Below are 112,987 nucleotides of genomic sequence, written 5' to 3' on the forward strand. Positions count from 1 at the left end.
CAGCCCGGCTACGGTCAGCAGGGCTACGACCAGCAGCAGGCTTACGGTCAGCAGGGCTACGGGCAGCAGCAGCAGTCGCAGCCCGGTTACCCGCAGCAGGGTTATGACCAGCAGCAGGCCTACGGTCAGCAGGGCTACGGCCAGCCGCAGCAGTACGGGCAGGGGGGCTACGGCCAGCAGCCCGGTTACGGGCAGCCCTACGGCCAGCCGGTCGGCGTCCAGCCGCCCGGTGCGCCGGCTCCGCTGGCGGAGTGGTGGCAGCGGTTGGTGGCGAGGATCATCGACATCGTCATCCTCTACATCATCAACATCGTCATCGGCGTGATCTTCGGCCTCTTCCTCGTCGCCAGCTACTCCTCCGGGACGGGCGCGAGCAGTGGCTTCCTCACCTCCTCGGTGGTGGGGATCCTGACGAGCGTGATCGTGACGGCGCTGTGGGTGGTCTACGACTTCTTCCTGCTGAAGTCGAAGGGCCAGACCGTCGGCAAGATGGTGATGGGCATCAAGGTCGTCCCGATCGGGCAGATGATGCCGCCCGGTGGCCTGCCCACCGACATGGCGCTCAAGCGCGCCGGCGTGACGTGGGGCGGTTGGATCCTCAACGTGGTCCCGTTCGTCGGCTGGCTGGTCGGCTGGGCCGTGGTGGCGCTCAACGGCGCCTCGCAGCTGTGGGACAAGCCGTTGCAGCAGACCTTCGCCGACAAGTTCGCGAAGACCGTGGTGGTGAAGATCAAGTAGGTCTTCTCTCCGCAAAACCAGGGGCCGGCTTCGCGCCGGCCCCTATGTTTTGGGCGTGGGGCCGTACACAATGAGGACCCTACGCCGAGACGCGAGGTGGGAGTTATGGCCGGGACCGCGCCGCGCCCGGACGCGCCACCCGCTGAATGGTGGGAACGCCTCGGCGCCCGGCTGATTGAAGCACTCGTCTTCGGGGTCTTCTATTACATTCTGTTCATCGGGCTATGGGGGTTCTTCCGAACTGTCGGGATGGCCGACGTGTTCGGCGGACGACTGCCCGGCGTGTTGGCATGGGCGGTGGCGGGGTTGGCATATGCCGGCTACGACTGGCTGGCTCATTCCCGCTACGGCAGGACGTTCGGTAAGGCGATCATGCGGATTCGCCTGGCGCCGCAGGGCCTTCCGGCCCGTGCACTGCTCAAACGAGCACTGATCTATCCCGCCCCCATCATGCTGATGGGCATTCCGGTGGTCAATCTCCTGGCCGGAATGTTGCTGTTCGGCGTAGGGCTGCTCATCCTGATCGACAAGCCGCTGGAGCGGGGTCCGCACGACAGGGTGGCGGGAACGCGCGTGGTAAAAGATCTTCGCTGAGCCAGGCGTACCTGGGCGGATGCCTTTTCGCAAAATTTTCGCTTGATCCGGTAAGGAGCCTGGAGAGACTGGCATTAGGCTATGGGGCGTCTGGGTTGCCGGGTGTCGGCGCCCCTGTGACACGCAGGGCAGCTGTGTGCCGCTATGGTCGGATGCGGGTGGTTGTCGCCTGCGTGTCTTGAGGGAGCGGGGCTCTCTGCGGTCACGCTCCCAGCGCTTTTTGCGCCCCCGAAACCCCGCTGGCCGTGGAGGCGAGGACGAATGGAAGCCCTAACAGACGTATTGTCAGCGCTCATCCCCCCGGTGGTGGTGGGCGGCGCCTTCATCTTTGGCGTAGTGAAGTTGGTCCGGTCCGAGGCCGTCCAGGGCCGTCGAAACCGCGAGGATCAGCCCGAGAGCCAGAACTGATCGGCTAGTCAGCCGAATCCCCGTAGCGCTGAATTGTCTCCACGCCTTTCCGGGTATATGTTTGGGCAGGCGAATGAAACAATGCTCCGCGAAAGGATTGCGTACATGGCCAAGCAGATCCAGGAGATTCTCATCGATGACCTCGATGGGGGCGAGGCCAATGAGACGGTCAGCTTCGCTATTGACGGCTCCACCTATGAGATTGACCTCAGCGACCTTAACGCGAAGAAGCTGCGGGACGCTCTCACGCCTTTCGTGCAGCATGCGCGCAGGGCGGGCGCCGTCTCCACCCGTCGCCGTGGCCGCGGCGGCAGCCGGGCGATGAGCCGCGAGAAGAGCTCGGAGATCCGGCAGTGGGCCAAGGCCCACGGCCTGCCGGTCAGCGAGCGCGGCCGCATCGCCTCCACGGTCGTGGAGAAGTACGAAGCTGCTCACTAAGGGGCCGGCTCTCGACCATGCGCTTATGATGCTCGCCTTGGACCCCGGCGACCGCCATAAGCGCATGATCGTTTCCTGGGCGTTCCGGAAACCGGAGCGTCTCGGACGATGATCTTCTGAGCGCCCAAATGTGGGCGATTAGGGCGTGCGTCTTGCCGGCTCCGCCCTGACGCCGTTTCACAGGGCGAGACGCTGTAATGCGACGGCCCCGCGCGCAAAGCCGCGCGGGCCCGTCGTCATGCCTCATTCGGCGCGGCGGATGCGCCGGGTGAGAGTCCGGTCTCCGGGCCGGCCGTGGTGACGCAAACCGGGTCGGCCCGAGGTGGCGCAAAGCCCTCACCTCGCGCCAATGCGGCTATGGAACGGGCCATAGGGAAAACATGGCCCCGGTTAACCGGGCGCCGATCTTCACGCGCTGTAACGCAAAAGCATGATCCAGGCCGCCGCCGTACGGAGGAAACCGGCGGCGCGGTGATCGGTTCCGGTACGGATTACCCCGCTCCAACGGATGCGTGGAGTCACGGATTACCCGGCGCGTACGGATGGGTGAGCTCCGCAAAACCCGTCCCGCGCCGATGCCGGGGCTTCCGGGAAATCCCGTACGGACCGCGATGCGCGGCGGGAGCGAATACCCGGCCTGGGTCGCGATGCGGGGGGCACACGCAAAACCCGGGCCCGCGCCGGATGCGTACGAGCGGCGCAAAACCCGGCGCCGCGGGGGCGGGCGGGCGACGCAAAACCTGATCCTGTGACGGACGGGTGAGCCGGGCAAAACCCGGCCCCGTGACGGACGGTTGAGGCGCGCAAAACCGGTGCCGAGCGATGTACCGGAGCGAGCATAACCCACAAGCATGAGCACGCCTCACAGATTGCCGCTTCTGGGGCAAGCACTCACAAAGTCGTCACTCTATGAGTGCGTGAGATTGCGTTTGCCGTACAACCGAAGAGTGCGCAGAGTGGCGGCGAATGCCAAGGGCTGCGGGGGTGCCGTCTCAAGATGCGGGATGAACTCCGGTAACCCGGCTGACCGGATGACGGAAATCCGATTACGGTGAGTGCGGTGGGAAGCGGCGCCCGGTGTGCGCCGGCGCGGTGCCCTGTGTGCGGTGCCCTGTGTGCGGTGCCCTGTGTGCGATGCCCCGTGTGCGATGCCCGGGTGTGCGTTCAGTGCGCGGCTCGGCGCGCGTCGGTTACGGCTGTCGGTTACGGCTGTCGGTTACGGCATAAGTACTGTGCCGACAGGGTGTGTGTTCCTCGCCGTCGATGCGATGTGCGTTCCGTGCCCCGTTGTGCTCAGGGCGTAGCGCGCACGTTTGGCCAAGCATTGGGCCGCGACATAGGATGTTTGACGTAACAGATACGGACGCGGCATCTGAGATGCAGGGGTGAAGGGCGTCCCCGTGCCGGCCTTCGCACCGAGCGTCCGATGGCTGATCCGTGTGGGTTCGCGTACACCGTGTGCGGCGTTATGGAGCCGCTTCCGCGAAGGGTCCTAAACATCGTTCGCTTGCGGCGTATCGGGAACACGTCACCCCCGAACAGTAGTTGGATGGAGGGTGAACGCCCTGCTCTCGGGGAACGTGTCTGCTATAGAGCGTGTCAGCGGCAGTGGGCACGGTTCGCCGAGCCAGGGCTAGCATGCGGGAGGACGGGACCGGATTTACCGGCCTGACTGACCGCTCTGTGAGGAGCGACGAGATGTTCGAGAGGTTCACCGACCGAGCGAGGCGTGTTGTCGTCTTGGCCCAAGAAGAGGCCAGGATGCTCAACCACAACTACATCGGCACTGAGCACATTCTTCTTGGTTTGATCCACGAAGGTGAGGGCGTAGCCGCCAAGGCTCTGGAGAGCCTCGGCATCAGCCTTGAGGGTGTGCGCCAGCAGGTCGAGGAGATCATCGGCCAGGGCCAGTCGGCTCCGTCGGGGCACATTCCGTTCACCCCGCGGGCCAAGAAGGTCCTCGAGCTGTCGCTCCGTGAGGCTTTGCAGCTGGGTCACAACTACATCGGCACCGAGCACATCCTGCTCGGGCTCATCCGTGAGGGTGAGGGTGTGGCGGCTCAGGTGCTGGTCAAGCTTGGAGCTGATCTCAACCGTGTCAGGCAGCAGGTCATCCAGTTGCTCCACGGTTACCAGGGCAAGGAGCCGGCCGCGGCCGGCGGGCCGCAGGAGTCCGCTCCGTCGACCTCCCTGGTGCTCGACCAGTTCGGCCGCAACCTGACCCAGGCCGCCCGCGAGGGCAAGCTGGATCCGGTCATCGGCCGTGAGAAGGAGATCGAGCGGGTCATGCAGGTCCTCTCCAGGAGGACCAAGAACAACCCCGTTCTCATCGGCGAGCCCGGCGTCGGCAAGACCGCCGTCGTCGAAGGCCTGTCGCAGAAGATCGTCAGGGGCGAGGTGCCCGAGACGCTGAAGGACAAGCAGCTCTACACGCTTGACCTCGGTGCTCTGGTGGCCGGCTCACGCTACCGCGGTGACTTCGAAGAGCGCCTGAAGAAGGTGCTCAAGGAGATCCGCACGCGCGGCGACATCATCCTGTTCATCGACGAGCTGCACACGCTCGTGGGTGCGGGCGCCGCCGAGGGCGCGATCGACGCCGCCAGCATCCTCAAGCCGATGCTGGCCCGCGGCGAGTTGCAGACGATCGGTGCGACCACGCTCGACGAATACCGCAAATACCTGGAGAAGGACGCGGCGCTCGAGCGCCGGTTCCAGCCGATCCAGGTGGCCGAGCCTTCGCTCAGCCACACGATCGAGATCCTCAAGGGTCTGCGCGACCGCTACGAGGCGCACCACCGCGTGTCCATCACCGACGACGCGCTGGTCGCCGCCGCGCAGCTGGCCGACCGCTACATCAGCGACCGCTACCTTCCCGACAAGGCGATCGACCTCATCGACGAGGCCGGCTCCCGGATGCGCATCCGCCGGATGACCGCTCCGCCGGACCTGCGCGAATACGACGAGAAGATCGCCAACGTCCGTCGCGACAAGGAGTCCGCGATCGACGCGCAGGACTTCGAGAAGGCCGCTGCCCTCCGCGACCAGGAGAAGCAGCTGCAGCTCAAGCGCGAGCGGCGGGAGAAGGAGTGGAAGGCCGGCGACATGGACGTCGTCGCCGAGGTCACCCAGGAGCTCATCGCCGAGGTCCTGGCGACCGCCACCGGCATCCCGGTCTTCAAGCTGACCGAGGAGGAGTCGCAGCGCCTGCTCCGCATGGAGGACGAGCTGCACAAGCGGATCATCGGCCAGGACGACGCCATCAAGGGCCTGTCGCGCTCCATCCGGCGCACCCGCGCCGGTCTGAAGGACCCGCGGCGTCCCGGTGGTTCGTTCATCTTCGCCGGCCCGTCCGGTGTCGGTAAGACCGAGCTGTCCAAGGCTCTGGCGGAGTTCCTCTTCGGTGACGAAGACGCTCTGATCAGCCTGGACATGTCGGAGTTCATGGAGAAGCACACCGTCTCCAGGCTGTTCGGCTCGCCTCCCGGCTACGTCGGCTACGAGGAGGGCGGCCAGCTCACCGAGAAGGTGCGGCGCAAGCCGTTCTCCGTGGTCCTGTTCGACGAGATCGAGAAGGCCCACCCCGACATCTTCAACTCGCTGCTGCAGATCCTGGAAGACGGTCGCCTGACCGACGCCCAGGGCCGGGTGGTCGACTTCAAGAACACGGTCATCATCATGACCACCAACCTCGGCACCCGCGACATCTCCAAGGGCATCGGGGTCGGGTTCGCGAAGTCCAACGACGCCGACTCCAACTACGACCGGATGAAGGCCAAGGTGCAGGAGGAGCTCAAGCAGCACTTCCGGCCCGAGTTCCTCAACCGTGTCGACGACATCGTGGTCTTCCACCAGCTCACGCCGGCCGAGATCATCAAGATCGTGGATCTGATGCTCGCCCAGGTCGACGCCAGGCTGAAGGACCGCGACATGGGGCTCGACGTCTCTCCCGACGCCAAGCAACTGCTGGCCGACCGCGGCTACGACCCCGTCATGGGCGCCCGGCCGCTGCGCCGGACGATCCAGCGCGAGCTGGAGGACTCCCTGTCGGAGAAGATCCTCTACGGCGAGCTCCGTCCGGGGCAGGTCGTGAAGGTGACGATCGAGGGCGAGGGCGACAACGCCAAGTTCATCTTCAAGGGCGAGACGTCCTCGAAGATCCCGGACTCGGCCGCCGCGATCGCCGCTCCGATCCAGAACTGACCCTGTTCTGACGAAAGCCCCCGCGTGGATCATCACGCGGGGGCTTTTCGCGTCCTGCGCGCGTCGCCGAGGTCGAGGTCGGTGGTGAGCCGTCGTGGGAGCAGCGCAGGACCACGACGTGAGCCAGCCGGACATCTTCTGGACGTCGGCCTGCTCGTTCGGGATGATCTCCTTGGCCGGCTTGCGCACGTAGTCGCCGCCGCCCCGCTCGGCCGCGAGCTCGGCCAGCTGGTCGGTCTGGCGGTGGTGGACTCTCGTGCGGCATGCCCGCGATCTCCGTGGGGCCTGCCCGCGATCTCCGTGGGGCCTGAGCACGGCCTCCGTGGGGTCTGTTCACGGCCTCCGTCGGTGAGTTCCCGGCATCCTTCCGGGACCGCCGACCACGTCTTCCCGTTTGCGGTTGTCAGGCGAACTGGCTGGTCACCTGCTTGGAGGCCGGTCAGGTAGGCACGTCAGGCGGATGGAACTCAGCATGCCGAGCATGGCCGTCAAGGGCGGCGGGCCGGAGCGACGACCGTGTGATTGGCGGCCGGTCGAGCAAGCACGTCAGGCGAGTGCACCCCAGCATGCCGAGCATGGCAGGGCCGTCAGCCGCGGCGGCGGCGTTGAGTGGATCGGCTGCTGCGGTTGCTGCGGCTGGCCGCACCGCCACCTGTGGACCGCACCGCCACCTGTGGACCGCACCGCCACCTGTGGACCGCACCGCCACCTGTGGGCCGGACTGCCGGCTGTGGGCCAACTCTGTCGGCTGTGGCAGGTCACAGCTGTGGCCTGGCGACCTCATCAGGTGCATCAGGTGTGGAGGTGAGGGCGGCGACGGTCAGGGTCAGGTGCTGGGCCAGGACCTCGGCGGCGGTGTCGGCGTCGCGGGCCAGAGCCGCCTCCTCCAGGCGGCGGTGTTCCGCGGCCCCGTCGCGGCTGGGTGTGCGCTGCGCCGACCAGCGGCGGGCCAGTTCGCCGGCCGTCCACAGTCGGTCGAACGTGTCCAGCAGCACGGGGTTGCCGCACCCGTCCAGCAGCGTCCGGTGGAAGGCGCGGTGTGCCTCGGACCACGCGCTGCTGTAGTACTCGCCTTCCTCCGGTACGTACACCGGCGTGCGGGTCAGGCGGTGGTGGGCCGCCCGCACCCGTGCCTCCCAGTCGAGGTCGCCGCGCTCGATCGCCAGGCGCAGCATGACCGGCTCGATCGTGCGGCGGGCCTCCGCGATCTGCTGCCACCGCTGGTCCGAGAAGTCGGGGACGGCGAAGCCGCGGTTGGGCAGCCGCACCGCGATGCCCTCGCCGACCAGGCGCACCAGAGCCTCGCGTACGACGGCCAGGCTGACGTGGTGCTGCTGGGCCAGCTCCTGCGGCTTGAGCGCCTCGCCCGGTGCGTACTCGCCCCTCATGATCGCTTCCTGGAGCCGGGCGTGGACCCGCTCGGAGAGCATCTGCTTCGTCGATGGGCCGGCGGTCTGCGTCATGACCTCAGGATAGACCATTCGCCAAATAATCGATTATTCGTGTTATGGTCGATGATGTCCGGACGGCACTCTCGATGGCGTCGTCCGTGGATGCCGACTCCTCGGCTGACCTCCTCACCGGCTCACTCAAGGAGCAGACGTGAACAACCCCTTTGCCCGCCTCCCCGAGGTGCCTTCCTTCACCGTCACCAGCACCACGCTGGCCGACGGCGCTCCCTGGCCCGCCGCGCAGTTGTCCGCGGGCGTTCCGGGAGGCAAGGACGTCTCCCCGCAACTGTCGTGGAGCGGCGCCCCTGAGGGGACGAAGAGCTATGCCGTCACGGTGTACGACCCGGACGCGCCGACCGGCTCCGGGTTCTGGCACTGGGCCGTGGCCGACATCCCCGCCACCGTCACCGCGTTGCCCGAAGGCGCGGGCGACGACACCGGCTCCGGCCTCCCCGAAGGCGCCTACCAACTGGCCAACGACGCCCGCGCGGCCCGATACCTCGGCGCGGCCCCGCCGGCGGGGCACGGCCCGCACCGCTACTTCGTCGTGGTGCACGCCCTCGACACCGACACCATCGGCGTCCCGGCCGACGCCACCCCCGCCTACCTCGGCTTCACCATCACCGGCCACATCCTCGGGCGGGCGGTCCTGACCGCCACCGCCGAAACCCCATGACCGTGACCCCGATCGAGCTCTCCGCGTCCGGCATCCATCTGTCGAGGGGCGGCAGGATCCACGCCGGTCCCCGGCCGGTGGACGACGGGCGCGATGGCTGGCACCTGAAGGCGTTCCACGCCAGGAGCGGTGTCGACGTGCACGCCGACCACTGGCACTGCCGCCATCGTCCCGCGCGGACGGTGGCACCGGATCCAGCTCGACATCCCCAGCACCATCATGATCATCACTCCGCCGGGTGGCGGCCGTTTGGAGAGACGTGCCGGCCCCCTCTGACGACGCCCGCTCTCTGGCGGCGCCGGCTCTCTGGCGGAGCCCGCTCTCTGATGGCGAACGTGCGGAGGCGGGTGCGGACAGGCGTGTGGAGGTGGCGGTAACGTGCGGCGCGGCAGGTGACCTTGGTGACGCGCGGCCGTGCGGTGTGGTGGGCGGTCCTGGTCACGCGAGGTTGTGCGTCAGGTTATGTGGCCTTGGTCGCGTGGGGTCGGGTGTCAGGCTGGGGGGCCTGGCTCGTGTCTCGGCCAGGCGGTCAGGGCCAGGTCGGCGATCTGGGTGAGTTCGGCCGCGTCGGCCCCGTCCCGGGCGCGTTGCGACATTCCCTGGATGACGGCGGCGAAGTATCCGGCCAGCGTGCGGGGATCGGCGTGCGGGGGTAGCTCGCCGTTCTGCTGAGCGGTGCGCAGACGGTCCTGGAAGATCGCGAGGTTCGCGTTGCGCAGATCACGCAGGAACGCCGCAATCTCGGTGTCCTGGACGGTCACGTTGGTGGCGGCACTGATGGTCAGGCAGCCGGCGGGATGCGAGGGGTCGGGGTAGATCGTCGCGGCCTCGCGCAGGACGCGGGCGAAAGCGTGACGCGCCGTGGGCTCCTCGCGGAGTGCCACGCCGACGAACGCGCCGACCGGCGAGCGGGTGTAGGCGTGCACGACCTCCTTGAACAGCGCCTTCTTGTCGCCGAAGGCGGCGTACAGGCTGCCCGGCCGGATGCCCATCGCCTCGGTGAGCTCGTTGAGCGAGGTGGCCTCGTAGCCGCGCTCCCAGAACAGTCGCGTGGCCGCGGCGAGTGCCGCGTCACGGTCGAACGTGCGCGGACGGCCTCGTGCCGCTCCTGCCTGACCCATGCCCCGCATTCTAGAGCGTTCACTCAAGAAGTGGTGTTACCGTACTTGTTGAGTGAACACTCAAGAAATGAGAGGTGGGACGTTCATGGGCGGACGCATGCTGGAGGGCAGGGTGGCGCTGGTCACCGGCGGCAGCAGGGGGATCGGGCGGGCCATCGCCGAGCGGCTCGGCCGGGACGGCGCCGTCGTGGCCGTCGCCTTCGCCCGCGATCAGGCCGCGGCCGGCGAGGTCGTGGAGAGAATCGGCGAGAACGGCGGCCGGGCGTTCGCGCTCCGGGCCGAATTGGGCAGGCACGGCGACGCGGCCGCGTTGTGGGCCGCCTTCGACGCCGAAGTCCAGCGGCACTCGCTCCGGGCGGGCGTGGACATCATCGTCAACAACGCCGGCATCGGCCGCAGTTCGGACCTGGCCTCGCTCACGGAGGAAGAGTTCGACGAGGTCTTCGCGGTCAACGTGCGGGCGCCCTTCTTCATCGTGCAGCAGGGGCTCGGCCGGCTGCGGGACGACGGGCGGATCATCAACATCTCCAGCGGCGCGGCCCGGCTGGCCATGCCGGAGATCAGCGCCTACGGCTCCTCCAAGGGCGCCCTGGACACCTTCACGCTCAACCTGGCCAAACAACTGGGCCCGCGGGGCATCACGGCGAACTCGGTGGCCCCCGGGATCGTGGACACCGACCTCAACGCGGGATGGCTGCGCGGCGACGCGGACGCCGCGGCCCACGCCGCGTCGCTGCACGCGCTGGGCCGGGTCGGGCAGCCCGAGGACATCGCCGACGTCGTGGCGTTCCTCGCCTCCGACGACGCTCGCTGGGTGACGGGCAGGGTGATCGACGCGACCGGCGGCGCCGGGTTGTGACCCACTTCTCGGGTGAAGGCCACCGAGCCGGCCTCACCCGAGAAAGGGGTGGGTGGCTCTGTGGGCGCGCTGGGGAGGTGTTCGGAGGTCTTGGGGCCCCGGGCCTATGCATGGGGGAATGGGGCGGTGTGGGGGATTTGGGGCCGCGTGCGGGGGCATCTTGGTGATCTTCGCCGTACGAGATGGCCGGAAGTGAGAAGGTTGCGGTCGTTGCGTAATTGTTGGGCCAACGGGTATGACGCCACCGCGAGTAGTACTACACTGCGTAGAGCTTCGCCAAGTCTCATCCAAGTGAGCGACAAGTGCGTGTTCCTAGGCTGAAGGCTGCTCCGCAGGGAGTAGCGAGATGTCAACTCAGGGCGGACGCGCGTGCCACCCGCAAGCAGGCATGCTCACATGGCTCGTACGTTTCGAGGCGGGCGAGGGGAACACTCAAAGCAAGCCGTGGAGGAAACCGATGCGCCTGCGTCACGATGACGGAACGCTCGTTCACCTCGCCTACAACGCAGGCGTCCACCCCGCTGAGGACCTGGAGAACCTCATCGCCCACCTGACGCGTTACGCGGTTCCGGTGCGCAAGCGGCTGGGCGTGGAGCGGATGGGCATCGGGCTTTGGCTGTCCCCGGCCGTCGCCGACCACCTCACCGCCGACCGCATCGAGCTCGTACGGCTGCGCCGCTCCCTGGAGGAGCGCGGCCTGGAGGTCGTGAGCCTCAACGGCACCGGTGGACGCAACCAGGAGGTCCCTGGGCCCGACTGGGCCAAGCCGGAGCGCTACCGCTACACGATGGCGCTGGCCAAGATCCTGGCGTTCCTGCTGCCCGAGGACGTACGGTTCGGCAGCATCTCGACGATCCCGATCGGCTGGCGCCGCGACTGGCCCGCCGACCTGCACTCGATCGCCACGCGCCGGCTTGAGCGGCTGGCCCGTGAGCTGCGCGGCATCTACAGCACCACGGGCAAGACGATCAGGGTCGGGTTCGAGCCGTGGCCCGGCTGCGTGCTGGAGACCACCGAGCAGGCGCTTGAGCGGGTCGGCGGCATCGACTCCGAGCACCTGGGCGTGTGCCTGGACGCCTGCCACCTCGCCTGCGGGGCCGAGGAGCCCGATGTGGCACTGAAGGGGCTGGCCGCGGCCGGCGCGCCCGTGGTCAAGCTGGGCCATGTGCACAACCACACGGGTGAGACGTCGAGCACGGGCGCGGTGCTGCACGACACGCTGACGGCCCTGCTGTCGGGCGCGGTGAGCGGCAGTGCGCACATCGAGGTCGAGACGCACAACCTCATGGTTCCCGGGCGGGCCAAGGGGCCGGGCGCGCTGGTGTCGCTGCTGGCCGAGGAGCTGGCCTGGGCGCGTACCAACCTGACCAGCCTGGGTCTGCAGCTGGCCGCGTAGGGGACGATCCCCGCGTCTGCTCAGCGCTGAGTGGACGCCGGTCGTACGGTGCCGGCAAGTTCGGTGAGTTCGGTGAGCTCGCCGGAGCGGGACGTGTCGTAGCCGCCCAGGGCGGTGATCTTCTCGCGCAGCGCCGGGGTCTGGAGTGCGGCGATGAGGTGCGCCGCCGGGTCGAGGCCGTTCCTGACCAGCCCGATGTCGAAGTCCTCCCACGTCAGAGGGACGAAGTCGAGGTCCAGGCCGATGGCGGCCGAGCGGATGCCGAGACCGGCGTCCACGGTGCCGGTGGCCACGGCCAGGGCGACCTCCAGATGGGTGCCGACCTGCGGCCCCCTGAGGTCGTCCGGGTCCTGACCGGCGGCGAGGAGCAGGCGGTCGAGCAGGATCCTGGTTCCGGTGCCGGGGCGGCGGGTGGAGATGCGCCGGTTCGCGAGGTCGGCTATGCCGGTGATGCGGCTCGGGTTGCCCGGTAGCACGATCAGGCCCTGCTCGCGTCGCCAGAGGTGGATCAGGTGCGGTTCGAGGCCGCGCAGCATGCCGAGCGCGAAGGGCGCGTTGTAGACGCCGGTGTGGTGCAGCAGATGGATCGCGGCCCCGTCGGCGCGGCCCTCGCGTACCGCGGCGAGCCCGGAGACGCTGCCCTCGCGCTGGGTGATCTTCAACTGGCCGGACAACGTTCCGGCGAGGAGGCCGAGCGCGGGGTCGTCACTGCCGGCCAGGGTGAAGACCTGATCCTCGTGCAGGAAGCGCCGGGCGGCGAGCGCGGCGCCGGGCGCCACGCGGGCCCGGCGGCGTTCGGCGAGTTCGAGCACCCCGGCGTCGGCCAGCCGCCGCTGGGCGCGGCTGACGGTGGAGGCGGTGGTACGCCACTGCTGGGCGAGCTCGCGCACCCCCGGCAGTTCGTCGCCGGGGTGGAGGGTTCCGGCGCTTATCTGGTGGGCGAGGTCGCTGCAGATCTCCCGATATCGGGTCACGTCGCAATAACTTACCCTTGCACTACTCTGAAGTAGCGCAGATAGGGTCACAGCCATGCGTAGAGGGATCCTGACCGGTGTCGCCTGGATCGTGGCGGTTCTCCTGGCCGGATGCGGGACCACCCCCTCCGCCGGCGGGCCCTCCGCGAGCGCGACGGCGGCTCCGGCGGACAAGTCGCTCATCCTGGCCACCACGACCAGCACCCAGGACAGCGGGCTGCTCGACGAACTGCTGCCGGTGTTCACCCGCGAGAGCGGCTGGCAGGTCAAGACCGTGGCGGTCGGCAGCGGTCAGGCCATCGAGCTGGGGCGGCGCGGGGAGGCGGACGCGCTGCTGGTGCACTCGCCGGAGGCGGAGGAGAAGTTCGTCGCCGAGGGAGGCGCAGGCGCCAGGAGGCTGGTGATGCACAACGACTTCGTGCTGCTCGGCCCGAAGGCAGACCCCGCCGGCGTACGGGGAACGAGCAGCGCGGACGCGATGAAGAAGATCGCCGACGCCAAGGCGGTGTTCGTCTCGCGAGGCGACGAGTCCGGCACGCATGCCAAGGAGAAGGGCCTCTGGACCCAGGCCGGCGTGACGCCGGGCGGCTCCTGGTACCAGTCCACCGGCCAGGGCATGGGCGCGACGCTGCGGGTCGCAGGGGAGAAGGCCGGCTATGCCCTGTCGGACCGGGCCACCTACCTCAGCCAGCGCGACTCCCTGGAGCTGGAGGTGCTCAGCGAGGGCGACCCGGGCCTGCTGAACGTCTACCACGTCATCGAGATGACCCAGAAGGCCGGCAGCAGGGTACGGGCAGACGGCGCGAAGGCGTTCGCGGACTGGATCGTCTCCCCGGCCGCGCAGCGGCTCATCGGCGAGTTCGGGCGGGCGACGTTCGGCCGGCCGCTGTTCACCGCGGACGCCGGCAAGGACGAAGCGAAGCTGGGCGAGTGAGCACCGTCCGGGAGGCCGCTTTATGGACGTGCTGTTCGACGGGTTCGTGGACGCGATCAAGCTGCTGCTCTCGGGGGACGAGGACAGCTGGTCGATCATCGCGCTGACCCTGCGCGTCTCGTTGACGGCGACCGCGATCGCCCTGCTGGTGGGGCTGCCGCTGGGCGCGATCGTGGCGCTGGCCCGCTTTCCCGGCCGGCGGGTGCTGCTGGCGGCGGCCAACACGGGGATGGGCATGCCGCCGGTGGTGGTCGGCCTTTTCGTGACCGTGCTGCTGTGGCGCAGCGGGCCGCTGGGCGGGCTCGGGCTGCTCTACACGCCGACCGCGATGATCATCGCCCAGGCCGCCATCGCCACTCCCGTCGTGATCGCGCTGGTCGCGGCGGCGCTGCAACAGGTCGATCCCGACTTCCGCGTACAGATGCAGGCTTTGGGGGCGAACCGGGTGCGGGCGTTCGCGGCGCTGCTGGGTGAGGCCAGGCTGCCGCTGTTCGCGGGGACGATGGCCGCCTTCGGGGCGGTGGTGAGCGAGGTCGGGGCCGCGCAGATGGTCGGGGGGAACCTGGTCGGGCAGACCCGGGTGCTCACCACCGCCGCGGTTCTGGCTACCAGCCGGGGGCAGTTTTCGCTCGCGATCGCGTTCGGGCTCATTCTGCTGGTGATCGCGTTCGGCGTGAACCTGACGCTGACCCTCGTCCAGCAGCAGCGGGCAGAGCCACGATGAGCGGCCGGGATGCTGGAGGTGCGGTGGGCGGCCCGAGCGCCGGGGGTGCGATGAGCCGCCGGGAAGCCGAGAGCGGCCGGAGTGCTGGGATCGGGTGTCGGGACCTGTGTGTGCGTGCCGGCGACCGCGAACTGCTCAGCGTGCCCGAGCTGGACGTCGCGTCAGGACGCACGCTGGCCGTGCTCGGCCCGAACGGAGCCGGCAAGTCGACCCTGCTGCGCGCGCTGGGCCTGCTCAGCAGCCACCGTGTCAGCGGGCGGATCCTGCTCGACGGCCGTCCCGCGACCAGGCCGCTGATGCGCCACGCCATCGCGGCCGTGCTGCAACGCCCGATCCTGCGCCGTGGCACGGTCGCCGCCAACGTGATCAGCGGGCTGCGGTTCCGCGGGATGAGCCGGCGCGAGGCCCGGCTGCGCGCGTGGCCGTGGATGGAGGCGCTCGGCCTCGTCCCGTTCGCCGACCGGGACGTCCGCGGCCTGTCGATCGGCGAGGCCCAGCGGGTCAGCATCACCCGCGCGCTCGCGGTCGGGCCCAAGGTGCTGCTGCTCGACGAGCCGTTCACCGGGCTGGACAGCACCACCCGCGCCGACCTGATCGCCGACCTGCGTGCCGCGCTGAGCGGGCGGCCCACCGCCACGATCATGGTCACCCACGACCGGCAGGAGGCGCTCGCCCTGGCCGAGGACACCGCGCTGCTGATCGGCGGCCGCATCCGCCAGCACGGCCCGACCACCGAGGTGCTCGACCATCCCAGCGACGCCGACACGGCCCGCCTGCTCGGGTACACGAACCTGCTCCCGCCGGCGCTCACCGGCCGTCCCCATCCGCTCGTGGCCCGGCCCGAGCACACGCATCTCATCCTCGATCCGCCCGACTTCGTCGCTGGTCAGGGCGATGATGACGTACGGCCGGTGGCCGGGACACTGCGTCGTACGGTCGCGCTCGGCATCGCCACCCGGGTGGACGTCGACACCGTGGCCGGCTCGCTGACCTGCCTGCACCCCGGCGATCTGCTCGGTGGTTCGCTTCCTCCGGTCGGGGGAGACGTCCGCGTACGGGTCCGGCAGGCACGGGCACTGGACGGTGCCGATGGGAACGGGTGGACGGCGGGTGTCAGGTCTGATGCCCCGCATCCTGAGACCAGGCGTCGCCCTGGGTGATGAGGCCGCGGAGGGGGCCTCGGTGTGGAGTGGGTCAGAGGTTGCCGAACCAGCCGGGGGTGTCCAGGCGCCACGGGTTGCCCGGCGTCATCGTGCGCAGGTCGGCTTCCAGGGCGTTCATGCGGTCTTCGCCCAGTTCGTCGGCCCAGCGGGCGCGCAATGTGTCGAAGATGCGGGCCGAGCGGTTGAGGGCGTCCACGCCGTACGGGGTGAGGCGGACGATCTTGCGTCTGGTGTCGCGGGCGTCCGTGGTGCGTTCGACGTAGCCGATGCGTTCCAGAGTGTCGATGGTCTTGCCCGCGGCCTGTTTGGAGACGCCCAGCGTACGGCCCAGCTCGACGGCAGTGGTGCCGTCCGGGCCGATCGCCTGCATGACGAAGCCGTGCATGGGTCTGATGTCCGGATGGCCCTGCCGGGCGAGCTCGGCGTGCAGCTCGTCGATCAGCATCCGGAACGCGAGCAGCAGGCGCAGCGGCAGTTCGAAGCCATGACTTGACACGATAGACAACCTGGTTAACTATATGGACAACGTGGTTGCCTACCTTAGGGGGTATGCGGCATGGCCGTCATCCATGCGGCTGAGGCGCGGCGGTCGGAGACTCCAGGCGGGGTCATGACGACGCTCGCCTCGCCGACGCAGGGAGGGGCCTCAAGGGCCCTGTGGAAGGTCGAGGCCAAGCCGGGCGCCGAGGGGCCCGTGCACGACTTCGATGTGGAGCAGGTGTGGAGCTGGGTCGCCGGAGCGGCGACGGTCGAGCTGGGTGGGGAGCGCTTCGAGGTGACGGCCGGTGACACGGTCGTCATGCCCGCTCGTACGGTGCGGCGCGTCCTCGCCGACCCCGCGACCGGCTACACGGCCGTCGTCACCGCCGCGGCCGGGGCCCGGGCGTTCACCGCCGACGGCACCGAATACGGCGTGCCGCCGTGGATCGCGTGAGAGGAGCCGCCGATGTCCGTAGTACGTGAGTGACATCCGTGGGCCGAGGTGCGCTGGTTCGCCACTCCTGGGTTCGGGCGTCCCGTAACTCATGAGGTCCGGTTCGCGCATTGGTGGCGATGCTCTCGGAAAAGCTGGGCCGTGGGTCAGGTGTGGGGAAGGCGGTAGGTGTCGTCGGGAAGGACTTCGGCCAGGCCGTCCGCGATCAAACCGTCCAGGGCGCGTTCGCGTTGCGGGGCGTCGTCCCACACCGCGTCGAGCGCCGCCTTCTGGACCGGGCCGTGCGCGTTGCGCAGCACTTCGAGCAGGCGGCCGCGGCACTGGCGGTCGGTGCCCGCGTACGTCTGGCCCTTGCGCGGCGGGCCCGCGTGCGGTGGCTTGCCGGCCAGCCGCCACGCGCACACGTGGGTGATCGGGCAGTCGGCGCAGCGGGGCGCGCGGGCCGTGCACACCAGGGCGCCCAGCTCCATCACGGCCACCCCCCACCGGGCCGCGCCCAGCTCGGGCAGCAGCGCCTCGGCCAGCCGCCGCTCGGCCGCCGAGGTGGCGGTCGGCGGGTATTCCTCGGCACGCACCGCCCTGGCGAACACCCGCCGCACGTTGGTGTCGAGCACGGCGTGCCGGCCCCCGTAGGCGAAGCTGGCGACCGCGGCGGCGGTGTATTCGCCGATGCCGGGCAGCGCCAGCAGGGTCTCGTGGTCGGACGGCACCTCGCCCCCGTGCTCGTCGGTGATGGCCTTGGCGCAGGCGTGCAGGCGCAGGGCCCGGCGCGGGTAGCCGAGGCGGCCCCAATGGCGGACGGCCTCGCCGGGCTGCTCGGCCGCGAGCGCCTTGGGGGTGGGCCAGCGTTCCATCCACTCGTGCCAGATGGGCAGGACGCGGACGACCGGGGTCTGCTGGAGCATGATCTCGCTCACCAGCACCCCCCACGGCGTCGCGTCGGGGGCACGCCAGGGGAGATCGCGGGCGTTGTCCGCGTACCAGTCCAGAACGGCGGTGTGCAGGAGGTTCGGCTCGACCACGCGGTCAAGGGTATTCCGTGATGGCCAAGACTCGGCGTGTCGTCACTCACCGTCGCTGACCCGTCACCAGACTTGGTGTATGGACCCGGATACGATGCGTGGCGACGGCGGTGACATCTACTGGCGGCGCCGGATGAGCCTTCTGGTGGCGGTGCTCGTCGTGGTGGCCGTTGTGGCGTGGGCGTGCTCCAGCGGCAGCGGCCCGGAGCGCTCGTCCAGCGCGCAGACCTCGCCGAGCGCGAGCGTCAGCGCCACGCCCTCCGTCGACCCGCTGCTCGCGGGGCTGCGTACGCTCGCCATGGGCACGGCCAGCCCCACGCCCTCCACCCCCACCCCGAAGGCGACGCCCACCCAGCGGCCCAGGCGGCCGGGGGAGCCGTGCCCCGAGCAGGACCTGGTGCTCAGCCTCCAGGGCGGCAAGGAGCAGATCTACCCGGGCGACTCCCGTCCCAGCTTCATGGTCACGCTGGTGAACACGGGCACGGTCATGTGCACCGCCGACGTGGGGCCGCGGGCGATGGAGATCCGCATCACCTCGGGGGCCGACCGCATCTGGTCCACGGCCGACTGCGTGAGCGGTGAAGGTACGGAGGTCAGGCAACTGCAGCGGGGAGTTCCGTACGTAAGGTCGCTGGAGTGGGACCGGCGGCGGTCGAGCTCCGACTGCCGGGCCACCCCGTCGGTGGCCTTGCCCGGGACGTACGTGGCGACGGTGCGAATGGGGAGGATGCGCAGCACCAAGGGGGTCTTCCACCTCCGCTGAGCAGGCGGAAGGGGGAGTCAGACGTAGCGTTCGAGGATGGAGGACTCGGCGAGGCGGGACAGGCCCTCGCGGACGCTGCGCGCCCTGGACTCCCCGACGCCGCCGACCGCCTGGAGATCGTCGATGCTGGCGGCCAGCAGCTTCTGCAGGCCGCCGAAGTGGTTGACCAGCCGGTCGACCACCGTCGCGGGCAGCCGGGGGACCTTGGCCAGCAGGCGGAAGCCGCGCGGGCTGACCGGGCTCTCCAGTTGGTCGCTGCCGGTGTGGCCGAGGACGCGGGCGACGACCGAGAGGTCGAGGAGCTCGTTGCCCGACAGCTTGTCCAGCTCGTGCAGGGCTTCGAGCAGCCGGCGCTGGCGGCGGCCGGCCGGGGCGGGGAGGTAGTCGCGGATGACCAGCTCGCGCTCGGAGTCGACGCCGGCCACGAGCTCGTCGAGCTGCAGGGAGAGCAGCCGGCCGTCGGTGCCGAGCTCGACCACGTAGCCCTTGATCTCGTCGGAGATGCGGCGGACCATCTCCAGGCGCTGCGCCACGGCGGCCACGTCTCTGACCGTGACCAGGTCTTCGATCTCCAGGGCCGACAGGGTGCCGGAGACCTCGTCGAGGCGGTGCTTGTAGCGTTCGAGCGTGGCCAGGGCCTGGTTGGCCTTGGACAGGATGGCCGCCGACTCCTCCAGGACGTAGCGGATGCCGTCGAGGTAGAGGGCGATGATGCGCATCGACTTGCTGATGGCGATGATCGGCAGGCCCGTCTGCAGCGCGACGCGCTGCGCGGTGCGGTGGCGGGTGCCGGACTCGTCGGTGGGGATGGCGGGGTCGGGCACGAGGTGCACGGCCGCCCGGACGATCTTGTGGTCGCCGCTCACCACGATGGCGCCGTCCATCTTGGCCAGCTCGCGCAGCCGGGTGGCGGAGAAGTCGACGTCGAGCATGAAGCCGCCGCTGCAGACCTCTTCGACGACCTCGTTGTAGCCGAGGACGATCAGCCCGCCGGTCTGTCCGCGCAGGATTCGCTCCAGGCCGTCGCGCAGAGGTGTGCCCGGCGCCACAGCGGCCAGGGCTTCGCGACGGCGGTCGTCAAGACTCCTGTCCACCTGACCCCCGTGTCGATCGGTCACCTCAGCTTAGCCGTGCTCATGTGACGTGTGTGAGTGCGTCCCAGACGTTCTCCGCCTGGACCACCTCGAACCCGGGCGCGAACGCCACCGGCCCCACCGGCACCAGAGCTCGCTGCCCGGCACGTCTGCGACCGGCCTCTTCGAGGGATCCGGCGGGCACGAGGGCGCGCTTGAAACCCAGGCGCGCGGCCTCGGTCAGCCGCCTGCGCACGTCCTTGACCGGGCGCAACTCGCCCGCCAGCCCCACCTCGCCCAGCGCCACCAGGCCGGAGGGCAGCGGCTTGTCGCCGGCGGCGCTGGCGACGGCGAGCATCACGGACAGATCGACCGCGGGATCGGACAGTTTGATGCCGCCGACCGTCGCGGTGAACACGTCGCAGCCGCCGAGCCGGGCGTTGAGCCGGCGCTCCAGCACCGCCAGGATCATCTGCACGCGATAGGTGTCGAGGCCGGATGAGGTGCGCCGGGGCTGCTGGGCGTCGGTGCGGGCGACGAGCGCCTGCACCTCGGCGGGCAGCGGACGGGTGCCCTCGACGGTGACGGTGACGCAGGTGCCGGGGACCGGCTCGCTGCGCCGGGAGACGAACAGCCCGCTCGGGTCGGTGATGCCCTCGATGCCGCGCTCGTGCAGGTCGAAGCAGCCGACCTCCTCGGTCGGGCCGAACCGGTTTTTGATCGCGCGCACCATGCGCAGCCGGGAGTGGCGGTCGCCCTCGAAGTTGAGCACCACGTCGACGAGGTGCTCAAGGGTGCGGGGGCCGGCGATGGAGCCCTCCTTGGTGACGTGGCCCACCAGGACGGTGGCCATGTTGCGCTCCTTGGCCATCCGGACCAGGTTGGCCGCCACCTCGCGCACCTGCGTCACCCCGCCCGGCACGCCGGTGGCCTGCGCGGAGCCGATCGTCTGGACCGAGTCGACCACCAGCAGCCGGGGCTCCACCTTCTCCACGTGGGCCACCAGGGCCGACAGCTCGGTCTCGGCGGCGAGGTAGAGCCGGTCCTGGATCGCGCCGATGCGGTCGGCCCGCAGGCGCACCTGGGCCGCCGATTCCTCGCCCGTCACGTAGAGGACGGTGTCGCGCTGGGCGATGCGGGCCGCGGCCTCCAGCAGGAGGGTGGACTTGCCGATGCCGGGCTCGCCGGCCAGCAGCACCACCGCGCCCGGCACCAGCCCGCCGCCGAGCACCCGGTCGAGCTCGGCCACGCCGGTCGTGCGGGCGGTCGCCAGCTCGGCCTTGACCTGGCCGATCGGCAGCGCGGGCGCGGTGGTCGCGCCCGCCTGCACGACGTTGACCCCGGCGCGGGCGCCCTCCTCGTCGACCGTGCCCCACGCCTGGCACTCGCCGCACCTGCCGACCCACTTCGTGGTGCGCCACCCGCACTCGGCACAGCGGTATCCGGGCTTCTGGGCTGTCTTGGCCATGCCGAGCAGGCTAGCGGCTCGGGCCGACAATCTTCGAGAGAGCGGATCCGCGGGCGGCCATGTCGGGCACGCGGCGGCCTATGCCAGGCCCAGCTCCGAGACGAGCATGCGCTTCGGCTTGGCGCCCACGATCTGCTTGACCGGCTCGCCGTTCTCGAACAGCAGCATCGTCGGCACGGCCATCACTCCGTACCTGGCCATGATCTCGGGGTTCTCGTCGGTGTTGAGCTTGCCGATCGTCAGGCCGTGCTCGGCCTCGATCTGCTCCAGCACCGGCCCGACCATCCGGCACGGCCCGCACCACTCGGCCCAGAACTCGACCAGCACCGGCTTGTCGTTCTTGAGCACCTGCTCCTCGTAGTTGTCCGTGGTCAACGTGATCATCTTCATCCCCTCACAAAGCAACCTGGGCAGGACTGGGCGAGCTGGGCGGCCACCTCGGCGCGGCGGGCGAGCAGGACCCGGATCTCCTGGTCGATCTCGGTCAGCTTGCGCTCGTAGACCTCGACCGACTCGGCGCACGAGCCGCCCGTGCTGTGTCCCCGGCGCAGGCAGTCGACGAACGGCCTGGTCTCCTCCAGCGTGAAGCCGATCTGGAGCAGGGCCCGGATCTCGGACACCAGCCGGACGTCGTCCTCGGCGTAGTCGCGGTAGCCGTTGGAGCCGCGGCGGGCGCGAAGGAGCCCGTGCTGCTCGTAGTAGCGGAGCGAGCGGGTGCTCACTCCGGTGCGTTCCGCCAGCTCACCGATGCGCATGCGTCCACGGTAAACGTTGACGCCTGTGTCAAGGTCAAGCGATGAAGTACGGCGTTCGCGGTCGTGGTCAGAAGTAGCGCCAGCGCAGGACGTTCGGGTAGGCCAGCTCAAGACCGGTCGTCTCGGCGATGGCCTGCTCCGCCACCTCGGGCGTGAACTCGATGCGCAGCACCGCCTCCAGGTCCGCGCGCCGCCGGAACGTCATCCGCAGGTCGAGCGGCCGGCGCTGCCAGCCCTGCCGGTCCCAGAACGCCTCGACCTCGCGGACGGAGTAGGTGGGCACCGTACGGGAGAACCAGCGGCCGAACGACCCCCGCGCCGCGTCGAGGTCGAGGACGAAGGCGGCCCCGCCACGGCGGACGACCCGGGACAGCTCGCGCAGGCCGGGCTCGCAGCCGGGCCCGAAGAAGTACGCCCACCGCGCGATGGCCACGTCCACCCCCGCGTCAGGCAGCGGCAGGTCCTGGGCCGCCGCGGCGTGCACGCTGACGTTGGGCAGGTCCGCGCAGCGGCGGCGGGCGAGGGCGGCCAGGTCTCCGTGCGGCTCCACGCCGATCACTTCGGCGGCCTCGGCGGCCAGGACAGGCAGGTGGTAGCCGGTGCCGCAGCCGATGTCCAGCACGGTGGCGCCGCCCCAGGGGCGCAGGGCGCGCATGGCCGCGTCGGCCGCGCCGTCAGGATCGACGGCGCGGTTCTCCAGCTCGTAGATCTGGGGGGTGTTCCAGATGTTGGGGCTGGGGATCGCGCCTTTCGCTATCCGGGACATGCCACCACCGTAGAGGCACCTCCGTCCTCGATGAGACGCTGAGACACGGCTCACCACGGGTGGCCGCGCGCCAGATCGCCTTCTCCGGCTTAGGCTGGCAATGTGGCTGATGTCATCCGCGTGCCCAGCGCGAAGATCGCGTTGAGCACCGCTTCGGTATATCCGGAACGCACTCCCGATGCGTTCGAGCTGGCCGCGCGCCTGGGATACGACGGCGTAGAGATCATGGTCGGCGCCGACCCGGTGAGCCAGGACATCGACGTGATCGAGCGGCTGTCCGAGCACTACCAGGTGCCCGTGCTGGCCATCCACGCGCCCTGTCTGCTGGTGACCCAGCGGGTTTGGGGCCGTGACCCGTGGGCAAAGCTCGTCAAGGCGCAGAAGGCGGCCGAACGGCTGGGCGCCTCCACGGTCGTGGTCCATCCGCCGTTCCGCTGGCAGCGTGACTACGCCCGTGACTTCGAGACCGGGCTGGCCAGGATGCGGGATGAGACGGATGTCGCGTTCGCGGTGGAGAACATGTTCCCTTTGCGGGCCAGGGCCAACGACGTGGTGCCCTATTCACCCGACTGGAATCCGATCGACTACGACTTCCCCCAGGTCACGCTGGACCTGTCACACACGGCCGTCTCGGGCTCCGACGCCATGGAGATGGCGGTCAAGCTCGGCGACAGGCTCGCGCACCTCCATCTCGCCGACGGTCTCGGCGTGACGAACAAGGACGAGCACCTGGTGCCCGGCAGGGGCAACCAGCCGTGCGCGCCGATGCTGGAGCGGCTGGCCGGCAACGGCTACTCGGGGCTCGTGGTCCTGGAGATCAACACCCGGAAGGCGGCCAGCCGCACCGAACGGATCGACGATCTGGCGGAAGGGCTGGCCTTCGCCAGGTTGCACCTGGCGGCTTCTAGATGATCCTGGTGGCAACCTCCATGAACGCGGCAACCACATGAACGCAGGGCCGATCAAGGACCTGGGCAGGACCTTCGACCGGGTGGCGGACGCGTACGACGAGGGCAGGCCCGGCTACCCCGACGAGGTCTACCGCGCCCTGGGCGAGGTGAGCGGCGTCGACCTCGACGGCGCGACCGTGGTCGACGTCGGCGCGGGCACCGGCATCATGACGCGCGGCCTGAGGGCGCGCGGCGCCCGGGTGGTGGCGGTTGACCCGGGCGAGCCGATGCTGGCGCACCTGGTGTCCAGGAGCCGTGCCGACGAGCAAGCAGGCGGAGGCGAGGGCGCGCCCGTGGCCGCCGTGCTGGCCGACGGCAACGTGCTGCCCCTGGCCGGCGAGACGGCCCAGCTCGTGATGTACGCCCAGTCGTGGCACTGGCTGGACCCCGTCCTGTCGATCGACGAGGCGCGGCGGGTGCTGCGGCCCGGCGGCGCGATCGCGGGCTGCTGGAACTTCCACCACGCCTCCCAGGCCGAGTGGCTGGCCGCCTATGAGGCCCGGCTGGCCGAGGCGGTTCCGACCTACTGGGGGCCGGCGGTCGAGGAGTGGTCGGTGCCGCCGATCGCATCGGCCTTCGAGGTGGTCGAGGAGCGCTGGATCCCCTGGACCAGGCTGGTCGGCATCGAGCACTTCCTGCTCGACCTGCGCTCCCACTCCTACATGGCGGCGCTGTCCAAGGAGCGGGCCGACGAGCTGGTCGACCGGCAGCGGGTGGAGCTGCGCGCGGCGTTCCCCGAGGGCGTGCTGTCGGTGCCGATGCGGGTCTACCTGGCGGTGGGCCGGTGAGCGGTACGCCGGCGAAACGGCGGCCGGGGCGCAGGCCGGGCTCGGCCGACACGCGCGGCGAGATCCTCACGGCGGCCAGGAGGGTGTTCGCCGAGAAGGGCTTCGACAAGGCGACCGTGCGCGGCATCGCCAGGGAGGCCCAGGTCGACCCGGCTCTCGTGCACCACTACTTCGACACCAAAGAGGGCATCTTCACCGCGGCGATGCAGCTGCCGATCACCCCTCAGGACGTCATCCCGCTGCTGCTCGAAGGCCCGCGTATGGAGATCGGCGAGCGGCTGGTGCGCATGATCCTGCGCGTCACCGCCTCGGCCGAGACCCGCGAGCCGATGGTGGCGCTGATCCGCTCGGCGATGACGAACGAGCAGGCGGCGGCGATGTTCCGCGAGTTCATCTCCAACGCCCTGCTCTACCAGGTGGCCGACCGGCTCCAGGTGCCGCACCTGCGGGTCGAGGCGGGCTTCGCGCAGATGTTCGGCGTGATCATGGCGCGTTACGTGCTCAGGCTGGAGCCCATGGCCAGTGCCACCCATGACGAGCTGGTGGTGTTGCTCGGCCCGACCCTCCAGCGCTACTTCGCGCCCGAAGGGCCAGATTAGAGCATTGTTCTGGAGGCGGCGATGACCTTAGGGTATGTCACGTGACCCGTTGAAGTTACTCACGGGTAGGATCGGGTGAACGCCTGATCGGCGGGTCACCGTACGCTGACAGCCAACGTCGTCTGTGGGAGGATCCCGTGCTCTGGGTAGCCATCGTCGGGCTCGTCATGACCATCCTGGCGGTGGCCGTGGCCGGCCGCAGAGTGATGTTCCTCTACCGGCTCGCGACCGTGGGCCCACCCGCTCCCGAGCGGATCGACTACGCCAAGGCGCACGCGGGCGACGAGATCAAGGCCCAGCTCGTCGAGGTGTTCGGCCAGCGCAAGCTGCTCAAGTGGACGCCGTCGGGCGTGGCCCACTTCTTCGTGATGTGGGCGTTCTTCATCCTGCTGACCGTCTACATCGAGGCGTACGGCGCCATCGTTCAGGGCGCGATCACCGGCACTCCCGACTTCCACATCCCGCTCATCGGCACCTGGGGCGTGCTCGGCTTCCTCCAGGACTTCATCGCCGTGGCGTGCGTGCTCGGCCTGATCGCCTTCGCCGCCATCCGGATCAAGAACTCGCCCAAGACGCTCGGCCGCGACTCCCGCTTCTCCGGCTCGCACCTCGGCGGCGCCTGGCTCGTCCTGTTCATGATCTTCAACATCATCTGGACGCTGTTCCTGGCCAGAGGCGCGGCCGCGGCCAACGGGAACTTCCCCTACTCCTCCGGCGCGTTCGTCTCGCTCGCGCTCGGCGACGCGCTGCCGGCCAGCCCGCTGCTGGAGGAGATCGCGCTGCTCCTGCACATCGGCTTCATGCTGGTGTTCCTGGTCATCGTGGTCAACTCCAAGCACCTGCACATCTTCACCGCGCCGATCAACGTGCTCTTCTCCCGCCGCCCCGACGGCCTCGGCGGCGCGCCCGAGATGCGCGTGGACGGCAAGGCGGTCGACTTCGAGGACGAGGACCTCGACCCCGAGCGGCTCGGGCGCGGCAAGATCGCCGACACCACCTGGAAGGGCTTCCTCGACTTCTACTCCTGTACGGAGTGCGGCCGCTGCCAGTCCCAGTGCCCGGCCTGGAACACCGACAAGCCCCTGTCGCCGAAGATGCTCATCCTCGACCAGCGCGACCACGCCTTCGCGGTGGCCCCCTACCTGCTGGCGGCGGCCGACGGCGTCGAGCACAAGGACACCGACGTGCTCGCCCTGCTGGAAAAGCCGCTGGTCGGCGAGGAGGGCGTGATCCACCCCGACGTGCTCTGGTCCTGCACCAACTGCGGCGCCTGCGTCGAGCAGTGCCCGGTGGACATCGAGCACATCGACCACATCCTCGACATGCGCCGCTACCAGGTGATGGTGGAGTCGTCGTTCCCGTCCGAGGCGGGCGTGATGGTGAAGAACCTGGAGAACAAGGGCAACCCGTGGGGCATGTCCGAGATGAAGCGGGCCGACTGGATCGGCGAGCTCGACTTCGAGGTCGAGGTCGTCGAGGACAGGATGCCTGAGGACGCCGAATACCTGTTCTGGGTGGGCTGCGCGGGCGCGCTCGAAGACCGGGCCAAGAAGACCACCAAGGCGGTCGCGGAGCTGCTGCACATCGCGGGCGTGAAGTTCGCGGTGCTCGGCCCGATGGAGGCGTGCTCCGGTGACCCGGCGCGGCGGCTGGGCATGGAATACCTGTTCAACATGCTCGCCCAGCAGAACATCGAGACGCTCAACGAGGCGGGCGTGAAGAAGATCGTGGCCACCTGCCCCCACTGCTTCAACACCCTGGCCAACGAATATCCGCAACTCGGCGGCACGTACGAGGTCGTGCACCACACCCAGTTGCTGTCGAAGCTGGTGGACGAGGGGCTGCTCACCCCGGTCACGCCGATCGAGGAGAAGATCACCTACCACGACCCGTGCTTCCTCGGCCGCCACAACAAGGTTTACTCCCAGCCGCGCGACATCATGGCGAAGGTGCCCGGCGTGCAGACCCAGGAGATGCACCGCCACAAGGACCGCGGCTTCTGCTGCGGCGCCGGCGGCGCGCGCATGTGGATGGAGGAGCGCATCGGCAAGCGCATCAACACCGAGCGGGTGGACGAGGCGCTGACCACGAATCCTGACACGGTCTCCACCGCGTGCCCGTTCTGCATGGTGATGCTCGGAGACGCGATCAACGAGAAGAAGAACAACGGCGAGGCCAAGGAGTCGCTCGAAGTCGTGGACGTCGCCCAGCTCTTGATCAAGTCGGTCAAGGGCGCTTCCTGACCGTCGTCAGTCGGACTCCTCCACACCAGTTGTGGAGGAGTTTCGCATGTCAACGGGTGTGGCTGGGAGAAATCCAGCATCCACATAACGGGAAAATCACGGTAACCTCAACGTCGCATGGCTCTATTCGACGGGGAGGGGGCTAGTGATGGGCGTCGTCGTCACGGACGCCGAAGTCACCCTGGCCGACGTACTCTCCTTGCGGCTAGCCATCGACGAACCTCTGGAAGACGGCACCGAACTCGTTCTCAGGCATCGCACCACGGGGGTGGAACGCGACGTGCTGCTCCGAACGTCACGCGCTCGGGCGCGTGAGGCCACGCTGTCGGTCTCGCTGGAGCCACTGGACCTCAGCACCGGGCGCTGGGACGCCTATCTGCGCCGTGACGGCAAGCGCAGCAGGCTGCGCAGCGTCGATCCCGGCTTCTCGCTCGACCACCTCGACGCGTACGCGCTGTGCAAGCGCACCCTCGCCTACCGCTCCTACCGCACCCGCAACGGCTTCCTGGCGTTGAAGATCTCCGACGCCGAGCCGGTGGCCGAGGTGCGCTCCATCTGGTTCAGGGAGGGCCGTTTCGAGGTGATGGGCCTGCTGGCCTACACGGGGCTGGAGGACGACGACACCCGCCACGAGGCCACGCTGACGCTCGACCGCCGGCTGACCGGGGCCCACCTGTCGGCCACGGCCACGGTCCAGGGCGTGCGCTTCCACGCGGCCGTGTCGCTGGTGGACGTGCTCGCGGCCGGCCACGAGGAGGCCGCAGAAGGCTCGGGCACGTGGGAGCCCGCGCTGGAGGTCGAGGGCGTGCCCACGCCACTGCGCCTCGGGGCCAGGCTCGACGACGTGGACGGCAAACGCCGCCGGCTGCACTATCCGTCCTCCCGGGTGGACGGCGTGCTCATCAGACCCTGCTACACCGCGGACGACGAGCTGCGGATCGAGGTCGGCGGATGAAGGTCAGCCTCGTCCTCACCTCCGCGTACGCCATGCGCGGCGACGTGCGCGCCACGCTCAACCTGGCCACCGCGCTCGCGGAGCGGCACGAGGTCGAGGTCATCAGCATCAGGCGGCAGAAGGAGAAGCCGTTCTTCCCCGTCGGGCCCAAGGTGGTCATGCGCAGCGTCGTGGACGCCAGGCCGGGGGTCAGGCACCTGCTGCCGCGTGGCCAGGTCCGTACCGAGGTGGCGCTGTGGCGGATGTTGCGCAACCTCAGGTGCGACGTGCTCATCACGACCAGGCCGGGGCTGAGCGTCCAGGCGGCCAGGCACGCGCCGCGCGAGACCATCAAGATCGCCCGTGAGTGGGGCAGGCCGTCGGTGCCCGGGCCCGTGCAACGCCTCTACCCGCGTCTGCAAGCCGTCGTGACGGCCACGGAGTCGGCCCAGGAGGACTGGGTCAGGCTGCTCGACGTGCCGGGCGGCGGCGGGCCCGTCGTGCACAGCGTGCTGGACGCGCTGCCGCGTGGCCCGTGGCCGCGCTCGCGGATGGACAACAGGATCGTCGCCGCCGGCGGGCGGTGGGTGCCGGTGAAGGCGTACGACCGGCTGATCAGGGCGTTCGCGATCGTCGCCGACAAACGCCCCGACTGGCGGCTGCGGCTGTACGGCGGCGGCCCCGAGGAGCGCCGGCTGCGTGCGCTGGTGCGCGAGCTGCACCTGCACAACCACGTCTACTTCATGGGCATCACCCCCGACCTCGCGGGCGAGTTCGCCAAGGCGTCGATCGTGGCCAACCCCTCGCGCGGCGAGGACCTCGGCATGACGGTGCTGGAGGCCATGGGGTGCGGGGTGCCCGTGGTGGCCTTCGACGGGGCCAGAGGGCCCAGGGAGTTCGTCGCGACGGGCTACAACGGGGTGCTGGTGCCCGAGTCCGAGAGCGACCAGCAGCTCTTCGCAGGGGCGCTGCTGGCGCTGATCGACGACGAGCGCAGACGGCGCTCGCTCGCGGCGGGGGCGCTCGACACCGCGGTGCGTCATTCGGCCGACGAGGTGGCCGAGCAGTGGGAGAAGCTGATCGACGGGCTCCGCTGAGCGATACCTTCTCCGGGTACCGTAGAAGCATGCATGGGTACAGCGGGGACAAGCAGGCATATCTGACGCGCCTGCGACGGATCGAGGGGCAGATCAGAGGTCTGCAGCGCATGGTCGACGACGACGCCTACTGCATCGACGTGCTCACCCAGGTCTCCGCGGCGACCAGGGCCCTGCAAGCGGTGGCGCTCGGGCTGCTGGAGGAGCACATCTCCCACTGCGTGGCCGACGCGATCAACACCGGCGGGCCGGAGGCCGAGGCGAAGGTCAAGGAGGCCTCGGCGGCGATCGCCCGGCTCGTCCGCTCGTAGGTGCGGCTGTCGTCCGAAAGTCGGATCGCCCGGCGGTGGATTGACTAGTTATGTGAAACCCCGGAAACCGGTGTTCCCGACTCCTTTGGAGCCGGGAACTAGGTCCCCGGGGCTAGTAATCGTTGGTCCTTCAGCGGCTCGCCGAAGTCCGCAATCCGAGCGCGTCGTCGAGTTCGTCCAAGGTCAGCCGCCGCTCGCTGACAGCCACGGCCGTGAGCACCTCGGCGTAGAGCGCAATCTCGTCCAACGCGACACGGTCGTGGACCCGAGAGTCCAGGTCGTCGTGCCCCACCGCGTCGTCCTTCCTTCCGCAGCCCACACCCTCTACGAGGTTACGGCGGAGACTCTGCGGGCGACATGGCCCATCGGAGTCATTCCTTTCAGCGCCGCGGGGGCCCCTCGGGGATCATTTCCCGAAGCCGAGATCACAATTCAGCTAATTGACTGTTATCAGAAGTGTTAGAACGATATAGGGGAGGTAAGGTGGAAATATCGGTATTTGTGGTTTAGATGTGACCTGTGTGATGGTCGTCGCGTTCATGAACGATCTTTCGTACGAGTGCCGACTGGCTCGCCAGCCCCCGCTCGGGCACCTTGGCCCCCGTCAGCCGCCCCCACGCGAGCCCCATGGCGTAGGCCGCCCCCAGCACCGCCGCCGCGCTCGCCCGGTCGGGCGGCGTCACCTCCAGCGCCGGCTCGGGCGCGAGCCCGCCCGTACGGGCCGGGAAGCCGTCGGGCTCCGTCGAGTCGGCCGCGGACGTCCCGACCCGCCCCGCGCGGGCCAGCTCCTCGTACGCCATCCGCAGCCGATGATCCAGCCGCCCCGGCAGCATCCGCCTGGAGTCGGACAGATCGGCCAGGAACGTGGCCGCGGCCGCAGGCGGGTCCGGCATGAAGGACAGCGCGTCGACGAGGTCGTACACGGTGTGCGAGAAGTGCGCCTCGGCGTCGTTCTCCACCAGCAGCGCCCGGCACAGCCGCGCGGGCACCCGCTCCAGCCACGCCTCGCGCAGCGCCGCGTCCTCCCCCTGGAAGTCCCCCTGGGAGTCGGCCCGGGAGTCCCGTGACCGGCCGTGCGGGCCGGTCAGAGAGCCGTTCCCCGCAGCGTCCTGGTACGCGCTGTGCAGGCCGCTGGTGAACTCGCCGCGGAAGTCCTCCGGCCTGGCCGTGCGCAGCATCGGCTCGACCATCGTGAGCAGCGCCAGCGCCCGCGGCCTGAACCGGGTGTCGAGCAGCAGGATCTGCGCCGCGTCCGCCATCACGGCGGCCAGCCGCAGCGCCGCCCGCGAGCGCCCGGCCCGCAGCCGCTCGGCCACGAGCGTGACGAGGTCGAGCAGCGGCGGCGCGGGCAGCCAGCGCACCCACTCGTCGCCGGGCAGCGGGCGGCGCAGGTATTCGCCGAACACCGTGATCAGCCGCTCGTTGCCGTCGAAGGCGGGCGCGTAGGCGCACCACATGATCGTGCCCCAGACGGCCGCCACCGTGCTGGGCACGTCGGAAGCGAAGATCTCGCCGAACGCCGTCAGCGGGTAGTCCAGCTCCGACTTGCGCCCGCTCGCGCGGAGCAGCAGCCTGAGCTGCTCGGTGAGGCTCTCGGGCACGTCGGGGCCGACGAACGCCTGGGTGGAGCCGGGCTCGGCGTGGAAGTCGTGGCCCTGCGGCACCACGGCGGCGGGCAGGGTCGTCGTCGCGTGCCCCACCTGGCGCGCGCGTACGCGTCTGGCCGGCGGAGCGAGGTGCCAGCGGCCGTCGGCCGGGTCGAGCAGGTGCCAGCGCGCGTGGGCGCCGAAGAGCCACCGGTCGCCATCTGGGGTCACAAGTATTCTGGCGGCCAGGACGTGGGCACGATCGGGCAGGGGAAGACGCTGCCAGCGTGGGTCCGCGACCATGGCACGGACCTCCGCCTCCGCGGCGGTGAACGCATCCCAGGGTGGCACGGCGGTCATCGTACTGGTGGTACTCGGATCATCCATCGGCTTTTCACGGCACAATGTCCGCTATGAGGGCGAAGGTAGCAGGGTTGTCGGTGGTCGTTTGTGTGCTCTCCGGTTGCGGGACCACAGCGGTGCCGCAGCCGACGCTCACGGGTCCCGGCATCCTCACGCTACAGAACGCCAGTCCGCCGGCGCCCGGCGGGGAGGTGGGTGAGGCGTCGACGGAGTTCGACGACGCCGCCGACCTGTCGGCGTGGACCAAGCTGAGCGAGACCGAGAAGGACGTCGACCGCATCGCCAAGTACGACGTCGACAAGACCGTGAAGGGCTCGATGTACTTAGAGCCCAAGACCTCGGCCTGGTTCGACGGCTTCCGCGGGCCCTTCGTCTACCAGGACCTGGCCGGCGACATCGTCATGCACGCCCGGGTCAAGGTCACGGGCAGGAGCGGCAGCGGGTGGCCGAAGCGCAAGTTCTCGCTCGGCGGGCTGATGGCGCGCCAGCCCGGCTCGTACGCCAAGCCCAACTGGGTGTCGGTCGCCGTGGGCACGGGCGAGAAGAGCGGCCAGGTCGAGGTGAAGTACACCCAGGACGGCAGCTCCAAGCCGCAGGAGCTGGCCGTCAAGAGCGGCTGGGTCGAGCTCGCGCTGGCCAGGGTGGGCCGGGTCTTCGTCGCCCTCTACAAGGAGGACGGCGGCGCGTGGAAGGTGGGCCGGCGCTGGCCGTCCACCCTGCCCGACGTGCTGCAGTGGGGGGTGACGGCCTACACCGACTGGGACAGCTACAGCCTGCTCAAGAAGGACGCCACCAAGGGCAACGCCAAGCAGGTCACGGGCACGCCCGACCTCAAGCTCACGGTCGACTTCGTCCGCTTCCTGCGGCCCGAGCTGCCCGAGTACGCCGACCCGCTCAACACCGCCTCGGTGTCGGACGAGGTGCTCATCAAAGCGATGACGCCTGCCGGTGCCTGATCGCCTTGGCCATGTAGTTGTCCGGGGTCCTGGCGAAGGAGTCGCGGTCGTCGTCGGTGAGCTCGCGCACGATCTTGCCGGGCACGCCGGCGACCAGCACGCCCGCGGGGATCTTCTTGCCGGGGCCGACGAGCGCTCCGGCGGCCACGAGCGTGCCCGCGCCGATCCTGGCGCCGCCCAGCACGATGGCGCCGATGCCGATCAACGAGCCCGACTCGACGTGGGCGCCGTGGACCATGGCCTTGTGGCCCAGGCTCACGCGGTCCTCCAGGATCGCGGGCTCACCCGGGTCGGAGTGCAGACAGGACAGATCCTGTACGTTGCACTCCTCGCCGACCTCGATCCGCTCGTCGTCCCCCCGGAGAACGGAGCCGTACCAGATGCTGGATGCCCGGCCCACGCGTACGGCGCCGACCACGACGGCGCCGTGGGCGATGTACGCATCGGGGTGTATGTCGGGCACTGCTCCGTTGTCCAACGCTGCTATGTACATTCGAGACATCGTAATTCCAGCTCGGGGTATGGCGTTCGGGTTGCGGACGTGGGCAGATGGCAGGAAAGTCGTTTCCTGACGTCCCGTTGCCAGACCCTCACAACCCGCAGTTTTCCCCCGCCTCACGCAAACCACCCTTAGGTAACCCCCATGACACACCAGCACGAGAGCATTCCCGATCTGATGCAAGAGGACACGTTCGAGGTCGTGATGCGCGGCTACAACCGCCGCCAGGTCCACGACTACATGATGCGAACCCGTAACCAGATAAGGGACCTGGAAGAGCGGCTGGCACGGGCCATCGAGCAGGCCGAGCAGGGCCGGATCGAGCTGGCGGAGGCCCGCCGGCGCATGGTCGAGACGCCGCAGAGCTACGAGGACCTCAGCCCCCGGCTCGCGCAGATCCTCCGGCTCGGCGAGGAGGAGGCCGCGGCCAAGCGCGAGGACGCCGAGGCCGAGGCCGCCAGCGTGCGCGAGTCGGCCAAGGCCGAGTCCGAACGACTGCTCAGCACCTCGCGCGAGACCGCCGACAAGATCCTCACCTCCTCACAGGCCGAGGCGGAGCGGCGGGTGAGCGAGGCCACCCTGGCGGCCGAGAACATGCTCGCCCAGGCGGGCAGCGACGCGGAGGAGCAGCTCACCTCCGCCCGCACCGAGGCCGATGAGACGTTGAAGGGGGCCAGGGCCGAGGCCGAGCGGCTGGTCACGGGCGCTCGCACGGAGGCCGACCAGACCATCACCAGCGCCAGGGCCGAGGCGGAGCAGGCCATCGCCAACGCCCAGGCCCAGGCCGAACAGACGGTGCAGTCCGCCAACGCGCAGGCCGAGCAGATCGTCACCAGCGCGCGCAGCGAGGCCGACTCCATGCTGGAGCAGGCCCGCCAGCGCACCGCCGCGCTGGACGAGCAGGCCGGGCGGCGGGTCGACTACCTGAGCAACACCCATTCGGAGGTCGTGCGCCGGCTCACGGAGGTCAGCGCGGTGCTCGGCGACCTCATGCGGGCGGAGGCGAACGCCGGCCCGCTGGTGCCCGAGGCGATCGCCCCGCCGGCCGCGCAGCCGGCCGTCGTCCATGACGCTCAGGAGGTCGCCCAGGCGGGCCCCCAGGCGGGCCCCCAGGCGGGCGCCCAGGAGGACGTACGCGTGGTCCTCGACCCCGAGGAGACGGTTGAGGTCGTCATCGACAAGGACGCGGCCGAGCAGCGGCCTCAGGCCCGGGAAGACGGCATCTCGGACGATACGGACGTCAACATCGTCCGGCTGTCAGAGGCGCACAAGTAGGTCGGAAAGCAGGCCCGCTCTTAGCTCTACGAGCGGGCCGGGCAGGCCCACGAGCAGGTCGTAAGCGGAAGCCCCCGCCCCCGATAGGGTCGGAGGCTTCCGCGTTCGTGGCCCCTCCTGTTTGGGGGCCCGGTACCGGGGCCGCCGAGACGCTGAACCCGGCACCGGGCTGCTCGTGTGCGCGGGCCGGGGAACGCTCCACGGCCCGCGTCAAGGAGGTGCGGGGCCGGCCCGCCACGTCTGGTGCTCGCCGGCCCGCCTCTCCTGGTCCCGGAGATGGTCGCGCAGTCCCTCCGGGTCGTCCGCGTCGATGGTCATCGCACATCCGGCATCGCGCTGCGCCACGCTGAGCGGATGGTGTCTCGTGGCCCACCAGCGGCCCGCGTCGCTCCGCCAGATGGTCCAGCGGGGGTACTCCCGGGCGATGTCGGCAAGATGTCGGTCACAGGACATCTCCGTCCGCCTTTCCCGGGCCCCAGGCGAGGTTCCATCTCTCTACACGATGCGCCACTTCTCTAGAGAATTTCTATGATCGTGACGGTCAGGTCAACCTATCGCTTGACAGATCGCCTTGAATCACGCGTCGAAGTCGTACTGGAGTACATAAGCCGCCGAGTCCAGCACCATCTCGTTGAGCTCGATCGGCAGCCCTCCCGACGTGTACGCGGTTCGCGAGATGACGATCACGGGCGTGCCGCCTGGCAGGTCGAGCAGCCCGCTCTCGCGCGGTCCCGGCATGCGGGCGCGCACCTCCTCGGTGAAGTGGACCGGAGGCAGCCCCAGATCGCCCAGCCGGGCGTAGACGCCGCCGGGGCCGGTGTCCGCGAGGGTGATCGCGCTTCCCTCGACCAGGTGGGCGGGGAAGTAGGACGTGGCCAGTTGCACGGGTCTGGTGTCGACCGAGTAGCGCCGCCGCCGTACCCACACCTCGACGCTTTCGAGTACCCCGGCCACCTCCTCGGTGGCGCGCTCCAGTGCCACCTCCACCCGGTCGACGGTGAACGGCCGCCCCCGCGCGTCGGCGTCCCAGATGGCCCGTCCCTGGCCCCACTGCTCTCGTGACAGGCGGCGCGAGCCGTGCCTGCGGATCGGTTTGAACAGCCGCACGTAAACCCCCGAGCCTCGTTTGGGCACCGCCAGTCCTTCGTTGATCAGTACGGCAAGCGCCTGCCTGGCGGTGGCTCGTGCGATTGCGTATTCGGCCATCAGCGCGTTCTCGCCCGGTAGTCGGTCCCCGTCGCGCAGTTCGCCGGACAGAATCCGGGCGCGGAGGCCGTCGGCGATGCGTCGATAGATAGGGGGCTCGTGGGGTACCGGGGATTCAGACAACTTTGATCACCCTCTGTCACCAACCGGGTAGTGGCGTCTCCAGAGAACTTGCCCCGTCTTGTCCACGATCGCACAGATGCAGGGCTTGGTCGCGGGCTGATTTTGAGAGGATCGTGCCCGTGTGGTGAATTCCGCGATGTTTTAGCGGACCGTTAGTGTGGAACGGTCCCGGCCGGTATTCGATCGGCCCACCAGCGGCGAGTAACCAAAGAGAAGATCACGGCGCCGGCCGTATTGAGGATGACGTCGTCCACGGACGAGAAACGACCCAGTCGCAGCACGTACTGGAGCACCTCGACCGTGACCGAAAATGCCGCCGCGACGGCCGCAACGCGGGCGGGAGAGGACATCGCCGCGCTGCGCACCGGCAGCAGCGCGCCCAGCGCGGCGAAAACCAGCAGATTGCCTCCCACCTGCACCAACACCGCTTCCCACGGTGCCGTCACCAGGTCCGCGAGGTCGGCGAACGGGACGAGGCCGACTCCCGGCTCGCCGTCGGAGGGCGTGAGGATCATCCAGATCCAGGGTGCGGTCCCGGCCGCGATGCCGACGTCGGCGATCGAGGTGCGCAGGGGTGCCGGACGGCCGGCGCGAGCGCGGTGGCGGCGGAGAACCAAGATTGCTAGCAAGGCGACAGGGAGTGCAAACGTACCAGCAATAATGACGTTTCCCCACAATTCCCACGTCCGCGCCATTCGACCATCATGGCGATTGATCTAGGGGTACCGGAAGATGTCCATCTGGACAGGTCTTATCGGGCGGGCAGATGCTCGTCGAGGAAGGCCATGGCGACCCCCCACGTACGCTCCGCCGCCTCCGGCCGGTAGAACATCGGCGCCTCGCTGTTGTGGAAGGCGTGGCCGGCCTCCTCCTCCACATGCATGATCACGTTCGGCCTGGACTCCGCCGCCTTCTCGACCACGGCCACCCGCTCGCGGGCGATGAAGGGGTCGGCGCCGCCGAAGACCAGCAGGAGCGGCGCCTGGATGCGCTCCATCAGGCCGGTGCCCTCGGGCACGGCCGAGCCGTAGAACGACAGCACCGCGGCCAGCTCGACCTGGGTGGCCAGCATGTACGCGAGCGAGCCCCCCAGGCAGAACCCGACCGCGCCGACGCCTCCGCGCACCTCGGGCAGCGCGGCCAGATGGGCGACCGTGAGCGCGCAGTCGGCCACGCCCTGGGCGAAGTCGAACCCCTCGGCCAGCGCGATGGAGGTCTGCGTGCCCTCGGGCGTGTGCTCGCCGACCCAGTGCGGCTGCAGCCGCCAGAACAGATCGGGCGCGGCCACCACGTAACCGCGCGAAGCCAGGTCGGCGGCGACCTTCTCGATGTAGGGGCCGACGCCGTAGATCTCCTGGACGAGCAGGATCCCCGGGCCGCTCCCGCCGTCGGGAAGCCACACGCGTACGTCGAAGGAGCCGTCATGGGCGGCGATGCTGTCTGTTCGGATCTGCATGTTCACCAGCATCGCTCATAGCGCCCGCCGCGATCCGGCGAGACGATGCGATCAGAGGTTCCGTGTCCCCGGGACGCTCGAAGGTCCACGAGCCGCACATCCGTCCAGACCGAAAGGCGAGGGAGAGATGAGGAGAGTGTTGTGCTGACCCATTTCATCGGTGGCGAGCCGGTGGCCGCGGGCAAGGCGTTCCCCGTGCACGATCCGGTGACGGGCGCGGTGGTCAGGCAGGTGCACGAGGCCGATCCCGAGGTCGTCGACCGGGCGGTGCGCGCGGCCAGGGAGGCGGCCCGCGACTGGGCGGCGCTGCCCGTGGGCGAGCGGGCCGGATGGATGCGGCGCCTGGCCGAGGGTATCGAGGCGCGCTTCGACGACCTGGTGGCCGCGGAGATCGCCGACACGGGCAAGTCGTTCGACCAGACCCGCACGCTCGACATCCCGCGCGGCATCGCGAACTTCCGCGCGTTCGCCGAGATCGCGGCCCAGCGTCCCGACGACGCCTTCCACCTGTCGGGGACGCTCAGCTACACCGTACGCAGGCCGCTCGGCGTGGTCGGGGTGATCGTGCCGTGGAACCTGCCGTTCCTGCTCATGACCTGGAAGCTCGCCCCCGCCCTCGTCTCGGGCAACACCGTGGTGGTCAAGCCGTCGGAGCAGACGCCAGGCTCGGCGGCGGTGTTCGCCGAGATCTGCGCCGACGCCGGGCTGCCGCCGGGCGTGGTCAACATCATCTTCGGGCACGGCCCGGTCGGGCAACTGCTGGTCGAGCATCCGGACGTGAACGGGGTCACCTTCACCGGGTCCACCAGGACCGGCACAGCGATCATGATCACGGCGGCCGACCGGGTCAAGCCGATCTCGTTCGAGCTGGGCGGCAAGAACGCCGGGCTGATCTTCGAGGACTGCGATCTCGACCGGGCGGTCGAGGGCGCGGTGAAGTCGGTCTTCACCAACGGCGGTCAGGTCTGCCTGTGCACCGAGCGGCTCTACGTGCAACGCTCGATCTTCGAGGAGTTCTGCGCCCGGCTGGCCGTGCGCGCCCAGGAGGTCGATCTCCAACCGATGATCTCGGCCGAACACCGTGAGAAGGTGCTTTCCTACTACGCCCTGGCCCGCTCGGAGGGAGCCAAGGTGCTGGCGGGAGGCGGCGTCCCCCTGTTCGGCGACCACCGCGATTCCGGATATTTCGTGGAACCGACGGTAGTGACAGGCTTGTCGGAATGGTCAAGGTTCAACAGGGAGGAGATCTTCGGCCCCGTGTGTCACGTCGCCCCCTTCGACAGCGAGGCCGAGGCGATCGACCTGGCCAACGGCAGCGACTACGGCCTGGCCGCCACGCTGTGGACCACCAGTCTCGACCGCGCGCACCGGGTGGCGCAGCGCCTGGAGGCGGGGCTCGTCTGGGTGAACACCTGGTACCTGCGCGACCTGCGCACGCCCTTCGGCGGGGTGAAACTGTCGGGCATCGGCCGGGAGGGCGGCACCCGGTCACTCGACTTCTACTCCGAACCCACCACGATCACCATCAAACTGGAGCAATCCGATGCATGACGAATGGTCCCAGGCAGTGAACGCGCACGCCCAGGCCGCGGACCGGCTGGCCGAGGCGGCGCTCTCCGGCAAGCCATGTGCGCCGATCAGGGACCTGGTCAGCACCGCCGCCGACGCGTACGCCGTACAGGAGATCGGCACGAAGCGGGCGCTGGCCGCGGGGCGGCGGCTGATCGGCCGGAAGATCGGCGTCACCAACCCGCTGCTGCAGCAGCAGTTCGGCATCGACCAGCCCGACTTCGGCATGTTGTTCGCCGACATGTACCACCGCGACGGGCTGCCGATCCCGCTGGAGCCGTTCCTGCAGCCCAAGGCCGAGGCGGAGGTCGCGCTGGTGCTCGGCGCGGACCTGGAGGGCGGGCCCTTCACGGTGGCCGACGTGATCAGGGCGGTCGACTTCGTGCTGCCGGCGATCGAGATCGCCGACTCCCGGATCGCCGACTGGGACATCACGCTGGCCGACACGGTCGCCGACAACGCATCGGCCGGCGCGTTCGTGCTGGGCAGCACGCCCGTCTCGCTCATGGGGCTGGACCTGCGGGCGGCCAAGATGACGATGACGCGCGGCGGCGAGGAGGTCTCGACGGGGTCGGGCGAGTCGTGCCTGGGCCACCCGCTCAACGCCGCCGTCTGGCTGGCCACCCGGCTCGGCCGCACCGGCTACGCGCTGCGGGCCGGCGACGTGGTGCTGACCGGCGCGCTCGGCCCCGTGGTGTCCATCGGGCCCGGAGACGTGTTCGAGGCGAGCGTCGAGGGGTTGGGATCGGTGCGGGCGGTGTTCGGGCAGTGAGGTCCAAGGCCATCCGCGTTCCGGGCAAGGCCGCACCGCGAGGCAGGTTCCCGCACGTCAAGAGGGCGGGTGACTTCCTGTACGTCTCCGGCACGAGCTGCCGGCGCCTCGACGACACGTTCGTGGGCGTGGAGGTGGACAAGCACGGCACGACGAACCTCGACATCAGGGCCCAGACCCGGGCGGTCATCGAGAACGTCGGCGACATCCTCAAGGCCGCCGGCGGCTCCCTGGCCGACCTCGTGCAGATCACCACATACCTGGTCAACATGAACGACTTCAGGGGCTACAACGAGGTCTACGCGGAGTTCTTCGACGAGGAGGGGCCCACCAGGACCACGGTCGCGGTGCACCAGCTCCCGCACCCCCACCTCCTCATCGAGATGCAGGCCGTCGCCTACCATCCACAGGAGCGATCATGATCGTCCCCATCGACTTCACGAAGTGGATCGACGAGCACGCCCACCTGCTCAAGCCGCCGGTCGGCAACAAGGTGGTCTTCGAGGAGGCGAACGACTTCATCGTCATGGTGGTCGGCGGGCCCAATTCCAGGACCGACTTCCACGTGGACCCGTACGAGGAGCTCTTCTACCAGATCCGCGGAAACATGCACGTCAACGTCGTCACCGCCGACGGCCCCGAGACCGTGCACGTCCGCGAGGGGCAGCTGTGGCTGCTGCCGCCGCGCGTGCCGCACTCGCCGCAGCGGCCGGAGGCCGGGTCGGTCGGGCTGGTGGTGGAGCGCATCCGCCCCGAGGGCGAGCCGGAGAAGTTCCAGTGGTACTGCGAGCGCTGCGGCGGCCTCGTCCACGAGGTCGAGCTGCGGGTACGCGACATCGTCAAGGACCTGCCGCCGGTCTTCGAGGCGTACTACGCCGACGAGCGGGCCCGCACCTGCGGCCGGTGCGGCGCCCTGCATCCGGGCAAGGGGTAGCCGGTCGTCCATGGTCATCGACGTCCACACGCACCACGTGCCCAAGGGCTGGCCCGACCTGGGCTGGCCCGGGGCGCCCCGGCTCCGGATCGACTCGGAGCGCGAGGCGACGATCCTCGTCGGCGACCGCAGTTTCCGCACGGTCCAGGACGACTGCTGGGACCCGCGGGTCCGGCTGGAGCGCATGGACGCGGACGGAGTGGACCTTCAGGTCGTCTCGCCCACACCGGTCTTCTTCGGCTACGACCGGCCGGCCGCGCAGGGCGTGCGGATCGCGCGGATCTTCAACGACCTGGCGCTGGAGATCTGCTCCGACGAGCGGTTGATCCCGTTCTGTCAGGTGCCGCTGCATGACCCCGAGCTGGCCTGCGCCGAGCTCGATCGTTGCCTGGCCGCCGGTCACCGGGGCGTCGAGATCGGCAACCACGTCGGCGACCGCGACCTCGACGATCCGGGCGTGGTGGAGTTCCTGCGGCACTGCGCTCACCGGGACGTGCCCGTCTTCGTGCACCCGTGGGACCTGCCGGCGGGCCCGCGGATGGCCCGCTGGATGGCGCGGTGGCTGGTCGGGATGCCGGCCGAGACCCACCTGTCCATCCTGGCGATGATCCTCGGCGGCGTGTTCGACCGGGTGCCGGACACGCTGCGGATCTGCTTCGCGCACGGGGGCGGCTCGTTCGCGTTCTGGCTCGGGCGGGTGGAGAACGCCTGGCACCGCAGGCACGACGTGGTCGGCGGCTCCGAGCGGCCGCCGTCCCGCTATCTCGGCAGGTTCCGCGTCGACTCCGCCGTCTTCGACGAGCGGGCGCTGCGCCTGCTCGTCGACACGTTCGGGGAGGACCGGGTGCTGCTCGGCAGCGACTTTCCCTATCCGCTGGGGGAGTCGCCTTCGGGCGACCTGATCAGGCGGGCGGGCTTCCTGTCCGGTACGGCCCGCGCGAAGCTGCTCGGGGGCAACGCGGAGGCGTTCCTGGGGCTGGTCCCATAATGGCGAAATAGGGTGATATTCACTATTTCGTCATGACAGGAGTGGCCGTGGACCGCGACCAGTGTCTCGCCCTCGACGCCGAGGATCCGCTGCGGGCCTTCAAGGACGAGTTCGTGCTGCCGGACGGCGTGATCTACCTCGTCGGCAACTCGCTCGGCGCGCTGCCCCGGCGTACGCCCGAGCGGATGCGGCAGGCGGTCGAGGACGAGTGGGGCGCGCAGCTCGTCGGCGGCTGGAACCACGCCGGCTGGTACGCCCAGCCCCTGACCGCCGGCGACCGGCTGGCACCCCTGATCGGCGCCGGGCCCGGGCAGGTCGTGGTGGGCAACACGACCTCGATCGCGATCTTCCAGGCGGTGGCGGCGGCGCTGGGACTGCGTCCCGAACGCCGGGTGATCGTCTCCGAGGTGCGGAACTTCCCCACCGACCACTACATCGTGCAGGGGCTGACCCGGCTGCTGTGCGGTGATCGTTACGAGGTGCGTGACCTGGCCGAGGGGCGCTTCGACGACGCGGCCGTGGTGCTGCTGTCGGAGGTTGACTACCGTACGGGCGCCCGGCGCGACATGCGGTCGATCACGGCCGAGGCGCACGCGGCGGGGGCGCTCATCGTGTGGGACCTGTGCCACAGCGTGGGCGCGATGGAGGTGGACGTCTCAGGTGCCGATTTCGCTGTTGGATGCACGTACAAGTACCTGAACGCCGGTCCCGGTGCGCCCGCATTCCTCTACGTCAGTCCACGGCATCAGGCCACCGCCGAGAACGTGCTGTCCGGCTGGCACGGTCACGCCGAGCCGTTCGCGTTCGAGCAGGACTTCCGGCCGGCCGAGGGCATCAGGCGGTTCGCGGTGAGCACTCCGCACGTGCTGTCGTTCGCCGCCCTTGAGGCGACGCTGGACATCTGGGAGCGGGTGGACCTGGCCCAGGTGCGGGCCAAGAGCATGGCGCTGACCTCGCTCTTCATCGACCTGGTCGGCGACGCGCTGGAACTGGTCTCGCCGGCCGACCCCACGCGGAGGGGCAGTCAGGTCAGCCTGCGCCACCCCGACGGCTATCCGGTGATGCGGGCGCTGATCGACCGCGGCGTGCACGGGGACTTCCGCGCGCCCGACATCCTCAGGTTTGGCTTCGCGCCGCTCTACATCGGCTACGCCGACGTGCACGACGCCGCCACGACCCTGCTGGAGGTGCTGGACAAGGAGCTCTGGCGCGACCCCGCCTACGCCACCCGCCTGGCCGTCACCTGAAGCTCGCCGGCAGCCCGGGAGAGCCCTCACCGCCACAGGTAACGCGTCTGGGACGACCGGGTCCCGCCGGCGAAGGCGAACGCCTTGTCCGGCCGGACCCGGTAGAGGTGGACGGTTCCGGCTCTGACGGCGTCGCCCACCTGGTGCCAGGTTCCGTCTTCACGGGTGAACTGCCAGCCATAAGCCTGTTCGAACGCGATCGTCACGGAATGCCGAGTGGCCTCGTCGGTGACCAGGCTCGCCGTGCCTTCGATGACGTAGTCGGTGCCGGTCAGGGTGTCGGTGCCGCCGGTCAGTGCGCAGTGCTGGTTGGTGCTGAGATTGACGGCCTTCTGCTCGTTCTCGCCGGTGATGAACCACATCGCGCCGAATGCCCAGATCGCCAGCAGCGGGGTCACGTGGGGCCGGCCGTCCCTGCGCACCGTGCAGAGCTGGAACTTCTGGATCCGGCGCAGGGCCCACTCCGTCTCCTCCCACGGTGTCGGGCTGGCGCCCGGCGTGGAGAAAGGGCCGAGGCTGGTCTGCGGCGCGGCCGGCTCGCCGGTGGTGGGCGTGGACATGATCTCTCCTGGTGATCGTGGTGGATCCGGCCCAGCCCCCGGCACCCAGACCCCGGCACCCAGACCCCGGCACCCAGACAGGGACAGCTCAGGGACGGGTGGCTCGGGCGGGTGCGTGATCGGGTGTGGACGGCTCAGGCCATTCTGGCGAGGTGGTCCGACAGAATCGTGGTGACCGAGAGCGCGGTGTCGAAGTTCGGGACCAGCCGCGTCTTCGTCAGTGCGAAGGCGACCCCGCGCGCTGGGTCCGCGTAGGCGTAGCTTCCGCCCCCGCCCGGCCAGCCGAACGCCACAGCGCCCTCTTCGGCGCCCTCCACGGCGTTCTCTTCGGCGTTCTCTTCAGCGGGCGCGCCGATCCGGCCGAGCGGGAAGCCCAGCGCCATCCGCGCCGGAGTGCCGAAGACCTGGTCCACGCCCTCGTACGCGAGCGCGGACAGTTCCCCCACCCGGGCAGAGTCCACGAGCTCGCCCCGCAGCAGGGCGTCGAACATCGCGGCGAGACCGCGCGCGGTGGAGATGCCCACCGACGGGATGTCGGCGCGCAGGATCTCGCCGTCGTTGCCGAAATCGGCGCTGGGCCCGCTCTCCCACGGCGCGAGGATCGCGTCATCGTCGTCCGGGACGGCGGGCCACCGCTCCGCCCGCTGCTCCAGGCGGGCCAGCTCCGGCAGGGACTCCGGCGGGGCGGCGAAGTAGAGCTGCCCCGCGATGCCGAGCGGCGTGGTGATCCACTCACGCAGCAGCTCGCGCATCGGCCGCCCGGTCGTTCGCCGGGCCAGCTCACCGACCAGATAGCCGAAGGTGTAGGCGTGATAGCCCATGGCGGTGCCGGGCGGCCGGCGCGGTTCGGCCGCGGCCAACGCCGCGCACACCCTGGACCAGTCGGGCAGCTCAGCCGGAGTGATCTCGCGCGGCATGGCGGGCAGACCGGTCGTATGGGTCAGTACGTGGCGCAGCGTCGTCGTGGCCTTGCCGCGTACCCCGAACTCGGGCCAATGGTCCGTGACCAGGCTGTCGTAGCCGAGGAACCCCCGCGCGACGAGCATGTGCGCGAGCGTCGCGGCGATGTTCTTGCCGGTGGAGAAGCTGAAGATCGGCGTGCCGGAGGTGAGCGGCCGTCCGGTGACCGGGTCGGCCGAACCGGCCACCGCGTCCACGATCAGCACACCGTTCTGGTAGACGGCGACCTGCAGGCCGGCCTCCACGCCGCTGCCGACGAGCGCGTCTAGGTGACGCTGGATCCGGTCCTGTAGATCACTCATCGCCGTTCCCGGCCCCCGTCTCCGGCCCCGTGTTGCGGCTCCATCTGGGCGTCACCTGGGGCCGAGTCCTCTTGACCGCGCGTTCGGCTGTCACCTGAGGTCGAGTTCTTTGACCGCGCGCTTGGGCGCGATGGCGCGGTAGCTCTCCTCGACCCAGTCGAGCAGCACCTCCGTCTCGGGCAGCGCGGACAGGAACGGCACGGTCACCCACCCGGCCTTGCCCAGCCCGTAACCGCTCGGCCCGGCCCCCTCGACGGTCAGCGCGTGGCCGTGGGCCTCCGACAGGAGCTTCACCCCGAAGGTCGGATCCCACTTCTCGGTCTGCTCGTCGATGCCGAGGAACAGGAAGACCTTCTTGTTGACCTTGATGACGGTCTCGCCCCAGGGATGATCCTCGTGGCTCTCGGGCAGGCCGAGCGCGAACGCGCGCAGCTCCTGCCTCACGTCGTGCCAGTCGCTCATGTTTTCGACATTAGCGCGGGGCGCGGAATTCTTCGAGCTTGCGCTCGATGGCCCCTCTGATCCGCTCGCGGGCCTCCATCCGCGGCACGCCGGACATGAGCAGGCTGTCGTAGTCGGTGTCGAGGTGCCGGACCGAGGCGATGACGGCCAGCGTGATGGCGTTCTCGTCGAGCGCCTTGGCCGCCGCCGACCTGCCGACCCGGCCGCTGCCGCGCAGGCCCGCGTGCTCGGCGATCTCCCGCGCGCGCTCCTCCGGGCAGCCGGGGAACAGCCGGGCGATCTCGGCCGCCATCCGCGCCTGGAACTCGACGTCCTGATCGGCCTTGCGCTCGCGGTCGCGCTCGCGGCGGCGCAGCCGTACCTCCTCGTCGGCCAGGCACCGCTCCTCCGCCGCGGCCAGCGCGGCCTCCTCCACCAGCAGGCCCTGGCGCTGGTAGAGCCGGCGCCGCCGGTTGTAGCGGACCACCACCGCCGACAGGCCGCTCTCCTGCTTGGCGCGGCGGCTGAGCGCGGCGTTTCCCGACGGCAGGAACACCAGGTGGTCCATGTCCGCGCAGGTCAGGCAGTGGGGCGCGTCGTCCTCCATGATCAGATAGGGGCCGGTGCCGGCGCAGGACGCGCACGTCCACTCGTCGAGCGGGGCCACCGCCACCAGGTCGGGCGCCTTGCTCTGCGCCTCGGTGAGCCGGCGCACCCTGGCCTCGCTGAGGTCGGGCGACAACCAGTGCACCCGGAACGGCTCCTGCGCGTGCGCGGCGGTGAAGCGCAGCTCGCGGCGGTCGCGCGTGCCCGCGACATACGGGGTGTCGACCGGTTTGAGCCCCTTGTCCCGCGCCCAGTCGCGCAGCAGGCCGGCCGTGGTCAGCAGGCGGTCCTCATCGACCGCCGCCAGCTCGGCTAGCGTGGCCACCCTGCCCTGCCGCCAGGTGTCCACGTGCCGGGAGTGCAGCCAGCGCAGCGCGGTCACCACGTCGATGAACGTCACGTACTTACGGGTGGTCAACGCGATCTCGGCCGCCTCGGCGACCCGCCGCGCGAGGTTGGGCTTGCTCACATGCTCTCCTTACGCCGACCCGAACGCGGGCCGTCGCGTCTCGTCGTCCCACGGTCCCAAGTTTGTCGTGAGATGGCGCGCCCCGAAGCTTTCCTTTGGACACTTGCGGCAAGTAACTCCTTCGGATCTGGTCCAGGAGGAAAATCGTGCGTCTGTTCTGGCCTGCCCTCCTCATGCTCGCCACCACGTGCGGGGTGGCGGAAGAGGGCACGCAACCCGTCGTCACGGGTCGGTTCGGCAGCAAGCCGAACGTCTCCATACCCTTGGGCCAGCCGGGGCGCACGCCGCGGATCACGGTGCTGTCGACGGGCAGCGGACGGCGTACGGTGCCCGGTGACGTGGTGCTCGCCGACGTGGACATCCGGCGCTGGTCGGGCAACCGTCCCTACCTGAGCACCTGGGACGGCAACCAGCCCACCACGGTCGTCTTCGACGGCAGGCAGGTGTCGGAGACCTGGCGGCAGGCCCTCATCGGGCGGCCGGCGGGCAGCCGCGTCATGCTGGTCAGCCCGGCCGGCGAGGCGAGGGGCCCGAACGTGCCGCTAGGCGGCTTGTCGCCCGCCGACACGCTGGTGCTCGTCTTCGACATCCTGGGCGGCTACCCGCCCGACGCCAGGCTCGTCGGGCGCGCGCTGCCGGTGGTCCCGGCCGACCTCACGCCGTCGGAGCCCGCCCGTACGCTCATCGACGGGTCGGGGCCCCGGGTCGAGCCCGGCGCGAAGGTGGTCGTCCAGTACGTGGCCGCGTCCTGGCCGTCGCGGACCGTGGTGGACTCCTCCTACCGGCGGGGCGGGCCGAGCGCGTACACGCTGGAGGCCGGCGCCGCGCCCATGTCCTGGGTGAAGGCGCTGACCGGGCAGCACGTCGGCAGCCGGGTGGCCGTGCCGTCGCCGGGCGAGCTGCCCATGCTGTACGTGATCGACATCCTCGACATGATCACCGCCGCCTAGCCCGGAGCCGCCGCGAAGCCGTCGCGGTGCGGGCCCGGCGTGGGCCCGGCCGGGGCCGGTCGTCAGGAGCCGGAGACGATGCGGCGGACGAGACGCCTGATCTTCGAGCCCTGCTGCGGCGTGCTGCGCAGCGCCTCCAGCGCCTGCTCGGCCGTGGGCCGCTTGGCGGGCGAGTGGTCGAGCATCCGGCGGACCACCTCGGGCACCTCGGGGCCGCCGTGGGCGTCGGCGCTGGTCGGCAACTGGCCGGTGAGGACCTGGTAGGCGATGGCGCCGGCCGCGTAGACGTCGGAGGCGGTCGTCATCTGGTCGGGCCGCTCCTGGCACTCGGGCGCCACGTAGTGGGCGTCGAGCACGTTGCCCAGCTCGTGGGCCACGGTGTAGTTGCGCGGGCCTGGCTTGGCGTAGTCGAACCCGGTCAGCACGGCGTGCCCGGCGTCGGTGACCAGGAGCGAGGCCGGGGTCAGGGCACGGTGCACGACGCCGTTGGCGTGGGCGTGCGCCAGCCCGCGCAGCAGGTCCTGGATCACCGCCATCGGGGCGGCGCCCTTGCCCATCGCCAGGTGCAGCGCCTGACCGTGGACGTCGTCGAGCACCAGCACGAACCGGCTCTCGTCGTCGATGGCGAAGAAGTCGCGCGAGCGCACCACGCACGGATGGGGCGGGATGCGGGCCAGCGACTGGTAGGCGTTGGCGATGCGCTGCCGCTCGGCCGCCCGCGCCTCGTGGTCGGCCAGCGGATCGGCCTGGTAGACCCGCAGCAGCACGGTCTCGCTGCCCGGCAGCGTGGCGTTGAACGCGCGGTATTCGGTGACCTTGGCGTCGCCGCCGAGCTGCTCCTCGACCTCCCAGTTGCCGAACCTGGGCGGCGCGGTGCTGCGGCGCACGGTCTGGTTGAGCGCGTCGAGGATCGCCGTCAGGTACGGCTTCGCGTCGGGGCTGCACCCACGCCTGACCCGCGAGACGTCGCTCAGCGTGGCCAGCAGGCCCGGCAGGTCGGTGACGTTGACCGCGTCGCGCCCGGCCGGGTCGATCAGCTCGGCGTCGGGCGAGGTGAGCACGACCAGGCTGTCGACGTAGACCCGTTCGAGCTGGGTGGCCCTGGACACCAGCAGGCCCTTGAGCGCCTTCGCGGTGCCGCGCAGCTTGGCCACGGGCGAGCCGAACGCCTCCCTTCGGGGCGGGAACCAGCGGGTGCCGGACACCTCGATGCGGCCCCTGGTGCCCTTGACGTCGACCACGACGAGCGAGTGGCCGGTCAGCACGATCAGGTCGACCTCGAACACGTCGTGGCCGCGCGGGACCTCGACGTTGTGCAGCAGCAGCCAGTCGCCGGGCGCGTGGTCGCGCAGATAGGCGATCACACGCCGCTCCGCGTCGTTCACCGGGCGTCCGCCGCCGACGATCTCTGCCATGACCACTATCCTCGCATGGGATCGCATTGACAACATACTGTCGTAATGACAAGATGTTGTCATGAAGCGAATCGCACACCACGCCGTCTACGACACCCTCGCCGACTGGGAGACCGGTCACGCGACCGCGCATCTGCGCAACGGCCGCTACATGCGCGAGCCCGAGGGCTACGAGATCGTCACGGTCGGCCTGACCCGCGACCCCGTCGTCACCATGGGCGGCGTGCGCCTCACACCCGACCTGGCGCTCAGCGACCTGTCGCCGGCGGAAAGCGCGCTGCTCATCCTGCCCGGCGCCGACCTGTGGGACATGGGCGACGAGCTCGCGCCGTTCGCGCGCAAGGCGGGGGAGTTCCTCGACGCGGGCGTGCCGGTGGCGGCCATCTGCGGCGCCACGGCCGGACTGGCCCGTGAGGGGCTGCTCGACGAGCGCGACCACACCAGCGCCGTGGTGCACTACCTCCAGGCGCAGCCGGGTTACGTCGGCGCCGGGCGCTACCTCGACCGGGACGCGGTGCTCGGGGGCGACCTCATCACGGCCGGGCCGACCGAGCCGGTGGCCTTCGCCAGGGAGATCTTCCGGCGGCTCGCCGTCTACCGGCCGGAGGTGCTGGACGCCTGGTTCCGGCTGTTCGCGCACAGCGACGCCACGGCGTTCGAGGTGCTGGCGGCCGCATGAGCGAGAGCGCCGAGCTGTTGTCCGGGATGGCTCTGGGGTCGTTCCGGCTCAACGGGCAGTTCCTGCACGTGGCCGAGGAGCTGGCCCGCCCGGCGGGGATGACGGCGGCGTGGTGGCAGGTGCTCGGAGCCGTCCTCGCCGAGCCCCTGCCCGTCGCCGGGATCGCCCGCGTCATGGGGATGACCAGGCAGGGCGTGCAGCGGATCGCGGACCTGCTGGTCGAGCGGGGGCTGGCCGAATACCGGCCCAACCCCGCGCACCGGCGGGCCAAGCTGCTGCGGCCCACGGCCGAGGGGCGGGCGGCCATCGACGAGATCACCCCCGGCCATCAGGCGTTCGCCGACCGGCTCGTGGGCGAGCTGGGCGTCGAGACGGCCCGTGACTGCCTGGAGGCGCTGCACCGTCTGTCAGCGGCTCTCGACCGGATCGGCGGCCACCCCTGACGGCCACGTCGCGGCGCGAATTCTGCGGCGCGGTTTGAAGACCGACAGCGCCGTGGCCGTCATCAGCATGGCGATCTGCAGGCCCAGCGCCGCCACCTGACCCCACTGCGGTGCCTCCGCCACGGACCGGCCGCCCGAGGTGGCGGCGGCCATTCCCTCCGGATCGAACAGGAACATGCCCACGCCGACCACGGCCAGCAGCAGCACCAGCTTGGCCGCCACCCAGTAATGGCGAAACAGCCCCCAATGGCTGGTCAGGCCCAGAGTCATGCCGCTGATCAATGCGATGAGGCTGAGCGGTATCCCGCCCGTGAACACCAGCGGCGCCATCAGCTGATAGGCCGAGTGGGTCAGCGCGGGATCCTTTGCCAGCGTCGCCGCCGTATTCAGCACGACCAGGCCCCACACCTCCCCGGCCAGCGCGACCGAAGCGATGACGTGGATTACCACGATCGTCTTCCTCATTCGTGGTCGCATCTCACCCGCCTCCTTTCCGTGCCCAGGCGGTCATCCTCACCGTTCCGTCCGGCCACGACGTCCCCCCTCGGGCGGACGCCCGGATACGCCGCCGGGCGTACGCGATATTCAAGTTTCGGGCGATCCTTGCCTAACCGGTGGTGAACTAATACGCGGGTATTCTCGCGGAGAGCCAAAACAGATGTCGATTTCCGGCCTTCTGGTGGAGCGTAAATACCGGGCGCGGTCGACGGGCGTGAAAACACCGTGCCAAGAAAGAGAGGGTCCGGCTTGACTCCCAGCAGGGCCAAATGAGTTGCGGTTCTCGCTGCCTGCCGCGATTGTTATTGGCGGCACCTCACAGCCCTGCACAAACGACTATGGCGTCGGGATTTCCGCGCCGATCCATGGAGGAAAGCACACATGATCCGTCGCATTCTCGCCGGTGCCGCGATCGCGGCCGTCGCACTCGGTTTCTCCGCGTCCGCGGCCTCGGCCGACGTCGGCCCCAACCCGCACAACAGCGGGCAGAGCATTCTGAGCCAGTTCAGCATCCTGGACGACCTGACCGCGCTGAACGACGTCCTCAACGACTCCGTCAAGTACGTGGACGTGCTGACCATCGCCCACCTGCAGGACATCGACGCCGACGTTCTGAGCAACGTGGAGAACTCCGGCGACAACAACTGACGACTCCTCACATGGCGTAGGCAGGAAGGTGATCGGCGGCTTTCCGAACATGCGGAGAGCCCGCCCGGCCAAGATCGTCTTTCTGGTGCCTTGAGGTAGGCCGAATGTACGGGCCGTGGACATCGCGACCACGGCACTGGCTTGGTGCGCACCGAGCTACGCGCATCGCGCGGTCCGGGTCGATCACTGCAGGACGACCCCGGGCCGCGCGATCGTCGTTTCCGCCGGAGGCACGTGCCGGTGCCCCGCTTCACGCCGGCGGGTCGAGGTTCGCCGCGGTCTCGCTCGGCCGGACCACTCCCATGAAGGTCGGCCGATCCAGCGGATCCACCCGGACGAACTGCCCCGTCTGCGGCGCGTGCACCATCCGCGTCGCGTCCACCGCCACGGCGACGTGCTCGGGCCCGGGACTGCCCGGGTCGTTGTCGTAGAAGACCAGATCCCCCGGCTCCACCTGCTCCCTGTCCACGCGGATCCCCGAGCGCCACTGCTCGTGCGTGGTCGTGCCGATGAGCACCCCCGCCCGCGCCCAGGCGTACTCCGTCAGGCCCGAGCAGTCGAAACCGAGCGTCTTGGCGCCTTTCCCGATCCCGAATCCGGGCCCGCGCACCCCGCCGCCGCCCCACGAATAGGGAATTCCGATCATCTCCATCGCCGCCCGCGCCGCGATGGCCCCGGCCCCTGAGCGCAGCGCCGAGACGGGCCGGCATATTTGCGCGGGACAGCCGTCGACGGCCGCCGCGGCAGTGACGGGAAACGCATTGACAAGTGTGCCCGCCAGCACCGCCGACAGCACCGTCATTATTCCGTTCATGGCATATTCAGCGCTCCTCGACTCGTTTATGCCGAGCCCGTGGTCACGGCGCTCCACCGTTAACATTCCGCCCTGCCTATGCGGATAAAACGCCCTTTGGGCAGGCGGGGTGCGCGTATGGCCATAAGATGAGTAATTGCCGTCATGCCGCCCGGGGCAAAGCGGGACTACTCGGTACATATCCCGACTGGGGCTGATCGGCAGCCAAGGAATTGGTGCGCGTATTTGACTTCGACTTAGCGTGGCCGGGTTGCGGCGCGCCGACGGGCCGCGAGATTGTTATTCAGCGAATCTCACAGCGCTGTGCGAGTGATTCACGATGACGCGCATCCCGCGCCGATTCCGACGAAGGAGAAACAAACAAATGATCCGTCGCATTCTCGCTGGTGCAGCGATCGCGGGCTGCATGTTCGGGATGTCGGCCACGAGCGCCTCGGCCGACGTCGGTCCCAACGCGTTCAACAAGGGCAAGCAGATCCTCAGCCAGCTGAGCATCCTCGACGACGCCACGGTGGCCAACGACGTCCTCAACGACTCCGTGAAGTACATCGACCTCGGCACCTTCCTGCACCTGCAGGACATCGACCTCAACGCTCTCAGCAACCTGGAGAACGTGGGCGACAACAACTGATCGCCCGAGGGCGGGGCGGCTCGTCGCCCAGGTCCGCGTTCCCCGGTGTGACGGCGCTCCGGCAGCCACGAACCCCTCGTGGCGGCACCTTGCCGGAGTGCCTCACCGCCGGTCGCGTACGCGGATCCGGGCGGCCTGTCACCGTCCTCGGTAGATCGCGCATCCGAACAGGACGGTGTCCGTCAAGCCCGCAGCCGGCGCGGGTACGGCCCGCCTGTTCGGAAAGCGCTGCCTGCCAACATTCACCCTAAAAACGGTCATAACACGGCGAAGAATACCTATTAAATAATTCCTCGTGTAGCCTGTATTTCAGGAAATTCGGCAATATGACCCCCAGAGTGCGTGTTGGGGGGTGCGAGGGGTGTGTAGCGTCCAGCAGCGACTGCTCTATCAGGACGAGCAGCTGAGCATCACCGTGGCGATGGCGTCCGAGGCTCCGGTCGTCACACTGACCGGCCAGATCGACGCCACCAACAGTCCGGCGCTGGCCGGCGTCCTGGCGAGTTGCCGCCAGAACACCGGCACGAATGCCGCCGTCCGACCTGACCCCTGCCCTTACGTCGACGTCGACACCGGGGCGCTGACCTTCATCGACGTCTCAGGACTGCGGGTGCTGGTCATGCCTACGCTGCCCGCAGGGCAGCGCTGGATCCGATTGCACAACGTCACGCCGACTCAGCGGCGGCTCCTGCGCATGATGGGGTGGTACTACCAGCCCACGGTCCACCACGCGCCCCTGTGAGCTCGATCAGCGCGGCCGAGGTGCCGAGCCCCGTGGGCCCGCCGATCCGCCACTGCGTCGCGCGGTGGTGGCGAAGCAGCGACGGCTCGTCGTAGCGCGAGCAGTGGCGGTGCCAGTGGGCGACGCCCGCCAGCCAGTCGCGCAGCTCGGCCACGAAGGCGTCGAGGTCCTGCCGCGCGTCCGCGTCGAGGCCGAAGTCGGCGCAGACGATCGGCAGCTCATGCGCCACGATGTGCTCGAACTGCCGCACCCGCGAGGCCATCAGATCGTTGACGATCTCCAGCGCGGCCGGGTAGTCGCAGTCGAAGAAGTTCTGCACCACCAGGACGCCGTTGTGCACCTCGCCGTCGAACTCGATCTCCTTCTGGTACGAGAAGACGTCGTTGACCAGCATCCCGGCGTCCATGATCGCGTTCTGCAGCGCCACCATCGGACCGGTCGCGTAGAGCTCACTCGGGATCGCCTTCGAGCGCCGCAACCGGCACAGGCTCATCGTCAGCTTCGAGCCGAAGGTGTGCCTGCGCATCTCCAGATAGTCCACCGGGTCGGGGATGTGGTGGGCGATCTCGCCCGCCAGCTCCCAGAGCCAGGCCGCGCACATGTCCTCGACCGACGCGCGCAACTCCCGGCGGTCCTTGACCGGCATCGGCCCCGCCGTCCTGGCCCAGATGTCGGCCAGCCCCCGCTCCAGCGCGCCGACCGGCGGCGGCGGGGCGGAGCAGTCGAGCGGCATGAACTCCTTGAGCCGGTCCACGCACACCTTGGCCGCCGACAGGTTACGGGTCCCGCCGAACACGGCGGGGAAGTAGTCGTCGCCGTACGTGCCCCAGGCCAGCCAGAACGAGGCCAGGTCGAGCTCCTCCGGCGAGGCGTCCGGATGCAGGCCCGCCGCGCACAGCGGCAGGTCGTAGTCGATCACCTTCGCCTCGTCCCACACCGCCGTGCCGACCACCCTGTTCTGCGGCTCCAGCATGCCCGTCTCCCGGCACCAGTCCACGGTGTGGCGCCGTGACCGGTCGAGGTGCGGCGACAGCTTCAGGTCGAAGGGCACGTACAGGTCGGGGATGCGCGAAGGACCCACCCGCGGGTACGGCACGTGCGCGAAGTTCCGCAGCCGCTTGGCGCCCAGCACGTCGATCGCCGACGACATGCCGAGCGGCCGGCTCGCCCTGGCCCGCGCGTTCATGTAGCGGCTGGAGCGCAGGTGCCACTCGTGCCCGCCCGACTGCCAGTCCTGCAGCCCCTTCACGTACGCCAGCACCTCGGCCGCGCCGATCGGGTCGATGGCGTGCTCCGCGAACAGCGGCCCCAGCTCGAACGCCGCCGTGTGCTCGAACTGCTGCATCCGCGAGGTCAGCAGGTCGTTGACCGCCTCGGCGGCCTCCTGCGTGCCGCAGCCGAGGAACGTCTCCAGCACCAGCACGCCGTTGCTCAGCTCGCCCTCGTCACGGACCTCACGCTCATAGGAGAACAGGTCGTTGCGCAGGTGCACGGCGTCGGAGAAGGAGTCGCGCAGCACCCGCATCGGCCGCGAGGCCGCGATCCTGGCCGGCACCTCGGCCGCCACCGCGTGCTCGACCAGCCCGGCCGACCAGGGGGCGCCGCCGACCTTGCGCCGCATCTCGATGTACTCGACCGGGTTGGCCACCCGGCCCCTGTTGATGTTGGCCAGCTCCCACAGGGACTCGTCGAGCAGGTTGCGGGTGCTCTCCGCGAACCGCGCCCGCCAGTCGGCGGACATGCCCGGCACGGTACGCGGCCACAGGTCGGCGAGCCCTGCCTCCACCGGGCCGGCCGGCTCGGGCACCGTCAGGTCCAGGCCCATCGGCATGAAGGCGGCCAGCCGGTCGAGATACCGCTTGCCGCCCTTCAGGTCACCGGTGCGCTTGAAGACCTCCAGGAAGTGATCGTCGAAGAAGAAGACCCACACGTACCAGTCGGTGATCAGACTCAGCTCGGCGCCGTCGCAGTCGGGATGGGTGTAGGCGCACATCAGCGGATAGTCGTGGGCGTCGAGGTCGGCCTCCTCCCAGACGCCCGAGCCCTCAAGCATGCCCATGTCGCGCGCCCACCGCGTGGAGTGGGCGCGAGCCTCGTTGAGGTGCGGGTTGAGCCGGGCCGGATACGGCTGGTAGAAGTCCGGCAGTTCGAACGGCTGGGACATCATCGCTCCTTCACGTGAACGGTCAGCGCGCCACCTCGACGTTCTCCAGCACGCCGAGCGCGTCCGGCACCAGGACGGCGACCGAGTAGTAGGCGCTGACCTGGTAGGACTCGATGGCTCTGGCGTCGATGCCGCTGAAGCGCACGCTCAGCCCCGGCTCGCGCTCGCCGGGGACGCCGCGGCGGTGGAGGCCGACGACGCCCTGGTCTTCCTCGCCGGTGCGCAGGACGAGGATCGAGGTCGTGCCCTGCCCGCTGATCGGGATCTTGTCGCAGGGCAGGATGGGCACGCCGCGCCACGCGGTCATGCGCGCGCCGTCGATCTCGACGCTGTCGGGACAGAGGCCCCTGGCGCTGCACTCGCGGTGGAAGGCGGCGACGGCGCGCGGATGAGCCAGGTAGAAGCGGGACTTCTTCCTGCGGCACAGCAGCTCGTCGAGGTCGTCGGGTGTGGGCGGGCCGGTGCGGGTGTGCACGCGCTGGCCGGGGTGGGCCTGGTGGAGCAGCCCGAAGTCGCGGTTGACGATCATCTCGCGCTCCTGCGACTCGCGTACCGCCTGGATGGTCAGGCGCAGCTGCTCCTCCTTCTGGTCCATCGGCTGGTTGTACAGGTCGGTGACCCGGTTGTGGACGCGCAGCACGGTCTGCGACACGCTCAGCTCGTACTCGCGCGGCCCCGGGTCGTAGTCGGCGAACGTGCCGGGCAGCGTCACCTCGCTGCGGTGCCCGGCGGCGGTGGCGATCTCGGCCTCGCCCCATTTGTTCTGCGGCGCGGCCCTGCTCGCGCGGTGGGCGGCGAGCCGGTCGCGCAGCGCCGGTGACCGCTCGGCCAGCGCGTGGAGCTCCTCCCAGCGCAGGAACAGCACCGTGCAGGCGGTGTCGGCCGCCAGCGTGCAGTCCCACGGCTCGCCCTGGGCGGGCTCGTCGGCGCCGGCGTGGTCGCCGCCGGCCAGGACGCCGGCGAAGGTCCGGGCGTCGTACGCGCCCGCCCGGAACCTCCGCACCCGCCCGCGCGCGACGACGACCAGCTCGTCCGCCGGCCGCCCGGCCCGCACGATCGTGTCGCCGGGCTCGTACTCGCGCTGCTCGAACCGCTCGGCGACCAGGTCGAGCACGTGGTCGCCGGCCAGCCCGTGCAGCGGCGGCAGCTCGGCCAGGGTCGGTGGGACGACGTGGATCCTGGCCCCGGTGTTGGCGAAGCTCACCTGGCCGCCGCCGACCGGATAGGTGAGCCGCCGGTTCACCCGGTAGACCCCGCCCGCGACGTCCACCCACGGGAGCACCCGCAGCAGCCAGCGCGGGGAGATCTCCCGCATCTGGGGTGGCGTCTTGGTCGTCGTGGCCAGGTTGCGCGCCGCCGAGGCGCCGAGGCTCGACCTCTGGCCGGGCTCCGCTGTCATCACACCAACTCCTGACGAGAAATGTGGCGGTTAGCCGTTCCTGCCGAGCTCGACGTCCTCCAGCACGCCGAGCGCGTCCGGTACCAGCACGGCGGCCGAGTAGTAGGCGCTGACGAGGTAGGAGATGACGGCCTTCTCGTTGATGTTCATGAAGCGGACCGACAGGCTCGGCTGGTACTCGTCGGGGATGCCGGTCTGGTGCAGGCCCACGACACCCTGGTTCTCCTGCCCGGTACGCATGAGCAGGAAGGACGTCGTACGGGTGCCAGAGACCGGGATCTTGTTGCACGGGAAGATCGGCACGCCCCGCCAGGCCGGCACGCGGTGCCCGCTGACCTCACTCGACTGCGGGTAGACGCCGCGCTTGCTGCACTCGCGGCCGAACGCGGCGATGGCCTGCGGGTGGGCCAGGAAGAACGACGGCTCCTTCCACACGGTCGACAGCAGGTCGTCGAGGTCGTCGGGGGTGGGCGGGCCGGAGCGGGTGCGGATGCGCTGGCCGAAGTCGGCGTTGTGGAGCAGGCCGAACTCCCTGTTGTTGATCAGTTCGTGCTCCTGGCGCTCGCGCAGGGCCTCGATCGTCAGGCGCAGCTGCTGGTCGAGCTGGCTCATCGGCTGGTTGTACAGGTCGGAGACGCGGCTGTGCACGCGCAGGACCGTCTGGGCCACGCTCAGCTCGTATTCGCGCGGGGTCTGCTCGTAGTCCACGAACGTGCCGGGCAGGACGGCCTCGCCGACGTGGCCGGCCGACATGTTGATCGCGGCCTCGCCGTAGTCGTTCTGCTCGCGGTCGCCGCTGGTGCGCCAGCGCTCGACGTGCTCGCGCAGCGCCGGGGCCTGCTCGGCGACCTGCTCGAAGTCCTGGCGGGAGAGCGTGAGCACGGTGGTGGCCGTCTTCGCGCGGGCGGAGAACTCGTGCCGGCCGCCCCCGGCCAGGGTCAGCTCGCCGAAGTGGTCGCCGTCGGCCAGCACGCCGAGGTTCTGCTCGTCGCCGTACGAGCCGTGCCCGACCTTGGCCACGCGGCCGTGCGCGATCAGCACGAGCCGGTCCACCTCGCCGCCCTCGGAGACGATCTCCTCGCCCGCCTCCACCTCGCGCTGGCTGAACCGGTCGGCCAGCGCGCCGAGCACGTCCATGTCGTCGAAGCCGCGCAGCATGGGCAGCTCGGTCAGCTCCGCCGGGATCACCCGCACCTCCGCGCCCGTGGTGGTGAAGGTGATCCGGCCGTCGCCCAGCGTGTACGTCAGCCGCCGGTTGACCCGGAACACGCCGCCCGAGCACTGCACCCACGGCAGCAGCCGCAGCAGCCACCGGCTGGTGATCTCCTGCATCTGCGGCGGCGTCTTGGTGGTCGTCGCGAGCTGTTTGGCCGCGTCGGTACTGAGGCTGAGCTGCCCGTTGCCGTTCTCAGCTGCCGTGGTGTGCGTGGTTTCTGTCATCGTGGTGCACCGCCAATCTGTGGATGGGACCTAGCGAGGGTTGCGGGAGGATCGGAGTTCGAGCGGCAGCGAGAACGTGAGGGTCTCCTCCGTCAGCGTCACCTGCTCCACGTCGGCGTATCCGCGGGCCGAGAGCCAGGCCAGTAATTCGCCGACCAGGCTCTCCGGCACGGACGCGCCGGAGCTCACCCCGACGGTCGCGACGCCGTCGAGCCAGCGTTCGTCGGCGTCGCAGGCCCGGTCGACCAGGTGGGCGGCGTCCGCACCCGCGTTGAGCGCGACCTCGACCAGGCGCCGGCTGTTGGAGGAGTTCGGCGAGCCGACCACGATGACGAGCTCGCACTCCGGCGCGATCCTGGTGATCGCCTGCTGGCGGTTCTGGCTGGCGTAACAGATGTCGTCGCTCGGCGGATCGACCAGGCCGGGGAAGCGCTCGCGCAGCGCCGTGACGGCCCGCATGGTCTCGTCCACGGCCAGCGTGGTCTGCGACAGCCAGCTCATCCGGCCGGAGCCGGCCGTCGCCAGGTCGCCGGGCCTGGCCGGGTCCACGACGTGGATGCGGTCAGGGGCCTCGCCGAGCGTGCCCTCGACCTCCTCGTGCTCGGCGTGGCCGATGAGGACGATCTCGAAGCCCTCGTCCGCCATCCGCGCGGCCTCCTTGTGCACCTTCGTGACCAGGGGGCAGGTGGCGTCGATCGAGCGCAGGCCGCGCCGCCCGGCCTCGTCCTTCACCGCGGGCGCGACGCCGTGGGCGGAGAAGACGACCAGCGCGCCGTCGGGGACCTCGTCGAGCTCCTCGACGAAGACCGCGCCGCGCCCGGTCAGGTCCTCGACCACGAAGGTGTTGTGGACGATCTGTTTACGCACGTAGACGGGCGGTCCGAAGCGTCTCAGCGCCTCTTCCACCGTCATGATCGCGCGTTCCACGCCCGCGCAGTAGCCGCGCGGGGCAGCGAGAAGTACCCGTCCCATCCGGGGGTCCCCTTACTTGGTGCGGTGGGCGAGCTGGTCGGCCATGAGGGCCAGCACGCCGGCGGCCTCCGGCTTGATCTGCGCCCGGCTCAGAGCGGTCATGGCCTGGCCGACCCGTTCCTCGATCATCTGCTCGACCCTGGCCAGCGCTCCCGTGTCGATCAGGATCTGCCGCACCTGCGCGGCGTGCTCCTCGTCCAGCGCCGGATTGCCGTGCCAGGTGCGGAGCTGGACGAGCTGGGCGGGGGAGGCGTGCTGCACGGCGTGCGCGAACATCACCGTCTGCTTGCCCTCCCGCAGGTCGTCCAGCGCCGACTTGCCCGTCTGCGCCGACGAGCCGAACGTGCCGAGCACGTCGTCGCGCAGCTGGAACGCCTCGCCCAGGGGCACGCCGAAGCGGGAGTACTCGTCCAGCAGCTCCAGCGGGGCGCCGGCCAGCGCGCCCCCGATCTGCAGCGGCCGCTCGACGGTGTATTTCGCGCTCTTGTAGCGGATCACCGTCAGCGCCTCCTCCTCGGTCGCGCCCGAGCGGAGCTGCGCGAGCACGTCGAGGTACTGGCCGCTGATGACCTCGGTGCGCATGGTGTCGAACACGTGGTGCGCAGAACGCAGCCGCGCGCCCTCCACGCCGCACGAGGACAGCAGCGCGTCGGACCAGGCCAGGCTGAGGGTGCCGAGCAGGATGCCACCCGCCCGGCCGAACGCCTCCGCGCCCGGTCCGTCGTGCAGCCCGGCCAGGCTCATGTGGACGGTCGAGCGGCCCCGGCGCAGCTCGCTGCCGTCCATGATGTCGTCGTGGATCAACAGGCCCGCATGACACAGCTCAAGGGCGGCGGCGGCGCTGATGATCTCCTCACAGTCGTCGCCGCCGGCGCCGCGCCAGCCCCAGTAACACAGCTGCGGCCGGACGCGCTTGCCGCCGCCGAGGATGAACGAGGACAGCAGGCCGTAGGCGGCCTCCACGCCCGGGTCGGAGACCTGGGCGCGCCAGGTTTCCAGGAAACCGCTCAGCCGCTGATCAATGCGTGAACCAAGGGAATGCTGGGTGAAGCCCACCGGCATACGCACGGCTCCTTCTCTCTCCAGTCGGTCACTACCCCTAGTTACTCATCGAATACGGAGAGTGTAAAGCTTCTGTCACCGCTTGACCATGGGCAGCCAGGAAGAACGCCAGGTCGCCGGCGTCATCTCGCGGGCATGACAAAACGGCCCCCACGGGTGTCAGCACTCGTGCGGGGCCGGAAGAAGGTCAGAGCGGGCTGGTTACGGGGTGAGGGGAGGGTGCTGCCGGTCTGTGAGCGGCTGATCGCCGAGCTCGAACGTCATGCCGCGCGGGCCGGCCATGCTGATCACCGGGCGTCCGAGCAGCTCGCTCGCCCGGTGCACCGCCTCCTGGAAGTGGCGCTGCAGCTCCGGGTCGTCCACGGCGGACAGGCGGAGCGAGCCCTTCTCCACGAGCTCCTTGGCGAGCCATTCGGACATGTTCCCCCGGAAGCGGGCGGCCTCGTCCGGGGTGAGGGGAGTCGGTGCCATGAGGGCAGTCTAGGCACTCGCCTCAAGGTCGGAGCCGTTTGGAGAGCTGCGTGGGGGTATGCGGCTTTTGTCGCCTCTGGATGAGGAGAACGAGGATGAAGGCAGTCACCTGGCACGGCAAACGTGACGTGCGGGTCGAGGACGTCCCCGACCCGTCGATCAAGGAGCCCACCGACGCTGTCATCAGAGTGACCAGCACCGGGATCTGCGGCTCCGACCTGCACCTGTACGAGGTCCTCGGGCCCTTCATGGCCGAGGGCGACATCCTCGGGCACGAGCCCATGGGCGTCGTCGAGGAGGTCGGGCCGGCCGTCTCCGGCATCAGGCCGGGCGACCGCGTGGTAATTCCGTTCAACATCGCCTGCGGCCACTGCCACATGTGCGGGCTGGAGCTGTACGCCCAGTGCGAGACCACCCAGGTGCGCGAGCACGGCATGGGCGCCGCCCTGTTCGGCTACACCAGGCTCTACGGCCAGGTGCCCGGCGGGCAGGCCGAGTACCTGCGGGTGCCCGAGGCCCAGTTCGGCCCGATCAAGGTCCCCGACGGGCCGCCGGACGAGCGCTTCCTGTACCTGTCCGACGTGCTGCCGACCGCCTGGCAGGCCGTCGCGTACGCGGAGCTCCCCGAGGGCGGCAGCGTCACCGTCTTCGGGCTCGGGCCGATCGGCCAGATGTGCGCCCGCATCGCCCGCCACCTCGGCCACCGCGTGATCGGCGTGGACGGCGTCACCGCCCGCCTGGAGATGGCCCGCCGCCACGGCATCGAGGTGATCGACGCCAGTGAGGTCACCGACGTCCCCGGCGAGATCCGCGCACGCACCGGCGGGCGCGGCACGGACTCCGTCATCGACGCGGTCGGCATGGAGGCCCACGGCTCGACCGCGGCCAAGCTCGCCCAGACGCTCACCGGGCTGCTGCCGGGCGCGGTGGCCGCGCCGCTCATGACGAACGCGGGCGTGGACCGGCTGGCGGCGCTCAACCAGGCCATCGACGCCGTCAGGCGCGGCGGGGTCATCTCGGTCATCGGCGTCTACGGCGGAATGACCGACCCGATGCCCATGCTGCGCATGTTCGACAAGGGCATCACGCTGCGCATGGGCCAGGCGCACGTCAGGAGATGGATCGGCGCGCTCATGCCCCTGGTGACCGACGACTCCGACCCGCTGGGTGTGATGGACCTGACCACGCACCGGCTGCCGCTGGAGCGGGCGCCGCAGGCGTACGAGATGTTCCAGAAGAAGTCCGACGGCGCGGTGAAGATCCTGCTGCGGCCGTAACGTCGCAGGTCACAGGCGCCGGATCGACGTTTCGCGGCCCAGGGGGCGGGCAGCGGAGCACCCATGAGAGTCGTCGTGGTGGGTGCTACCGGGAACGTCGGCACCAGCGTCGTACGCGCGCTGGCCGCGGACGAGGACGTGAGCTCGATCGTCGGGGTCGCCCGCCGGCTGCCCGGCTGGCGGATCGACCGCACCGACTGGCGGCGGGCCGACGTGGCCGTCGACGACCTCACCCGGATCTTCGACGGCGCGGACGCCGTGGTGCACCTGGCCTGGCTGTTCCAGCCGACCCGGCATCCCGAGGTCACCTGGCGGGCCAACGTGCTGGGCAGCATGCGGGTCTTCCGCGCGGCGGCGGAGGCGGGGGTGCCCGCGTTGGTGCACGCCTCGTCCGTGGGGGCGTACTCGCCGGGACCCAAGGATCGGCCGGTCGACGAGAGCTGGCCCACGCACGGCTGGCCGGGGGCGGCGTACGGGCGGGAGAAGGCGTACGTGGAACGGGTGCTCGACGTGTTCGAGCACGATCATCCCCACGTCCGGGTCGTACGCATGCGGCCTGGTTTCGTCTTCCAGCGCGTCGCCGCGACCGAGCAGCGCAGGCTGTTCGGCGGGCCGTTCGTGCCCAGGCGGCTCGTCAGGGCCGGGCGGATCCCGTTCGTGCCGGACATCCCAGGACTGCGGCTGCAGGTGCTGCACGCCGCCGACGCGGCCGAGGCGTACCGGCTGGCCGTCACCAAGGAGGTGCGGGGCGCGTTCAACATCGCCGCCGAGCCCGTGCTGGACCCGCACGACCTGGCCGAGCTGCTCGGCTCCCGCACGGTCGCGGTGCCGCGCGGCCTGGCCAGGGCGGCGGTGGCCGCCGGCTGGCACCTGAGGCTCGTGCCCGCCGCGCCAGGGCTGCTCGAACTGTTCCTGCGCATCCCGGTCATGCGGACCGACCGCGCGCGGGAGGTGCTGGGCTGGACACCGCGCTACTCCTCGGTCGAGGCCATGCGGGAGCTGTTCGAAGGCGTGTACGACGGCGCGGGGATGGAGACCGCGCCGCTGGCGCCCGACGGGGGGCCGATGGCCCGCGTACGCGAGCTCGCCACCGGCGTCGGCGGACGCCCGTAACGACATGACTGTGTGTAAGATCCGGCCGCAGGGGAAGATGTCAGATCACGCGGGGTCCTGAAGCGTGGCCTGTGTGTCGGAACGGCACGGAGGAGCGCATGCCTACCCTGATCGCCCAGGACTTCACTCTCCAGGACCTGACGAAGCTGCGTCACGCCGTGTCCGAGCAGGCCAGAAGCTGCGGGCTGCACGGCCCGAGGCTCGACGACTTCGTGCTGGCGGTGCACGAGAGCGTGGTCAACGCCATCGAGCACGCGGGCGGGCGCGGGCGGTTCAAGCTGTGGACGGTCGACGGGGTCATCCGCTCCGAGACCAGTGACCGGGGCGCGGGCATCCCCGAGGCGTACCTGAACGGTGCCAAGCGGCCCTCCGACGAGTCCCACACCGGGCGGGGGATCTACCTGATCAGGCGGCTGTGCGACACCGCCGACTTCCGCACCGGGCCCGGCGGCACCACGGTCCTGCTGACCATGCGGTTACCACGGGAGAGCGGTCCGACGGCGTCGAGGAGCATGCGGCGCATCCGGGTCACGGCCCCGGGCGGGCGCCCGTTCGGCCGCTTCACCGCGTGAGCCTCCGTGTGAGGGTCGCGGCGCTTCACCGCGTGATCGCCGCGTACAAGTCCTGGCGCCTCTCCGCGTGATCGCCCTGCCCGGGTCCCGGGCCGTCTGACCTGGCCGGGCGCCGGGTAGGCTCAAGGCGACGGAAAGGGATCACTACGTGAGCGGCGAAGAGCTTTCCCCCGGGATCATCTCTCCCGTCCGGCGCTTCGGACGGCGCGAGTTCGATTTCGAGCGCCAGGTCGCCATCATGGCCATCGTCAACAGGACGCCCAACTCCTTCCACGACCAGGGCAGCACGTTCGAGCTCGACCGCGCGGTCGAGGCGGCGACGCGGGCCGTGGACGAGGGGGCCGACTGGGTCGACATCGGTGGCTTCGCCTTCTCCGCGGCCCAGGCCCACATCGACGTGGCGGAGGAGATCGACCGGGTGGCCCCGGTCATCGCCAGGGTCAGGGCCGCCACCGACGCGGTGATCTCGGTCGACACCCACCGCCCCGAGGTTGCCAGGGCCGCCCTAGAGGCGGGCGCCGACGTCATCAACGACACCAACGGCCTGCGCGAGCCCGGACTGGCCGAGGTCGCCGCCGAGACCGGCGCCGGCGTCATCGTCACCCACAGCCTCGGCGGCCCCGGCCGCCGGGTCTTCCGGCCGAGCTACGCCGACGTCGTGTCCGAGGTGGCCGACTTCCTGCGCGAACGGGTCTCGGCCGCGCTCAAGGCCGGCATCCTGCCGGAGAAGATCATCATCGATCCCGGCCACGACCTCAACAAGAACACCTTCCACTCCCTGGAGCTGACGCGCCGGCTGGAGGAGATCACCTCGATCGGCTACCCCACGCTGGTGGCGCTGTCCAACAAGGACTTCATCGGCGAGACGCTCGACCGCCCCCAGGGCGAGCGGAAGGAGGGGACGATCGCCGCCAACGTGGTCTCCATCCTCAAGGGCGCCCGCATCCTGCGCGTGCACGACGTCGCGGCGACCGTCGCGTCCGTACGCATGACCGAGGCCGTGCTGGGCTGGCGCGGCCCCGTCGCCCCCAGTCACAACCTGGCGTGAGGAGAGCACATCCGTGAGCGAGCGCAAGCCCGTCGGCATGCCCTTCGAGAGCTGGATCGACCGGCAGATCCGCGAGGCCGAGGAGCGCGGCGAGTTCGACGACCTGCCCGGCAAGGGCAAGCCGCTGCCGAACCTCGACCGGCACCTCGACGACATGTGGTGGATCAAGCAGAAGGTCCAGAGCGAGGGGCTGTCCATGCCCCTGCCGCCCACGCTGGCGCTGCGCAAGGACGCCGAACGGGCCCTGGCCGAGGCACACGGGGCCCGCTCGGAGACCGAGGCCAGGCGGATCGTGACGGAGATCAACGAACGGATCCGCGAGGCGATCAGGACAGGGCTGTCCGGGCCACCGCTCAACCTGATGCCCTTCGACGCGGAGGAGATCGTCGCGGAGTGGCGCCGGGCCAACCGAAAGAGGTGACCGGCCGGCGACCCGGGTCAGGCGGGGGGGGGCCGCCGCGCCGCGGTCGGGGTCATCTCAGTTCACGGGCGGGTAGGCGTTCTGCAGCAGCTGCCTGAACTGGGCGGAGAACCACTGCCCTGACAGCGGCGCGTCGGCCAGCGCGCCCGACATGTTGTTGCCGTTGAGGTCGTTGCCGGGGTAGGTCGGGTCGCACATCCGGTCGAACCTCTTGCCCTCGTCGTTCGGGATGTCCTCGCTGGCGCCGTCGGACTCGCCGGGCGGCTTGATCCAGACGTAGGCGTCGAGGCCGGCGGCCGGAGCCGCGGTCGGCCGCGCGCCCAGGCCCGCGCCGCTCTGGTTGCACCAGTTGCCGGCGTGGATGCGGCGGTCTACCCGCGACTGGTCGACGAACTGGTCCACGTTGGTCGAGGTGCTCGGGCCGCTCGGGCGGGCGCTGCCGCCCCAGCCGTTGCGCGAGGTGTCGATCAGCATGCCGAGCCCGGAGCGGAAGCCCTTGGCGATCAGGGCGGTGCGCAGGGCGACGGCGAAGGACTGCTCGTCCACGTAGTAGTTCCAGTCGACCCACTTGGACTGGCGCACCGAGGTGCCGTTCACCGTGCTGTTGACGGTGAAGTGCGGCTCGGTCGACGCGGAGTAGTTGGCGGTGTTGACGATGAAGCCGTCCACGCTGTCCACGCCGGCGGTGGTGCCGGCCACCGTCTCGTAGAAGAGGTTGACGGAGGGCTGGAAGTTCGAGTCCCAGCCGAGCCACGCGTGGTGGGCGGCGTCGATGTAGGTGTAGACGTTGGTGATGGCGTGCAGCTGGTTGAGCGCGTACCGGACGCCGTCACGGTAGCCGCCGGCGCCGTTGGCCTCGCGGCAGTCGGCGAACCTGTCCAGGTTGGTGACGAGGTTCGGCAGCGAGTCGGGCTCGATGATGGTGACGATGCGCAGGTTCGCGTAGGCGGACTCGCGGAGGATGGCCGCGATCGGGTCGATGTACTCCGTCTTGTAGCGATTGAAGCCGTTCTCGGAGATGCGCAGCTCGCCGTTGGAGGCCAGCGCCGAGCAGTCGCGGTTGGGCAGGTTGTAGATGACGACCTGGATGGTCAGCGGCGCGGAGCCGTTGGCGGCGTCCTGCCTGACGGCCTCGTCCAGGTGGGCACGCAGGCCCATGGCGCCGGACGCGCCGGCGATGGCCGCGGTGCGGTCCATCCAGACGGCCGTGGAGACGTTGGCGACTGCCGAGCCGCCGGGCTCGGCCGCGGCCCTGGCGCTCCAGTTCGGGTTCACGTAGCCGGTGGCCCCCGCGTACGGGTTCTCCACGTGGGTCGGGGCAGGCCCGCCGTCGTCGTCGGCCTCGGTGGCGGTGACCGTACGCGAGGTCAGGCCGGTGGAGGCGACGGTGAAGGTCCGGCTGCCCGCGGCGGTGTCGGAGTCCTGCACGGCGGCCAGGGTGACCGTCTGCGGGGTGTTCCAGTTCGCCGTGGTGAAGGCGAGACTGCCGCCGGAGGCGACGGTGAGGTCGGCGTCGCCGCTGCCCGCCGTGGTCGTGACGGTCACGCCGGAGGCGGGCTGGGCGGCCAGCCGCACGGTGAACGTGCCGGTCGAGCCCTCGGGCACGGTCACCGCGGTCGGAGTGACGACGAGCGACTGCTCCACGGTGGCGTCGTCGTCGACCTCGGTGGCGCTCACCGTGGCGCCGGTGACGCCGGTGCCGCTGACACTGAAGGAGGCGCTGCCCGCCGTGGTGTCGGAGTCCTGGGCCGCGGCCAGGGTGACCGTCTGCGCGGTGCTCCAGTTCGACGGCGTGAAGGTGAGCGAGGCGCCCGAGCTGACCGTCAGGTCCGTGTCACCGCTGGTCCGCGCGGTGGTGACGGTCACGTTCGCGCTCGGCGCCGAGGAGAGCCTGGCGGTGAACGTCGCCGTGCCGCCCTCGTTGACCGCGACCGCGCTCGCGGAGGTGACCACCGACGGGGTGGTGGGGGTCGTGCCGCCGCAGGTGGTGCCGTTGACGCTGAACGAGGTCGGGTTGGGATTGGTGCCGGACCAGGTGCCGTTGAAGCCCACCGAGACCGAGGCACCCGTGGCCAGGCTCCCGTTGTACGGCATGTTGGTCCCGGTCACCCGGGAGCCCGACTGACTCCAGTTGGCCCCCCAGCCGGTGGGGGTGTAGCGCTGCGTGGTCGTCGGGTAGTCGAAGGCCAGCGACCACGACGAGATGGGGTCGCCGGTGTTCTTCAACGTGATGTTCGCGGTGAAACCGCCCTGACCAGGGCTGCTCGTCCACGAGTTGGCTGTGTAGGTCACGTCGCAGGCGACGGCGGCGTTCGCGGCCGTGCTCTGACCGGCGACGAGCCCTAAGGCCGCGACACTCGCGGCGGTCATGGTCACGGCCCATTTGCGGAGGCCGCGGTGGAGTCTCACTTGCGATCATCTCCAGTGCTTAGGTGGCTGGGAGCGCTCCCATGGTCTGTCGCGGCCGGATCTGTGTCGAGAGCCCGCTTGATCGCGAGGTTTCGACCGCCCCGCATGCTCGCCGAATGCCCTCCGACACAGATGAAACTTTCATCCCGGCCAGCCTGGTGAGAGGAAACACGGGGGTCACAGACACGCCATTCCGTTGACATACGCCGGAGGGCATCCACAATCCCGTTTGGGAGCGCTCCCAACCCCCTACTCCCATGGAGACCCCGTGAAGCACAGACCTCCGATTCTCTTGACCCGGTTGGCGAGACGGCTCGCCGTGGCCACGACGCTCGTCCTCGTCGCGGGCGCGACCGCGGCCGTCACGGCCGCTCCCGCCCAGGCCGCGGTGGCCTGCGACGTGACGTACGCGGCCAATCAGTGGACGAGCGGCCAGAACCAGGGCGGTTTCACCGCGAACATCACGCTGAAGAACACCGGCGACCCCATCACGTCGTGGTCGCTGGCCTTCGACTTCCCGACCACGGGCCAGCGCTACACCCCGACCGGCTGGGGCGCCAACTGGAGCCAGTCGGGCACCCGCGTGACCGGCACCAACATGCCGTGGAACGGCAGCCTGGCCACCGGTGCCTCCACCAACATCGGCTTCAACGGCACCTGGACGGGCAGCAACCCGAGCCCGACCACGTTCAGCGTCAACGGGGTCACCTGCGGCGCCACCGGCAACGCGCCCACCGTGGCGCTGACCTCGCCCGCAGCGGGCCAGACGTTCACCGCCCCCGCCACCGTGCCGATCACGGCCACCGCCGCCGACTCCGACGGCACCGTCGCCAAGGTCGACTTCTACCAGGGCTCCACGCTGCTGGGCACCGACACCTCCTCCCCCTACGCCTACACCTGGTCGAACGTGGCCGCCGGCAGCTACTCGATCACGGCCAGGGCCACCGACAACAGCGGCCTGGTCACGACCTCCGCCCCGGTCGGCATCACGGTCTCGCCGAACTCGGGCCCGGCGCTCGTGGTGAGCCCGACGACCATCTCCGTGCCGGAGGACGGCACCGCCTCCTTCGGCGTGCGGCTGTCGCAGGCGCCCTCGGCGAACGTGAGCGTCTCGGTCGCCCGCGTCAGCGGTGACGCCGACCTCACCGTCTCCGGCTCCGCGACCAGGACGTTCACGCCGTCGAACTGGAACACCGTGCAGAACGTCACGCTGGCCGCGGCCGACGACGCCGACACCACGGCGGGCTCGGCCGTCTTCCGGGTCAGCGCCACCGGCTACACCGCCGTGGACGTGACGGCGAACGAGGCGGACGACGACGTCGGCGGCGACAACGAGTACGTGGCCCGCTTCGTCGAGCTCTACAACGAGCTGCACGACCCGGCCAACGGCTACTTCTCGCCCGAGGGCGTGCCGTACCACTCGATCGAGACGTTCATGGTCGAGGCGCCGGACCACGGGCACGAGACCACGTCCGAGGCCTACAGCTACTACCTGTGGCTGGAGGCGACGTACGGGCAGGTGACCGGCGACTGGTCGAAGTTCAACGCCGCGTGGGCCTCGATGGAGAAGTACATCATCCCGGCCACCGCCGACCAGCCGACGAACTCCTTCTACGACCCCTCGAAGCCGGCGACGTACGCGGCCGAGTACAACACGATCAACAGTTACCCGACGCAGATCGACTCCAGCGTCAGCGTCGGCACCGACCCGATCGCCGGCGAGCTGCAGAGCGCGTACGGCACCCGCGACGTCTACGGCATGCACTGGCTGCTCGACGTCGACAACACCTACGGCTTCGGCCGCTGCGGCGACGGCACGACCAGGCCCGCCTACATCAACACCTACCAGCGCGGCCCCGAGGAGTCGGTCTTCGAGACGATCCCGCAGCCGTCCTGCGACACCTTCGCCCACGGCGGCACGAACGGCTACCTGGACCTGTTCATCAAGGACGCCTCGTACGCCAAGCAGTGGAAGTACACCAACGCCCCCGACGCCGACGCCCGCGCGGTCCAGGCCGCCTACTGGGCGCTGACCTGGGCCAAGGAGCAGAACAAGGCCGGCGACATCTCCGCCACCGTGGCCAAGGCCGCCAAGATGGGCGACTACCTGCGCTACGCGATGTACGACAAGTATTTCAAGCAGCCCGGGTGCACGAGCCCGTCGTGCCCGGCGGGCACCGGCAAGAACGCCTCCAACTACCTGCTGTCCTGGTACTACGCCTGGGGCGGCGCGACCGACTCGAACGCCGGCTGGGCCTGGCGCATCGGATCCAGCCACAACCACGCCGGCTACCAGAACCCGTTCGCGGCCTGGGCGCTGTCCAACGTGACCGAGCTGCGGCCGAAGAGCTCGACCGGCGCGGCCGACTGGAGCGCCAGCCTGACCAGGCAGCTGCAGTTCTACACGTGGCTGCAGTCGGCCGAGGGCGCCATCGCCGGCGGCGCCACCAACAGCTGGGAGGGCCACTACGCCACGCCGCCGTCCGGGCTGCCGAAGTTCCACGGCATGACCTACGACTGGCAGCCGGTCTACCACGACCCGCCGTCGAACCAGTGGTTCGGCTTCCAGGCGTGGACGATGGACCGGGTGGCGCAGCTCTACTACGCCACCGGCAACGCCGACGCCAAGGCGCTGCTGGACAAGTGGGTGTCGTGGGCGCTGGACAACACCACGATCAACGCCGACGGCAGCTACGAGATCCCGTCCACGCTGCGCTGGACCGGCCAGCCCGCGGGCAACTTCAACGCCACCTCCGGCATGCCGCCGGCCAACCCGGGCCTGCACGTGACCGTCGCGGACCACACGCAGGACGTGGGCGTCGCGGGCGCGTACGCCAAGGTGCTGATGTACTACGCGGCCAGGGCCGGTCACGCCGAGGCCCGTGACACTGCCAAGGCGCTGCTCGACGGCATCTGGGACAACCGCGACGCCGAGGGCGTCTCGGTGCCGGAGACCAAGACCGACTACCAGCGCGTGGACGACCCGGTGTACGTGCCGGCCGGCTGGAGCGGTGAGATGCCCAACGGCGACCCGATCAACTCGAACTCCACGTTCCTGTCGATCAGGTCGTTCTACGAGGACGACCCGGACTGGCCGCGGGTGCAGGCGTTCCTGAACGGCGACGGCCCCGCGCCGGTCTTCAACTACCACCGCTTCTGGGCGCAGGTGGACGTCGCCGTCGCCCTGGCCGAGTACGGGCGGCTCTTCCCGTGAGCAAGGCAACCATGATCGCCGTGGCGTCGCTGGTCCTGTCCCTGATGGGGGCGGGGCCGGCGGCCCCGGCCGACGCGGCGGCGCCCGCCTTCGCCTATGGCGAGGCGCTGCAGAAGTCGCTGTTCTTCTACGAGGCCCAGCAGTCGGGTGAGCTGCCCGGCTGGAACCGGGTCTCCTGGCGCGGGGACTCCGGCCTGGACGACGGCGCGGACGCCGGAGTCGATCTCACGGGCGGCTGGTACGACGCGGGCGACCACGTCAAGTTCGGCTTCCCGATGGCCTTCTCCGCCACGATGCTGGCCTGGGGCGCGGTCGAGTACCGCGACGCCTACGCCTCCTCCGGCCAGCTCTCCCACCTGCTGAACAACCTCAAGTTCGTCAACGACTACTTCGTCAAGGCGCACCCGTCGCCGAACGTGCTCTACGGGCAGGTCGGCAACGGCGGCACGGACCACGCCTGGTGGGGGCCGGCCGAGGCGATGGCGATGAACCGGCCGGCGTACAAGATCGACGCGTCGTGCGGCGGGTCGGACCTGGCGGGGGAGACGGCGGCGGCGATGGCGGCCTCCTCGATGGTCTTTCGCCCGACAAATCCGTCTTATGCCGACACGCTGGTGACGCACGCCAAGCAGCTCTACTCCTTCGCCGACAGCGTCAGGAAGAAGTACAGCGAGTGCATCACCGACGCCTCCAGTTACTACAACTCGTGGAGCGGCTACCAGGACGAGCTGGTGTGGGGCGCGATCTGGCTCTACCGGGCCACCAACGACGCCTCCTACCTGGCCAAGGCCGAGAGCGGCTACGCCGGCCTGGGCACCGAACCGCAGAGCACGACGAAGTCGTACAAGTGGACCCTGGCCTGGGACGACAAGTCGTACGGCGCGTACGTGCTGCTGCACAAGCTGACCGGCAAGCAGCAATATCTCGACGACGCCAACCGCTGGCTCGACTGGTGGACGGTCGGCGTGAACGGCTCGAAGGTGGCCTACTCGCCGGGCGGTCAGGCCGTGCTCGACCGGTGGGGCTCGCTGCGGTACGCGGCCAACACCGCCTTTGCCGCGCTCGTGCACAGTGACGCCATCACCGACGCCACCCGCAAGGCCCGCTACCACGACTTCGCGGTCCGGCAGATCGACTACACGCTCGGGGACAACCCGCGCAACTCGTCGTACGTGGTCGGGTTCGGCGCCAACCCGCCGAGGAACCCGCACCACCGTACGGCGCACGGCTCGTGGACCGACCAGATCACCAACCCCGAGCAGACCCGCCACACCCTTTACGGCGCGCTCGTCGGCGGCCCGCCCGACCCGAACGACGCCTACACCGACAAACGCGACGACTACGTCATGAACGAGGTCGCCACCGACTACAACGCCGGCTTCACCAGCGCCCTGGCCCGGCTCTACCAGGAGTACGGCGGCGCGCCGGCGGCGAACTTCCCCGTGGCCGAGACCCCGGACGGCCCGGAGATCTTCGTCGAGGCGGGCGTGAACGCCTCGGGCAACGGCTTCACCGAGATCAAGGCCATCGTCCGCAACCAGTCGGCCTGGCCCGCCAGGGTCCTGTCCGACGGCTCGTTCCGCTACTACTTCACCCTCGACGGCTCGACGACCCCGGCGCAGATCAGCGTCTCGTCGGCCTACACGCAGTGCGCGGCGCCGACCGTGCGCCAGGCGAGCGGCAGCACGTACTACGTGAACGTCGACTGCTCAGGACAGGCCATCGCGCCCGCCGGGCAGTCGCAGCACCGCAGGGAGGTGCAGTTCAGGATCACCAGCGCGGGCACGTGGGATCCGGCCAACGACTGGTCGTACCGGAACATCCCCACCACGCCCGGGGCGACGCCGGTGCGCACCTCTAACATCACCCTCCACAGCGGCGGCACCACGATCTGGGGTGAGCCCCCCGGTCCGGTGGAGGAGGACACCACCGCCCCCGGCCGGCCGGGCAGGCCCGCGGTCTCCGCGATCACGGGCTCCTCGGCCAGGCTGAGCTGGGCGGCCGCCACCGACGACGTGGGCGTGACCGGTTATGACGTCTACCTGGGGTCCACCAAGGTAGCGACCGCCACGAGCACGTCGTCCGACCTGAGCGGGCTCACCCCCGCCACGTCCTACACCGCCCACGTGGTGGCCAGGGACGCGGCGGGCAACACCTCGGCCGCCTCGGACAGCGTCTCCTTCACCACCACCGACGCTCCCGCGGGCGGGTGCACGGCCACGTACCAGGTGGTCAACTCCTGGGGCGGCGCGTACCAGGCCGAGGTGAGGGTCAGGAACGCCGGCACGTCGCCCACCGGCGCCTGGACGGTCGCCTGGACCACCCCGAGCACGATCACCCAGCTCTGGGGCGGCCGGCACACCGTGTCCGGCACCACGGTCACGGTCAGGAACGAGGCGTGGAACGGGGCTCTCGCGCCCGGCGCGAGCACCACGTTCGGCTTCGTCGCCAACGGCGCCGCCACGACCCCCGACCCGATCAGCTGCACTCCCGGCTGATCCGAGAGCCCGCCCCCGCCGCAGCGGCGGCGGGGGCGGCACCAACGAGGACGGACTGAACCCCCCGGCCATCGGCTGCGTATGAGGAGGTGAGGGCCAACAACAATCCCTGCCCAACACACCATCCCGCCCGGATGGGACGGACGCGGTCGAACCTCCACTCGACCGCGTCCGTTCGTGTGTGGTCTGTTCTCACTCTTGCGCCGACGCGAACCTGTGGGTTGTCACTTCTCCGCGGTCGCCAGCGCGAATCTCTCCCGCGCCGCGTCGATCGCCGCGTCGTCGCTGAACTCGGCGAACGCCTGCTCGTGGTAACGCTCGGGGATGAGCCGGCGGACCCGCTCCGGGTAGCCGGCGCCCGCCTCGGGCACCCTGACCTGGGGCGGGATGTCGATCTTCACGGCGATCGGGCCCGAGGCGCGCACGGACGACGCCCAGTCCCGGCTCTGGCCGGTGATGGCGCACATGTGACGGGCGTAGACCCAGCGCACCTCGACCAGGGAGGTGGCGTTCGGAGGTTCGGTGCCGAAGGGCTCCACGGCGCACACGACGCCCGCGTCGAAGCTGTGCCCGTGGGAGTGGTGCTCGCCTGGCGAGGCCTGTTCGAGTATCAGGGTCACCTGGGCGGCGAGCTCCTCGTTGAGCTGCGAGGACGGCTGCCTGGCCACGAAGAACGTCACCCCGGCCAGGGTCAGGCCGGCCAGGGTGACGAGTGCCGCGACGAGCCCGCGACGGGTTGAGATCACGGGCTGGTGCAGGTCAGGCTGGGTGCGGGGCTCGGGACCGAGCCGGTGGCGTTGAATCCGAACGAGGTCGACGCGTTCGGTGCGAGCTGTCCGTTGTACGTGGCGTTCTTGACCGCCACATTGGGCGCCTGCGCGGACAGCACCCCGTTCCACGGCTGGCCGTCGAAGCCCTGGCCGCCGGTGTAGGTCCACTTGACCGTCCAGCCGTTCAGCGCGCTGGTGCCCGTGTTCTTCACGGTCACCTCACCCTGGAAGTGGCCGGCCCAGCCGGTGTCGGTGGCCTTCCACGTGGCGGTGCAGCCGCCGGTGGGAGGAGGGTCGGTCGGGTCGGGGTCGGGGTCGGGGCCGGGAGTGCTGCCGCCGGGTCCGACGCCGGTCACCTCGCCGTTGCCGCCGTCGAAGACGACGTCCGAGCAGCTGTAGAAGTTCTCGTTGCTGTCGGAACGGATCCAGTGCGTGTAGATGATGTGCCGCCCGCTCTTGCCCGAGGGCAACTGGGCGTTCCAGTAGTAGTAGTTGAGCCCGCCGGCGCCGCCGGACTTGGGCGGATTCGTGACACTGCCGAACGGCTCAAGGTCGGACCACTTGAGCGGCCCGTTGGGGTTCCAGCCGTTCTTGGTGATGTAGTAGTTGAACGACCCGGGGTGCTCGGCCCAGTTGCTGTGCCGCATCGTGATGGAGGCCCCGGAGGTCAAGTGGGTCAGCGGCCAGTCGGAGCGGACCGCGTTGTAGGCCGAGAAGTCGTAGGGCCCGCCGGTGCCGCCGCTGCAGAGCTGCCCGTCGGGGATGAATCCGGAGGTCCGGCCGGCGCCGTCGGAGCGCAGCACGGCGAACCAGTTGTAGAGGGGGGTCGTGCCGCTCTGGTTGACGGCGGCGGCGCACGCGGGGTTGTAGGGGAGGATCTGCCCGTTGTCCCGCAGGCCGTCCTGCCAGCACAGGAACGTACGGGCGCCGGGGAACATCGACACTCCGTGCGCCTGTGCCTGTGTGGGGGCCATCAGGACACTGGTGATCAGGACCAGGACGGCGGTGAGTGCCGCCGACTTGAATAACTTCATGGGGATTCCCTTGCGCTGACGACAGAGGAAACTGCCCACGACCTGCCCGCCCGGCCAGCGCATTGAATCACGACATTTCTGGATCCGACAATCTTCTGTGAAACTTTCACGCGATCATGGTCATGGCGAATTTGGGACTGCCCATCTGGGAGCGCTCCCACTACACTCCCTCTCGCAGAGACAGGGGAGCGGGCTCGCGCGGGGCCACGCATTGTGAGGGGTCTGGCCCGCGCGATGGAGGGGTACGGCTGGTGCGGCCGTACCCCTCGTCCCCTCGAAACCCCGGCCGCCCTCGAAACCCCGGCCGCCCTCGAAACCCCGGCCGCCCTCGGACTCCGGCCGTCCTCGGCCCCGGTCTCATCCGACCACGGCCGCGTCCGACCCCGCCGCCCGTCTCCGGTCGATCAGTCCCGCTGTACGGCGGCGTCGATGTCGTCCAGCCTGGCCTGCAGTTCGCTCAGGCAGGCCGGCGTGAGGCGGCCCTCCTGCAACCGGGTGGAGAGCTTGGCGCGCAGGCTCGCCGTCTCGACCTGCGACGGGCCGTGCCGCGGCGCCACCGTGGCGTCGAGGACCTGCCGCAGGTCCAGCACCACGTCGTCGTCGGTCGCGCCGCACGGCGTCCGCGCCTCCAGCACCGTCCTGAAGCCGGCCGCGGCCTGCTCGACGGTGATCGCCGCGGCCGGCGAGCGCTCGATCAGGTTGGCCGTGGGCGGCGGCGGCGGCTGGGCCGCCCGCTGCGGCTGCTCGGGCGGGTGCTCGGGAGGCCGTGCCTGCTGGAACCAGAGCAGGACCGACAGCGCGATGGCCGCAGAGCCCGCCACCGTCAGCCCGCGCCGCACGTGCCGGCCCAGCGTCGCCGTGCCGAGCGCGGAGGTCAGCGCCGAGACGATCTGCGCCGCCGTCGGCCGCTCCTCGGGCAGGCGCGCCAGGCAGCGCTGGCAGAGCGTGGCCACGGCGTTCGGCACGCCGGGCACCCGGGGCGGTGGCTCGGTCCTACGGGCCGCCTCGATCTCCTCCCACGTGGTCTCCGGGTACGGCGTGCGCCCGGTGAGCATCGTGTGCAGCAGCACGCCCAGGGCGTAGACGTCGACCGCGGGATCGGTCGGCGCGCCGAGCAGCCGTTCTGGGGCGACGTAGGGAGGGGTGCCGCGGTCGTCCTCGGGGTCGCCGGCCCAGGCCGCGATGCCGAAGTCGAGCAGCTTGGGGCCGGCCGCCGTGAGCAGCACGTTCTCCGCCGTCACGTCCCTGTGCACCAGGCCCCGGGCGTGCCCGGCCATCAGCACCCGCGCCAGCCGCAGCGCGATGGAGGCGGCCTCCTGCCACGGCAGCGGGCCCCGCTCGATCCGCTCGGCCAGCGGCGTGCCGTCGAGCAGCGGCATCACCACGTACGCCGCGACGCCGCCGCTGGTGGTGACGGTCTCGCCGTAGTCGTAGATCTCGATCGAGTCGGGGTGGATGAACCTGGCCGCGGCGCGCGCCTCGCTGCGTACGCTGACCCGCGCTCCCGAGTCGGTGTGCAGGGAGGCGGTGAGCACCTTGACCGCGATCATCCGGTGCAGGGACTGGTCGAAAGCCCGCCAGATGACCGACATGCCCCCTCTGGCCAGCGGGTCCAGCAGCAGGTACCGGCGGGCCAGTACGTCCCCGGGCTCAAGCCGACTCACGGACGACCAGTTCCGTGGGGAGGACGGGGTCGATGCCCGCGGCCCCCGTCAGGAGCAGCCGGGTGGCGACGGTGGCGAGCTCCTCGACGGGCTGGCGGACGGTGGTCAGGGCGGGCACGGTGTGCCTGGCGACGGGGGCGTCGTCGAATCCGATCACCGCGACGTCGGCGGGGATCTTGCGGCCCGCCCTGCGCAGGGCCTGGATGGCGCCGGCCGCCATCAGGTCGGAGGCCACGAACACGGCGTCCAGGCCGGGGGCGTGGCGTAACAGCCACTGCATGGCGTGGGTGCCTGAGGCCGCGGTGAAGTCGCCGTACGCGACGGGGACGTCGGGGGCGCCTGCGGCCTGGAGGGTGCGGACGAGGCCCTCCAGCCGGTCTCGGGCGCCGGGTAACGACGGCGGCCCGCCGATGGCCGCCACGTTTCTGCGGCCGGACAGCAGGAAGTGCTCGGCCGCCTGCCGGCCGCCGTCGAGGTTGTCGACGTCGGCGTACGGGAGCTTGAGGTCGTGGGGCGGCCGGCCGATGTTGCGGACCGGGACGCCCGAGGTGGACAGCTTGATCGCCAGGGGATGGCGTTCCCTGGCGCCCACGATGAGCACCGCGCCGGAGAGGGCGGGCAGCGTGGAGGAGGTGGGGGCGACGGTGGTCACCATGAGGTGGGTGCCGTGTTCGGCGATCACCGCGCCGGCGGCGGACAGGAGCCTGGCGTAGTAGGGCTCGTTGAAGAGCCGGGGGAGATGGTCACAGATCACCGCCGTGACGCCGTCGGCGATGGTCTTCGCGGCCGTTCCCCGGGGTGCGCGTTGCCTGACGTATCCCATGCGGGACACGGCGTCGTAGACTTGGCGGCGGGTCGAGGTACTGACCCGCACCGAGCCCGTGAGGACTCGAGATGCGGTCGCGGGGGAGACCCCGGCAGCGGCCGCCACCTGTGCCAGTGTGGGCTGCTCGGACATGGAGCACCTCGCGGAAAGATCCTGGGAGCGCTCCCACGTTACCAATGTTTCGCCGTTGTTAATAGGGCCTTTGCAAGGAGTGCGTCCCGTTGTACGGACGCGCTCCGAATGCGCTCAGCCAGGAAGTGCTGGTGACCAGCGGGGGTTTCTGTGCCGGATGTGCATCAGGGCCTCTTTCTGGACGCCCTATTCATCCACATCCGGCACTCTGAAACCGCAGAGGTCACTCCCCGCCGAGGCCCGTGTCCACTCCCGTGTAGTCCTCGTCGCCGTCGGTGACGTCGTCGTCCTCGTCGGGCGTCTCGCGCCTCGGCGCGCAGCCCGAGCCGCAGCCGCCGAACCGCTCGGTGTTGACCGGGGTGAAGGCGGTGGCCGGCGTGCCCTTGAGGGCGGCCAGCATGGTGTCCTTCCAGATCGGCCCGGGGATCGTGGCGCCGAAGACGTTGGCGTGGTACCGGCCGCCGATGGTGACGCCGTTGAGCTTGTGGTCCTGGGCGCCGTCCGGGTCGCCGATGCTGACCGCGCCCGCCAGGTCCGGGGTGAAGCCGGCGAACCAGGCGGTGGCCTGGTTGTCCGTGGTGCCCGTCTTGCCGGCCGCCGGGCGGCCGATGCCGCCGACGCCGCTCATCGTGCCCTTGGTGAACACGCCGGACAGGATGCTCGCCGCCGCGTCCGCGACCTCGGGGTCGAGCTTCTGCTCGCAGTCGGGCTTGTAGTTCTTCACCTTGCCGTAACGGTCGGTGATCTTGGTGATGACCATGGGCGTGCAGCGCTTGCCGCGCGCGCCGAGGGTGGCGTAGGCGTTGGCCACGGTCACCGGGTCCATCTCGTTCGTGCCCAGCGTGAACGTCTCGTACTCGGTCAGCGGCAGGCCGTCGGAGCGCTTGATGCCCAGGTCCTTGGCCGTCTTGATCGTGTCGCACAGGCCCACCTTCTGCTCCAGTTGCACGAAGAAGGTGTTCACCGACTTCCAGGTGCCGGTCTGCAGCGTCATGAAGCCGCCGCCGCCCTCGTCGTTGGTGACGGTGTGCGAGGGGTCGCCGATGTTCTCGCCCTTGCAGTTCTTGAACGAGGAGTAGTAGGGGGCCCGGTAGCCGCCGCTGACGGAGAAGCCCTCGTTGAGCTTCATGCCCTTCTTGAGCGCGGTGACCAGGGTGAACGTCTTGAACGTCGAGCCCGCCTGGAACCCGGTACCGCCACCGTGCGCGGCGTCGGCCACGACGTTGTACGACATCTCCTTCTTGCGCTTGTTGGTGCCGTACTTGCGGCTGGCGGCCATGGCCTTGATCGCGCCGGTGCCGGGCTGGATCAGGGCCTCGGAGGCGACCGGGTCGTCCGAGGCGAACACGTGCTTCTTGATGGCCCGCTCGGCGGCCCGCTGCATCTTCGGGTCGAGCGTGGTCTGGATGGTCAGGCCGCCCCGGTTGAGGAACGCGCTCCTGGTCTTGGCCTTCTTGCCGAAGACCGGGTTGCGCAGCACCTCGTTGCGGACGTACATGCAGAAGTAGGGATATTTGCTCTCAGCGCATCCGCCCGGAATCGGGGTGTTCTTGAAGCCGAGCTTCTGGGCCTTGGCCGCGGCGGCCTCTTCCGGCGTGATCTTCTTCAGCTCGGCCATCCGGTCGAGCACCACGTTGCGCCGCGAGAGCAGCCGCTTCTGCTGGGCCTTGCCGATGTTGGGGTCGGTCGCGTTGGGGTCCTGGACCGCTCCGGCCAGCGTCGCCGCCTGGGCCAGCGTCAGGTCCGACGCGCTCACCCCGAAGAAGCGCTTGGCCGCGGCCTCCACGCCGTTGGCGCCCGCGCCGAAGTAGGCGATGTTGAGGTACTTCTCCAGGATCTGGTCCTTGGTGTACTTCTCCTCGACCGCCATCGCGTACCGCAGCTCCTTGAGCTTGCGCGCGTAGCTGGCCTCCAAGGCCGCGGCCTTCGCCTCGTCGGTCTCGGCGGAGTTGAGCAGCACCTGCTTGACGTACTGCTGGGTGATCGACGAACCACCCTGGGCGATGCCGCCCGAGGTGGCGTTCTTGGCCAGGGCCCGGATCGTGCCCTCGATGTCGATCGCGCCGTGCTCGTAGAAACGGAAGTCCTCGATGGAGATGATGGCCGTCTTCATGATGTCGGCCACCTGGTCGAGCGTGACGCTCTCGCGGTACTCCTCCCAGAAGTAGGCGATCTCGTTGCCCTTGGCGTCGAGCAGCGTCGTCCGTTCGGCCAGCGGGGGCTCCTTGAGCTCCTCGGGTTTGATGCCGAGGTCTTCTGAAGCCGAGACGAAGATCGCCCCAGTGCCCCCGACCGCGGGCAACGCGATGGCGGCGGCCACTACGCCGGCCGCCGCCGCGGCCGCCGTCAGGCGCGCGACACTCGACAAACGGGAACCCATGACGGTATACCCTCCCCCTCGTGGCAATAGGGTGCATCCTAAACCCGGGCATGACGTGCTCCAGGTAAAAACTTGGACGCTCACTGACCCGGAAATGTTGCTCCCGCGCGGGGTTTTCTGGGGATTCGCCGCCAAAGCGGCGTTCGACCTGGTCGGGACGTACGGGACCGCCGCGACGCGCGTGACGTGAGCCCGTAGCCCTCGCACTCCCCGCCGCCTTCATCTGCGTCTTCTTCTGTGTCGTCTTCTGGGGCGGCCGAGTTTCCGCCAGGCCAAGGCAAAGAAGCGTGTTGTCCGCCGGGTCGTGGCCGGCCGGTCTGGCAACGTCTGGCAGGGCATTTCTTCCCGGGCCTTGGTGGAGGGGGCTGTATGCGTCGCGTCGGGGACCGTGAGCACGTCGATCGGCTGCTTGCCGCCGCCAGGACATGGTGGGCGGACAGCGCCGGCGACGACGGGTGCGTCGTCGCGGAGGCGTACGACGAGGATCTGCGGGTCGTGGCGCGCACGCTGCTGGTGGCGAAGGCGGTCTGCGGGCTGCTGTCCGCGCGGCTGGTCGTGCTCACCGATCCCGGGTGGACGCGGCTGGCCGAGGCGTTCGGCGGCACCGTGGGCGGGCGGCCGGACGTGCCGCCCCGCGCGCTGGTCACCAGCCGGGCCGAACGCGCCGTGCCCAGGGAGGTGCCGGTCGTCCACGTGCACGGCACCGGGACGCTGCGGGCGTACGCGCTCTTCCCCGACCAGGGCACGTGCACGATCCAGGACGAGCTGCCCGCCAGGGTCGGCGCCTTCTTCGAGCGGCACGTCTGGCCGCACAGGGAGGCGATCAGGCCCAGCGCCGAGCGGGTGGCCCGGCGGGTGGGGCGCGGCTACCAGGTCCGTACGGAGACCGAGCGCCGCCAGCTGCGTTACTACGCCTGCTCCCGCCTGGGCATCGACGCCGACCGGCCCACCGTCGCGGTCTTCGGCCACGAGCCCGGCGGGGACGCGGAGCTGTTCGCGGCGACGACGGAGTTCGCCGCGTCCGACCAGAGCGCGAACTGGCTCTTCCTCGACACCCCCGCCGATGCCGCCTCCCCGAGCACGCCACGGAACAGCTCCCGGATCAGGCAGGTGAGCGGGGCGATCTCGGCCAACCTGCTGTGGAGCACGGCGGACGTGGGCGTCGCGTTCGGCGACAGCGACCTGCCGGCGTTCGGGATCCCCGTCATCCAGGCCGGCTGGTCCGAGGGCGGCGCCTGCGGGGCCACCCACGTCGCGGGCTCGCCGTCCGAGCACCGCCTGCTGCTGGCCGAGGCCATCGCCAGGGGCGCCAAGCGCGCCGGCTTCCTCGGGCCCGAGCAGCGCGAGCGCGCCCGGCTGTGGCTCTGGCTGCGCCGCTGCGGCGCCGACGTGCCCAGCCAGCTCCTGCCCCACTGGGAGCACGGGGACGACTACGCCAGGGCCATGACGGTCAACCTGCGGCACGCGGAGCGGGACGGCGACGCCCTCTACAGCGCGGTCGGCCGCATGTGGCGATGGCGCGATCCCGTACTCACCCGATTCGACTTCCACGACCCGGCCGCGACGGCCGCCGCACTCATCCCTTCGACGACCGCCGTCCCTTCGAGGAGCACCCGATGACCAGCTCAGGACCCGCCACCGACCTCGACCAGGTGGTCCTTCCCGCCATCCCGCCCGTCCACCTGTCCAGCGGCCGGCTGTCGGCGCTGCAGGTGACCGACCGGCTGCGGCGTGGCAGCCAGATCCTGGGCAGGTTCGAGACGTCCGGGCTGGCCGGCTTCAAGGTCTCCGCCCAGGGACGGGCGCTGCGGGTGCAGGTGTCGCTGTCCACGGACGAGCGGTCGGTGAGCGGCTGGCACGAGGGCCGTACGGAGATGAACCCGCGGCCCCGCCTCGTCCAGGTGCTCTCCCAGGGGCGGCTGCGCCAGTGCGTGCTGCTGCGCGGCAAGAAGGCGCACGCCAGGGTGGCCTTCGACCTGTCGCCCGACGAGATCCCCGACGACGGGCTGATCTGCGTCGAGGCGCTGGACATCACCGAGGGCGACGGCGTCTGCGACGAGGTGCGCACGGCCGTGGCCGGCCGCGTCGCCGAGGACGGGGTGGCCGGGGTGCGGCTGGACAAGGTCGTCTTCGAGGAGCCGCCGGCGGTGGACTATGACCCCGACACGCTCGACGGGGCCCGCTGCGAGCTGTACTCGCTGATCAGCGCGGGCGGCCTGGCCAACGCCAACCGCCAGGGGGCGCGGGTGCTGCGCTCCGGCATGTTCGTGGTCAACCCCGTGCTCAAGGACCGGTTCGGGTCGAGCGGCCGCATCACGCTGCGGCTCGGCACCAAGGCCGAGGCGGTGAGCATGATCCCGGCCACGTGGCGCCGGGTCAACAGCGAGCTGCGCTGGCTGCGCCACACCACCAGGCGGCTGCTGCAGTCGGCGGCTCCGTCCGTCGAGCGGGTGATCAGCGTGCGGGACGGCGACCTGGGCAAGCCCGAGCAGCGGGTACGGGGGAACGTGACGGAGCTGGAGCTGTCCGGCCCGGCGACCTCGCCCCTGCTGGTGATCCTCGGGCCGTGCCCGGACGCCATCCCGACCCTGGAGTCGGGCACCGCGCACCGGTAAGGGCCGAGGGTTTCGCCTCGAATAGGATGCGGAGGCATGGGCGACGCCATCGACACGATCATCGAGCAGTGGCGGCGCGAGCGGCCCGATCTCGATCTGTCGGCCATGGACGTCTTCGGCCGGCTCGCCCAGGCCATGCGGCTGATGGCGCCCCAGGTGGACCGGGTCTTCACCAAGCACGGGCTGCGGCAGGGCGAGTTCGACGTGCTGGCCGCGCTGCGCAGGGCCGGGCCCCCGTACACGCTGATTCCCTCCGAGCTGTCGGAGGTGCTGATGATGTCGCGGGCCGGGATGACCAACCGGATCGACCGGCTGGAGGCCGCCGGGCTGGTCGAGCGCAGCCTCGACCCGGCCGACCGGCGCAGCTTCCTGGTCAGGCTGACCGAGCGGGGCCTGCGGGTCATCGACGACACGCTCACCGAGCACGCCGCCAACCTGGCCCGCCTGGCCGCTCCGCTCGGCCGCGAGGAGATGGCGACGCTGGCCGGGCTCCTGCGCAAGCTGGCCGACAGCATGGAGTGAGCAGTCGGGAAAAATGGCAAATACCCCGTGTTATCACCGCTCAGCGGGCAGTGTGGTGATGTGGGCAATGGCGGTTTGCGGATCGAGACGACGAGGCACCTCCACTGCACCGTCCTGCGCGCCGGCGGCGTCCTCGACCACGCCGGCCGGGTCAGGTTCAGCGACCGCATCAACCAGGTGTGGAACTGGTCGGTCGGCCCCGTCCTCGTGTTCGACCTGGCCGACCTCGACTTCTTCGACTCCTCGGTCATCGGCGTGCTCGCGATGGCGATGCAGCGGATGGAGGAGCAGGGCGAGGGCCGGATCATCCTGGTACGGCCCTCGGACCACCTGCTGTCCGTCCTGCGGCTGACGGACCTGCTGTCACGCGTGGAGCTGCGCGGGAGCGTCGAGGAGACGGTGGCGGAGCTGATGCTGCAGTCGGAGATCAGCCCCTGACCCGCAGCACAGCACCGCCGAAACGCCGCCCCACCGTCGGCCTACAGGCCGTACGCCTCCAGCAGCCGCAGCCAGATCTCGCTCACCGTCGGGAAGGTCGGGACCGCGTGCCAGAGCAGGTCGAGCGGCACCTCGGCGGTCACCGCGATCGTGGCGGAGTGGAGCAGGTCCGCCGTCGCGGGACCGACGAACGTGACCCCGACCAGCACCCTCCTGTCCTCGTCCACCACGGCCTTGGCCTTGCCCCGGTAGTTCTCGCCCATCAGGTAGGCCCCCGTGACCGAGCCCAGGTCGTACTCGACCGCGCGGACCCGGATGCCCGCCGCGCGGGCCGCCTCCTCGCTGAGGCCGACCGCGCAGACCTGCGGGTCGGTGAAGACGACCTGCGGTGAGCGGGCGCCGCCGACGAGGTCGCGCATCGCGGGCAGCTCGTCGCCGCGCGCCCGCGCGGCGATCACGTCGCCGCAGATCCTGGCCTGGTACTTGCCCATGTGGGTGAGGAGCACACGCCCGTTGACATCGCCCACGGCGTACAGCCAGCCGTCGGCGACCCCGGTGGCCCGCATGCTGTCGTCGACCTCGACGATCTTGCCATCGGGCAGACCGACCGTCGAAAGCCCCAGGTCGCCGCTCGCGGGCCGGCGGCCGGTGGCCACCAGCAGCTCGTCCGCCTCCAGCGGCGGGCCCTCCGGCAGGTGCACGGTCACCTTCCCGCCCGGCTCGGGGCGTTCGACGCGGACGGCGTCGGTGTGGGTGCGCAGCTCGATCCCGGCGTCGGCGAACGACTCGGCCAGCAGCTCTCCCGCGAACGGCTCCATGCGGCTGAGCAGGCGGTCGCCCCGGACGAGCACGGTCGTCGAGCGGGCGCCCAGCCCGTGCATGGCCTGCGCCATCTCACAGGCCACCACGCCGCCGCCGATCACGACCAGGCGCTCGGGGACCGACGTGGTCGCGGTCACCTCGTGGCTGGTCCACGGCCGCGCCTCGGCCAGGCCCGGCGTGGGCGGGATCGCGGGGACGCTGCCGGTGGCCAGGACGACGGCCTGGCGGGCGGTGATCACGCGCTCGCTGCCGTCCTCGGCGGTGACGCGGACGCGTCTGGGCCCGTCGAGGCGGCCCTTGCCCCGGAAGAACTCGGCCGGGACGCTCTCGATCCAGCGCACCTGGCCGCTGTCGTCGAAGTTCGACACGGTCTCGTCGCGCCTGGCCAGCACCGCGGCCACGTCGATCGGCCCGAGCGAGAGCCCCGGCACCCGCCGCACCTCCCCGGCCAGGTCGACCGGCCGCAGCAGCGCCTTGCTCGGCACGCACGCCCAGTAGGCGCACTCGCCGCCGGCCAGCCGCTCCTCGACGATGGCCGCCGTCAGGCCGCCGCGCACGGCCCGGTCGACGACGTTCTCGCCGGCCGGACCGGCGCCGATCACGATGACGTCGAACTCGTCAGCCACTGCTGCCTCCCCAGGCACGGTATTCGTCCTCTTCTCGCATCGTTTCATGGCGAGCCGCCGCAATCGTGGTGCCCGGCCGCGGTGTCGGCCGTCCGTCGGTTTCGCCCGCACGTACGGCTCCCGTCGGGGCCCGTTCACCCAAGGGCCCTAGCGTGCCCCGCATGGCTGATCGCTACCCGACCTCGGTGCCGTACCGGCAGGCGACGGACGGCTATCACACGTACCGGATCCCGGCGGCCGTGGTCACGGCGGCGGGCACGATCCTGGCGTTCGCGGAGGGGCGGCGCGGCTCGGCGTCCGACTCCGGCCACATCGACCTCGTGCTCAAGCGGTCGGGGGACGGCGGGCGTACGTGGGGCCCGTTGCAGGTCGTGGCCACGGAGCCGAACCGGGGCACGGCGGGAAACCCCGCGCCCGCGGTGCTCGGCGACGGGCGGGTCGTGCTGGTGCACGTCCGGCAGGGCCCGACGGCGACCGAGGAGAAGATCAGGCGCGGCCAGGTGGCGGCGGACGCGGGCCGGCGGGTGTTCGTCCAGGTCCGCACGGACGAGGGCGTCACCTGGCCGGCGCCGCGCGAGATCACCGCCGAGGTGAAGCGGCCCGGCTGGCGCTGGTACGCGACCACGCCGGGGCACGCGCTCGTGCTGCGTCACGGCCCGCACGCCGGCCGCCTGGTGGTCCCCGCCAACCACTCGCTGCCGCCCACCGGCAAGGACGACGGGACCGAGGGCAAGTACAACGGCGGCCACGTGCTGCTGAGCGACGACGGCGGCACGACCTGGCGCATCGGCTACGTCGACGACAATCCCGACGGGTACGTCAACGTCAACGAGACCACCGCCGCCGAGCTGCCCGGCGGACGCCTCTATCTCAACACCCGCACAGACTCCACCGCCCCCGGCACCAGGGCCGACGCCTACTCGGCCGACGGCGGCCAGACGCTTGAGCTGCCCTTCCGCCCGCAGACCGGCCTGATCGGGCCGGTGGTGGAGGGCAGCCTGCTGTGGTGCGACGGGCCCGAGGCGCTGCTGTTCTCGGGGCCGGCGGCTCCGGACACGCGGGCGCTGATGACCGTGCGCGCCAGCGACGACCACGGTCTCACCTGGCGGGTGGCGCACACGGTGTCGGGCTTGCCCGCCGCCTACTCCGACCTCGTCCGCGTGGACGGCGACACGGTCGGGCTGCTGTTCGAGACCGGGAACTTCGGCCCGTACGAGAGCATCGCCTTCCGCCGGATCCCGGTCGCCGAAATGACAGGGGTCAGGGCTCCTGGGGGCGGATCTCCTTCATCACCATGATCAGGCCGTGCACGGCGTCGTCCTCCGTGCGCAGGTGTGACAGGCGCACGTCGAGCCGCGTCGGACGCCCGCGCCGGTTGACCGCGTCGAGCAGCAGCCCCTCGCCCTCGACCGGCGGCCGGGACCGGTCGGCCAGCGCGGCGCGCAGCCGGGGGCACAGCACGTCGAGGGGCAGACCGGCGTCGAGCTCGGCGAGCGGCAGGCCGGCCGCCTCGTCGGCGCGCACCCCCCACAGCTCCTCCGCCCCCGGTCCCCAGACGACGACCCGTAACTGCTCGTCCAGCACCACCACCGCGTCGCCGAGACTGCGCACCACCGAGGAGACGAACCGGTTGACCTCGTCCAGCTCGATCGTGCGGGCCGTCAGGACGTCGTTGAGGTGCCGCAGCTCGTCGTTGGTGGACTGCAGCTCCTCGTTCATCGTCTCCAGTTCCTCGTTGGTGGACTGGAGCTCTTCGTTGGTCGTCTCCAGTTCCTCGTTGGTGGACTGGAGCTCCTCGTTGGTCGCCTCCAGCGCCTCGTTGAGCGAGCGCAGCTCCGTGTAGGCCTGTTCGAGCCGGCGGTTGGCCTGCTTCAGCTCGTCCCTGAGGCGGCGGTAGCGGGTGACGTCGTAGAAGTGGATGCTCACCCCGGCCAGGTCGCCCGACACCAGCAGGGGGACCACGGAGACGTCGAAGAGCTCGGGCGCGGGCAGGCCGGCGCGGTACCAGTTCACCTCCCGCAACTCCACCGGACCCCGTCCTTCGCACGCCTGCTCGATGACGGAACGCAGCTCGACGGGCCAGTAGGAGACCTCAAGATCATGGAACGGGCGGCCGACGTCACGCGGGCCGAGGCCGAACAGGGCCGCGGCCCTGGAGTTGGCCAGCGCCAGGTTGCCGGGGACGTCCACGACGATCTGGGCCACGGGCCCGCAGTCCAGCGCCACGGACGCGAGCGCGGGCGGACCGGAAACCCGGTCGGCGGGGCAACCGGCGGCGCCGCCGGTGATGTCGCCCGTGACTGGGCCGCGCTTGCGAAACAGCCGCAGGCCGAGGTCCAGCGGCTCGAACGCGTGCCGCTGCCCGAGCAGCATCTCGGCCTTGCCGAGGAAGAGGAAGCCGGGGTCGGACAGGGCGAAGTGGAAGCGCCTGACGACGTCGAGCTGCGTCTCGGTGTTGAAGTACATCAGCGTGTTACGGGCCACGAGCAGGTCGACGCGGGAGATGGGGGCGTCCCGGGTGAGGTCGTTGCGGCCGAAGACGAGCCGGCCGCGCAGGTCGTGGCGGAAGGCGAAGCCGCCGTCCGCCGGCTCGAAGTACCTCTCGCGCAGGTCCGCCGGCACGTCGGCGAGCGCCCGGTCGCCGTAGACGCCGGCCCTGGCCACCTGCACGGACTTCTCGTCGAGGTCCGTGCCGTAGACCTTGACCCGCCGGCGGAACTCGTCCGCGCCGAGCTCCTCCGCCAGGATCATGGCGAGCGTGTAGGTCTCCTCGCCGGTCGCGCAGCCGGCGCTCCACACCCGGATGGGCCGGCTCGCCGGCTCCAGGTCCAGCAGCGCCGGGACGACCAGCTCACGCAGCCGCTGCCAGGCGGTCGCGTCCCTGAAGAAACCGGTGACGTTGATCAGCAGGCTGTCGAAGAGCTTCGTGAACTCGCCCGGATCGAGTTCGAGCAGGTCGCGGTAGGCGTCATAGTCGCGCAGACCCAGCGCTTCGAGCCGCCGGGCGATGCGCCGGATCAGGGTGGTGCGTTTGTAGCCCGAGAAGTCGAAGCCGCGAGTCTCCCTGAGAAGAAGGAGGAGCTCGTCGAACTTCCGCTCTTCCTGCGTCGTCACGAGCGAAGCCTACGCCGATTGGGTGCGCCCGGCCTGGTGGGAGCCTCATCCTCCGTTCAGTCGGAACGACGTGGGGAGCTTGAGCGAGCCGAGGCTCACGTAGCCGAGGCTGATCACCGCGCGGGCGCGGACGAGGTTGCCGCGCATGGCCGTCAGGTTGTCGTCGCACCGTTCGAGGGTGGTGTGCAGCAGCGAGCGGGCCTCGACCGCGGCCGCGCGCCGCCTGGCCAGCGTCTGCTTCTGGTCGAACGCCTGCTGGCGCAGCATGCGCGAGCGTTCGACGAGCGGCGCCAGCGAACCGGCGGACGTGACGGGAGCCACCGGGCTCGCGGCCGGCTCCTTCTCCGGGCGCGCTTCACCGGCCTGGACGGCGAGCGGTTGCGACGGCTCGCGCCGCGCCCTGAAGCGGCGGCGGGCGCCGGACTGGAGCCGCGGCTGGAGGCGCATGTACGGAAGGTGGCGGTACGCCCCGCCGAGCGGGACTCCCGTCCCGTGTCCCGCTTGGTATTCCGGGACCCCGGCGGACGCGAGCGCCTCCGTCATGCTGGCGAAGACGGGGAACGACATCTGGTCCTGCGCGCTCATCAGCGAGACGAGCCGGCGCAGCGGCGGCTGGGGCTCGGCCACGGCCAGGTGGCCGCCCTTGGCCCGCAGCGCGGCATGGGTGGCCGCCAGTTGTTCGAGGCCGTTGAGGTCGCAGAACCAGAGGTCCGCCGCCGCCATGAGCACGTGCATGACGGGGGACTTGGGCAACGGGTCGAGGAACGCGGCCAGCACCGGCCTCGTCGTGACGTCCAGCTCTCCCGTCAGGGCGATCACCAGGGTGGCGTCATCGATCGGGACGAGCCGTACCGACAGCTGCATCATCGCGTTCCTCCCTCCGCGCGATGGACGCCCGCGCGATTCACCGGGCCTGCCCTCATTCTCCTCCCGCGCACGGAAAAGGGCCAGGCGCTCACCCGTTGTGCTCGGTCAGCGGATTGGGCAGGCTCGTCCAGGCGTCGCCTGGCTGGGCGCTCTCCAGCCGGGCGGCCAGGTGGGCCTTGGCCGTGATCCGGTCGGCGAACAGGGCATCGCGGTCCGCGCGTACGTCACGGGTGCCGGGCAGCCGTTCCGACGCCGCACGGGCGGCGGCGGCCAGCACGTGCCAGAGCCGGCCCTCCAGAGCGCGGTCACCCTGGCCGAACAGGGCGACGAGGCTGCCGAACGTGGTCCCGACCAGCGAGCCGAGCAGCTTGGCGTGCAGGACCGCGGGGTCGTCGCTGAGCAGCCTGGCGCTCACCGGCGGCGTCTCGACGCCGTTGCGGGTCAGGCGGGCCGGGCTGATCCTGACGTCGGCCAGGTCGCGGTAGATCAGCCGGTACGGCAGCCCGTCGCCGCCGAGCACGACCAGCACGTTCTGGCCGTGCGCCTCCAGCGCCACGCCGAGCGCGAGCAGGCCGAACGCGTCCGTCACGGCCAGGCGGGCGAACGCGTCCAGCCAGGCCGCGGGGTCACCGACCATCGCCCTGGTGAGCGCCGCCACCGGCAGCACCGTGCCCTGGGCGCTCACGGGCTCGCGCAGCATGACCGACAGGTCGGCACTGTGCCCATCTGCCGATCCGCTCGCGTCGAGTGGGCCGGCGGCACCGGCCAGGTAGCGGGCGATGCCCGGCGCGCCGCCGCAGCGGGCGGACAGGCGGGTGAGCAGGTCGGACAGGGGCACGCAGTCGCGTACGGAGCCGGGGGAGATGTCCCTGACGTCGGAGGTCATGCGCGTGCTGAACGCCGTCTTCAGATGCGGGCCTCCGTCGAGGGGCACGAGGGTGCGTACGGACATGAGCGGGCGCGCGGGAACGGCCCCCGTGGCGTAGGGACGCAGCCCCAGCTCGGGCAGGACGTGCCGGGTCTGCCAGGGATGCACGGGCAGCAGCAGCCGGTCGCCGTCCATGAGGGCGGACGGCCACGGGCCCGAGACGAGGCAGCGGGCGGCGGGCAGCGCCAGCAGGTCGAGCAGCACCGTGGGCCGGTGCTCCGGCATGTACGCCAGTTGCTCGGCCACCGACACGCCCGGCCGGTTGCGGCAGCCGGGGTGGTAGGGATGGCCGTCCACCACGCTCTGCTCGTGCTCCACCAGCCCTTTGGGGCTGTGCGGAGGGGCGCCGGCCCGCGACAGAGCCAGCGAGGCGACGCTGTTGTCCAGGTCGGCGATCAGCCGGTCGGCGCCGGGCAGGCCGAGGGCGGTCAGCAGCGCGGCCGGATGCGTGTGGGGCTCGCCGTCCAGGTGCAGCACCGGCTCGTCCCCGACGTCGTACGGCCTGCGCTCCGGCCCCGTGAGCCTGCGCCCGTCGGCCAGCAGCACGACCGACGGGTCCAGGGCGGTCAGACCGGGCAGCGGCTCGTACAGCAGCCCCCGCCACAGCCGGCCCAGGACGGCGGCGCGCGCGCCCGGGAGCGCGCCGGCGTACGCGGCGGACAGATCAGGACGTACGAGGTCGAGTTGCGCCGCGAACTCCGCCTCCGAAAGGCTCATATATCCCATCTATCCCATCAATCTGCCTGGTAGCTACCCTGTGGGCACGGAGGAGGCAAAGGGTAGGAGTACGGTCGCCATGGCATCCACCGACGGCCTCCTCCCGTCCTCCGGGCCGGAGCGGGAGGCAGCGACCCGGGCCTCGGCCCTCGCGGTGACGGCACTGCTCAACTGCCTGATCCGGGAAGTGGCCCGGCCCGCTGTGCCCGGCGAGTACGTCCTGCCCGCGACCGGCCACGTGCTGCGCGTCGGCGGTGACCGGTACCCCGCCGCTCCCTCCCTGCGCACCCCGGACGGCTGGTGCCCGCTGGAGCTGCCGGGCCTCATCGCGCTGACGGCCGCCGAGCTGCGAGCGGCCACCGGGGCCGGCAACGACGAGCTGCCCGCCGAGATCCTGCACAGCCGCGACGTGACGGCAGCCCTGCTGCTGGCCAGGCGGGCCGCCGTGCCGCCCGCCGACCTCTACCTGCGTTCGGAGCAGGCCCTGGTGGCCGGCCACCGCTACCATCCCGCGCCCAAGGCCAGGGGTGGGGGGAGCCGGGAGTCGTGGCTGCCGTACGCCCCGGAGGCCGCCGCGGCCTTCGCGCTGCCGCTGCTCGGGGTGCCGGTCGAGGACCTGGTGGAGGAGGGGGACGCGGCCGCCCTCGACCTGCTCGGCGACCCGGCCGGCGACGGCTTCGCCCTCCTGCCCGCCCACCCCTGGCAGCTGACCCTGCTCGGCGGCCTGCGCGGGGGGCGGTTGCGACAGCTCGGGTTCACGGAGGCGGCGGCGGTGGCGACCGCGTCGATCCGTACCGTGTACCTGCCGGAGCCCGACCTGTTCTGCAAGTTCAGCCTGGACGTGCGCATCACGAACGACGTACGCCGCCTCTGGCTGCACGACCTGAGCCGGCTCACGCTGGTGACGGCCCTGCTGGACGAGGTCTTCGACGACCTGCCCGGCCACCTCCCGCGCCCCGCCGTGCTGCGCGACCGCGGCTGGCGCAGCGTACGGCTGGGCGGGGACGGCGGTGAGGCGCTGGCCGTGATCGTCCGCGACGGGCTGCGCGGGCACGTGCGCCCCGGCCTGACCGCGCTGCTGGCGGCGGGCGTCAGCGAGGGCTTCCCCGGCAACCCGCTCGACGGGCTGGACGCGGACGCCGCCTTCGTCTGGTGGGAACGCTACCTGGAGCACGTGGTGCCGCCGGTGCTGCACGCGTACCTGCGTCATGGGGTGGTCCTGGAGTCCCACCTGCAGAACGTGCTCGTCGCGGTGGACGCGCTGGGCCTGCCCGCGCAGGTCCTGTTCCGCGACGCCGAGGGCGTCAAGCTGGTGGCCGAGCGGCATCCGGAGCTCGGCGCGCCCGTGCTGGGCGCGGAGCGGGCGTGGGAGCGGCTGGTGTACTGCCTGCTGACCAACAACCTCTGCGAGATCGCCGGCGCCGTCGCCGAACGCCATCCGCGTCTGCGCGGCGAGTTGTGGGCGCGGGCCAGGGCGGTGTTCGCCGCCGCCGCCAAGGACCACGGGGATCCGGCCGAGCTGCGTGACCTGCTGGCGGCCCCGCACATCCCGGCCAAGGCCAACCTGCTGCTGCGCTGGCTGGACGCCGACGGAGGGGCCATGCGCTGGGTACCCGTCCCCAATCCGTTGAGACTCTTTACGGCATAAGCTATTGTCGTCCAACAATTCTTTACGGCGTATCGAATTAGGGGCGGGCTCATGGTTCAGGTCACGATGCACGATGGCAGCACGATCGCGGCGGAGGTGCGCGGCTCGGGGCCGACGCTGCTGCTGCCGGTCGATCCCACGCCTGTGGAGGGCGAGCAGGCCGACGAGATGCGCAAATGGGGCAACGACCCGGCGCTCGGCCGCTCCCTGATCGACGGGCTCGGCGACGTCTTCCAGGTCGTCGCCTTCGACTACACCGGGCACGTGCTGAACGCGCCCAAACCAGACACGCTCACCCCCGCCAACGTCGTCGCCGACCTGCTGGCCGTGGCCGACGCCGTTCGGGCCGAGCGGTTCGCGTACTACGGCTACTCGTGGCTCGCGCTCAGCGGGCTGCAGCTCGCGCTCGGGACCGACCGGCTCTCCGCGCTGGTGATGGGCGGTTATCCGCCCTACGAGGGGCCGTACGCCGAGATGCTGAAGGTCACCATGGCGGCGTACGAGCAGGCTCTCGCGCCCACGCCCGCGCCCGCCCCGAAGGAGAAGAGCTCCGACGACGCCTTCGACTGGTCCTCGGTCGAGGTCAGCACGACCGTGGACCAGAGCAAGCAGTTCGTCACGCTGTACGAGGCGCTGCAGAGCTTCGACGACACGGCGGTCCGGCTCTCCTGCCCCCGGCTGTGCTTCGCCGGCGCCGAAGACAAGATCACCTACGAGGAGCGGTGGGGCGGCGTGGTCGTCGACCTCGCCGGGCCGCTGGTGCGGCACCGGGCGGAGCTGGAGGCGCTCGGCTGGGACGTCGTTGTGCTCGACGGGCTCGACCACATGAGCGCCATGCAGGCGACGAACGCACTGCCGGTCCTGCGCCCATGGCTCACCGAGACGCTGCTGAAGTGACCCGTCAGCGGTTCTCGCGGCGCGCCCGGGTCCGGTGCGCGGCCCAGGTCCCCGGTCAGCGGTCCTCGTGAGGCCAGGGGGAGGCGGCCACCACGACGCCGTACAGCACGTGGTCGGCCAGCAGCGCCAGCCGGGCCGCCGCGCCGTGGCCGCGGTGCAGGCCGAGCGCCGGTGCCAGGCCCGCCTCGAAGGCCGTCCAGGCCAGCACGCCGTACACCGGGCCCGCCCACGGCCGGCGGCGCAGCCCCCGGGGCAGCAGGCCGAAGGCGGCTCCGCCGACCGCCCCGTAGGTCCAGTGCACGAGCTCCACCGCCGCCGGGCGCAGCCGTACGGGCACGCGGTGGAAGGCCGTGGGCGCGGTCCGTTCGAGCACCGACTCCGGCGGCGTCGCCGGCAACATGCCCAGCGAGCCGGTGAGCCGCCGCAGGCCCGACATGGCCATGGCCGCGATGGCACCGCGGGCGGCCGAGCGGATGATCGGCCGCCGCCGGTGCTCCAGCATGACGTGCTCGTGCAGCTCGGGAGGGGCGTTCAGGGTCTGGGTCATGATCGGTCTCTTCCTGATAGTGAACGCAGCGCTCATGGCAGGGAGCGCATGCGGCCGATGACGGCGGTGGTCGAGCGGTCGGGCAGGTGGCCGAGGACGTGGACCTCGCCGCCCAGCGAGCGGACCAGCGGCGCCTCGGCGAGCATCTCCGCCGTGTAGTCGCCGCCCTTGACGTACAACTCGGGACGGATCATCCGCAGCAGCCGTTCCGGGGTGTCCTCGTCGAACTCGGTCACGTAGTCGACGTGGTACAGAGCGGCCAGCACGGACATCCGGTCCTCGCACGGGTTCACCGGGCGGCCCGGCCCCTTCAGCCGGGTCACGCTGGCGTCGCTGTTGACCGCCACCACCAGCACGTCCCCGAGCCGGCCCGCCTGCTCCAGGTACGTCACGTGGCCCCGGTGCAGCACGTCGAAACAGCCGTTGGTGAACACCACCCGCTCGCCCCTGCGCCGGTGCTCGTCCAGCAGCCGGGCCAGGCGCTCGGCGGGGTGCACCGTGCCCTTGTGCCGGCGCAGGGCGCGCAGCAGCTCGTGCCGGGTGCAGACGGCCGTGCCGGGCCGGCGGACGACGACGCCGGCCGCGGCCTGGCCCGCCTCCGCGGCCTCCTCCGGCGTGGCGCCGCCGGCCAGCCAGAGCGCGAACGCGGCGGTGTAGGTGTCGCCCGCGCCGGTCGCCATGTGCTGGGGCGCGGGCCTGGCGTAGGTCCGGTACGGCGGGCGGCCGCTCCGGTGCAGCAGCGTCCCCTCCCCGTCCAGCGTGGTCACCACGATCGCGGCGCCGGTCAGCTCCAGCACCCGCTCCGAATGGGCCATCAGGTACGACGGCCGGTCGATCGCCCCGGCCACGCCGCCGAGCAGGCCTACGACCTCCTCGTAGTTGGGCAGCACGGCGGCGGGCGCGCACTCACGCCACGGCGCCACCGCGTGCGCGTCCACCACGAGCAGCGGCACCCCGGCCAGCGCCCGGCGCACGGCGGGCGTGAACACCCCGCCGCCGTAGTCGCACGCCACCACCACGCCGGCGCCGGCCACGGACCGGGCCAGCCGTGCCAGCAGCTCCCGCTCGGCCCATTCCGGCAGGACGCCGTGGTCCTCCTCGTCGTAGCGCGCGGTGAGCTGGCCGCTGGTCACCAGCCGCCGCTTGTGCGCCGTGCGCCGCCCCGGCACGGTGAGCAGGTCGATCCCGACGCCGGCCAGGCGCAGCACCCGTACGAGCTCCTCCCCGCAGGCGTCGTCGCCGACGATGCCGACGAGCCGGACGCGGGCCCCGAGCGCCACCAGGTTGGCCGCGGTGTTGGCGGCGCCGCCGGGGGCGTCCTCGGTCGCCTCCAGGCTCATCACGGGCACCGGCGCCTCCTGGGCCAGGCGCTTGGCCGAGCCGTGCAGCCACGAGTCGAGCATGACGTCGCCGACGACCACGGCTTCGATGACCTCGTCTGTGCCCATGAGGAGCGAGTACCTGGGAAAGCCCTGCTCAAACCAGACATTGCTCAAGTTATGGGGACGAAGTGCCGGGGTAGCCGGTTCGTCATGCAGGAGCTCGAAGTGCTCACCACGCCGGGCTGCCCGGCGGCGCTGGTCGGTGACGTGCGGCGGCTGGCGGTGTTGCGGGCCAACGCGCTCGGCGACTACCTCCTGGCCGTACCGGCGTTGGAAGCGCTCAAACGGGCCTATCCCGGCGCGCGCCTGACACTGCTGGGCGCCGCCTGGCACGCCGCCTTCCTCACCGGGCGTCCAGGACCTGTGGACGACGTGGTGGCGCTGCCGCCCATCTCCGGCGTCTCCACGCTGGAGCCCGGGCACCCGGTGCCGGACGGGCTGTGCGAGCGGCTGCGGGAGCGCGCGTTCGACCTGGTGGTCCAGATCCACGGGGGCGGGTGCTTCTCCAACCCGTTCGTCCGGCGGCTCGGCGCCCGGGTGACCGCAGGGATGCGGGCGCCGGGGGCTGAGAGCCTGGATCGCTGGGTGCCGTACACGGACTATCACCACGACACCCTGCGCTTCCTTCAGGTCGCCGCGCTGGTGGGGGCGGCGGGCGGCGAGCTGGAGGCGCGGGTGGCGATCACCCGCGACGACCGCGCCGAGCTGGCCCGCGCGCTCGGATCGCCGCCGCGCGGGCTCGTGGCCGTGCACCCGGGCGCCAGGGATCCCCGGCGGCGCTGGCCGGTCGAGCGCTTCGCCGAGGTGGGGGACGCGCTCGGCCGCCCCGTCGCCGTCACCGGCTCGACGGAGGAGAAGGACCTGGTCATGGGGGTGGTCACGGCGATGCGCCGGCCGGCGATCCCCGTCGTCGGCACGCTCGGCATCGGCGCGCTGGCCGCCCTGTACGAACGGTGCGACCTGCTGATCGCCAACGACACGGGACCACGGCACCTGGCCGCGGCCGTCGGCACCCCCACGGTCGCGATCTACTGGTGCGGCAACCTGATCAACGCCGGCCCGCTCAGCAGGACCGCGCACCGGCCGCTCATCTCCTGGACCACGGCCTGCCCCCGCTGCGGCGCCCCCGGCGTGCAGCCCAGGGCCGAGCGCTGCCCGCACGACGAGTCCTGGGTCCGCGACGTTCACCCGGACCTGGTCCTGGAACAGGCCGAGGACCTGCTGTCCTGCGCAAGATAGCGCCCGCTCGCGAGGCGGCGGAGAGCCTGTTGAGGCGGTGGACGCATAGCGGGCGGCTCCTGCGGCGTCTGAGAGGGTGATGTCAATCCCTTGGAGGTGACCGTGGACGCCGCGGACGAGCAGCGTTTCCGCGAGTTCGTCGCCGCCCGATCTCCCGCCCTCATCCGGCTCGGCTTCCTGCTCACCGGCGGTGATCAGCACGCGGCCGAGGATCTGGTGCAGAGCGCGCTGGCCAAACTGGTGACCAGATGGCGGCGGGTGGAGGCACCGGAGGCGTACGTCAGGCAGATCATGTACCGGCAGCAGGTCAGCTGGTGGCGTACGAGCGCGCGGCGCGGCGAGGTGGTGCAGGCGAGCCCGCCCGAGACGGCGGCGCGCGACCCGCACCATCAGAGCGAGCTGCGCCTGGTGCTGCGCTCCGCGCTGGGCAGACTCACCGCCCGCCAGCGCGCGGTGCTCGTGCTGCGCTATTTCGAGGACCTGCCGGAACAGGAGATCGCCCAGGTGATGGGCTGCTCCGTCGGCACGGTCAGGAGCACCGCGCACCGGTCGCTGGCCCGGCTGCGCGAGATCGCCCCCGAGCTGGCCCAGGATCTGGAGGTGGCCACGTGACCCGGCTGCTGCGCGACACGTTCGAGGACTGGGCCGACGAGGCCAGGGTGCCGCACGACCTGGCCGACCGGGCGCTACGGAGGCGCGCCTGGCGGCCGGTCGGCGCGACGGTCCTGGTGGCGGCCATGATCGCGGCCGTGGCCTTGTTCGTCACCTGGCAGCGGGAGCCCGAGCCCGTCATCCGCCCGGCCGACGGCGTCACGCTGCCGGCCCGCCCGTCGCCCGCGCCGACCGACGTGCGGACCGACACCGCCGACGTCCCGCCGAAGAAGCTGATCGCCGCGGGCAGGATGGCCGTGTCGGCCTATTACGTCGTCAACCGCGAGGTGGTCGACGAGAAGAACGAGCGCCTCCGGCGCACCTGGCACCTGTACGACCCGCGCACCGGCGGCTACGAGCGGACCCCGTACGTCTGGGCGGACGTCGCCCCCGGGCTCCAGGTCGCGGCCGTGCTCGAAGGCGACCTGCTCAGCAGGCGGCTGGGCGTGCTCGACCTGAACACCCGCCGCATGCTCACCTGGATCGATCTGGAGCACCCCGTCGGCTCCGCGGTCTGGTCGCCGGACGGCACCAGGATCCTGGCCACCGCCTACTCCAGCTATCCCGACGACCTCGTGGGCAGGGGAGAGCAGGCGATGCCGCCGATGGACGGCAGGAGCTCGCGCACCGGCTACTACATCGTGGACGTGCGGGAGGGCACGGCCGACTACCACGAGCTGCCGCCCATGGCCGACAGCAGGCCGGGCGACCCGGAGGGCAGGCCCTTCAACGTCAGCTCCCGCCAGGATCTCGGCTGGAGCCTGGACGGCACGATGATCTACGGGCCCACCTCCACCCGGCCCGACCGCGTCTTCTTCACCCTGGACGGAGAGGCGCGGCCCTGGCCCGAGGGTCAGCGGTACGTCGACCACTCGTCCCAGTCGGCCACCTCACCGAACGGCAAGCTGGTCCTGGGCGGGGCGGGACTGCCGACGAAGATCACCGACGCCGCGACCGGCGCGGTGGTGGGCAGGCAGAAGGTGTTGCAGCTGCACGCCTGGGCGGACGACGACAACGTCATCGCGCTGGGCTGCGCGGGCGAGTGCGAGAACGAGTTCAACTCGGGTCTGGTGCTGGTCAGCGTGGACGGCTCCAGGATGACGCAGCTCTCCCTGAACCAGGACGCCAATCGGAACGGCTCCTGGCACTGGGTCCTGACCCCCCGATAAGGCAGCGGATCACCGGTGCGGGCTCCGGGCCCGCACCGGTCCGGCCGGAGATTTTTGACCGAACGTTCTCAATGCTGCTAGCTTTCCCGTGTGGGAAGAAGCAAGGAGTTCGATCCCGAGGTCGCCCTGCAGCAGGCCCTGGAGCTGTTCTGGGAGCGCGGCTACGAGGCGACCTCGATGGCCGACCTCGTCGGCCGCCTCGGGATCGCGCGGGCCAGCATCTACGCCACCTTCGGTGGCAAGCGCGAGCTCTACCTCAAGGCACTGGAGCGCTACGACCGGCAGCGCGACGTGGTCGGGCCGCTGTCCCAGCCGGGGCCCGCGCTGCCGGCCATTCGCGCCTTCCTCGACGGCTACGTCGCCGAATGCCTGGCCGACGAGGCGCGGCGGGGCTGCATGGTCGTCAACACCGCCGTGGAGTTCGGCGGGCGCGATGCGGAGATGTTCCGCAAGGTGTCGCGGAGCTGGACGGAGCTGGAGACGGCGCTGTCCGGCGCGCTGGTCAGGGCGCGCGCCCAGGGGGAGCTGGCCGCGGGCAAGGACCCCTACGCGCTGGCCAGGTTCCTGCTCGTGCTGCTGCAGGGTGTCAGGGTGCTCGGCCGGGCCGACCCCGACCCGCGCAGGCTGCGTGACGCGGTCGATCAGGCCATGGCCGCCATCCAGATTTGAGAACGATTGGTATGGAAAAATGACTACACGTTTCGCAGGCAAGGTCGCGCTCGTCACCGGGGCGAGCGGGGTGGTGGGCCGGGCCGCCGCGCTGGCGTACGCGCGGGAGGGCGCCGCCGTCCTCGTCGCGGGCCGCGACCCCGCCAGGCTGGCCAAGGTGGTGAAGCTGGCCGAGGAGGCGGGCGGCCGGGCGAGCGCGTTCGCCGTGGACGTCACCCGCTCCGCCGAGGTCGCCGCCATGGTCGAGGCCGCGGTCTCCCGTTACGGCAGCCTCGACGTGGCGCTCAACGCGGCCGGCGTCTTCGGGCGGGTGGCGCCGCTGGCCGACTACGACGAGGACGTCTGGGACGACGTGCTCGCGGTCAACCTCAAGGGCGTGTTCCTGTCGATGAAGCACGAGATCGCCCACATGCGGGCGCACGGCGGCGGCGTGATCGTCAACGTGGCCTCCAACCTGGGGGCGCACTGGCGCCTGGCGGGAGCGAGCGCGTACGCCGCCTCGAAGGCCGCGGTGAGCCACCTGACCCGCACCGCCGCCCGCGACCACATCGCCGACGGCGTCCGGATCAACGCCATCAGCCCGGGTCCGGTCGACTCGCCCATGTCGATGCGGCCGGGGGAGACCCGCGCCGACCGCGACGAGCGGATGAGGACCGCGCTGCCGATCGGCCGCGTCAGCACCCCTGAGGAGATCGCCGCGGCGGCTCTGTGGCTGTCGTCAGCGGAGTCGAGTTTCGTGGTGGGCGCGGACCACGTGATCGACGGAGGCGCCACGGCCTGACCGGCGCCGCCAGAGCAGGCACCTGGCCACGGCGTACAGGACGACCACCGGCAGGAGCAGCGCCCGTCCTGGCTCGGCGATCAGGTAGTCGAGGTAGAACCAGCAGATCAGGCCGTACTCCAGGGCGTCCGGGCTCCGGTCGAGCAGGGTGAAGACGATCCGGAGAACCGTGAGGACGGCGAGGTAGTCGATCACGAGCAGCAGCGTCCACCGCGCGATCCGCGGCCAGGGGAAGGTGGCCGGTCGCGCGAGAGGCTCCTCCGCGGGGCCGAGCCATCGGGTGGCGACCAGCACCAGCCCGGCCGCCACCAGCAGAGAGGCGCTGGTGGAGCTCCATCCGCCGAGCACCTCGCCGAACCACTGACCGCTGAGCAGCGGGACGGGCCGGCACTCGCGCAGGTCGAAGTAGGGGTAGAGGATCGGGTTGAGGAGGGCGGTCAGGCCGAGCACCGCCGCCGCCCGCCGCCCCGCGAGCGCCGAATGCCACCGCCCGAGGCACACGAGCACCACGATCGCCGGAGCTCCCACGGCGAAGGCGTAATAGAGCACGGCGTTCGCGTCCGCGCGCAGCGGCATGGCGATCAGGTCGAACTGCTCGCGCCAGACGCTCGTGCCCCGGAAGAACAGTCCGCCGCAGGAGAAGCTCTCCGGTTCGCCGAAGTGATCGCGCCAGATCTGCCAGGTGGGGAAGAGCGCGGCGCACAGCGCCCCCAGCCAAGTGGCCAGGGCTAATCGTGACAAGTCGATCTCCGTTTTTTGGCGCAACCCTATCGGCGCGGGGAAGAGCCGGCCGCCGCCGAACCGGCTGGTCCCAGCCTCGTTCGGTACCCAAGGTTGACGGAGGCGGGCGCTCCGTGATCCTGCCTGCAAAACACAGTTTCGGTCTGACCGTTACCCTGTCTTGCTGCGACCGTAAAGCGGTGGAAATTCACCTTGTCAGATCACAAATCGGGTCACTGGCAGGGGATTACTAGACACTGCCACAATTAGCGGGCGCGAGAGCCTTCATATCCGCGGAGTGCCTGCGTAGACTCCCGGCACCGGCCAAGGTGATCCGGCGGAACGCGGATTCAACCGGAAGCGGCACCCACAACCCGGATGGTGCCGCAACACCCGCCGAGGAAGACTGCAGCACCGCCCGGGCAGGACGACCGGTCTTGCCGAGGAGAACGATGAGCAGGCACATGCTGGCAGCGGAGCCAGCGTCCAATCTGGCCCTGAGCGCAAACAATCTCACCATCGTGATCGTGGTCGCCGCGGTCGCACTGATCGCGCTAGCCGTCGCCGGCGGCCTGGTGCGCGAAGTGCTGTCCGCCGGCCAGGGCACCGAACGCATGCAGAACATCGCGCGTGCCGTACAAGAAGGCGCCGCCGCTTATCTCACGCGTCAGTTCCGCACGTTGGCGATCTTCGTCGTCGTGATTCCCTTCCTGTTGCTGTTGCTACCTGGAGAAACCGACGTCCGCATCGGACGTTCCATCTTCTTCGTGGTCGGTGCGGTCTTCTCCGCGCTGACCGGATTCATGGGCATGTGGCTGGCCGTGCGCGGAAACGTGCGCGTGGCCGCCGCGGCCAACGACTCGGGCGAGAAGCGCGCCATGCGCATCGCCTTCCGCACCGGTGGTGTGGCCGGCATGTTCACGGTGGGCCTCGGCCTGCTGGGCGCGGCCGTGGTCGTGTTCGTCTACCAGGGCGACGCGCCGGGCGTGCTCGAAGGCTTCGGCTTCGGTGCGGCGCTGCTCGCGATGTTCATGCGAGTGGGCGGCGGCATCTTCACCAAGGCCGCCGACGTCGGCGCCGACCTGGTCGGCAAGGTCGAGCAGGGCATCCCCGAGGACGACCCGCGCAACGCGGCCACGATCGCCGACAACGTGGGCGACAACGTCGGCGACTGCGCCGGCATGGCGGCCGACCTGTTCGAGTCGTACGCGGTCATGCTGGTCGCCAGCCTCATCCTGGGCAAGGTGGCCTTCGGCGAGCAGGGGCTGGTGTTCCCCCTGATCGTCCCGATGATCGGCGTCATCACCGCGATCATCGGCATCTTCGTCACCGGGATGCGCGACCGCGACCGCAACGGCATGGCGGCGATCAACCGCAGCTTCTTCATCTCGGCCGCCATCTCGGCCGTCCTCGTCGCCGCGGCGGCGTTCTGGTACCTGCCGAGCAGCTTCTCCGGCCTGACCAACGCCGGCGTGCAGTCCGACGCCGACCCGAGGCTCATCGCCATCGGCGCGGTGCTCATCGGCCTGGTGCTGGCCAGTGCCATCCAGCTGCTCACCGGCTACTTCACCGAGACCAACCGCCGCCCCGTACGCGAGATCGGCGAGAGCTCGGCCACCGGCCCGGCGACCGTCATCCTGGCCGGCATCAGCGTCGGCCTGGAGTCGGCCGTCTACTCGGCCCTGATCATCGGCGGCGCGGTCTACGGCGCGTTCCTGCTCGGCTTCGGGAACGTGACGATCGCGCTGTTCGCGGTGGCCCTGGCCGGCACCGGCCTGCTGACCACGGTCGGCGTCATCGTCTCGATGGACACCTTCGGCCCCGTCTCCGACAACGCCCAGGGCATCGCGGAGATGTCGGGCGACGTCGAGGGTGAGGGTGCCCGCGTCCTGACCAGCCTCGACGCGGTGGGCAACACCACCAAGGCGATCACCAAGGGCATCGCCATCGCCACGGCGGTGCTGGCGGCCACGGCGCTGTTCGGCGCCTTCCGCACCGCCGTGGAGCTGGAGCTGGCCAAGGCCGACGCGGCGATCAAGGGCGCGCTGGGCAGCTTCCAGAACTTCAACCTGGGCATCGACAACCCCAACGTGCTCGTCGGGCTCATCATCGGCGCGGCAGTCGTGTTCCTGTTCGCCGGCCTGGCGATCATGGCCGTCGGACGGGCCGCGATGCGGGTGGTCTTCGAGGTACGCGACCAGTTCCGCAACCATCCCGGCATCATGGACGGCACCGAGCTGCCCGAGTACGGCCGCGTCGTGGACATCTGCACCCGCGACTCGCTGCGCGAGCTGGCCACGCCCGGCCTGCTGGCGGTCATGACGCCGATCGCGGTCGGTTTCGCGCTGGGCTACGCGCCACTGGGCGCGTTCCTGGCCGGAGCCATCGCCTGCGGCACCCTGATGGCCGTCTTCCTGGCCAACTCCGGCGGCGCCTGGGACAACGCCAAGAAGCTCGTCGAGGACGGGCACCACGGTGGCAAGGGCTCCCCCGCGCACGAGGCCACGGTCATCGGCGACACGGTCGGCGACCCGTTCAAGGACACCGCGGGCCCGGCCATCAACCCGCTGATCAAGGTGATGAACCTGGTGGCGCTGCTGGTGGCCCCGGCCGTGGTGCTCTACGCGGGCAACCCGGGCCTGCGCATCGGCATCACCGTGGTGGCGGTGGGCGTGGTGGTCGCGGCCATCGTCATCTCCAAGCGGCGCTCCGTGAGCAACGCGCCGGCCAGCGACAACAACAACGACCGCGAGCACGAGCCCGTGGCGACGTGACCGTTCGCCCGAGGTAACCGGCACGAAGAGACACCGAGGCACCCGCTCCCCGATGGCGAAGGGAGCGGGTGCCTCGCCGCATGTGCGGGGTGTCTCGCGCATGCGCGCCTGGCCGCACCCGAGCCGGGCGCGGCCCCAGGCCCCCTCGATGGGAAACTGGGCGCGTGAACGATGACAAGCCGCCCAGTGGCGGAAAGACCCTGGGCCTCATCCTGCTGGGGATGCTCGCCGTCCTGGCCGTGATCGTAGGGCTGGCCGTCTGGGCCTCGAAGACGGGATGACCTCGTGCGTACTCTGATCGTGCTGCGTCACGCCAAGGCCGCCCACGTGCCCGGTCTGGCCGACCGCGAGCGCCCGCTGACCGACCGCGGCGAGCGGGACGCCAGACGGGCGGGCGACGAGCTCAGGGCGGTCGGCCTCGACCCCGACGTGGTGCTCTGCTCGCCGGCCCTCAGGACCAGGCGCACCGCCGAGCTGGCCTTCCCCGGCGCGGAGATCAGCTACGAGCGCGACATCTACGAGGCGTACCCGGAGGAGCTGCTGGAGCTGGTCCGCCGTGCCGACCCCGGCCTCGGCACGGTGGTGCTGTGCGGGCACAACCCGGGCGTGCACGAGCTGGCCGTGGCGCTGGCCGCGGGCGACTACACGTTCCGGCCGGGCGCGTACGCGGTGATCGGGGTGGAGTCGCCGTGGGAGGAGCTGCACCCGGGCGAGGGCCGCCTGATCTCCCACTGGGACCCCAAGGAGCACTAGGAGCCGGTCAGCGCGCCGTCCTCGGCGTCGGCCGCCTCGACCTCGTCGCGCGAGATGCCCAGCAGGTAGAGGATCGAGTCGAGGTAGGGCGTGTTGACGGCGGTGTCGGCCGCCTGGCGTACGACGGGCTTGGCGTTGAAGGCGATGCCGAGCCCGGCCGCCGCGATCATGTCCAGGTCGTTGGCGCCGTCGCCGATGGCCACCGTCTGCGAGATCGGCAGCCGCGCCTCGCGCGCGAACCGCTCCAGCGCCCGCGCCTTGCCCGGCCGGTCCACGATCTCGCCGACGACGCGCCCGGTCAGCCGGCCGTCGACGACCTCCAGCACGTTCGCCGCCGAGTAGTCGATGCCGAGCTCCTCGACCAGCCCGTCGGTGATCTGGGTGAAGCCGCCGCTGACGATGGCGAAGCGGTAGTCGAGCCGCTTGAGCGTGCGGACGAGCGTGCGCGCCCCTGGGGTGAGCACGACCTCCTTGCGCACGTGCTCGAACACCTCGGCCGGCAGTCCTTCGAGCAGCGCCACCCGGCGGCGCAGGGACTCGGCGAAGTCGAGCTCGCCGCGCATGGCCTCCTCGGTGACCCGGGCGACCTCCTCCAGGCAGCCGGCGTGCGCCGCGAGCAGCTCGATGACCTCGCCCTGGATGAGGGTCGAGTCGACGTCCATGACGATGAGGCGCTTGGCCCGGCGGGACAGGCCGGTGCGCTGCACGGCGACGTCGACCTCCTGCGCGGCGGCCTCGGCGGCCAGCTCCACGCGCAGCGCGTCGGGGTCGGCGCCGGAGACGGACAGCTCGATGCAGGTGACGGGCCACTGGGCGAGGCGTTCGATGCGGTCGATGTTGGCACCGGCGGCGGCGATGCGGCCGGCGATGCCGGCGATGGCGGCCGGCTGGAGGGTGGCGCCGAGCACGCTGACCGACAGGCGGCCGCGGCGGCGCGCCTCCTTGGCCGTCGATCCGGTGGAGAGCTCCACCTCCATGCCGAGGTCTTCGGCCACCCTCTCGACGGCGGTCCACATCGCGCCGAGGGTGGTGCCGGTGCCGGTCGAGGGGCCGCCCGTGTACGCCACGAGCACGCCCAAGGTGAGTCTGCCTCGGATGACGACCTGCTCGATGTCCGCCACGGCCACCGGAAACTTCGACAGAACCGAGAAAAGACGCGAAGTGACGCCCGGGCGATCAGGGCCGGTCAGTGTGATCAGGAGGGTGCGCTGGTCCACATCCAGCCACGGTACTGCGCCCGGTCCGATGCTCGTGAAGCAGGTTGGGCATTCGGGCACGGGCGCAGGGTGCGGGAACTAGCGGACGATCGTGGTCTTGACCGCCTTGAGGTAGCCGTGAGCCGGGATTCCGAGCCGGTCCAGCTCTTCCTTGCTCAGGTTCTCCATGCCGGTCTGGACGTCATAGGAGATGATGCCGAGCGCCGCGGTCTGGGTGCCCTTCGCCTTCTTCGTGAGCTTCGTGTAGAAGGAGAAGGAGACCGACTCGCCCTTCTTCACGGTCTTGGGCGCGAAACACAGGAACGCCCGCCCTTCGGAGAAGCACTGGGTCTTCTTGACGCTGCTGCGGTAGCTGACCCGCTTCAGGTCGACGCCCTTGGGGAACTGGCCGCCGAGGAACCAGACGTCCGCTTCGTACGGGCCCGTGTTGAGCGCCTTGACCTGGTACGTGATCTTGCCCCCGGCCTTGACCTTCTTCGGGGCCTTGACGGTCACCTTGAAGACGTTGAACGGGTCGTCCAGGACGGACGCGCTGACCGCGGTGGTGCTGCTCGCGGTCGTGGTGGCGGCGGCCGGAACCGCCGGGAGGAGCAGGACGCCCGCGAGTAAGCCGAGCGAGGCGACCTTGGTAACCGAGTTATGCATTCAACGTCTCCGTTGTGAGAGGAATGCGGGGACGCGACAGACTAAGCCCCCGTGAATGTCGGCTTTTCCTATCACGTATGCAAAATCTATGTAAAGCCGATTACTTCAGTATCAGGTGCGTGTCGCCGAACTCGTGCCACAGATATCCCTCACGCAACGCCTCCTCGTACGCGCGGGCCAGTGCCGGCCGCCCCGCGATGGCGGTCAGCATGAGCAGATGACTGGAGCGGGGCTCGTGCAGACCCGTGATCAACCCCGTGACGGCCCGTACGCCGCCCTCGGGCGTCACCACGTGCCTGGTCCAGCCCGCGGCGGCCGTGACCAGGCCGTCCGCCCCCGCGGCGGTCTCCAGCGCCCGTACGACGGTCGTCCCCGCCGCCACCACCCGCCCGCCGTTCGCCCTGGTCAGGTTGACCAGCCGCGCGGTGGACGCGGGCACCTCGTACCGCTCCGCGTAGGGCGGCTCGTCCTTCTCCGGCGAGGCCACCCCCGTGTGCAGCGTGATCGGCGCGATGCCGATCCCGCGTGCCACCAGCGCCGTCACCAGCTCCGCGGTGAACGGTCTGGCCGCGCTCGGCATCTCCGCGCTTCCCGGCACGGTCGCGAACACGGTCTGGTACGCCTCGATCGGCCAGTCCCGCTCCACGTACGAGTAGCGGATCGGCGTGCCGTGCACCCGCAGGTACGCCGGCACGTCCCGGTCGAGCTCGGCCCGCCACAGCCGCGGCGTCTCCCGCTCGATCAGCCGCAGCGTGGCCCGCCCCGGCAGCGGCAGCCACTCGCCCGGCTCGCCGCCCGCGTACGGCTCCGACGCTTTCGAGGTGCGCCGGCGCAGCTCCACCAGCCACGTCCCGTCGTTCCTCGCGGTGGAGAAGTGCACGGCCAGGCGGTCCAGCCGGACGGCGGCCGGCAGGGTCGCCGAGTTGTTCACCACGATCAGGTCGCCCGGATCCAGCAGCCGCGGCAGGTCGCTGAAGTGGTGGTGGCCCGGCTCGGCGGCGCCGCGCGAGACCATCAGGCGCACGGCGTCCCTGGCCAGCCCCCTGGCCTCGGGCGGTTCCGTGGCCGACAGACCGGGCGGCAGCAGGAAGTCCAGCGAGGCGGTCATCGCAGGCTCACCTTCCCCAGAGAGTCCAGCCCCAGAAAGTCCGGCACGGCGGTCATTGCAGGCTCACCCTGCCGCTGGCCGGGCGGGAGCTCACCAGTTCGGCCAGCGCGGCCGCCACCTTGGCCGGGTCGGCCGCGCCCGCCGCCTCCTCCCGGCCCACGGCGTCGGCCAGCATGCGGGTGTTCATCTCGCCCGGGTCGACCCACCAGACGCGCAGGCCAGGCTCCTCGGCCGACAGCACGTTGGACAGCTGCTCCAGCGCGGCCTTGGTGGCGCCGTAGCCGCCCCAGCCCTCGTACGCGCCCGTGGCGGCGTCCGAGGTGACGTTCACGATCGCGCCGCCGGACGCCCGGAGCGCGGGCAGCGTGGCCTGGACGAGGGCGAGCGGCGCGGTCACGTTCGTCTCCAGCAGCACCCTGAACGCCTCCAGCGGATAGCCGGCGAGCGGCGGCAGCGGCGTCACGCCCAGGTCACTGGCGTTGTTGACGAGCAGGTCCAGCTCGGGCGCCGCCCTGGCCAGCCGCCGTACGTGCTCAGGGTCCGTGACGTCGCCCGGTATCGCGGTCGCGCCCAGCTCGGCGGCGGCCCGCTCCAGCTCGGCGGTCCCGCGGGCGGTGAGGACGAGGTTCCAGCCCGCGGCCGCCAGGGAGCGCGCCAGCGCGAGGCCGAGCCCGCGGGAGGCTCCGGTGATGAGTGCGGTCTTCGTCGTGTTCGTCATGAAACCGACGCTAGGAACGCCGCGGGCACGGCACATCGGGCTGTGGACCCGCCCCGTTCTGGGCACATCGTCCTAGGTCCGGGGACCCGTGGTTCTGTCGGAGCCGGACCATAGAGTGGGGCCGTGACCTCAGACCGGGACGAGATCCTTCAGGCGGTGAGCTCCGCGGTGCTCGCGGTCACCCGCCACCTGTCGGTCCGCGAGGTGTTGCAGGTCGTCGTACGCTCGGCGCAGCGCCTGCTCGACGCCCGCTACGCCGCGCTCGGCGTGCCCGACGACGACGGTTCGTTCGCCGAGTTCGTCGCCGAGGGCCTGACCGACAAGCAGTGGGAGGCGATCGGCCCGCTGCCCAGGCAGCACGGCATGCTCGGCGCGATGCTCCGCGACGGCGCGCCGGTCAGGCTGCCCGACCTGCGCAGCGATCCGAGGTTCGAGTGGTGGCCGAAGGCCCATCCGGTGATGCGTGACTTCCTCGGCATGCCGATCCGCGACCGCGGGCGGGTGCTCGGCATCATCTTCCTGGCCAACAAGCGCTCGGGCGGCGGCTTCACGCGAGACGACGAGGAGCTGCTCACGCTGTTCGCCGCGCACGCCTCGATCGCGCTGATCAACGCCAGGCTCTACGAGCGCGGGCGCGAGCTGGCCATGATGGAGGAGCGCAACAGGGTCGCCAGAGAGCTGCACGACGCGGTCACCCAGAAGCTGTTCTCGCTCAGGCTCTCCGCTCAGGCCGCCGGCGACCTGCTGGCCAAGGCGCCCGACAAGGCCGCCGCCGAGCTCGACCGGGTCCAGCGGCTGGCGGGCGAGGCGCTGGCGGAGCTGCGGGCGGTGATCGTCGAGCTGCGCCCGGCCGAGCTCGACCGGCACGGGCTGTCCGAGACGCTGCGCAAGCACGTGCGCATGCTCGACCGGCTCCATCCGGCCCTGGTCACGTTCGAGTGCGGCGACCTGGCGCCGCTCGACCCGGAGGTGGAGGTGGCGGTGCTGCGGGTGGCCCAGGAGGCGCTGCACAACGCGCTCCGCCACTCCAGCGCCGACCTGGTCTCCGTGCGCCTGTGCGCCACGGACGGCGGGCTGACGCTGGAGGTGAGCGACGACGGCAAGGGCTTCGAACCCGGGGAGTCACGCGGGCTCGGGCTGGCCTCGATGCGCGACAGGGCCGAGTCCATCGGCGGCGTCATGACCGTGGAGTCGATTCCCGGCAACGGCACCATCGTGCGAGTGGAGGTGGGCGGAGGATGCGGGCGCTGATCGCGGACGACCATCCGGTGGAGGTGGTCGGGTGATCCGGGTGCTGATCGCCGACGACCATCCGGTGGTGCGGCAGGGGCTGCGCACGTTCCTCGACCTCCAGGAGGACATCACGGTCGTCGGCGAGGCCGCCGACGGGGCCCAGGCCGTCGAGCTGGTGGCGGAGCTGGCGCCCGACGTGCTGCTGCTCGACCTGAAGATGCCGGTGCTCGACGGGCTCGGCGCGCTTGAGCGGCTGAGCGGCGCGCCGACCAGGATCGTGGTGCTGACCTCGGTGAGCGACCCGTCCGACGTGGGGCCGGCGATGCGGGCGGGGGCTTCCGGGTTCCTCTACAAGGACGTCGATCCGCCCGCGCTCGTCCAGGCCGTGCGGGCGGTGCACGGCGGGCAGGTGCTGCTCGCCCCCGAGGCGGCCGAGGCGATGTTGTCGTCCAGAGGCGGCGGCGCCGTGCCCGCGCCGGTGCCGCTGACCGAGCGCGAGCGCGAGGTGCTGGCGCTCATCGCGGCCGGGCGGTCCAACAGGGAGATCGCGCGGAGCCTGGCCGTGGCGGAGAAGACGGTCAAGACCCACGTCTCCAACGTGCTGATGAAGCTCGGGGTGCAGGACCGCACCCAGGCCGCCCTCTACGCCGTCCGCCACGGCCTCGGCTGAGCGAGCGACCGGGGGATGACGCGGAAGGTCCCGAAGAGGGTGGCTCGGGTGCCAGTGCGGGCGGCTCGGGTGGCCGTGCCGGGGGTGCCGGCCGGGCCGCTACTGGTTCCTGACCGGCTCGAAGATCGCGTGGTGGGCCGCCACGAGCGCGCGGCGCACCGCCCGGTCGAGCTCGCGCAGCGCGGCCGCCCGCGCGGCGACCTGCCCCGAGGTGAGGCCGCGCTCGTGGGCCAGGCGCAGCACGGCGGCCAGCCGGGTGGCCAGGGCGGAGACCCGATGCGCCCGGCCAGGATAGCCGGGCGCGAGCTCACCGCCGCGTGGCGTCCGTTCAGGGCGGTCTTGGGCGGGCCCGTCGACCGAGGTCAGGGCCTCGGTGGCGGCGCGGATCGCGTCCGACAGCTCCCGCTCGGCCTCCGACAGCGTGGGCAGGTCATGGCGTACGGGCCCGGCGTCGTGGATCTCCAGGCGCACGCCGACGTACGACGACCCGCGCAGGTCGGGCACCGGCACGAGCCCGAGGTTGCGGTCGCCGAGCACGGCGATGACGGCCTGGCCGGCGTCGACGGCGGCGGAGTTGAACGACGCGGGCCCCGACAGCCCGAGCGGATCGCCCGGGGCGGGCAGGGCCAGCCGCACCTCGCGCAGGCCGCCGCCGCGCAGGTTTGCGAGGTATTTACGCAAGGGGACGTCGCCGGCGACGACGGGCCCGCCGGCGGCTTCGACGTGGTCAGCCGCCTCATCGAGGCCGACGTGACCGGACAGCCACGCGTTGCCCCAGGCGACCAGGGATGGGCAGACAGTCGATTCAGGGCGCACCGATCCACGATAAGCGCTCGCCCTGCAATAGGTTTGTCCCGAGGGTGACTCCTAAGGAGGTATCGGGGATGGGTGGTCAGGTGCTGCGGCTCCAGGACGTCGCCGTCAGGCGCGACGGAGCGGCCCTGCTGCGCGGCATCGACTGGACGGTCAACGCTGACGAGCGGTGGGTCGTCGTCGGTCCCAACGGCGCGGGCAAGACCACGCTGCTGCAGGTCGCGGCCACGTTGCTCTATCCGAGTGACGGTGTGGTCGAGGTGCTGGGCGAGCGGCTGGGTCAGGCCGACGTGTTCGACCTGCGGCCGAGGATCGGGCTGGCGAGCGCCGCGCTGGCCGAGCGCATCCCGCCGGAGGAGAAGGTCATCGACCTCGTGCTGACGGCCTCGTACGGGATCATGGGTCGCTGGACGGAGGAATACGACTCCAACGACGTCACCAGGGCCGTCGAGCTGATCGACATGCTGGGCGCGGCCCACCTGATCAGGCGGCGGTTCGGCACCCTGTCGGAGGGCGAGCGCAAGCGGGTGCAGATCGCGCGGGCGCTCATGCCCGACCCCGAGATGCTCCTGCTCGACGAGCCGGCCGCCGGGCTCGACCTGGGCGGCAGGGAAGACCTGGTGCGCCGCCTGTCGCTGCTGGCCGGCGACTACCGCTCGCCGACGCTGGTGCTGGTGACGCATCACGTGGAGGAGGTGCCGGCCGGGTTCACCCACGGTCTGCTGCTGCGCCACGGCTCGGTGGTGGCCCAGGGGCCGCTCGACCACGTCATGACCTCCGACACGCTCTCCGAGACGTTCGGGGTGCCGCTCTCACTGGAGCGCAGCGCCGAGGGCCGCTGGTACGCGCGCGCTCACTAGATCACCATTTATGACGATAAAAGACGCCCAAACCTGAAACCCCATAGGATCTGCGGAGTCGGTTTCCTCGGCTCCGGAGCGTCGCCATGTCCGTCGAACAGCTCATCGTCGCCATCGTCGTGGTCGCCGCGGTGGGCTTCGGAGTGGCCAGGACGATTCGCATCATCCCGCAGGCCACGGCCGCCATCATCGAGCGCCTCGGGCGCTACCACCGCACGCTGACCCCGGGGCTCAACCTGGTGGTGCCGTTCATCGACCGCATCAAGGACCTGATCGACCTGCGGGAACAGGTGGTGTCGTTCCCGCCGCAGCCGGTGATCACCTCCGACAACCTGGTGGTGTCCATCGACACCGTCATCTACTTCCAGGTCACCAATCCGAAGGCGGCCACGTACGAGATCGCGAACTTCCTGACCGGCGTCGAGCAGCTCACGGTCACCACGCTGCGCAACGTGGTCGGCGGCATGGACCTGGAGCGCACGCTGACCTCCAGGGAGGACATCAACACCGCCCTGCGCGGCGTGCTGGACGAGGCGACCGGCAAGTGGGGCATCCGGGTCAACCGGGTCGAGCTCAAGGCCATCGACCCGCCCGCCTCCATCCAGGACTCGATGGAGAAGCAGATGCGCGCCGACCGCGACAAGCGCGCCGCCGTGCTGACCGCCGAGGGACAGCGTCAGGCGGCGATCCTGGCGGCCGAGGGCGAGAAGCAGGCGTCGGTGCTGCGGGCGCGCGGCGAGGCGGAGGCGGCCGTGCTGCGCGCGCAGGCGGAGGCGGAGGCCCAGGCGATGCGGGCCAAGGGGCAGGCGGACGCGATCGGCATGGTGTTCAAGGCCATTCACGAGGGCAATCCGGACCAGCACCTGCTGGCGTACCAGTATCTGCAGACCCTGCCGGAGATCGCCAAGGGCGACGCCAATAAAATCTGGATCGTCCCATCCGAGATGGGCAAGGTCCTGGAGAACCTTGGCGGCCTCTTCACTCCCCCGAAAGACCAGGACCCCCGGTGAGAACCCTGCCGAACGGACTGCCGCCGCGGCCTTGACCGGGCACGTCGACGCGGCTGCGGTCCGAGCGGGGGGTCTGCGTGACCGGATGGGAACTGGCCGCGATCTGCGCTGCCGGGATGGTGGCCGGCGCCATCAACGCGGTGGTGGGGTCGGGCTCGCTGATCACGTTCCCGACGCTGGTGGCGCTCGGCGTCGATCCGGTCACCGCCAACGTCTCCAACACGATCGGCCTGGTCCCCGGCTCCTACACCGCCGCGTACGGCTACCGCGCCGAGCTCCGCGGCCAGCGTGACCGCCTGCTGCGCCTGGGCGCGGCCTCCGCGCTCGGGGCGCTGATCGGCGGGATCCTGCTGCTGTTCCTCGATCCGGACGTGTTCGAGTTCGTGGTGGTGGTGCTGATCGCGGTGGCCTGCGTGCTCGTCATGACGCAGCCCCGGCTGAACGCGTGGGTGGCCGCGCGGCGCGAGCAGCCCCACGCGCACGGCGGGGCGGCGCTGTGGGTGGGCGTGCTGGCCTCGGGCATCTACGGCGGCTACTTCGGGGCCGCGCAGGGCGTGCTGCTGATCGGGCTGCTCGGCATCTTCCTCGACGACGGCCTGCAGCGGGTCAACGCGGCCAAGAACGTGCTCGCGCTGATCGTCAACGGGGTGGCCGCGCTGCTGTTCGTGGTGGTGGCGGAGGTGGACTGGGCGGCCGTGGCGGGGGTGGCGCTGGGCGCCGTCGCGGGCGGGTTCCTGGGGGCCAGGCTGGGGCGGCGCATCCCGGCGCGGGTGCTGCGGGCGATCATCGTTTTCGTGGGACTTATGGCGATTATCGTACTGGTGTACGGATAAGTCGGGATGGGTATAACTCGGTCATGAAAGGTGACCGGGTGGAGATCGTCATCGACGCGGGGGACTCGTCCCCCCGCACGTACGAGATCACGGCCACCCGCGCCGGGCGGCGGGTCGAGGTGGCCAACCGGCGGGGGCTCGTGGAGGTGAGCGAGGTGACGCGCACCGGCACACCGGTGCGCACGGCCAGGTTCATGTCCAGCCGCATCCTCGCCCTCGTCGAACACCCCGCCGACTCCCCCGACTGAAGCGGGCCCCGGATCAGGCGAAGTCGGCGGCGTGGTCTTCCGCCCACTGGCGGAAGGTCAGCGCGGGCCGGCCGAGCAGCCGTTCCACCGTGCCGGTGACCCGTTCAGGGCGCGTCACGAAGCTCTCCCAGGTCCTCAGCGCGCTCTCCACGAACGCCGGCTCCCCCCACGCCGCCAAGAGCCGCTCGCGCGCCTCCTCGACCGGCTGCTCCTCCCAGCGCACCACGCGCCCGATCGCCTCGCCGATCACGCGCGCCTGTTCGGCCTGGGTCAGCTCCTCGGGCCCGGTGAGCGCGTACGCGGCCCCGTTGTGCCCGGCCGAGGTGAGCACGTGCACGGTTACGGAGGCGATGTCGCGCTCGTGGATCAGCGCCCT

General features: G+C 70.6%; 107 protein-coding genes and 2 pseudogenes (1 of these 109 only partly in view). 60 read left to right on the forward strand and 49 right to left on the reverse strand.

Translation table 11 applies throughout. The annotated features are described in order from the left end of the window. The 4 genes from ABFX54_RS00380 to ABFX54_RS00395 all read left to right on the forward strand — a co-directional run. A partial coding sequence (locus ABFX54_RS00380; RefSeq protein ID WP_346100817.1) for an RDD family protein occupies positions 1-738 on the forward strand: 738 nt, incomplete at its 5' end. A 105-nt stretch (positions 739-843) separates the two neighbouring features. Then, on the forward strand, positions 844-1,332 hold the full coding sequence (locus ABFX54_RS00385; RefSeq protein ID WP_346100818.1) for an RDD family protein: 489 nt from the start codon (positions 844-846) through the stop codon (positions 1,330-1,332). Positions 1,333-1,845: 513 nt separating this feature from the next. Then, entirely contained in the window at positions 1,846-2,178 is a 333-nt protein-coding gene (locus ABFX54_RS00390) for a histone-like nucleoid-structuring protein Lsr2 (protein ID WP_346100819.1), read from the forward strand. 1,698 nt (positions 2,179-3,876) lie between these two features. Further along, positions 3,877-6,378 carry an ATP-dependent Clp protease ATP-binding subunit gene (locus ABFX54_RS00395; protein ID WP_326632455.1) on the forward strand — a complete coding sequence of 834 codons (2,502 nt, stop codon included), beginning with the start codon at positions 3,877-3,879 and terminating at the stop codon, positions 6,376-6,378. 48 nt (positions 6,379-6,426) lie between these two features. Here the strand turns inward: ABFX54_RS00395 and ABFX54_RS56805 are convergent. Continuing rightward, a pseudogene (locus ABFX54_RS56805) lies at positions 6,427-6,693 on the reverse strand (DUF305 domain-containing protein); the annotation flags it as partial. 443 nt (positions 6,694-7,136) lie between these two features. Continuing rightward, the gene (locus tag ABFX54_RS00400) at positions 7,137-7,841 is read right to left on the reverse strand and encodes a GntR family transcriptional regulator (protein WP_346100820.1); all 705 of its coding nucleotides are present in this window, start codon (positions 7,839-7,841) and stop codon (positions 7,137-7,139) included. 139 nt (positions 7,842-7,980) lie between these two features. Here ABFX54_RS00400 and ABFX54_RS00405 point away from each other — a divergent pair, with 139 nt between their 5' ends. Beyond that, on the forward strand, positions 7,981-8,505 hold the full coding sequence (locus tag ABFX54_RS00405) for a YbhB/YbcL family Raf kinase inhibitor-like protein (RefSeq protein ID WP_346100821.1): 525 nt from the start codon (positions 7,981-7,983) through the stop codon (positions 8,503-8,505). Between the two features lie 491 nt (positions 8,506-8,996). Here ABFX54_RS00405 and ABFX54_RS00410 read toward each other — a convergent pair whose 3' ends face one another. Further along, entirely contained in the window at positions 8,997-9,626 is a 630-nt protein-coding gene (locus ABFX54_RS00410; RefSeq protein WP_346100822.1) for a TetR/AcrR family transcriptional regulator, read from the reverse strand. A gap of 85 nt (positions 9,627-9,711) precedes the next feature. Between ABFX54_RS00410 and ABFX54_RS00415 the strand changes: the two genes are divergently transcribed. Continuing rightward, positions 9,712-10,485 carry an SDR family oxidoreductase gene (locus ABFX54_RS00415; RefSeq protein ID WP_346100823.1) on the forward strand — a complete coding sequence of 258 codons (774 nt, stop codon included), beginning with the start codon at positions 9,712-9,714 and terminating at the stop codon, positions 10,483-10,485. 457 nt (positions 10,486-10,942) lie between these two features. Beyond that, positions 10,943-11,881 carry a TIM barrel protein gene (locus ABFX54_RS00420; protein WP_346100824.1) on the forward strand — a complete coding sequence of 313 codons (939 nt, stop codon included), beginning with the start codon at positions 10,943-10,945 and terminating at the stop codon, positions 11,879-11,881. Between the two features lie 20 nt (positions 11,882-11,901). Here ABFX54_RS00420 and ABFX54_RS00425 read toward each other — a convergent pair whose 3' ends face one another. Next, positions 11,902-12,855 (reverse strand): substrate-binding domain-containing protein, encoded by a 954-nt coding sequence (locus ABFX54_RS00425; RefSeq protein WP_346100825.1) that lies wholly within the window; start codon positions 12,853-12,855, stop codon positions 11,902-11,904. A 55-nt stretch (positions 12,856-12,910) separates the two neighbouring features. Between ABFX54_RS00425 and ABFX54_RS00430 the strand changes: the two genes are divergently transcribed. The 3 genes and pseudogenes from ABFX54_RS00430 to ABFX54_RS00440 all read left to right on the forward strand — a co-directional run. After that, positions 12,911-13,789 (forward strand): ABC transporter substrate-binding protein, encoded by an 879-nt coding sequence (locus ABFX54_RS00430; protein ID WP_346100826.1) that lies wholly within the window; start codon positions 12,911-12,913, stop codon positions 13,787-13,789. 22 nt (positions 13,790-13,811) lie between these two features. Further along, positions 13,812-14,513 carry an ABC transporter permease gene (locus ABFX54_RS00435; RefSeq protein WP_346100827.1) on the forward strand — a complete coding sequence of 234 codons (702 nt, stop codon included), beginning with the start codon at positions 13,812-13,814 and terminating at the stop codon, positions 14,511-14,513. A gap of 134 nt (positions 14,514-14,647) precedes the next feature. Continuing rightward, positions 14,648-15,673, forward strand: a pseudogene (locus ABFX54_RS00440) (ABC transporter ATP-binding protein); the annotation flags it as partial. 34 nt (positions 15,674-15,707) lie between these two features. On the opposite strand, the gene ABFX54_RS00445 reads toward ABFX54_RS00440, so the two are convergent. Further along, the gene (locus tag ABFX54_RS00445) at positions 15,708-16,172 is read right to left on the reverse strand and encodes a MarR family winged helix-turn-helix transcriptional regulator (RefSeq protein ID WP_346100829.1); all 465 of its coding nucleotides are present in this window, start codon (positions 16,170-16,172) and stop codon (positions 15,708-15,710) included. Positions 16,173-16,232: 60 nt separating this feature from the next. Between ABFX54_RS00445 and ABFX54_RS00450 the strand changes: the two genes are divergently transcribed. After that, complete coding sequence (locus ABFX54_RS00450) at positions 16,233-16,610, forward strand: cupin domain-containing protein (RefSeq protein ID WP_346100830.1); 378 nt, start codon at positions 16,233-16,235, stop codon at positions 16,608-16,610. A gap of 146 nt (positions 16,611-16,756) precedes the next feature. Here ABFX54_RS00450 and ABFX54_RS00455 read toward each other — a convergent pair whose 3' ends face one another. Beyond that, entirely contained in the window at positions 16,757-17,632 is an 876-nt protein-coding gene (locus ABFX54_RS00455; RefSeq protein WP_346100831.1) for an HhH-GPD family protein, read from the reverse strand. Positions 17,633-17,711: 79 nt separating this feature from the next. Between ABFX54_RS00455 and ABFX54_RS00460 the strand changes: the two genes are divergently transcribed. Continuing rightward, complete coding sequence (locus ABFX54_RS00460) at positions 17,712-18,395, forward strand: hypothetical protein (protein WP_346100832.1); 684 nt, start codon at positions 17,712-17,714, stop codon at positions 18,393-18,395. A 17-nt stretch (positions 18,396-18,412) separates the two neighbouring features. Here ABFX54_RS00460 and disA read toward each other — a convergent pair whose 3' ends face one another. The 5 genes from disA to ABFX54_RS00485 form a co-directional block, all read right to left on the reverse strand. Beyond that, a complete protein-coding gene (gene disA, locus ABFX54_RS00465) occupies positions 18,413-19,489 on the reverse strand; it encodes a DNA integrity scanning diadenylate cyclase DisA (protein WP_346100833.1) in 1,077 nt (358 codons plus the stop codon). Between the two features lie 40 nt (positions 19,490-19,529). After that, on the reverse strand, positions 19,530-20,936 hold the full coding sequence (gene radA, locus ABFX54_RS00470) for a DNA repair protein RadA (protein ID WP_346100834.1): 1,407 nt from the start codon (positions 20,934-20,936) through the stop codon (positions 19,530-19,532). Between the two features lie 78 nt (positions 20,937-21,014). Next, positions 21,015-21,320, reverse strand: coding sequence for a thioredoxin (gene trxA, locus ABFX54_RS00475; protein WP_219912102.1), 306 nt, complete (start codon positions 21,318-21,320; stop codon positions 21,015-21,017). Positions 21,321-21,322: 2 nt separating this feature from the next. Further along, the gene (locus tag ABFX54_RS00480) at positions 21,323-21,691 is read right to left on the reverse strand and encodes a MerR family transcriptional regulator (RefSeq protein WP_346100835.1); all 369 of its coding nucleotides are present in this window, start codon (positions 21,689-21,691) and stop codon (positions 21,323-21,325) included. Positions 21,692-21,758: 67 nt separating this feature from the next. Next, entirely contained in the window at positions 21,759-22,457 is a 699-nt protein-coding gene (locus tag ABFX54_RS00485) for a class I SAM-dependent methyltransferase (RefSeq protein WP_346100836.1), read from the reverse strand. A 102-nt stretch (positions 22,458-22,559) separates the two neighbouring features. Between ABFX54_RS00485 and ABFX54_RS00490 the strand changes: the two genes are divergently transcribed. The 7 genes from ABFX54_RS00490 to ABFX54_RS00520 all read left to right on the forward strand — a co-directional run bounded on the left by ABFX54_RS00490 (position 22,560) and on the right by ABFX54_RS00520 (position 29,379). After that, positions 22,560-23,369, forward strand: a complete 810-nt coding sequence (locus ABFX54_RS00490) for a sugar phosphate isomerase/epimerase family protein (RefSeq protein ID WP_346100837.1) — start codon at positions 22,560-22,562, stop codon at positions 23,367-23,369. Between the two features lie 34 nt (positions 23,370-23,403). After that, a complete protein-coding gene (locus tag ABFX54_RS00495) occupies positions 23,404-24,195 on the forward strand; it encodes a class I SAM-dependent methyltransferase (RefSeq protein ID WP_346100838.1) in 792 nt (263 codons plus the stop codon). Beyond that, on the forward strand, positions 24,192-24,794 hold the full coding sequence (locus tag ABFX54_RS00500; RefSeq protein WP_346100839.1) for a TetR/AcrR family transcriptional regulator: 603 nt from the start codon (positions 24,192-24,194) through the stop codon (positions 24,792-24,794). Before ABFX54_RS00495 ends, ABFX54_RS00500 begins: the two co-directional genes overlap by 4 nt. Positions 24,795-24,931: 137 nt before the next feature. Then, complete coding sequence (locus ABFX54_RS00505) at positions 24,932-27,037, forward strand: (Fe-S)-binding protein (protein WP_346100840.1); 2,106 nt, start codon at positions 24,932-24,934, stop codon at positions 27,035-27,037. 148 nt (positions 27,038-27,185) lie between these two features. Next, on the forward strand, positions 27,186-27,992 hold the full coding sequence (locus ABFX54_RS00510) for a hypothetical protein (RefSeq protein WP_346100841.1): 807 nt from the start codon (positions 27,186-27,188) through the stop codon (positions 27,990-27,992). Next, positions 27,989-29,068, forward strand: a complete 1,080-nt coding sequence (locus ABFX54_RS00515; protein WP_346100842.1) for a glycosyltransferase — start codon at positions 27,989-27,991, stop codon at positions 29,066-29,068. Before ABFX54_RS00510 ends, ABFX54_RS00515 begins: the two co-directional genes overlap by 4 nt. Before the next feature lie 29 nt (positions 29,069-29,097). Further along, positions 29,098-29,379: a metal-sensitive transcriptional regulator gene (locus ABFX54_RS00520; RefSeq protein WP_080044376.1), complete on the forward strand. Its 282-nt coding sequence runs from the start codon at positions 29,098-29,100 to the stop codon at positions 29,377-29,379. A gap of 130 nt (positions 29,380-29,509) precedes the next feature. Here ABFX54_RS00520 and ABFX54_RS00525 read toward each other — a convergent pair whose 3' ends face one another. Beyond that, positions 29,510-29,671 (reverse strand): hypothetical protein, encoded by a 162-nt coding sequence (locus ABFX54_RS00525; protein WP_020540796.1) that lies wholly within the window; start codon positions 29,669-29,671, stop codon positions 29,510-29,512. 214 nt (positions 29,672-29,885) lie between these two features. Next, positions 29,886-31,325, reverse strand: coding sequence for a hypothetical protein (locus ABFX54_RS00530; protein ID WP_346100843.1), 1,440 nt, complete (start codon positions 31,323-31,325; stop codon positions 29,886-29,888). A gap of 194 nt (positions 31,326-31,519) precedes the next feature. Here ABFX54_RS00530 and ABFX54_RS00535 point away from each other — a divergent pair, with 194 nt between their 5' ends. Next, a complete protein-coding gene (locus ABFX54_RS00535) occupies positions 31,520-32,284 on the forward strand; it encodes a DUF1349 domain-containing protein (protein WP_346100844.1) in 765 nt (254 codons plus the stop codon). Here ABFX54_RS00535 and ABFX54_RS00540 read toward each other — a convergent pair. Continuing rightward, positions 32,256-32,777, reverse strand: coding sequence for a gamma carbonic anhydrase family protein (locus ABFX54_RS00540; RefSeq protein WP_428834472.1), 522 nt, complete (start codon positions 32,775-32,777; stop codon positions 32,256-32,258). The genes ABFX54_RS00535 and ABFX54_RS00540 overlap by 29 nt on opposite strands. Positions 32,778-32,927: 150 nt before the next feature. On the opposite strand from ABFX54_RS00540, the gene ABFX54_RS00545 reads away from it, so the two are divergent. Further along, positions 32,928-34,058 (forward strand): coiled-coil domain-containing protein, encoded by a 1,131-nt coding sequence (locus ABFX54_RS00545; protein WP_346100846.1) that lies wholly within the window; start codon positions 32,928-32,930, stop codon positions 34,056-34,058. A 576-nt stretch (positions 34,059-34,634) separates the two neighbouring features. Here the strand turns inward: ABFX54_RS00545 and ABFX54_RS00550 are convergent. From ABFX54_RS00550 to ABFX54_RS00560, 3 genes are all read right to left on the reverse strand, one after another. Further along, a complete protein-coding gene (locus tag ABFX54_RS00550; RefSeq protein WP_346100847.1) occupies positions 34,635-35,387 on the reverse strand; it encodes a GntR family transcriptional regulator in 753 nt (250 codons plus the stop codon). A gap of 152 nt (positions 35,388-35,539) precedes the next feature. Next, positions 35,540-36,082, reverse strand: coding sequence for a VanZ family protein (locus ABFX54_RS00555; protein WP_346100848.1), 543 nt, complete (start codon positions 36,080-36,082; stop codon positions 35,540-35,542). Positions 36,083-36,138: 56 nt separating this feature from the next. After that, positions 36,139-36,843 (reverse strand): dienelactone hydrolase family protein, encoded by a 705-nt coding sequence (locus ABFX54_RS00560; protein WP_346100849.1) that lies wholly within the window; start codon positions 36,841-36,843, stop codon positions 36,139-36,141. Between the two features lie 141 nt (positions 36,844-36,984). Here ABFX54_RS00560 and ABFX54_RS00565 point away from each other — a divergent pair, with 141 nt between their 5' ends. The 6 genes from ABFX54_RS00565 to kynU are packed head-to-tail and all read left to right on the forward strand — an operon-like array spanning position 36,985 to position 42,353. Then, positions 36,985-38,394: an aldehyde dehydrogenase family protein gene (locus tag ABFX54_RS00565; protein ID WP_346100850.1), complete on the forward strand. Its 1,410-nt coding sequence runs from the start codon at positions 36,985-36,987 to the stop codon at positions 38,392-38,394. After that, positions 38,387-39,184, forward strand: a complete 798-nt coding sequence (locus tag ABFX54_RS00570) for a 2-keto-4-pentenoate hydratase (RefSeq protein ID WP_346100851.1) — start codon at positions 38,387-38,389, stop codon at positions 39,182-39,184. Before ABFX54_RS00565 ends, ABFX54_RS00570 begins: the two co-directional genes overlap by 8 nt. Then, on the forward strand, positions 39,181-39,606 hold the full coding sequence (locus ABFX54_RS00575) for a RidA family protein (protein WP_346100852.1): 426 nt from the start codon (positions 39,181-39,183) through the stop codon (positions 39,604-39,606). Before ABFX54_RS00570 ends, ABFX54_RS00575 begins: the two co-directional genes overlap by 4 nt. Then, the gene (locus tag ABFX54_RS00580; protein WP_346100853.1) at positions 39,603-40,118 is read left to right on the forward strand and encodes a 3-hydroxyanthranilate 3,4-dioxygenase; all 516 of its coding nucleotides are present in this window, start codon (positions 39,603-39,605) and stop codon (positions 40,116-40,118) included. Before ABFX54_RS00575 ends, ABFX54_RS00580 begins: the two co-directional genes overlap by 4 nt. 10 nt (positions 40,119-40,128) lie before the next feature. Continuing rightward, positions 40,129-41,106, forward strand: coding sequence for an amidohydrolase family protein (locus ABFX54_RS00585; RefSeq protein WP_346100854.1), 978 nt, complete (start codon positions 40,129-40,131; stop codon positions 41,104-41,106). Between the two features lie 32 nt (positions 41,107-41,138). Beyond that, the gene (gene kynU / locus ABFX54_RS00590) at positions 41,139-42,353 is read left to right on the forward strand and encodes a kynureninase (protein WP_346100855.1); all 1,215 of its coding nucleotides are present in this window, start codon (positions 41,139-41,141) and stop codon (positions 42,351-42,353) included. A 26-nt stretch (positions 42,354-42,379) separates the two neighbouring features. On the opposite strand, the gene ABFX54_RS00595 is transcribed toward kynU, so the two are convergent. The 4 genes from ABFX54_RS00595 to ABFX54_RS00610 all read right to left on the reverse strand — a co-directional run bounded on the left by ABFX54_RS00595 (position 42,380) and on the right by ABFX54_RS00610 (position 45,691). Beyond that, complete coding sequence (locus tag ABFX54_RS00595; protein ID WP_346100856.1) at positions 42,380-42,913, reverse strand: pyridoxamine 5'-phosphate oxidase family protein; 534 nt, start codon at positions 42,911-42,913, stop codon at positions 42,380-42,382. Positions 42,914-43,047: 134 nt separating this feature from the next. Further along, positions 43,048-44,175: a serine hydrolase domain-containing protein gene (locus ABFX54_RS00600; protein ID WP_346100857.1), complete on the reverse strand. Its 1,128-nt coding sequence runs from the start codon at positions 44,173-44,175 to the stop codon at positions 43,048-43,050. A 90-nt stretch (positions 44,176-44,265) separates the two neighbouring features. Beyond that, positions 44,266-44,637 carry an MmcQ/YjbR family DNA-binding protein gene (locus ABFX54_RS00605; RefSeq protein WP_346100858.1) on the reverse strand — a complete coding sequence of 124 codons (372 nt, stop codon included), beginning with the start codon at positions 44,635-44,637 and terminating at the stop codon, positions 44,266-44,268. 10 nt (positions 44,638-44,647) lie between these two features. Beyond that, positions 44,648-45,691, reverse strand: coding sequence for a DUF2293 domain-containing protein (locus tag ABFX54_RS00610; RefSeq protein ID WP_346100859.1), 1,044 nt, complete (start codon positions 45,689-45,691; stop codon positions 44,648-44,650). Positions 45,692-45,837: 146 nt separating this feature from the next. On the opposite strand from ABFX54_RS00610, the gene ABFX54_RS00615 reads away from it, so the two are divergent. Then, positions 45,838-46,641, forward strand: coding sequence for an FKBP-type peptidyl-prolyl cis-trans isomerase (locus ABFX54_RS00615; protein WP_346100860.1), 804 nt, complete (start codon positions 45,838-45,840; stop codon positions 46,639-46,641). Positions 46,642-46,703: 62 nt separating this feature from the next. On the opposite strand, the gene mads6 is transcribed toward ABFX54_RS00615, so the two are convergent. Next, entirely contained in the window at positions 46,704-48,056 is a 1,353-nt protein-coding gene (gene mads6 / locus ABFX54_RS00620; protein ID WP_346100861.1) for a methylation-associated defense system protein kinase MAD6, read from the reverse strand. A 61-nt stretch (positions 48,057-48,117) separates the two neighbouring features. Here mads6 and ABFX54_RS00625 point away from each other — a divergent pair, with 61 nt between their 5' ends. Both ABFX54_RS00625 and ABFX54_RS00630 read left to right on the forward strand, forming a co-directional pair. Continuing rightward, positions 48,118-48,735, forward strand: a complete 618-nt coding sequence (locus ABFX54_RS00625) for a DJ-1/PfpI family protein (RefSeq protein WP_346100862.1) — start codon at positions 48,118-48,120, stop codon at positions 48,733-48,735. Further along, positions 48,732-49,178 (forward strand): MarR family winged helix-turn-helix transcriptional regulator, encoded by a 447-nt coding sequence (locus ABFX54_RS00630; RefSeq protein ID WP_346100863.1) that lies wholly within the window; start codon positions 48,732-48,734, stop codon positions 49,176-49,178. Before ABFX54_RS00625 ends, ABFX54_RS00630 begins: the two co-directional genes overlap by 4 nt. Here ABFX54_RS00630 and ABFX54_RS00635 read toward each other — a convergent pair. Beyond that, entirely contained in the window at positions 49,143-49,643 is a 501-nt protein-coding gene (locus tag ABFX54_RS00635; RefSeq protein ID WP_346100864.1) for a hypothetical protein, read from the reverse strand. The two genes, ABFX54_RS00630 and ABFX54_RS00635, sit on opposite strands and share 36 nt — an antisense overlap. A gap of 414 nt (positions 49,644-50,057) precedes the next feature. On the opposite strand from ABFX54_RS00635, the gene ABFX54_RS00640 reads away from it, so the two are divergent. Then, on the forward strand, positions 50,058-50,324 hold the full coding sequence (locus ABFX54_RS00640; RefSeq protein WP_106246008.1) for a hypothetical protein: 267 nt from the start codon (positions 50,058-50,060) through the stop codon (positions 50,322-50,324). Positions 50,325-50,574: 250 nt separating this feature from the next. Here the strand turns inward: ABFX54_RS00640 and ABFX54_RS00645 are convergent, their stop codons facing one another. Continuing rightward, positions 50,575-51,138: a C40 family peptidase gene (locus tag ABFX54_RS00645; protein ID WP_346100865.1), complete on the reverse strand. Its 564-nt coding sequence runs from the start codon at positions 51,136-51,138 to the stop codon at positions 50,575-50,577. A gap of 364 nt (positions 51,139-51,502) precedes the next feature. Between ABFX54_RS00645 and ABFX54_RS00650 the strand changes: the two genes are divergently transcribed. Together ABFX54_RS00650 and ABFX54_RS00655 are read left to right on the forward strand one after the other, a co-directional pair. Next, a complete protein-coding gene (locus ABFX54_RS00650; protein ID WP_346100866.1) occupies positions 51,503-51,769 on the forward strand; it encodes a hypothetical protein in 267 nt (88 codons plus the stop codon). A 361-nt stretch (positions 51,770-52,130) separates the two neighbouring features. Next, complete coding sequence (locus ABFX54_RS00655; RefSeq protein WP_346100867.1) at positions 52,131-52,511, forward strand: STAS domain-containing protein; 381 nt, start codon at positions 52,131-52,133, stop codon at positions 52,509-52,511. On the opposite strand, the gene ABFX54_RS00660 is transcribed toward ABFX54_RS00655, so the two are convergent. The 6 genes from ABFX54_RS00660 to ABFX54_RS00685 form a co-directional block, all read right to left on the reverse strand. After that, a complete protein-coding gene (locus ABFX54_RS00660; RefSeq protein ID WP_346100868.1) occupies positions 52,435-54,678 on the reverse strand; it encodes a terpene synthase family protein in 2,244 nt (747 codons plus the stop codon). The genes ABFX54_RS00655 and ABFX54_RS00660 overlap by 77 nt on opposite strands. 19 nt (positions 54,679-54,697) lie before the next feature. Further along, positions 54,698-56,074 carry a family 2B encapsulin nanocompartment shell protein gene (locus ABFX54_RS00665; RefSeq protein WP_346100869.1) on the reverse strand — a complete coding sequence of 459 codons (1,377 nt, stop codon included), beginning with the start codon at positions 56,072-56,074 and terminating at the stop codon, positions 54,698-54,700. Positions 56,075-56,104: 30 nt separating this feature from the next. Continuing rightward, positions 56,105-57,514, reverse strand: a complete 1,410-nt coding sequence (locus ABFX54_RS00670; protein ID WP_346100870.1) for a family 2B encapsulin nanocompartment shell protein — start codon at positions 57,512-57,514, stop codon at positions 56,105-56,107. A 30-nt stretch (positions 57,515-57,544) separates the two neighbouring features. Continuing rightward, positions 57,545-58,486, reverse strand: coding sequence for a 4-hydroxy-3-methylbut-2-enyl diphosphate reductase (locus tag ABFX54_RS00675; RefSeq protein ID WP_346100871.1), 942 nt, complete (start codon positions 58,484-58,486; stop codon positions 57,545-57,547). Between the two features lie 12 nt (positions 58,487-58,498). Then, complete coding sequence (locus ABFX54_RS00680) at positions 58,499-59,548, reverse strand: polyprenyl synthetase family protein (protein ID WP_346101063.1); 1,050 nt, start codon at positions 59,546-59,548, stop codon at positions 58,499-58,501. A 201-nt stretch (positions 59,549-59,749) separates the two neighbouring features. Then, positions 59,750-60,019, reverse strand: a complete 270-nt coding sequence (locus ABFX54_RS00685; RefSeq protein ID WP_346100872.1) for a hypothetical protein — start codon at positions 60,017-60,019, stop codon at positions 59,750-59,752. A gap of 95 nt (positions 60,020-60,114) precedes the next feature. Here ABFX54_RS00685 and ABFX54_RS00690 point away from each other — a divergent pair, with 95 nt between their 5' ends. The 5 genes from ABFX54_RS00690 (at position 60,115) to ABFX54_RS00710 (ending at position 64,450) form a co-directional block, all read left to right on the forward strand. Continuing rightward, a complete protein-coding gene (locus ABFX54_RS00690) occupies positions 60,115-61,296 on the forward strand; it encodes a zinc-dependent alcohol dehydrogenase (RefSeq protein WP_346100873.1) in 1,182 nt (393 codons plus the stop codon). Between the two features lie 63 nt (positions 61,297-61,359). Beyond that, the gene (locus ABFX54_RS00695) at positions 61,360-62,409 is read left to right on the forward strand and encodes an NAD-dependent epimerase/dehydratase family protein (protein ID WP_346100874.1); all 1,050 of its coding nucleotides are present in this window, start codon (positions 61,360-61,362) and stop codon (positions 62,407-62,409) included. Between the two features lie 98 nt (positions 62,410-62,507). Continuing rightward, positions 62,508-62,981: an ATP-binding protein gene (locus ABFX54_RS00700; RefSeq protein WP_346100875.1), complete on the forward strand. Its 474-nt coding sequence runs from the start codon at positions 62,508-62,510 to the stop codon at positions 62,979-62,981. Between the two features lie 148 nt (positions 62,982-63,129). Beyond that, positions 63,130-64,029, forward strand: a complete 900-nt coding sequence (folP, locus tag ABFX54_RS00705) for a dihydropteroate synthase (RefSeq protein WP_346100876.1) — start codon at positions 63,130-63,132, stop codon at positions 64,027-64,029. A 13-nt stretch (positions 64,030-64,042) separates the two neighbouring features. Further along, complete coding sequence (locus ABFX54_RS00710) at positions 64,043-64,450, forward strand: DnaJ family domain-containing protein (protein WP_346100877.1); 408 nt, start codon at positions 64,043-64,045, stop codon at positions 64,448-64,450. Between the two features lie 57 nt (positions 64,451-64,507). Here the strand turns inward: ABFX54_RS00710 and ABFX54_RS00715 are convergent, their stop codons facing one another. After that, positions 64,508-66,820 carry a glycoside hydrolase family 6 protein gene (locus tag ABFX54_RS00715; RefSeq protein ID WP_346100878.1) on the reverse strand — a complete coding sequence of 771 codons (2,313 nt, stop codon included), beginning with the start codon at positions 66,818-66,820 and terminating at the stop codon, positions 64,508-64,510. A gap of 340 nt (positions 66,821-67,160) precedes the next feature. Here ABFX54_RS00715 and ABFX54_RS00720 point away from each other — a divergent pair, with 340 nt between their 5' ends. Together ABFX54_RS00720 and ABFX54_RS00725 are read left to right on the forward strand one after the other, a co-directional pair. Continuing rightward, a complete protein-coding gene (locus ABFX54_RS00720; protein ID WP_346100879.1) occupies positions 67,161-70,073 on the forward strand; it encodes a glycoside hydrolase family 48 protein in 2,913 nt (970 codons plus the stop codon). Between the two features lie 11 nt (positions 70,074-70,084). After that, on the forward strand, positions 70,085-72,571 hold the full coding sequence (locus ABFX54_RS00725) for a glycoside hydrolase family 9 protein (protein ID WP_346101064.1): 2,487 nt from the start codon (positions 70,085-70,087) through the stop codon (positions 72,569-72,571). A gap of 224 nt (positions 72,572-72,795) precedes the next feature. Here ABFX54_RS00725 and ABFX54_RS00730 read toward each other — a convergent pair whose 3' ends face one another. The 5 genes from ABFX54_RS00730 to ABFX54_RS00750 all read right to left on the reverse strand — a co-directional run bounded on the left by ABFX54_RS00730 (position 72,796) and on the right by ABFX54_RS00750 (position 79,377). After that, entirely contained in the window at positions 72,796-73,317 is a 522-nt protein-coding gene (locus ABFX54_RS00730) for a hypothetical protein (RefSeq protein ID WP_346100880.1), read from the reverse strand. Beyond that, positions 73,314-74,375 carry a lytic polysaccharide monooxygenase auxiliary activity family 9 protein gene (locus tag ABFX54_RS00735; RefSeq protein WP_346100881.1) on the reverse strand — a complete coding sequence of 354 codons (1,062 nt, stop codon included), beginning with the start codon at positions 74,373-74,375 and terminating at the stop codon, positions 73,314-73,316. The genes ABFX54_RS00730 and ABFX54_RS00735 overlap by 4 nt, the downstream gene beginning before the upstream one ends. 404 nt (positions 74,376-74,779) lie before the next feature. Next, a complete protein-coding gene (locus tag ABFX54_RS00740) occupies positions 74,780-76,039 on the reverse strand; it encodes a serine/threonine-protein kinase (protein WP_346100882.1) in 1,260 nt (419 codons plus the stop codon). Beyond that, a complete protein-coding gene (locus ABFX54_RS00745; protein ID WP_346100883.1) occupies positions 76,026-76,997 on the reverse strand; it encodes a LacI family DNA-binding transcriptional regulator in 972 nt (323 codons plus the stop codon). The genes ABFX54_RS00740 and ABFX54_RS00745 overlap by 14 nt, the downstream gene beginning before the upstream one ends. 223 nt (positions 76,998-77,220) lie before the next feature. Next, positions 77,221-79,377 (reverse strand): transglycosylase domain-containing protein, encoded by a 2,157-nt coding sequence (locus tag ABFX54_RS00750; RefSeq protein WP_346100884.1) that lies wholly within the window; start codon positions 79,375-79,377, stop codon positions 77,221-77,223. A 369-nt stretch (positions 79,378-79,746) separates the two neighbouring features. Between ABFX54_RS00750 and ABFX54_RS00755 the strand changes: the two genes are divergently transcribed. From ABFX54_RS00755 to ABFX54_RS00770, 4 genes are read left to right on the forward strand one after another with little or no spacing between them, the layout of a single operon-like run. After that, positions 79,747-80,997, forward strand: a complete 1,251-nt coding sequence (locus tag ABFX54_RS00755; protein WP_346100885.1) for a hypothetical protein — start codon at positions 79,747-79,749, stop codon at positions 80,995-80,997. Next, positions 80,994-81,992 (forward strand): hypothetical protein, encoded by a 999-nt coding sequence (locus ABFX54_RS00760; protein ID WP_346100886.1) that lies wholly within the window; start codon positions 80,994-80,996, stop codon positions 81,990-81,992. Before ABFX54_RS00755 ends, ABFX54_RS00760 begins: the two co-directional genes overlap by 4 nt. A 36-nt stretch (positions 81,993-82,028) precedes the next feature. Next, a complete protein-coding gene (locus tag ABFX54_RS00765) occupies positions 82,029-82,514 on the forward strand; it encodes a MarR family winged helix-turn-helix transcriptional regulator (RefSeq protein ID WP_346100887.1) in 486 nt (161 codons plus the stop codon). Positions 82,515-82,574: 60 nt separating this feature from the next. Next, entirely contained in the window at positions 82,575-82,952 is a 378-nt protein-coding gene (locus tag ABFX54_RS00770; RefSeq protein ID WP_346100888.1) for an STAS domain-containing protein, read from the forward strand. Positions 82,953-82,993: 41 nt separating this feature from the next. Here ABFX54_RS00770 and ABFX54_RS00775 read toward each other — a convergent pair whose 3' ends face one another. Further along, entirely contained in the window at positions 82,994-84,400 is a 1,407-nt protein-coding gene (locus tag ABFX54_RS00775) for a dihydrolipoyl dehydrogenase family protein (RefSeq protein ID WP_346100889.1), read from the reverse strand. Between the two features lie 161 nt (positions 84,401-84,561). Between ABFX54_RS00775 and ABFX54_RS00780 the strand changes: the two genes are divergently transcribed. Further along, positions 84,562-85,698, forward strand: coding sequence for a sialidase family protein (locus ABFX54_RS00780; protein ID WP_346100890.1), 1,137 nt, complete (start codon positions 84,562-84,564; stop codon positions 85,696-85,698). Here the strand turns inward: ABFX54_RS00780 and ABFX54_RS00785 are convergent. From ABFX54_RS00785 to ABFX54_RS00795, 3 genes are all read right to left on the reverse strand, one after another. Continuing rightward, positions 85,661-87,514: a CheR family methyltransferase gene (locus ABFX54_RS00785; RefSeq protein WP_346100891.1), complete on the reverse strand. Its 1,854-nt coding sequence runs from the start codon at positions 87,512-87,514 to the stop codon at positions 85,661-85,663. The two genes, ABFX54_RS00780 and ABFX54_RS00785, sit on opposite strands and share 38 nt — an antisense overlap. 45 nt (positions 87,515-87,559) lie before the next feature. Next, positions 87,560-88,381, reverse strand: coding sequence for an STAS domain-containing protein (locus ABFX54_RS00790; protein ID WP_346100892.1), 822 nt, complete (start codon positions 88,379-88,381; stop codon positions 87,560-87,562). An 88-nt stretch (positions 88,382-88,469) separates the two neighbouring features. Further along, a complete protein-coding gene (locus ABFX54_RS00795) occupies positions 88,470-90,026 on the reverse strand; it encodes an IucA/IucC family protein (protein WP_346100893.1) in 1,557 nt (518 codons plus the stop codon). Positions 90,027-90,105: 79 nt separating this feature from the next. On the opposite strand from ABFX54_RS00795, the gene ABFX54_RS00800 reads away from it, so the two are divergent. Together ABFX54_RS00800 and ABFX54_RS00805 are read left to right on the forward strand one after the other, a co-directional pair. After that, a complete protein-coding gene (locus ABFX54_RS00800; RefSeq protein ID WP_346100894.1) occupies positions 90,106-91,674 on the forward strand; it encodes an IucA/IucC family C-terminal-domain containing protein in 1,569 nt (522 codons plus the stop codon). A 51-nt stretch (positions 91,675-91,725) separates the two neighbouring features. Continuing rightward, on the forward strand, positions 91,726-92,571 hold the full coding sequence (locus ABFX54_RS00805) for an alpha/beta fold hydrolase (RefSeq protein ID WP_346100895.1): 846 nt from the start codon (positions 91,726-91,728) through the stop codon (positions 92,569-92,571). 55 nt (positions 92,572-92,626) lie between these two features. Here the strand turns inward: ABFX54_RS00805 and ABFX54_RS00810 are convergent, their stop codons facing one another. Next, complete coding sequence (locus ABFX54_RS00810) at positions 92,627-93,118, reverse strand: hypothetical protein (RefSeq protein WP_346100896.1); 492 nt, start codon at positions 93,116-93,118, stop codon at positions 92,627-92,629. A 32-nt stretch (positions 93,119-93,150) separates the two neighbouring features. Beyond that, on the reverse strand, positions 93,151-94,566 hold the full coding sequence (gene rfaE2 / locus ABFX54_RS00815) for a D-glycero-beta-D-manno-heptose 1-phosphate adenylyltransferase (RefSeq protein WP_346100897.1): 1,416 nt from the start codon (positions 94,564-94,566) through the stop codon (positions 93,151-93,153). 84 nt (positions 94,567-94,650) lie between these two features. Between rfaE2 and ABFX54_RS00820 the strand changes: the two genes are divergently transcribed. The 5 genes from ABFX54_RS00820 to ABFX54_RS00840 all read left to right on the forward strand — a co-directional run bounded on the left by ABFX54_RS00820 (position 94,651) and on the right by ABFX54_RS00840 (position 99,009). Next, positions 94,651-95,739, forward strand: a complete 1,089-nt coding sequence (locus tag ABFX54_RS00820) for a glycosyltransferase family 9 protein (protein ID WP_346100898.1) — start codon at positions 94,651-94,653, stop codon at positions 95,737-95,739. A 102-nt stretch (positions 95,740-95,841) separates the two neighbouring features. Further along, a complete protein-coding gene (locus ABFX54_RS00825) occupies positions 95,842-96,351 on the forward strand; it encodes a SigE family RNA polymerase sigma factor (RefSeq protein WP_346100899.1) in 510 nt (169 codons plus the stop codon). After that, entirely contained in the window at positions 96,348-97,559 is a 1,212-nt protein-coding gene (locus ABFX54_RS00830) for a hypothetical protein (protein ID WP_346100900.1), read from the forward strand. The genes ABFX54_RS00825 and ABFX54_RS00830 overlap by 4 nt, the downstream gene beginning before the upstream one ends. A gap of 90 nt (positions 97,560-97,649) precedes the next feature. Next, positions 97,650-98,228 (forward strand): TetR/AcrR family transcriptional regulator, encoded by a 579-nt coding sequence (locus tag ABFX54_RS00835; protein WP_346100901.1) that lies wholly within the window; start codon positions 97,650-97,652, stop codon positions 98,226-98,228. 19 nt (positions 98,229-98,247) lie between these two features. After that, positions 98,248-99,009 carry an SDR family NAD(P)-dependent oxidoreductase gene (locus ABFX54_RS00840; RefSeq protein ID WP_346100902.1) on the forward strand — a complete coding sequence of 254 codons (762 nt, stop codon included), beginning with the start codon at positions 98,248-98,250 and terminating at the stop codon, positions 99,007-99,009. On the opposite strand, the gene ABFX54_RS00845 is transcribed toward ABFX54_RS00840, so the two are convergent. Next, on the reverse strand, positions 98,947-99,750 hold the full coding sequence (locus ABFX54_RS00845; RefSeq protein ID WP_346100903.1) for a hypothetical protein: 804 nt from the start codon (positions 99,748-99,750) through the stop codon (positions 98,947-98,949). The genes ABFX54_RS00840 and ABFX54_RS00845 overlap by 63 nt on opposite strands. A gap of 431 nt (positions 99,751-100,181) precedes the next feature. Here ABFX54_RS00845 and ABFX54_RS00850 point away from each other — a divergent pair, with 431 nt between their 5' ends. Continuing rightward, on the forward strand, positions 100,182-102,503 hold the full coding sequence (locus ABFX54_RS00850; protein WP_346100904.1) for a sodium-translocating pyrophosphatase: 2,322 nt from the start codon (positions 100,182-100,184) through the stop codon (positions 102,501-102,503). Between the two features lie 285 nt (positions 102,504-102,788). Then, positions 102,789-103,256, forward strand: coding sequence for a SixA phosphatase family protein (locus tag ABFX54_RS00855; RefSeq protein ID WP_346100905.1), 468 nt, complete (start codon positions 102,789-102,791; stop codon positions 103,254-103,256). Here ABFX54_RS00855 and serB read toward each other — a convergent pair. The 4 genes from serB to ABFX54_RS00875 form a co-directional block, all read right to left on the reverse strand. Then, complete coding sequence (serB, locus tag ABFX54_RS00860; RefSeq protein WP_346100906.1) at positions 103,253-104,473, reverse strand: phosphoserine phosphatase SerB; 1,221 nt, start codon at positions 104,471-104,473, stop codon at positions 103,253-103,255. The genes ABFX54_RS00855 and serB overlap by 4 nt on opposite strands. 78 nt (positions 104,474-104,551) lie before the next feature. Continuing rightward, on the reverse strand, positions 104,552-105,118 hold the full coding sequence (locus ABFX54_RS00865) for a hypothetical protein (protein WP_346100907.1): 567 nt from the start codon (positions 105,116-105,118) through the stop codon (positions 104,552-104,554). A gap of 100 nt (positions 105,119-105,218) precedes the next feature. Next, on the reverse strand, positions 105,219-106,226 hold the full coding sequence (locus ABFX54_RS00870; RefSeq protein ID WP_346100908.1) for an S-adenosylmethionine:tRNA ribosyltransferase-isomerase: 1,008 nt from the start codon (positions 106,224-106,226) through the stop codon (positions 105,219-105,221). A 52-nt stretch (positions 106,227-106,278) separates the two neighbouring features. Further along, entirely contained in the window at positions 106,279-106,944 is a 666-nt protein-coding gene (locus tag ABFX54_RS00875; protein ID WP_346100909.1) for an SDR family oxidoreductase, read from the reverse strand. A gap of 123 nt (positions 106,945-107,067) precedes the next feature. Between ABFX54_RS00875 and ABFX54_RS00880 the strand changes: the two genes are divergently transcribed. Next, entirely contained in the window at positions 107,068-108,195 is a 1,128-nt protein-coding gene (locus ABFX54_RS00880; RefSeq protein WP_346100910.1) for a GAF domain-containing sensor histidine kinase, read from the forward strand. A gap of 31 nt (positions 108,196-108,226) precedes the next feature. Beyond that, positions 108,227-108,847 carry a response regulator gene (locus tag ABFX54_RS00885; RefSeq protein ID WP_346100911.1) on the forward strand — a complete coding sequence of 207 codons (621 nt, stop codon included), beginning with the start codon at positions 108,227-108,229 and terminating at the stop codon, positions 108,845-108,847. A gap of 99 nt (positions 108,848-108,946) precedes the next feature. Here ABFX54_RS00885 and ABFX54_RS00890 read toward each other — a convergent pair whose 3' ends face one another. After that, the gene (locus tag ABFX54_RS00890) at positions 108,947-109,663 is read right to left on the reverse strand and encodes a hypothetical protein (protein WP_346100912.1); all 717 of its coding nucleotides are present in this window, start codon (positions 109,661-109,663) and stop codon (positions 108,947-108,949) included. A 68-nt stretch (positions 109,664-109,731) separates the two neighbouring features. Between ABFX54_RS00890 and ABFX54_RS00895 the strand changes: the two genes are divergently transcribed. The 4 genes from ABFX54_RS00895 (at position 109,732) to ABFX54_RS00910 (ending at position 112,611) form a co-directional block, all read left to right on the forward strand. Beyond that, positions 109,732-110,520, forward strand: a complete 789-nt coding sequence (locus ABFX54_RS00895) for an ABC transporter ATP-binding protein (RefSeq protein ID WP_346100913.1) — start codon at positions 109,732-109,734, stop codon at positions 110,518-110,520. 86 nt (positions 110,521-110,606) lie between these two features. Then, positions 110,607-111,530: an SPFH domain-containing protein gene (locus ABFX54_RS00900; RefSeq protein ID WP_346100914.1), complete on the forward strand. Its 924-nt coding sequence runs from the start codon at positions 110,607-110,609 to the stop codon at positions 111,528-111,530. A gap of 77 nt (positions 111,531-111,607) precedes the next feature. Beyond that, the gene (locus tag ABFX54_RS00905; RefSeq protein ID WP_346100915.1) at positions 111,608-112,363 is read left to right on the forward strand and encodes a sulfite exporter TauE/SafE family protein; all 756 of its coding nucleotides are present in this window, start codon (positions 111,608-111,610) and stop codon (positions 112,361-112,363) included. Positions 112,364-112,386: 23 nt separating this feature from the next. Beyond that, on the forward strand, positions 112,387-112,611 hold the full coding sequence (locus tag ABFX54_RS00910) for a hypothetical protein (protein ID WP_346100916.1): 225 nt from the start codon (positions 112,387-112,389) through the stop codon (positions 112,609-112,611). Between the two features lie 13 nt (positions 112,612-112,624). On the opposite strand, the gene ABFX54_RS00915 is transcribed toward ABFX54_RS00910, so the two are convergent. Beyond that, on the reverse strand, positions 112,625-112,987 hold the final stretch of the coding sequence (locus ABFX54_RS00915; RefSeq protein WP_346100917.1) for an NAD(P)H-binding protein. It continues 456 nt past the right edge of the window; the window shows 363 of its 819 coding nt (coding positions 457-819); its start codon lies beyond the right edge, outside the window; it ends in the stop codon at positions 112,625-112,627.

The sequence above is a fragment of the Nonomuraea maheshkhaliensis genome (assembly GCF_039529435.1).
Classification (GTDB): domain Bacteria; phylum Actinomycetota; class Actinomycetes; order Streptosporangiales; family Streptosporangiaceae; genus Nonomuraea; species Nonomuraea maheshkhaliensis.

Bases quoted from the DNA above. Each gene is read 5' to 3' on its own strand.
- ABFX54_RS00385 (WP_346100818.1), top strand. From the start codon at position 844: ATGGCCGGGACCGCGCCGCGCCCGGACGCGCCACCCGCTGAATGGTGG.
- ABFX54_RS00390 (WP_346100819.1), top strand. From the start codon at position 1,846: ATGGCCAAGCAGATCCAGGAGATTCTCATCGATGACCTCGATGGGGGC.
- ABFX54_RS00395 (WP_326632455.1), top strand. From the start codon at position 3,877: ATGTTCGAGAGGTTCACCGACCGAGCGAGGCGTGTTGTCGTCTTGGCC.
- ABFX54_RS00400 (WP_346100820.1), bottom strand. From the start codon at position 7,841: ATGACGCAGACCGCCGGCCCATCGACGAAGCAGATGCTCTCCGAGCGG.
- ABFX54_RS00410 (WP_346100822.1), bottom strand. From the start codon at position 9,626: ATGGGTCAGGCAGGAGCGGCACGAGGCCGTCCGCGCACGTTCGACCGT.
- ABFX54_RS00415 (WP_346100823.1), top strand. From the start codon at position 9,712: ATGGGCGGACGCATGCTGGAGGGCAGGGTGGCGCTGGTCACCGGCGGC.
- ABFX54_RS00420 (WP_346100824.1), top strand. From the start codon at position 10,943: ATGCGCCTGCGTCACGATGACGGAACGCTCGTTCACCTCGCCTACAAC.
- ABFX54_RS00430 (WP_346100826.1), top strand. From the start codon at position 12,911: ATGCGTAGAGGGATCCTGACCGGTGTCGCCTGGATCGTGGCGGTTCTC.
- ABFX54_RS00435 (WP_346100827.1), top strand. From the start codon at position 13,812: ATGGACGTGCTGTTCGACGGGTTCGTGGACGCGATCAAGCTGCTGCTC.
- ABFX54_RS00450 (WP_346100830.1), top strand. From the start codon at position 16,233: ATGGCCGTCATCCATGCGGCTGAGGCGCGGCGGTCGGAGACTCCAGGC.
- ABFX54_RS00460 (WP_346100832.1), top strand. From the start codon at position 17,712: ATGGACCCGGATACGATGCGTGGCGACGGCGGTGACATCTACTGGCGG.
- radA (WP_346100834.1), bottom strand. From the start codon at position 20,936: ATGGCCAAGACAGCCCAGAAGCCCGGATACCGCTGTGCCGAGTGCGGG.
- trxA (WP_219912102.1), bottom strand. From the start codon at position 21,320: ATGATCACGTTGACCACGGACAACTACGAGGAGCAGGTGCTCAAGAAC.
- ABFX54_RS00480 (WP_346100835.1), bottom strand. From the start codon at position 21,691: ATGCGCATCGGTGAGCTGGCGGAACGCACCGGAGTGAGCACCCGCTCG.
- ABFX54_RS00485 (WP_346100836.1), bottom strand. From the start codon at position 22,457: ATGTCCCGGATAGCGAAAGGCGCGATCCCCAGCCCCAACATCTGGAAC.
- ABFX54_RS00495 (WP_346100838.1), top strand. From the start codon at position 23,404: ATGAACGCAGGGCCGATCAAGGACCTGGGCAGGACCTTCGACCGGGTG.
- ABFX54_RS00510 (WP_346100841.1), top strand. From the start codon at position 27,186: ATGGGCGTCGTCGTCACGGACGCCGAAGTCACCCTGGCCGACGTACTC.
- ABFX54_RS00515 (WP_346100842.1), top strand. From the start codon at position 27,989: ATGAAGGTCAGCCTCGTCCTCACCTCCGCGTACGCCATGCGCGGCGAC.
- ABFX54_RS00520 (WP_080044376.1), top strand. From the start codon at position 29,098: ATGCATGGGTACAGCGGGGACAAGCAGGCATATCTGACGCGCCTGCGA.
- ABFX54_RS00530 (WP_346100843.1), bottom strand. From the start codon at position 31,325: ATGACCGCCGTGCCACCCTGGGATGCGTTCACCGCCGCGGAGGCGGAG.
- ABFX54_RS00540 (WP_428834472.1), bottom strand. From the start codon at position 32,777: ATGTACATAGCAGCGTTGGACAACGGAGCAGTGCCCGACATACACCCC.
- ABFX54_RS00545 (WP_346100846.1), top strand. From the start codon at position 32,928: ATGACACACCAGCACGAGAGCATTCCCGATCTGATGCAAGAGGACACG.
- ABFX54_RS00555 (WP_346100848.1), bottom strand. From the start codon at position 36,082: ATGGCGCGGACGTGGGAATTGTGGGGAAACGTCATTATTGCTGGTACG.
- ABFX54_RS00560 (WP_346100849.1), bottom strand. From the start codon at position 36,843: ATGCAGATCCGAACAGACAGCATCGCCGCCCATGACGGCTCCTTCGAC.
- ABFX54_RS00570 (WP_346100851.1), top strand. From the start codon at position 38,387: ATGCATGACGAATGGTCCCAGGCAGTGAACGCGCACGCCCAGGCCGCG.
- ABFX54_RS00580 (WP_346100853.1), top strand. From the start codon at position 39,603: ATGATCGTCCCCATCGACTTCACGAAGTGGATCGACGAGCACGCCCAC.
- ABFX54_RS00585 (WP_346100854.1), top strand. From the start codon at position 40,129: ATGGTCATCGACGTCCACACGCACCACGTGCCCAAGGGCTGGCCCGAC.
- kynU (WP_346100855.1), top strand. From the start codon at position 41,139: ATGACAGGAGTGGCCGTGGACCGCGACCAGTGTCTCGCCCTCGACGCC.
- ABFX54_RS00595 (WP_346100856.1), bottom strand. From the start codon at position 42,913: ATGTCCACGCCCACCACCGGCGAGCCGGCCGCGCCGCAGACCAGCCTC.
- ABFX54_RS00600 (WP_346100857.1), bottom strand. From the start codon at position 44,175: ATGAGTGATCTACAGGACCGGATCCAGCGTCACCTAGACGCGCTCGTC.
- ABFX54_RS00605 (WP_346100858.1), bottom strand. From the start codon at position 44,637: ATGAGCGACTGGCACGACGTGAGGCAGGAGCTGCGCGCGTTCGCGCTC.
- mads6 (WP_346100861.1), bottom strand. From the start codon at position 48,056: ATGGCAGAGATCGTCGGCGGCGGACGCCCGGTGAACGACGCGGAGCGG.
- ABFX54_RS00625 (WP_346100862.1), top strand. From the start codon at position 48,118: ATGAAGCGAATCGCACACCACGCCGTCTACGACACCCTCGCCGACTGG.
- ABFX54_RS00630 (WP_346100863.1), top strand. From the start codon at position 48,732: ATGAGCGAGAGCGCCGAGCTGTTGTCCGGGATGGCTCTGGGGTCGTTC.
- ABFX54_RS00635 (WP_346100864.1), bottom strand. From the start codon at position 49,643: ATGAGGAAGACGATCGTGGTAATCCACGTCATCGCTTCGGTCGCGCTG.
- ABFX54_RS00640 (WP_106246008.1), top strand. From the start codon at position 50,058: ATGATCCGTCGCATTCTCGCCGGTGCCGCGATCGCGGCCGTCGCACTC.
- ABFX54_RS00645 (WP_346100865.1), bottom strand. From the start codon at position 51,138: ATGAACGGAATAATGACGGTGCTGTCGGCGGTGCTGGCGGGCACACTT.
- ABFX54_RS00650 (WP_346100866.1), top strand. From the start codon at position 51,503: ATGATCCGTCGCATTCTCGCTGGTGCAGCGATCGCGGGCTGCATGTTC.
- ABFX54_RS00660 (WP_346100868.1), bottom strand. From the start codon at position 54,678: ATGATGTCCCAGCCGTTCGAACTGCCGGACTTCTACCAGCCGTATCCG.
- ABFX54_RS00665 (WP_346100869.1), bottom strand. From the start codon at position 56,074: ATGACAGCGGAGCCCGGCCAGAGGTCGAGCCTCGGCGCCTCGGCGGCG.
- ABFX54_RS00670 (WP_346100870.1), bottom strand. From the start codon at position 57,514: ATGACAGAAACCACGCACACCACGGCAGCTGAGAACGGCAACGGGCAG.
- ABFX54_RS00675 (WP_346100871.1), bottom strand. From the start codon at position 58,486: ATGGGACGGGTACTTCTCGCTGCCCCGCGCGGCTACTGCGCGGGCGTG.
- ABFX54_RS00680 (WP_346101063.1), bottom strand. From the start codon at position 59,548: ATGCCGGTGGGCTTCACCCAGCATTCCCTTGGTTCACGCATTGATCAG.
- ABFX54_RS00685 (WP_346100872.1), bottom strand. From the start codon at position 60,019: ATGGCACCGACTCCCCTCACCCCGGACGAGGCCGCCCGCTTCCGGGGG.
- ABFX54_RS00690 (WP_346100873.1), top strand. From the start codon at position 60,115: ATGAAGGCAGTCACCTGGCACGGCAAACGTGACGTGCGGGTCGAGGAC.
- ABFX54_RS00695 (WP_346100874.1), top strand. From the start codon at position 61,360: ATGAGAGTCGTCGTGGTGGGTGCTACCGGGAACGTCGGCACCAGCGTC.
- ABFX54_RS00700 (WP_346100875.1), top strand. From the start codon at position 62,508: ATGCCTACCCTGATCGCCCAGGACTTCACTCTCCAGGACCTGACGAAG.
- ABFX54_RS00715 (WP_346100878.1), bottom strand. From the start codon at position 66,820: ATGACCGCCGCGAGTGTCGCGGCCTTAGGGCTCGTCGCCGGTCAGAGC.
- ABFX54_RS00725 (WP_346101064.1), top strand. From the start codon at position 70,085: ATGATCGCCGTGGCGTCGCTGGTCCTGTCCCTGATGGGGGCGGGGCCG.
- ABFX54_RS00735 (WP_346100881.1), bottom strand. From the start codon at position 74,375: ATGAAGTTATTCAAGTCGGCGGCACTCACCGCCGTCCTGGTCCTGATC.
- ABFX54_RS00745 (WP_346100883.1), bottom strand. From the start codon at position 76,997: ATGTCCGAGCAGCCCACACTGGCACAGGTGGCGGCCGCTGCCGGGGTC.
- ABFX54_RS00750 (WP_346100884.1), bottom strand. From the start codon at position 79,377: ATGGGTTCCCGTTTGTCGAGTGTCGCGCGCCTGACGGCGGCCGCGGCG.
- ABFX54_RS00755 (WP_346100885.1), top strand. From the start codon at position 79,747: ATGCGTCGCGTCGGGGACCGTGAGCACGTCGATCGGCTGCTTGCCGCC.
- ABFX54_RS00760 (WP_346100886.1), top strand. From the start codon at position 80,994: ATGACCAGCTCAGGACCCGCCACCGACCTCGACCAGGTGGTCCTTCCC.
- ABFX54_RS00765 (WP_346100887.1), top strand. From the start codon at position 82,029: ATGGGCGACGCCATCGACACGATCATCGAGCAGTGGCGGCGCGAGCGG.
- ABFX54_RS00780 (WP_346100890.1), top strand. From the start codon at position 84,562: ATGGCTGATCGCTACCCGACCTCGGTGCCGTACCGGCAGGCGACGGAC.
- ABFX54_RS00790 (WP_346100892.1), bottom strand. From the start codon at position 88,381: ATGATGCAGCTGTCGGTACGGCTCGTCCCGATCGATGACGCCACCCTG.
- ABFX54_RS00795 (WP_346100893.1), bottom strand. From the start codon at position 90,026: ATGAGCCTTTCGGAGGCGGAGTTCGCGGCGCAACTCGACCTCGTACGT.
- ABFX54_RS00800 (WP_346100894.1), top strand. From the start codon at position 90,106: ATGGCATCCACCGACGGCCTCCTCCCGTCCTCCGGGCCGGAGCGGGAG.
- ABFX54_RS00805 (WP_346100895.1), top strand. From the start codon at position 91,726: ATGGTTCAGGTCACGATGCACGATGGCAGCACGATCGCGGCGGAGGTG.
- ABFX54_RS00810 (WP_346100896.1), bottom strand. From the start codon at position 93,118: ATGACCCAGACCCTGAACGCCCCTCCCGAGCTGCACGAGCACGTCATG.
- rfaE2 (WP_346100897.1), bottom strand. From the start codon at position 94,566: ATGGGCACAGACGAGGTCATCGAAGCCGTGGTCGTCGGCGACGTCATG.
- ABFX54_RS00820 (WP_346100898.1), top strand. From the start codon at position 94,651: ATGCAGGAGCTCGAAGTGCTCACCACGCCGGGCTGCCCGGCGGCGCTG.
- ABFX54_RS00840 (WP_346100902.1), top strand. From the start codon at position 98,248: ATGACTACACGTTTCGCAGGCAAGGTCGCGCTCGTCACCGGGGCGAGC.
- ABFX54_RS00850 (WP_346100904.1), top strand. From the start codon at position 100,182: ATGAGCAGGCACATGCTGGCAGCGGAGCCAGCGTCCAATCTGGCCCTG.
- ABFX54_RS00865 (WP_346100907.1), bottom strand. From the start codon at position 105,118: ATGCATAACTCGGTTACCAAGGTCGCCTCGCTCGGCTTACTCGCGGGC.
- ABFX54_RS00870 (WP_346100908.1), bottom strand. From the start codon at position 106,226: ATGACCGCCTCGCTGGACTTCCTGCTGCCGCCCGGTCTGTCGGCCACG.
- ABFX54_RS00875 (WP_346100909.1), bottom strand. From the start codon at position 106,944: ATGACGAACACGACGAAGACCGCACTCATCACCGGAGCCTCCCGCGGG.
- ABFX54_RS00895 (WP_346100913.1), top strand. From the start codon at position 109,732: ATGGGTGGTCAGGTGCTGCGGCTCCAGGACGTCGCCGTCAGGCGCGAC.
- ABFX54_RS00900 (WP_346100914.1), top strand. From the start codon at position 110,607: ATGTCCGTCGAACAGCTCATCGTCGCCATCGTCGTGGTCGCCGCGGTG.
- ABFX54_RS00910 (WP_346100916.1), top strand. From the start codon at position 112,387: ATGAAAGGTGACCGGGTGGAGATCGTCATCGACGCGGGGGACTCGTCC.